The 115,343-nt window shown below is 30.8% G+C and carries 120 protein-coding genes and 2 tRNA genes (1 of these 122 running past the window's edge); 43 read left to right on the top strand and 79 right to left on the bottom strand.

Features of this window, described 5'->3' with window-relative positions; all coding sequences use genetic code 11:
- From G6N05_RS05400 to G6N05_RS05230, 35 genes are all read right to left on the bottom strand, one after another.
- On the bottom strand, positions 1 to 1,036 hold the 5' portion of the coding sequence (locus tag G6N05_RS05400) for a hypothetical protein (RefSeq protein ID WP_166125561.1). 428 nt of this gene lie to the left of the window's left edge; only the first 1,036 of its 1,464 coding nucleotides appear in the window; the start codon lies at positions 1,034 to 1,036; the stop codon falls past the left edge of the window.
- Positions 1,036 to 1,584, bottom strand: a complete 549-nt coding sequence (locus tag G6N05_RS05395; RefSeq protein ID WP_166125560.1) for a hypothetical protein — start codon at positions 1,582 to 1,584, stop codon at positions 1,036 to 1,038. The genes G6N05_RS05400 and G6N05_RS05395 overlap by 1 nt, the downstream gene beginning before the upstream one ends.
- Positions 1,585 to 1,639: 55 nt before the next feature.
- Positions 1,640 to 2,596 (bottom strand): DUF6712 family protein, encoded by a 957-nt coding sequence (locus G6N05_RS05390; protein ID WP_166125559.1) that lies wholly within the window; start codon positions 2,594 to 2,596, stop codon positions 1,640 to 1,642.
- Position 2,597: 1 nt separating this feature from the next.
- A complete protein-coding gene (locus tag G6N05_RS05385; RefSeq protein WP_166125558.1) occupies positions 2,598 to 3,926 on the bottom strand; it encodes a hypothetical protein in 1,329 nt (442 codons plus the stop codon).
- Between the two features lies 1 nt (position 3,927).
- On the bottom strand, positions 3,928 to 4,269 hold the full coding sequence (locus tag G6N05_RS05380) for a hypothetical protein (RefSeq protein WP_225875129.1): 342 nt from the start codon (positions 4,267 to 4,269) through the stop codon (positions 3,928 to 3,930).
- Between the two features lie 234 nt (positions 4,270 to 4,503).
- The gene (locus G6N05_RS05375) at positions 4,504 to 6,093 is read right to left on the bottom strand and encodes a hypothetical protein (protein ID WP_187003029.1); all 1,590 of its coding nucleotides are present in this window, start codon (positions 6,091 to 6,093) and stop codon (positions 4,504 to 4,506) included.
- Entirely contained in the window at positions 6,083 to 6,661 is a 579-nt protein-coding gene (locus G6N05_RS05370) for a hypothetical protein (protein WP_166125557.1), read from the bottom strand. Before G6N05_RS05370 ends, G6N05_RS05375 begins: the two co-directional genes overlap by 11 nt.
- A gap of 86 nt (positions 6,662 to 6,747) precedes the next feature.
- The gene (locus G6N05_RS05365) at positions 6,748 to 8,028 is read right to left on the bottom strand and encodes a DNA modification methylase (protein WP_166125556.1); all 1,281 of its coding nucleotides are present in this window, start codon (positions 8,026 to 8,028) and stop codon (positions 6,748 to 6,750) included.
- Positions 8,021 to 8,761 (bottom strand): hypothetical protein, encoded by a 741-nt coding sequence (locus G6N05_RS05360; RefSeq protein WP_166125555.1) that lies wholly within the window; start codon positions 8,759 to 8,761, stop codon positions 8,021 to 8,023. The genes G6N05_RS05365 and G6N05_RS05360 overlap by 8 nt, the downstream gene beginning before the upstream one ends.
- 73 nt (positions 8,762 to 8,834) lie before the next feature.
- On the bottom strand, positions 8,835 to 9,146 hold the full coding sequence (locus tag G6N05_RS05355; protein ID WP_166125554.1) for a hypothetical protein: 312 nt from the start codon (positions 9,144 to 9,146) through the stop codon (positions 8,835 to 8,837).
- 3 nt (positions 9,147 to 9,149) lie between these two features.
- A complete protein-coding gene (locus G6N05_RS05350; protein ID WP_166125553.1) occupies positions 9,150 to 9,716 on the bottom strand; it encodes a hypothetical protein in 567 nt (188 codons plus the stop codon).
- A gap of 2 nt (positions 9,717 to 9,718) precedes the next feature.
- On the bottom strand, positions 9,719 to 10,399 hold the full coding sequence (locus G6N05_RS05345) for a hypothetical protein (protein WP_166125552.1): 681 nt from the start codon (positions 10,397 to 10,399) through the stop codon (positions 9,719 to 9,721).
- Positions 10,400 to 10,415: 16 nt separating this feature from the next.
- The gene (locus G6N05_RS05340; RefSeq protein ID WP_166125551.1) at positions 10,416 to 11,411 is read right to left on the bottom strand and encodes a hypothetical protein; all 996 of its coding nucleotides are present in this window, start codon (positions 11,409 to 11,411) and stop codon (positions 10,416 to 10,418) included.
- Positions 11,412 to 11,442: 31 nt separating this feature from the next.
- On the bottom strand, positions 11,443 to 12,771 hold the full coding sequence (locus tag G6N05_RS05335; protein ID WP_166125550.1) for a S49 family peptidase: 1,329 nt from the start codon (positions 12,769 to 12,771) through the stop codon (positions 11,443 to 11,445).
- Between the two features lie 76 nt (positions 12,772 to 12,847).
- Positions 12,848 to 13,297 carry a hypothetical protein gene (locus tag G6N05_RS05330; protein ID WP_166125549.1) on the bottom strand — a complete coding sequence of 150 codons (450 nt, stop codon included), beginning with the start codon at positions 13,295 to 13,297 and terminating at the stop codon, positions 12,848 to 12,850.
- Between the two features lie 56 nt (positions 13,298 to 13,353).
- Complete coding sequence (locus G6N05_RS05325; RefSeq protein WP_166125548.1) at positions 13,354 to 13,785, bottom strand: hypothetical protein; 432 nt, start codon at positions 13,783 to 13,785, stop codon at positions 13,354 to 13,356.
- Between the two features lie 576 nt (positions 13,786 to 14,361).
- Positions 14,362 to 14,667 carry a hypothetical protein gene (locus G6N05_RS05320; RefSeq protein WP_166125547.1) on the bottom strand — a complete coding sequence of 102 codons (306 nt, stop codon included), beginning with the start codon at positions 14,665 to 14,667 and terminating at the stop codon, positions 14,362 to 14,364.
- A gap of 52 nt (positions 14,668 to 14,719) precedes the next feature.
- On the bottom strand, positions 14,720 to 15,130 hold the full coding sequence (locus tag G6N05_RS05315; protein ID WP_166125546.1) for a hypothetical protein: 411 nt from the start codon (positions 15,128 to 15,130) through the stop codon (positions 14,720 to 14,722).
- 2 nt (positions 15,131 to 15,132) lie between these two features.
- Positions 15,133 to 15,417: a DUF7352 domain-containing protein gene (locus G6N05_RS05310; RefSeq protein WP_166125545.1), complete on the bottom strand. Its 285-nt coding sequence runs from the start codon at positions 15,415 to 15,417 to the stop codon at positions 15,133 to 15,135.
- 10 nt (positions 15,418 to 15,427) lie between these two features.
- Positions 15,428 to 15,946: a hypothetical protein gene (locus G6N05_RS05305; RefSeq protein WP_166125544.1), complete on the bottom strand. Its 519-nt coding sequence runs from the start codon at positions 15,944 to 15,946 to the stop codon at positions 15,428 to 15,430.
- A 2-nt stretch (positions 15,947 to 15,948) separates the two neighbouring features.
- Complete coding sequence (locus G6N05_RS05300) at positions 15,949 to 16,209, bottom strand: hypothetical protein (RefSeq protein WP_166125543.1); 261 nt, start codon at positions 16,207 to 16,209, stop codon at positions 15,949 to 15,951.
- A complete protein-coding gene (locus tag G6N05_RS05295) occupies positions 16,209 to 16,709 on the bottom strand; it encodes a hypothetical protein (RefSeq protein ID WP_166125542.1) in 501 nt (166 codons plus the stop codon). The genes G6N05_RS05300 and G6N05_RS05295 overlap by 1 nt, the downstream gene beginning before the upstream one ends.
- A 183-nt stretch (positions 16,710 to 16,892) precedes the next feature.
- On the bottom strand, positions 16,893 to 17,174 hold the full coding sequence (locus tag G6N05_RS05290; RefSeq protein WP_166125541.1) for a DUF3127 domain-containing protein: 282 nt from the start codon (positions 17,172 to 17,174) through the stop codon (positions 16,893 to 16,895).
- Positions 17,175 to 17,218: 44 nt separating this feature from the next.
- On the bottom strand, positions 17,219 to 17,425 hold the full coding sequence (locus G6N05_RS05285; RefSeq protein WP_166125540.1) for a hypothetical protein: 207 nt from the start codon (positions 17,423 to 17,425) through the stop codon (positions 17,219 to 17,221).
- A 2-nt stretch (positions 17,426 to 17,427) separates the two neighbouring features.
- Positions 17,428 to 18,177: a hypothetical protein gene (locus tag G6N05_RS05280; protein WP_166125539.1), complete on the bottom strand. Its 750-nt coding sequence runs from the start codon at positions 18,175 to 18,177 to the stop codon at positions 17,428 to 17,430.
- A gap of 7 nt (positions 18,178 to 18,184) precedes the next feature.
- Positions 18,185 to 18,352 (bottom strand): hypothetical protein, encoded by a 168-nt coding sequence (locus G6N05_RS05275; protein ID WP_166125538.1) that lies wholly within the window; start codon positions 18,350 to 18,352, stop codon positions 18,185 to 18,187.
- 10 nt (positions 18,353 to 18,362) lie between these two features.
- Complete coding sequence (locus tag G6N05_RS05270; protein ID WP_166125537.1) at positions 18,363 to 18,701, bottom strand: hypothetical protein; 339 nt, start codon at positions 18,699 to 18,701, stop codon at positions 18,363 to 18,365.
- A complete protein-coding gene (locus G6N05_RS05265) occupies positions 18,702 to 19,061 on the bottom strand; it encodes a hypothetical protein (RefSeq protein ID WP_166125536.1) in 360 nt (119 codons plus the stop codon).
- 37 nt (positions 19,062 to 19,098) lie between these two features.
- Positions 19,099 to 19,443 (bottom strand): hypothetical protein, encoded by a 345-nt coding sequence (locus G6N05_RS05260; RefSeq protein ID WP_166125535.1) that lies wholly within the window; start codon positions 19,441 to 19,443, stop codon positions 19,099 to 19,101.
- An 11-nt stretch (positions 19,444 to 19,454) separates the two neighbouring features.
- Positions 19,455 to 19,865: a hypothetical protein gene (locus G6N05_RS05255; RefSeq protein ID WP_166125534.1), complete on the bottom strand. Its 411-nt coding sequence runs from the start codon at positions 19,863 to 19,865 to the stop codon at positions 19,455 to 19,457.
- Positions 19,862 to 20,155, bottom strand: coding sequence for a hypothetical protein (locus tag G6N05_RS05250; protein WP_166125533.1), 294 nt, complete (start codon positions 20,153 to 20,155; stop codon positions 19,862 to 19,864). The genes G6N05_RS05255 and G6N05_RS05250 overlap by 4 nt, the downstream gene beginning before the upstream one ends.
- Before the next feature lie 2 nt (positions 20,156 to 20,157).
- Positions 20,158 to 23,604, bottom strand: a complete 3,447-nt coding sequence (gene dnaG, locus G6N05_RS05245; protein ID WP_166125532.1) for a DNA primase — start codon at positions 23,602 to 23,604, stop codon at positions 20,158 to 20,160.
- A 6-nt stretch (positions 23,605 to 23,610) separates the two neighbouring features.
- The gene (locus tag G6N05_RS05240) at positions 23,611 to 24,144 is read right to left on the bottom strand and encodes a hypothetical protein (protein WP_166125531.1); all 534 of its coding nucleotides are present in this window, start codon (positions 24,142 to 24,144) and stop codon (positions 23,611 to 23,613) included.
- A 227-nt stretch (positions 24,145 to 24,371) separates the two neighbouring features.
- Positions 24,372 to 24,950 carry a helix-turn-helix transcriptional regulator gene (locus G6N05_RS05235; RefSeq protein ID WP_166125530.1) on the bottom strand — a complete coding sequence of 193 codons (579 nt, stop codon included), beginning with the start codon at positions 24,948 to 24,950 and terminating at the stop codon, positions 24,372 to 24,374.
- Positions 24,951 to 24,988: 38 nt separating this feature from the next.
- Complete coding sequence (locus G6N05_RS05230; protein WP_166125529.1) at positions 24,989 to 25,291, bottom strand: hypothetical protein; 303 nt, start codon at positions 25,289 to 25,291, stop codon at positions 24,989 to 24,991.
- 95 nt (positions 25,292 to 25,386) lie between these two features.
- On the opposite strand from G6N05_RS05230, the gene G6N05_RS05225 reads away from it, so the two are divergent.
- Positions 25,387 to 25,749, top strand: coding sequence for a hypothetical protein (locus G6N05_RS05225; RefSeq protein ID WP_166125528.1), 363 nt, complete (start codon positions 25,387 to 25,389; stop codon positions 25,747 to 25,749).
- Between the two features lie 293 nt (positions 25,750 to 26,042).
- Here G6N05_RS05225 and G6N05_RS05220 read toward each other — a convergent pair whose 3' ends face one another.
- The 3 genes from G6N05_RS05220 to G6N05_RS05210 all read right to left on the bottom strand — a co-directional run bounded on the left by G6N05_RS05220 (position 26,043) and on the right by G6N05_RS05210 (position 29,381).
- The gene (locus G6N05_RS05220) at positions 26,043 to 26,597 is read right to left on the bottom strand and encodes a hypothetical protein (protein WP_166125527.1); all 555 of its coding nucleotides are present in this window, start codon (positions 26,595 to 26,597) and stop codon (positions 26,043 to 26,045) included.
- Positions 26,598 to 26,630: 33 nt separating this feature from the next.
- Entirely contained in the window at positions 26,631 to 28,433 is a 1,803-nt protein-coding gene (locus G6N05_RS05215) for a T9SS type A sorting domain-containing protein (protein WP_166125526.1), read from the bottom strand.
- 231 nt (positions 28,434 to 28,664) lie between these two features.
- Positions 28,665 to 29,381, bottom strand: a complete 717-nt coding sequence (locus tag G6N05_RS05210; protein ID WP_166125525.1) for a PH domain-containing protein — start codon at positions 29,379 to 29,381, stop codon at positions 28,665 to 28,667.
- A 592-nt stretch (positions 29,382 to 29,973) separates the two neighbouring features.
- Between G6N05_RS05210 and G6N05_RS05205 the strand changes: the two genes are divergently transcribed.
- The 15 genes from G6N05_RS05205 (at position 29,974) to G6N05_RS05135 (ending at position 50,515) form a co-directional block, all read left to right on the top strand.
- On the top strand, positions 29,974 to 31,326 hold the full coding sequence (locus G6N05_RS05205; RefSeq protein WP_166125524.1) for a sigma-54-dependent transcriptional regulator: 1,353 nt from the start codon (positions 29,974 to 29,976) through the stop codon (positions 31,324 to 31,326).
- Positions 31,323 to 32,465, top strand: a complete 1,143-nt coding sequence (locus tag G6N05_RS05200; RefSeq protein WP_166125523.1) for an FIST signal transduction protein — start codon at positions 31,323 to 31,325, stop codon at positions 32,463 to 32,465. The genes G6N05_RS05205 and G6N05_RS05200 overlap by 4 nt, the downstream gene beginning before the upstream one ends.
- 2 nt (positions 32,466 to 32,467) lie before the next feature.
- Positions 32,468 to 35,500 (top strand): PAS domain S-box protein, encoded by a 3,033-nt coding sequence (locus G6N05_RS05195; RefSeq protein WP_166125522.1) that lies wholly within the window; start codon positions 32,468 to 32,470, stop codon positions 35,498 to 35,500.
- 131 nt (positions 35,501 to 35,631) lie between these two features.
- Positions 35,632 to 36,066 carry a response regulator gene (locus G6N05_RS05190; protein WP_166125521.1) on the top strand — a complete coding sequence of 145 codons (435 nt, stop codon included), beginning with the start codon at positions 35,632 to 35,634 and terminating at the stop codon, positions 36,064 to 36,066.
- Between the two features lie 20 nt (positions 36,067 to 36,086).
- The gene (locus tag G6N05_RS05185) at positions 36,087 to 36,821 is read left to right on the top strand and encodes a polysaccharide biosynthesis/export family protein (RefSeq protein WP_166125520.1); all 735 of its coding nucleotides are present in this window, start codon (positions 36,087 to 36,089) and stop codon (positions 36,819 to 36,821) included.
- A gap of 11 nt (positions 36,822 to 36,832) precedes the next feature.
- A complete protein-coding gene (locus G6N05_RS05180; RefSeq protein ID WP_166125519.1) occupies positions 36,833 to 38,989 on the top strand; it encodes a GumC family protein in 2,157 nt (718 codons plus the stop codon).
- Entirely contained in the window at positions 38,986 to 40,209 is a 1,224-nt protein-coding gene (locus G6N05_RS05175; protein ID WP_166125518.1) for a lipopolysaccharide biosynthesis protein, read from the top strand. Before G6N05_RS05180 ends, G6N05_RS05175 begins: the two co-directional genes overlap by 4 nt.
- Positions 40,200 to 41,315: a glycosyltransferase family 4 protein gene (locus tag G6N05_RS05170; protein WP_166125517.1), complete on the top strand. Its 1,116-nt coding sequence runs from the start codon at positions 40,200 to 40,202 to the stop codon at positions 41,313 to 41,315. The genes G6N05_RS05175 and G6N05_RS05170 overlap by 10 nt, the downstream gene beginning before the upstream one ends.
- Positions 41,312 to 42,607: an O-antigen ligase family protein gene (locus G6N05_RS05165; RefSeq protein ID WP_166125516.1), complete on the top strand. Its 1,296-nt coding sequence runs from the start codon at positions 41,312 to 41,314 to the stop codon at positions 42,605 to 42,607. Before G6N05_RS05170 ends, G6N05_RS05165 begins: the two co-directional genes overlap by 4 nt.
- 107 nt (positions 42,608 to 42,714) lie before the next feature.
- Positions 42,715 to 45,096 (top strand): hypothetical protein, encoded by a 2,382-nt coding sequence (locus tag G6N05_RS05160; RefSeq protein WP_166125515.1) that lies wholly within the window; start codon positions 42,715 to 42,717, stop codon positions 45,094 to 45,096.
- Position 45,097: 1 nt separating this feature from the next.
- Positions 45,098 to 45,796, top strand: a complete 699-nt coding sequence (locus G6N05_RS05155) for an acyltransferase (protein ID WP_166125514.1) — start codon at positions 45,098 to 45,100, stop codon at positions 45,794 to 45,796.
- Positions 45,789 to 47,021, top strand: a complete 1,233-nt coding sequence (locus tag G6N05_RS05150; RefSeq protein ID WP_166125513.1) for a glycosyltransferase family 4 protein — start codon at positions 45,789 to 45,791, stop codon at positions 47,019 to 47,021. Before G6N05_RS05155 ends, G6N05_RS05150 begins: the two co-directional genes overlap by 8 nt.
- On the top strand, positions 47,018 to 48,094 hold the full coding sequence (locus tag G6N05_RS05145; RefSeq protein ID WP_166125512.1) for a glycosyltransferase family 4 protein: 1,077 nt from the start codon (positions 47,018 to 47,020) through the stop codon (positions 48,092 to 48,094). Before G6N05_RS05150 ends, G6N05_RS05145 begins: the two co-directional genes overlap by 4 nt.
- 119 nt (positions 48,095 to 48,213) lie before the next feature.
- Complete coding sequence (locus tag G6N05_RS05140; RefSeq protein WP_166125511.1) at positions 48,214 to 49,425, top strand: DUF1972 domain-containing protein; 1,212 nt, start codon at positions 48,214 to 48,216, stop codon at positions 49,423 to 49,425.
- 4 nt (positions 49,426 to 49,429) lie between these two features.
- Positions 49,430 to 50,515 (top strand): glycosyltransferase family 4 protein, encoded by a 1,086-nt coding sequence (locus G6N05_RS05135; RefSeq protein WP_166125510.1) that lies wholly within the window; start codon positions 49,430 to 49,432, stop codon positions 50,513 to 50,515.
- Here the strand turns inward: G6N05_RS05135 and G6N05_RS05130 are convergent.
- The 6 genes from G6N05_RS05130 to ruvC all read right to left on the bottom strand — a co-directional run bounded on the left by G6N05_RS05130 (position 50,510) and on the right by ruvC (position 56,190).
- Positions 50,510 to 50,875, bottom strand: a complete 366-nt coding sequence (locus tag G6N05_RS05130) for an MmcQ/YjbR family DNA-binding protein (protein ID WP_166125509.1) — start codon at positions 50,873 to 50,875, stop codon at positions 50,510 to 50,512. The genes G6N05_RS05135 and G6N05_RS05130 overlap by 6 nt on opposite strands.
- A 112-nt stretch (positions 50,876 to 50,987) precedes the next feature.
- Positions 50,988 to 51,359, bottom strand: a complete 372-nt coding sequence (locus tag G6N05_RS05125) for a four helix bundle protein (protein WP_166125508.1) — start codon at positions 51,357 to 51,359, stop codon at positions 50,988 to 50,990.
- A 20-nt stretch (positions 51,360 to 51,379) separates the two neighbouring features.
- Positions 51,380 to 52,153 carry a cyclase family protein gene (locus G6N05_RS05120; RefSeq protein ID WP_166125507.1) on the bottom strand — a complete coding sequence of 258 codons (774 nt, stop codon included), beginning with the start codon at positions 52,151 to 52,153 and terminating at the stop codon, positions 51,380 to 51,382.
- Between the two features lie 88 nt (positions 52,154 to 52,241).
- Positions 52,242 to 53,375 carry a radical SAM family heme chaperone HemW gene (gene hemW / locus G6N05_RS05115; protein WP_166125506.1) on the bottom strand — a complete coding sequence of 378 codons (1,134 nt, stop codon included), beginning with the start codon at positions 53,373 to 53,375 and terminating at the stop codon, positions 52,242 to 52,244.
- 62 nt (positions 53,376 to 53,437) lie between these two features.
- Positions 53,438 to 55,564, bottom strand: a complete 2,127-nt coding sequence (locus G6N05_RS05110; RefSeq protein WP_166125505.1) for an erythromycin esterase family protein — start codon at positions 55,562 to 55,564, stop codon at positions 53,438 to 53,440.
- 71 nt (positions 55,565 to 55,635) lie between these two features.
- Positions 55,636 to 56,190: a crossover junction endodeoxyribonuclease RuvC gene (gene ruvC, locus G6N05_RS05105; RefSeq protein ID WP_166125504.1), complete on the bottom strand. Its 555-nt coding sequence runs from the start codon at positions 56,188 to 56,190 to the stop codon at positions 55,636 to 55,638.
- A gap of 53 nt (positions 56,191 to 56,243) precedes the next feature.
- On the opposite strand from ruvC, the gene G6N05_RS05100 reads away from it, so the two are divergent.
- The gene (locus G6N05_RS05100) at positions 56,244 to 57,182 is read left to right on the top strand and encodes a lysylphosphatidylglycerol synthase domain-containing protein (protein ID WP_166125503.1); all 939 of its coding nucleotides are present in this window, start codon (positions 56,244 to 56,246) and stop codon (positions 57,180 to 57,182) included.
- 77 nt (positions 57,183 to 57,259) lie between these two features.
- Entirely contained in the window at positions 57,260 to 58,288 is a 1,029-nt protein-coding gene (locus G6N05_RS05095) for a glycosyltransferase family 2 protein (protein WP_225875128.1), read from the top strand.
- A 37-nt stretch (positions 58,289 to 58,325) separates the two neighbouring features.
- On the opposite strand, the gene G6N05_RS05090 is transcribed toward G6N05_RS05095, so the two are convergent.
- Positions 58,326 to 58,796 carry a hypothetical protein gene (locus tag G6N05_RS05090; RefSeq protein WP_166125501.1) on the bottom strand — a complete coding sequence of 157 codons (471 nt, stop codon included), beginning with the start codon at positions 58,794 to 58,796 and terminating at the stop codon, positions 58,326 to 58,328.
- 40 nt (positions 58,797 to 58,836) lie between these two features.
- Here G6N05_RS05090 and G6N05_RS05085 point away from each other — a divergent pair, with 40 nt between their 5' ends.
- Complete coding sequence (locus G6N05_RS05085; protein ID WP_166125500.1) at positions 58,837 to 59,340, top strand: DUF456 domain-containing protein; 504 nt, start codon at positions 58,837 to 58,839, stop codon at positions 59,338 to 59,340.
- A 47-nt stretch (positions 59,341 to 59,387) separates the two neighbouring features.
- Here G6N05_RS05085 and G6N05_RS05080 read toward each other — a convergent pair.
- From G6N05_RS05080 to mvaD, 13 genes are all read right to left on the bottom strand, one after another.
- Positions 59,388 to 59,461, bottom strand: a tRNA-Asp gene (locus tag G6N05_RS05080).
- 458 nt (positions 59,462 to 59,919) lie between these two features.
- Positions 59,920 to 59,993 (bottom strand) — tRNA-Asp (locus tag G6N05_RS05075).
- An 86-nt stretch (positions 59,994 to 60,079) separates the two neighbouring features.
- The gene (locus G6N05_RS05070) at positions 60,080 to 61,006 is read right to left on the bottom strand and encodes a DUF58 domain-containing protein (RefSeq protein WP_166125499.1); all 927 of its coding nucleotides are present in this window, start codon (positions 61,004 to 61,006) and stop codon (positions 60,080 to 60,082) included.
- Between the two features lie 96 nt (positions 61,007 to 61,102).
- A complete protein-coding gene (gene trxA / locus G6N05_RS05065) occupies positions 61,103 to 61,420 on the bottom strand; it encodes a thioredoxin (protein WP_166125498.1) in 318 nt (105 codons plus the stop codon).
- A gap of 116 nt (positions 61,421 to 61,536) precedes the next feature.
- Entirely contained in the window at positions 61,537 to 62,109 is a 573-nt protein-coding gene (locus tag G6N05_RS05060) for a redoxin domain-containing protein (RefSeq protein WP_166125497.1), read from the bottom strand.
- Positions 62,110 to 62,177: 68 nt separating this feature from the next.
- A complete protein-coding gene (dnaE, locus tag G6N05_RS05055) occupies positions 62,178 to 66,704 on the bottom strand; it encodes a DNA polymerase III subunit alpha (RefSeq protein WP_166125496.1) in 4,527 nt (1,508 codons plus the stop codon).
- Between the two features lie 146 nt (positions 66,705 to 66,850).
- Positions 66,851 to 67,543: a DUF6252 family protein gene (locus tag G6N05_RS05050; protein WP_166125495.1), complete on the bottom strand. Its 693-nt coding sequence runs from the start codon at positions 67,541 to 67,543 to the stop codon at positions 66,851 to 66,853.
- A 104-nt stretch (positions 67,544 to 67,647) separates the two neighbouring features.
- A complete protein-coding gene (locus G6N05_RS05045) occupies positions 67,648 to 68,523 on the bottom strand; it encodes a pseudouridine synthase (protein WP_166125494.1) in 876 nt (291 codons plus the stop codon).
- 81 nt (positions 68,524 to 68,604) lie between these two features.
- The gene (locus tag G6N05_RS05040; RefSeq protein WP_166125493.1) at positions 68,605 to 69,525 is read right to left on the bottom strand and encodes a geranylgeranylglycerol-phosphate geranylgeranyltransferase; all 921 of its coding nucleotides are present in this window, start codon (positions 69,523 to 69,525) and stop codon (positions 68,605 to 68,607) included.
- A gap of 42 nt (positions 69,526 to 69,567) precedes the next feature.
- Complete coding sequence (locus tag G6N05_RS05035) at positions 69,568 to 70,506, bottom strand: mevalonate kinase family protein (RefSeq protein WP_166125492.1); 939 nt, start codon at positions 70,504 to 70,506, stop codon at positions 69,568 to 69,570.
- Positions 70,507 to 70,511: 5 nt separating this feature from the next.
- Entirely contained in the window at positions 70,512 to 70,802 is a 291-nt protein-coding gene (locus G6N05_RS05030) for a type II toxin-antitoxin system RelE/ParE family toxin (RefSeq protein ID WP_166125491.1), read from the bottom strand.
- Complete coding sequence (locus tag G6N05_RS05025; RefSeq protein WP_166125490.1) at positions 70,799 to 71,023, bottom strand: hypothetical protein; 225 nt, start codon at positions 71,021 to 71,023, stop codon at positions 70,799 to 70,801. Before G6N05_RS05025 ends, G6N05_RS05030 begins: the two co-directional genes overlap by 4 nt.
- Before the next feature lie 30 nt (positions 71,024 to 71,053).
- A complete protein-coding gene (mvaD, locus tag G6N05_RS05020) occupies positions 71,054 to 72,139 on the bottom strand; it encodes a diphosphomevalonate decarboxylase (RefSeq protein ID WP_166125489.1) in 1,086 nt (361 codons plus the stop codon).
- Positions 72,140 to 72,228: 89 nt separating this feature from the next.
- Here mvaD and G6N05_RS05015 point away from each other — a divergent pair, with 89 nt between their 5' ends.
- Both G6N05_RS05015 and G6N05_RS05010 read left to right on the top strand, forming a co-directional pair.
- On the top strand, positions 72,229 to 72,708 hold the full coding sequence (locus tag G6N05_RS05015) for a TspO/MBR family protein (protein WP_166125488.1): 480 nt from the start codon (positions 72,229 to 72,231) through the stop codon (positions 72,706 to 72,708).
- Between the two features lie 82 nt (positions 72,709 to 72,790).
- Positions 72,791 to 73,333, top strand: a complete 543-nt coding sequence (locus G6N05_RS05010; RefSeq protein ID WP_166125487.1) for a hypothetical protein — start codon at positions 72,791 to 72,793, stop codon at positions 73,331 to 73,333.
- A gap of 54 nt (positions 73,334 to 73,387) precedes the next feature.
- Here the strand turns inward: G6N05_RS05010 and G6N05_RS05005 are convergent, their stop codons facing one another.
- Positions 73,388 to 74,599 (bottom strand): BaiN/RdsA family NAD(P)/FAD-dependent oxidoreductase, encoded by a 1,212-nt coding sequence (locus G6N05_RS05005; protein WP_166126009.1) that lies wholly within the window; start codon positions 74,597 to 74,599, stop codon positions 73,388 to 73,390.
- 101 nt (positions 74,600 to 74,700) lie between these two features.
- Entirely contained in the window at positions 74,701 to 76,602 is a 1,902-nt protein-coding gene (locus tag G6N05_RS05000) for a S9 family peptidase (protein WP_166125486.1), read from the bottom strand.
- Between the two features lie 177 nt (positions 76,603 to 76,779).
- Between G6N05_RS05000 and G6N05_RS04995 the strand changes: the two genes are divergently transcribed.
- The 7 genes from G6N05_RS04995 to G6N05_RS04970 all read left to right on the top strand — a co-directional run bounded on the left by G6N05_RS04995 (position 76,780) and on the right by G6N05_RS04970 (position 82,078).
- The gene (locus tag G6N05_RS04995) at positions 76,780 to 78,033 is read left to right on the top strand and encodes a dicarboxylate/amino acid:cation symporter (protein WP_166125485.1); all 1,254 of its coding nucleotides are present in this window, start codon (positions 76,780 to 76,782) and stop codon (positions 78,031 to 78,033) included.
- A 68-nt stretch (positions 78,034 to 78,101) separates the two neighbouring features.
- The gene (locus G6N05_RS04990; RefSeq protein ID WP_166125484.1) at positions 78,102 to 78,869 is read left to right on the top strand and encodes a DedA family protein; all 768 of its coding nucleotides are present in this window, start codon (positions 78,102 to 78,104) and stop codon (positions 78,867 to 78,869) included.
- 29 nt (positions 78,870 to 78,898) lie between these two features.
- Positions 78,899 to 80,011 (top strand): NAD(P)/FAD-dependent oxidoreductase, encoded by a 1,113-nt coding sequence (locus G6N05_RS04985; protein WP_166125483.1) that lies wholly within the window; start codon positions 78,899 to 78,901, stop codon positions 80,009 to 80,011.
- A 1-nt stretch (position 80,012) separates the two neighbouring features.
- Positions 80,013 to 80,759, top strand: a complete 747-nt coding sequence (gene mtgA, locus G6N05_RS04980; protein ID WP_166125482.1) for a monofunctional biosynthetic peptidoglycan transglycosylase — start codon at positions 80,013 to 80,015, stop codon at positions 80,757 to 80,759.
- Positions 80,760 to 80,771: 12 nt separating this feature from the next.
- A complete protein-coding gene (locus G6N05_RS04975; RefSeq protein ID WP_166125481.1) occupies positions 80,772 to 81,593 on the top strand; it encodes an SDR family NAD(P)-dependent oxidoreductase in 822 nt (273 codons plus the stop codon).
- 24 nt (positions 81,594 to 81,617) lie between these two features.
- Positions 81,618 to 81,752 (top strand): hypothetical protein, encoded by a 135-nt coding sequence (locus G6N05_RS15705; protein ID WP_262887786.1) that lies wholly within the window; start codon positions 81,618 to 81,620, stop codon positions 81,750 to 81,752.
- Between the two features lie 11 nt (positions 81,753 to 81,763).
- Entirely contained in the window at positions 81,764 to 82,078 is a 315-nt protein-coding gene (locus G6N05_RS04970) for a hypothetical protein (RefSeq protein ID WP_166125480.1), read from the top strand.
- 83 nt (positions 82,079 to 82,161) lie between these two features.
- Here the strand turns inward: G6N05_RS04970 and gldD are convergent, their stop codons facing one another.
- Genes gldD through mutY form a run of 4 tightly spaced genes read right to left on the bottom strand, consistent with a single transcriptional unit; the run spans position 82,162 to position 84,594 of the window.
- Complete coding sequence (gene gldD / locus G6N05_RS04965; protein ID WP_166125479.1) at positions 82,162 to 82,710, bottom strand: gliding motility lipoprotein GldD; 549 nt, start codon at positions 82,708 to 82,710, stop codon at positions 82,162 to 82,164.
- Positions 82,711 to 82,717: 7 nt separating this feature from the next.
- On the bottom strand, positions 82,718 to 83,098 hold the full coding sequence (locus G6N05_RS04960) for a hypothetical protein (RefSeq protein WP_166125478.1): 381 nt from the start codon (positions 83,096 to 83,098) through the stop codon (positions 82,718 to 82,720).
- Between the two features lie 17 nt (positions 83,099 to 83,115).
- Positions 83,116 to 83,529, bottom strand: a complete 414-nt coding sequence (locus tag G6N05_RS04955) for a single-stranded DNA-binding protein (RefSeq protein WP_091314988.1) — start codon at positions 83,527 to 83,529, stop codon at positions 83,116 to 83,118.
- 36 nt (positions 83,530 to 83,565) lie between these two features.
- Complete coding sequence (mutY, locus tag G6N05_RS04950) at positions 83,566 to 84,594, bottom strand: A/G-specific adenine glycosylase (RefSeq protein WP_166125477.1); 1,029 nt, start codon at positions 84,592 to 84,594, stop codon at positions 83,566 to 83,568.
- Between the two features lie 131 nt (positions 84,595 to 84,725).
- Between mutY and G6N05_RS04945 the strand changes: the two genes are divergently transcribed.
- Together G6N05_RS04945 and G6N05_RS04940 are read left to right on the top strand one after the other, a co-directional pair.
- The gene (locus tag G6N05_RS04945; RefSeq protein ID WP_091314983.1) at positions 84,726 to 85,019 is read left to right on the top strand and encodes an HU family DNA-binding protein; all 294 of its coding nucleotides are present in this window, start codon (positions 84,726 to 84,728) and stop codon (positions 85,017 to 85,019) included.
- A 402-nt stretch (positions 85,020 to 85,421) separates the two neighbouring features.
- Positions 85,422 to 86,969 (top strand): Rne/Rng family ribonuclease, encoded by a 1,548-nt coding sequence (locus G6N05_RS04940; protein WP_166125476.1) that lies wholly within the window; start codon positions 85,422 to 85,424, stop codon positions 86,967 to 86,969.
- A gap of 37 nt (positions 86,970 to 87,006) precedes the next feature.
- On the opposite strand, the gene G6N05_RS04935 is transcribed toward G6N05_RS04940, so the two are convergent.
- The 3 genes from G6N05_RS04935 to G6N05_RS04925 form a co-directional block, all read right to left on the bottom strand.
- A complete protein-coding gene (locus G6N05_RS04935; RefSeq protein ID WP_166125475.1) occupies positions 87,007 to 87,894 on the bottom strand; it encodes a hypothetical protein in 888 nt (295 codons plus the stop codon).
- A gap of 24 nt (positions 87,895 to 87,918) precedes the next feature.
- Positions 87,919 to 88,686, bottom strand: a complete 768-nt coding sequence (locus G6N05_RS04930; protein ID WP_166125474.1) for an SIMPL domain-containing protein — start codon at positions 88,684 to 88,686, stop codon at positions 87,919 to 87,921.
- Between the two features lie 73 nt (positions 88,687 to 88,759).
- A complete protein-coding gene (locus G6N05_RS04925) occupies positions 88,760 to 89,200 on the bottom strand; it encodes a nucleoside deaminase (protein WP_166125473.1) in 441 nt (146 codons plus the stop codon).
- A 160-nt stretch (positions 89,201 to 89,360) separates the two neighbouring features.
- On the opposite strand from G6N05_RS04925, the gene G6N05_RS04920 reads away from it, so the two are divergent.
- Together G6N05_RS04920 and G6N05_RS04915 are read left to right on the top strand one after the other, a co-directional pair.
- Positions 89,361 to 91,136, top strand: coding sequence for a 1-deoxy-D-xylulose-5-phosphate synthase (locus G6N05_RS04920; protein WP_166125472.1), 1,776 nt, complete (start codon positions 89,361 to 89,363; stop codon positions 91,134 to 91,136).
- Positions 91,129 to 92,073, top strand: a complete 945-nt coding sequence (locus tag G6N05_RS04915) for a DUF3078 domain-containing protein (protein WP_166125471.1) — start codon at positions 91,129 to 91,131, stop codon at positions 92,071 to 92,073. Before G6N05_RS04920 ends, G6N05_RS04915 begins: the two co-directional genes overlap by 8 nt.
- A 61-nt stretch (positions 92,074 to 92,134) precedes the next feature.
- On the opposite strand, the gene G6N05_RS04910 is transcribed toward G6N05_RS04915, so the two are convergent.
- Positions 92,135 to 92,929 carry a DUF2797 domain-containing protein gene (locus G6N05_RS04910; protein ID WP_166125470.1) on the bottom strand — a complete coding sequence of 265 codons (795 nt, stop codon included), beginning with the start codon at positions 92,927 to 92,929 and terminating at the stop codon, positions 92,135 to 92,137.
- Between the two features lie 63 nt (positions 92,930 to 92,992).
- On the opposite strand from G6N05_RS04910, the gene G6N05_RS04905 reads away from it, so the two are divergent.
- The 3 genes from G6N05_RS04905 (at position 92,993) to G6N05_RS15700 (ending at position 96,414) form a co-directional block, all read left to right on the top strand.
- Positions 92,993 to 94,501 (top strand): GH3 auxin-responsive promoter family protein, encoded by a 1,509-nt coding sequence (locus G6N05_RS04905; protein WP_166125469.1) that lies wholly within the window; start codon positions 92,993 to 92,995, stop codon positions 94,499 to 94,501.
- Positions 94,502 to 94,689: 188 nt separating this feature from the next.
- Positions 94,690 to 96,261, top strand: coding sequence for an OmpA family protein (locus G6N05_RS04900; protein ID WP_166125468.1), 1,572 nt, complete (start codon positions 94,690 to 94,692; stop codon positions 96,259 to 96,261).
- Between the two features lie 21 nt (positions 96,262 to 96,282).
- A complete protein-coding gene (locus tag G6N05_RS15700; protein WP_262887785.1) occupies positions 96,283 to 96,414 on the top strand; it encodes a hypothetical protein in 132 nt (43 codons plus the stop codon).
- 82 nt (positions 96,415 to 96,496) lie between these two features.
- On the opposite strand, the gene clpX is transcribed toward G6N05_RS15700, so the two are convergent.
- From clpX to G6N05_RS04860, 8 genes are all read right to left on the bottom strand, one after another.
- Complete coding sequence (clpX, locus tag G6N05_RS04895) at positions 96,497 to 97,729, bottom strand: ATP-dependent Clp protease ATP-binding subunit ClpX (protein ID WP_166125467.1); 1,233 nt, start codon at positions 97,727 to 97,729, stop codon at positions 96,497 to 96,499.
- Between the two features lie 88 nt (positions 97,730 to 97,817).
- A complete protein-coding gene (gene clpP, locus G6N05_RS04890; RefSeq protein WP_166125466.1) occupies positions 97,818 to 98,474 on the bottom strand; it encodes an ATP-dependent Clp endopeptidase proteolytic subunit ClpP in 657 nt (218 codons plus the stop codon).
- A gap of 104 nt (positions 98,475 to 98,578) precedes the next feature.
- Positions 98,579 to 99,907: a trigger factor gene (locus G6N05_RS04885; RefSeq protein ID WP_166125465.1), complete on the bottom strand. Its 1,329-nt coding sequence runs from the start codon at positions 99,905 to 99,907 to the stop codon at positions 98,579 to 98,581.
- A 102-nt stretch (positions 99,908 to 100,009) separates the two neighbouring features.
- Entirely contained in the window at positions 100,010 to 100,348 is a 339-nt protein-coding gene (locus G6N05_RS04880) for a phage holin family protein (protein WP_166125464.1), read from the bottom strand.
- A gap of 148 nt (positions 100,349 to 100,496) precedes the next feature.
- Positions 100,497 to 102,167 carry a G-D-S-L family lipolytic protein gene (locus G6N05_RS04875; RefSeq protein WP_166125463.1) on the bottom strand — a complete coding sequence of 557 codons (1,671 nt, stop codon included), beginning with the start codon at positions 102,165 to 102,167 and terminating at the stop codon, positions 100,497 to 100,499.
- 17 nt (positions 102,168 to 102,184) lie between these two features.
- Complete coding sequence (locus tag G6N05_RS04870; protein WP_166125462.1) at positions 102,185 to 103,459, bottom strand: OmpP1/FadL family transporter; 1,275 nt, start codon at positions 103,457 to 103,459, stop codon at positions 102,185 to 102,187.
- 106 nt (positions 103,460 to 103,565) lie between these two features.
- The gene (locus G6N05_RS04865) at positions 103,566 to 104,324 is read right to left on the bottom strand and encodes an alpha/beta fold hydrolase (RefSeq protein WP_166125461.1); all 759 of its coding nucleotides are present in this window, start codon (positions 104,322 to 104,324) and stop codon (positions 103,566 to 103,568) included.
- A 123-nt stretch (positions 104,325 to 104,447) separates the two neighbouring features.
- Positions 104,448 to 105,161, bottom strand: coding sequence for a pyridoxine 5'-phosphate synthase (locus G6N05_RS04860; RefSeq protein ID WP_166125460.1), 714 nt, complete (start codon positions 105,159 to 105,161; stop codon positions 104,448 to 104,450).
- A gap of 89 nt (positions 105,162 to 105,250) precedes the next feature.
- On the opposite strand from G6N05_RS04860, the gene G6N05_RS04855 reads away from it, so the two are divergent.
- The 8 genes from G6N05_RS04855 (at position 105,251) to murI (ending at position 113,331) form a co-directional block, all read left to right on the top strand.
- Complete coding sequence (locus G6N05_RS04855; RefSeq protein ID WP_166125459.1) at positions 105,251 to 105,910, top strand: CBS domain-containing protein; 660 nt, start codon at positions 105,251 to 105,253, stop codon at positions 105,908 to 105,910.
- Between the two features lie 3 nt (positions 105,911 to 105,913).
- Positions 105,914 to 106,798, top strand: a complete 885-nt coding sequence (locus G6N05_RS04850) for an NAD kinase (protein WP_166125458.1) — start codon at positions 105,914 to 105,916, stop codon at positions 106,796 to 106,798.
- A 198-nt stretch (positions 106,799 to 106,996) separates the two neighbouring features.
- Positions 106,997 to 107,683 (top strand): type IX secretion system protein PorG, encoded by a 687-nt coding sequence (porG, locus tag G6N05_RS04845; protein WP_166125457.1) that lies wholly within the window; start codon positions 106,997 to 106,999, stop codon positions 107,681 to 107,683.
- 1 nt (position 107,684) lies between these two features.
- On the top strand, positions 107,685 to 108,419 hold the full coding sequence (locus G6N05_RS04840) for an isoprenyl transferase (RefSeq protein WP_166125456.1): 735 nt from the start codon (positions 107,685 to 107,687) through the stop codon (positions 108,417 to 108,419).
- A 7-nt stretch (positions 108,420 to 108,426) separates the two neighbouring features.
- Positions 108,427 to 111,075: an outer membrane protein assembly factor BamA gene (bamA, locus tag G6N05_RS04835; protein ID WP_166125455.1), complete on the top strand. Its 2,649-nt coding sequence runs from the start codon at positions 108,427 to 108,429 to the stop codon at positions 111,073 to 111,075.
- A gap of 37 nt (positions 111,076 to 111,112) precedes the next feature.
- Positions 111,113 to 111,949, top strand: a complete 837-nt coding sequence (locus G6N05_RS04830) for an OmpH family outer membrane protein (RefSeq protein ID WP_166125454.1) — start codon at positions 111,113 to 111,115, stop codon at positions 111,947 to 111,949.
- 25 nt (positions 111,950 to 111,974) lie between these two features.
- On the top strand, positions 111,975 to 112,481 hold the full coding sequence (locus tag G6N05_RS04825; protein ID WP_166125453.1) for an OmpH family outer membrane protein: 507 nt from the start codon (positions 111,975 to 111,977) through the stop codon (positions 112,479 to 112,481).
- 73 nt (positions 112,482 to 112,554) lie between these two features.
- Positions 112,555 to 113,331 (top strand): glutamate racemase, encoded by a 777-nt coding sequence (murI, locus tag G6N05_RS04820; protein WP_166125452.1) that lies wholly within the window; start codon positions 112,555 to 112,557, stop codon positions 113,329 to 113,331.
- A 137-nt stretch (positions 113,332 to 113,468) separates the two neighbouring features.
- Here murI and G6N05_RS04815 read toward each other — a convergent pair whose 3' ends face one another.
- The 3 genes from G6N05_RS04815 to G6N05_RS04805 form a co-directional block, all read right to left on the bottom strand.
- Positions 113,469 to 113,984, bottom strand: a complete 516-nt coding sequence (locus G6N05_RS04815) for a gamma carbonic anhydrase family protein (RefSeq protein WP_166125451.1) — start codon at positions 113,982 to 113,984, stop codon at positions 113,469 to 113,471.
- 48 nt (positions 113,985 to 114,032) lie between these two features.
- A complete protein-coding gene (locus G6N05_RS04810) occupies positions 114,033 to 115,037 on the bottom strand; it encodes a PorP/SprF family type IX secretion system membrane protein (protein WP_166125450.1) in 1,005 nt (334 codons plus the stop codon).
- An 11-nt stretch (positions 115,038 to 115,048) separates the two neighbouring features.
- The coding region (locus G6N05_RS04805; protein WP_166125449.1) for a T9SS type B sorting domain-containing protein at positions 115,049 to 115,343 on the bottom strand (295 nt) is incomplete at its 5' end.

The raw sequence follows: 115,343 nt of genomic DNA, 5'->3' as shown, positions 1-115,343 counted from the left end.
CACCATTTGCAGAATCTGTGGTTACAAAAAAAAGGTTTTGATTTAATTGCCACGAAGAACAGTCAGAAATGATTTGAACGCGTTTTGAAACCAACTCACTAACAGGTTTCATTCCTTGAGTTCCATCGGCATTTTTTAAATAAACTTTTTCAACATCAACCGTTGAAACTTTATCTAATTTTCCTGATAAATCAACCCAACTTTTATAATGCTCTTCTAAAGTTGATGATCTCATCATAAAATCAATTCTTTCCTTACTTGGAATAACTAAGTTTGTTGCAGATTTAAAAATGTAAAAAATATCTTCACTTGCTTCAAAATGATTGAATACTATTGGATTTGTAGTGTCATTAATAAATGTAAAAATTTTTCCTTCATGTGGATTCTCAGCTGTAGAATCACCATAAATTAATGAAGTTGAAAGTCCTTTAATATTTACAATTGTGCCTTGCAAAAGAATAACTCTTCTACCTTCTTTATTCAAAGGAATCACAATATTAGTACCTGGAGCAACGCCTGTGTAAAGTTGAATTTTGTCAAACTCTTTTTGTTGATATAAATTTCCTAAAGTTGGTGGTGTAGGATCTCCTACAGATGCATCAGTAACAGGAATAAATGTATAATCTAAAGTATTAACCGGTTTCGATTCAGCAACAGGATTCTCTTCAACTTCAACTCCCTGAACTAAAACAAAGTTATTGTTAGTATCAAGAACAACTCTATCAGTTCTTACCATTCCTGCAGCACATAACGGAATAGTAATTTCTTGATCAGCTGGTCTTAAATAATTTATTCCGTTGATATTCCATTCTGTTCCAGCAATACCTGTAAACAACTGGCCTACTTTTGTAAAGCTATTATCGACAAAAATTGTATTTACAACAGTGAAATTTTCAATTATTCCTTGACATAACTCAAGAATCTGTTGAGCTAAAGCTGCAGCATCAATCGCATCTTGTGCTGCGTTTTCATCAACATAAACTTCAATAATTTCTTGCGGATTAGTTTCCTCAATATTTACATCAATATTTTCCATTATCGTGTTACTGATTTTTTAACTGTTATTTTTCCTTCTATGTAATAAATATTTGTTGAAGTACCTGTGAAAAGAATATCGTAGTAATACGTTTCATTACACAATTCTTTTGTTTGATTTGCAGTCATTGAAATATTTAGAACATTATTATCGTCTCCAGAAATAGCAAGTCCTGCAGTTAGATCAAGTGTTAAAATTGCTGAAGAATGTTTTGAAGATTTTACCTGCAGTTTAATTGCGGTGTAAGCAGTTAAATCCAAAGGAACATCAGCTTTTATGAAAGTCATTCCCACTGCATGACTTTCATTTTGACGAACCGAGAAATCGTATTTACCTACTTTACCTCTTGAGATTAAATTATCATTAACCGTCGGAGTAGATTGAACAGATATTGCTCTAAATACGACGCTTGATGATGCACTTGTACTTAAAGAAGATAATGTTCCGGCTTCTGCTAATTGACGAATGAAAACCGCTTCTGAGTCAGTTTCAGCAATTAATTTAATATCGTCTATTCCGTTTGTTGTTGGTACTGCTACTACACGCATTTGATTTATTTTTTATCAAAAATATTTACTGAAGAATTTTTTTAAAAGGACAAGACTATAAAGCCAATCCTGTTTTTAATTTTTGTATTTTATTTTGTAACCCTATTTCTTTTTTGTCTTCGTAACAATTGAAAATAATAGGATTTTCAATAAAAAGTTTCTTGATTTTTTTTAGATATTCTAAACCAGATGTTTCACGATCTTTTCTTAAACGCTCGAGCTTTAATTCATCCAGTTCCATTTTATTACGTTCCCATGGAAGCTCCTCTGAAGAAACAACTAAAGAAGATTGTGTTACAGAAAAAGTTCCGGCAACAGCTGCTTTAGAAATTGTAAAAGCTACAACGGACATTTCCGTAAGCTCCTGAACTCTTTTTACGATTGGATCTGTAGAAATAGTTTTAACAAAATCAAGCGTGCATTGTCCGAACATCGGATTTATATAACGCTCCTCCACCTCAATCATGTAAGGCTTGAGTGCTAAAAATGTTTTTCTAGAATTCTGAATATCAAAATAAGAATTGAAGGTTTTGGTGTGACGAACGATTCCGGATTTGAAAACTGTGTAATAAGAAGAATCAACCCACTCTTGAAAATCAGATTCGTTTTCTTCCATAATTTCAAAAACAGAATCAAGAGCTTCGTTTGCAGTTTCTAAAAGTGAACGTTTTAAATCGCGAACATCTTTCCAATCTGCAGGCTTGCTTTTATCTGTCTCAGGAACTTTTAAACCATGATTTGTAACCTGTAAATTAATTATTGGCAGCGCTAATAATAATGCATAATGAGCAGCTGCTTCTTCAAGTAATACTTTAACTAAATTTATCGGTTCATCATTACCTTCAACATAAGTATGAACGATAATTGAATCATATTGTTCACGGCCAATTAATCCAATAATATATTTGCGTTCAGCTCTTTTTGTATAAGGTAGAACTTTCTTAAAATCGAATGAAGCCGAAACAACTATGTGCTTTTTTAAATCTTCAATTGTATTTATTAGTTGCGCCATATTAATTTACTATTTGGTTTTGTCCTGATTTTTCTTTGTCGAGTGTAGTAAGAACCATGTTTGGAAAACAACCTTCTAAATTAGGATCCCATAAATTAAAATCTCTAGTTAAATCCCATACCTCAAGTGTGATTTCTCTGCGTGGTTTTAAATTTGCACAAAGAATATTGTAAGCCTCGCGCTTATCTGATCCACTACCTGATAAATTTTTCCCTCCAGGGATTCCTAAACCTATAATGCAAGGATCTACTCCTAATGCAAATAAGATTTCAGAGTTAGCAGCTGATGCGTCTGGAAGATAAGAACCATCTTGCAAGTGGTTTTGAATTGGTTCGACTTTAATTCCTTCTACAAACTTTCCGTTTTCTTCAAAAACTGGAGAAATAAGCGATCGACCACCTGCAGAATTACCAGACATGTGTTCGTCAATAGCAGCTACTAATTCATTACGAATTTTTTGTCTTTTATCAGCGTCGAAATCCTCCCACTCTTCTTTATAAAAGTTTTCAAAGTATTGCTCTGACACATAAATTATATATTTTATGTGAGCTTGGTTCTGAAAAATTGCTTGTTTTAATTCCGGAACAGAATTAGCAACATCCATCCATCCATTTCTGTCAACTGCGTGCCATCCAGGTTTAGGATAATAACTTTCATCGATTAGTGGATAATAAGAAGGATAGATAAATTCATAAAATTTATTTTCTTGACACCAAATACGAACTTCTTCAGCAGACATATATGGATCAACAACAGGAACAGAAATAGTATATTCTTTATTATCATTGCTCCAGTCTGAATTGATATAAACATTTTTAATTACACCATCCTTGTCCATTTTTTCGAAACGACACCAAGCAGCCTTTTGTCTTCGAACTGAAGTAATTTTTTTAAAGTCTTTTGAAACAACAAAATGTGCAAATCCAATATTAAATAAAGTTTGATCTGCAATTATTTCATTCCAAAATCTATTTAATTTTGAATTTCTGACAAACTGCTGAATTTCAGGATACTTTAAAAAAGGAACAATTTTTTTTACCGAAGCTCCATTTTCATCCGCCGACTCGAGTTGAAGTTGAAACCCACTACCATAGTGAGCATTTTGCAAAGCACCAACTCCACCTACTGCAGATCCGTTTTTCAAATATTTTTTATTATAAAAATTTTGAGGATACAAATTATCAGAACCCCATGGAATTATTTCTCCTTTAACTTCCTGATTTGCATTATCAATAGGAATGGCTTTTGGCTTAACAAATTCAGTATTTAAATTTGTCATTGCAAGAGTTGCTTTTCCTACGTGTACTCCGATTGAATTAAAATGTCTCATGCTAATAATTGACGAATGTTCCGTTAAATCTGATTATATATCTAATTTTTATTTTTTTAATCTGTCCAGACTCCAGCTCAATATTCCTAGTTTCATTTTGCCAGTGGTTAGGGTTTTTTCTCGAGCGATGTTTTCTGTAAAAATGCTCAGCTTCTACAAATGGTTTTCCTTTTAATTTTTGGCCAACTAAAACTTTTGCATTCTTGTAAGATTTTAAAACTCCACCTGATTTATTGTATTTATTGAAAGTGCGAACTTCTAAATCAAAACTTACAGGATTTCCATCAGCATTTTTTTTTTTCATTAATTCTAAAACCTGTCTCAAAAAAATATGTTTTTCCATAATTCAAAATTCGTTATACAATAGAAGTGTTAAAAGGACATATAAAAACTACCTTGATTTGTTTCTGTAATCTCACTGTTAAAAAATAACTTATTGATTATCAAAATATTAGCCTAAAAATTTATTTTTATTTTCTCATATTTAACGATTCTGCCGGCCTGCCCCTGTCCTACATCTACACTTTCCTTTTAAAAAATAGCGATATATGCCACGATTTTAGTGGGTAAAAAAATTTTAAGGTTTCATTAAATTCATTGATTGACCTTTAAACAAAGGCAATGAGCCACGGTCGCCGTTGTCTGATATCAATCTCTGTACCTGCTTGTGGTATCTCCAGTACAACGGTATGTCAAACGTATCGGAGAAGTGAGTGGCGTGTTCTTGAGGTGTTGTCTTAGACTTCTCACTTCGTTTATCTTTGACAATTGTATTCGGTTGGTTACCTTCCATTGCTGGTGCATTCTCTAATGAGATGATTAAGTCTGGACAATTGTTTTCGTTTATCTCAACAACCGGCAATCCTTTGATTCCTCCGTACTTCAATATGTAATTCAATACGATAAACTTCTGATTATGTGGAGGGTTCTCATGCTTACGAGTCTTATAGATAACCTTCCATCCGTTGCGTTTGAATGCAGCTCCAGCCTGTTCAGCAAACGTAAGCTTTGAGTTAGGTGTCTTACTATTACCATTACGATCATAGTAGAACTCAATAACATTGTTCCCTTTCTTCATTGGCTCGTAGTAAGGAGCAAACTCTTCATCAATTAGATCATCAATAATCTTTGGAGAATTAACATAGAATGTTTTAAGACAGCGATATCTTTCGCCCTGGTCCTGAGACACAGTCATCGTCATGATGTTACCCCAGTCAATAGTAACGATCAATGGCTTGCTTCTCATATAATCAGTGTCTTGTCTACAATTAAAGTCTTTCTTTGTCGCCTTAACACCAACTTCCTGCAGATATAAATTATCATAAGCATAACGGTAATAATGCTTCTTTGGATCTAATGATGGATAAAATCCTTTAGTAGTTTTCTTAGGCCTGATATTCTTAATCTCAGCATCATAATGAACCTGTGATGGAGCTTCATCCCTCATTCTTTCAAACCAGTCTTTTGATAAGTTTTGTTTGTTAGCAAAAGCATTGGCTTTAATAAATAAAACTTTCCATGGCTTCTTTTTCGCAACCTTTTCTAAATCAGTAAACCACTGACCTTTTTGAGTCATTGCAACTGAAGAAGCATAAATTTCAGCATTACATAAAGGTTTATCATCATACAACCCACCACAAGTAGAACGATTAGTTGTTTGAACGTTGTTATATAAACGCTCTTTATCTAATAACACAGCTTCATCTCCAACAACAAAGCTTGAATTTAATCCACGTCCTGAATCCGGCATATCATTAGAAACCAAAACCATTATAAAACCATTAGAAAAATGCATGACATTATCCCATTTCAAAGGAGACTGAAACGGCATTTCATAACCTAATTTTTTGCCTGATCTTCCTACTACATAATCGATATCTTCATATATTCCAAACATTGCTAATCCCTGTTTAGTAGAAGGAAGTGTACGAGATAACATTTGTTGATATGTTTCTCCAACAAGCACTCCAGTAGCTTTGGGCATTTGAATTAAAGCTTCTTTAATGAACCATCCTAAAATAGTCGATTTTCCTGTTCCTCTAGACCATTCTAAAACAATCATTTTAATCCAAACCAATACGTTTTTTACAGGATTTAAAACTTTTTTTCTTGGAATCTCAACTGCAGCTAACTGAGGAAGATTTAGTGAAACTTCTTTATTCTTCATCATCATCAACCTCCTTTACTTCTTGAAATGGAATATTTTCAGAATCCACCATATTAAAGTCAAACAGCCCTCCATCACCTCTTTGACGAATAATCTCAAGAGCTGCAGGATCTGCTTTGATAATATAAGTTTGAGCCTGTAATTTTTCAGGATCAAAATTAATGTCGTTATCCTTGTTGAAGTTCCCTAGTTTTATACGCTGAGCAAGAACTCTTAACTCTAAATCTCCATCACCATTTTTAATAGCACGCTGCTGAAGTCTCATTAAATCTTCTTCAATCAAATACCTTTTTGCTTCAATTTGATTTTTAAAAACATCTCCAAAAACAGACATTGAGTCATTTACATATCTATAAGCTTGAGCTCTTGAACACCCATCATTAAAAAGAACGTTCATTGCTTGTTCCTTGGAATGATAGTTACACAACAAGTTCCATGCTTTGTATAATTTCAAACGAATTTTTTCTTGGTTATCTGAAAGAGTAACTTTATCAGGACCTTTTAGATAATACTTTCTGATTTTATCAAGTGTGGTTTCTTTTTTTCGTAAAATCAATTCTCCAGCCATATTGTTGAATTTTTACGCAAGGTTTTAAAAAGGAAAGTGTATAAAAAGGACAAAAAGAAAAGCCACTATCTCTAGTGGCTTTCAGGTTATTCTAAATATTTGTCGAGATCTGTTTTGGACAAAATTTGTCCATTTCTGTAAACTTCATATTCCAAATGATTATCACGCATATATTTTGTCCAACGTTTAACATTCACATCTACGAATCCTGGTTCCAGCTCCAAACATCTTGCTTGTCTCCAAGTTTGCTCACATGCAATAATCGTTGTTCCTGATCCTGTAAACGCATCACCCACTAAATCCCTTTGTTTTGAGCTGTTTTTTATAATGTAAACAAATAATGGTACAGGTTTCATAGTTGGATGATCCTCGCTTTTAGTTGGGCGATCAAACTCTAAAATTGTAGTTTGTTTTCGGTCCGAGTACCAAGGATGTGCTTCGCCTTCTTTCCAACCATAAAGACACGGTTCGTGTTTCCAGTGATAATCCTGACGCCCCATTACAATAGAATTTTTCAGCCAAATAAGACATTGAGAAAGTTTAAATCCTGAATCTTTCAAAGCTTTACGAAAATTTATTCCTTCAGTATCAGCATGGAAAACATAAAGTGGACAACCAGGAGAAGCTTTTGAAAAAGCTGCAGTATAAAAACCTAAAAGGAAATCGTAGAAATCATCCGATTTCATTTTGTCATTTTGAATTTTTAATTTGTCTTTTGTACCACCTTCATAATCTACATTATAAGGAGGATCAGTCAAAATCAATCTAAACAATTCATTCTGAAGTAATTTATCATAAACCGTAACATCTCTACTATCACCACAAATCAACCTGTGAGTTAATTTTTTCTGTAAACTTCTAAACTCGTAAATATCTCCAGTAACAGAAATTGGATTGACCGGTAATTCAGGTTCAAACTCCTCTTCTTCTTCATTAAAAAGATCAAGAGAAATATTATCTTCAGGAAGAGGAATGGCACTCACATCTAAACCTAATTCCAATAAATCAATATCAACAAAAATTGCGTTTAAAATATCGACATCCCATTCTCCAGTAGGAACATTAGAGCTAATATTGTAAATTTTAAATTCTTCTTCAGTAAGCGTTCTGCTAGGAACACGCACATCTATTAATTCATCACCACGGCCGAGCTCTAATAGAACCACTACTCTCTGATGTCCTGCAATAATCATATTATCTGTATTAATTGCAGGTATTTCAGCAAGATTGAAACGCTCTAAACTTGCTTTTAATTTTTCTTTTTTCTCATCCGACAATTTTCTCGGATTATATTCATAAGGAATTAGATCCGAAACTTTTCTTTTTTCGGTTGACCATTCCAAAGGCGACAATATCAAATCACTCATTTTTCAATAAATTTCTAATTGTTTCTAAATCGATTAATAATTGCTGTAGTTGTTCTTTTTTTCGATTATACAGATTTAGTTTAGTACGGTCTTCAGGAGAAGCTTCAACTTCTTGAGATAATTTATCCAGGGTTTTATTCCTTTTTGAAATTGAAGTTTGAAGTTGATCGCGACGCTTTACTAATTGTATGCCATTCAATTTGGTAAAGTCCTCAGTTTCTTTCATTGGCATAATTCGATTATAATCTTTCCAATGATTAAGAACAAACCAAGCTCTATCTATTTTCTCCCAAAGAATCTCAAGTTTAAAAATTAAATCAAACGCTTCTTCTTCAGCATCTGGATGCAACATGTTTAACTTAAACTTCAGCTCACAAGCTTCATAAAAGTCTGAAATTCTATTTCTATATGTTTCATGTAATTCCATTGGATACATGGCCATATTTTCTTTATCTAAAGAAGTAGTTGCATCTTTATTTTTAAAATCCTGAAGTATTGGTTCAATTACTCGTGTTTTTACTTCTTCTGTTGTAATTTTTTCGCTTTGCTTTATAATTACTGCAGATTTATTATTTAACGCTTTCTTGAGCTCATATTTCAATTTCAGTAAATTAGAAATATTTTCACGCTGAATGCTTTTTAAAAACAAATTGCTTTTAAAAGGCAAAGAAGCATATATCATTAATCCTTCTTGATACGTACCATTTTTATCAAACCATTCTTGTATATCCATAAAATCAATATAAAAAAAGCCAATCAATAGACTGGCTTTTCTTCTTTAAAACAACACAACACGAATATCTAAATTATTTAGATTCTAAAATTTTAATTCTAGCCTCAGCTTCTTCCTTAACTTTTGCAATATCAGGTTTAGCCAATGCCAAAATTTTAACATCTTGTACTCTTCGAGCTTTTCTAATTAGATCGATTAAATCATTAACCTTTTCTTTTTTAAATAACTCTTCAGCACCTTCTTTCAATCCTAAATGATGAAAGCCAGTTTTATAAACTTCTAACGAATTATTAGGAATTCCAGTTCGTAAATCAAACCTTGATCCATCATTTAAAATGAAAGAACAAGGTATTTGTAGATTTACTATTTCAAAAAATTTCTTCATCCGTTAAGGAATTACAACAGGCTCTTGAATTGTACTTTCATAAACAATTGGTAACGAAAACGCCTCAATTGTAAATTGAACACCTTTGTTATCCTCACCACCTTTACCTGTAGTACCTTCAACCTCGCTCATGTAAGCTGGATTGAATTTATCTCCAACTAAACGTTTTTGTCCGTCTCGTTCAGTAACAATAAACACCATAGGGATGTTTTTGAAAGTTCTGATGTAACCTAAAAGTTTTTTCGAGTTACCAGGAATATAAAAATCAAAAGATGATTTCGATTTTTTATTTCCTTTATTTCCAGGAGCTGAAACTTTTACTTCTCCCATATCTGACTGAACAGTCATTCTACCAAATCCTTTACCTGCAGAAAACACAATTGGAGAAGCTACAGTAACTGCAGATTCAAAATCATATCCTACGTCACCAGGATTCAAAGGCATTGGAAAAGTAGTGATTTGTGAGTGTACAGCGTAATATACACCTACTTCTGAAACTCCTGCTTGTATTTCTGAATTGATACAAGCTTCTAAGTTTTCATTTGCAATATCTTCAAAACAATTTGCCATGCTTATTTTTTTAAAGGTTTAACATAAGATACTCCTCCTTGGATCATTAGTTCCATCGATTCTGTATCTTCCATCCATTCTTTTTGAGTTTTCACAACATCTGCGAAACGGAAAGCTTCTGGAGCTTCTTCATCAAAAACATATTTAATCCCATTTCCGGCTTTAAAATGTTTTGAAGTTTTACCTTCAGGAACTTTTTCTACAACTGGAGAAGCTTCAACAGCTTTAAGTTGAGTTAATGCAGTGTCTAATGCTTCAGGTTCAATTTCAAACAAATCAAAACCAATGTGTTTTTTCAACACTTCAGATCTTGTTTTTGCATTTTCAATTACTACATTTTCAGCTGCAGTTCTTACTTCTTCCAAAGTAGAAGTATTGAAATCAACACCTAAAAGTTCAGAAATTAATGCAGCTTTACCTGCAGATAATTCCTTTGCTTCGTTTTCCGCTTCAGCTTCTGAAATAGCTGTTTTTAAATTTTCTATTGAAAATTCAGCAAACAACTCTTTATCAAAACCTAACTCAACAGCTCTTTTTAAAAGATCTTCGTGTTCAGATTTTTGATTTTCTGCAGTTTTTAAAGCGGTTTCAGCTTTAGAAATAGCTTTTTTTAACTGAGGTTCAGTAAGAGTCTCGGCATTCTCAATGCCGAGCTCTTTTGCTTTTTTTATTAATGCTTCCATTGATATAAACTAAAGATTATAAAGACTCTTCAGGATAGTACAATCCATTCAAAGTAGCATTACCTAAACCTCTTGTAGTTCCAACGGTGTCGTTCATGAATACTAATTCATTTACTGCATAATCGTAACCAAGTGTGAACTCAGCAAAAACTTTGATTTTGTAATCTTGTTTTTGTACATCAGTAATCGTTGCAGGGTTTTCGATAACATCGATCATTCTTGCAAAGTTTCCATCAATTGTAGCAGAAAGTTTATTATTGTCCATTCCTGGAACTGCAATAATTGTTCTACCACCTAAACGAGTTTTCAAACCTTTCTCCATTGAGAAGTCAGTGTTTTTTCCGAAAACATCTTCGTATAATAAAAGATAGTTTTCTGCATTTGTAACCGACATTTTAATTTCTTTTACAAATGGTTTGTACGTTTCCGGAAACCCTCTTTCGAATTTCAAAACTTCATCCAAAATGTTTGTACTAGACAAAGCATTAGTAGGAATTTTGAAACAAGGATTATCCGTGTTGGCCATTAAATCCGTGTGGATTTTATTTAAACCGTTCATTGATGCTCCAAATACTGTTGGAGTTGCAGCATTGTAAACCGCTTTAACAGATAAATAGTTAACATCAGAGATAATTTTCTGTCCTAAAACCGTCATAACGTGTTTAGAGATAGTTTTATCTTTCAAGTCTACTCCTTCATCATATTTTTGCTCAATCCAAGATCCTAAAATCTCAGCAGGAACAAAACCGAAGTTTACTTTCTGATGATAATCTTTCATTTGTTTTCCACGGAACTGAACGTCCGCCATTTCTGTCCAAGTAGGTTGGAACGCCTGTACAACATGCCCCAAAAGACTATGAACCGTTGCGTACTCACCTCTAACTTTAGGGATCAGTTTAGCATACTTGTTCAATAGAATTTCAGTAGACATGATGTTGCCCATTAAGATTGTCGGATTTTGAGCCGCAAACTTTTTGGTTTCTTCTAATACCTGATCGATATTTACTGACATAGCCTAATATTTATTAAAGATTAAAAATTAATTAAATTGAGTTGTAAACTTTATTGTGAGCTGCATTTGCATCCACAATGCTTTCTTCTTCAACATTATCACCATCTGATTTTGGTGTTTTCGGTTTTGCTCCTGGTTGAGCTCCATACTCAGCTACTTTTTCACCTAACATTTTAATGTTAGCTTCTGGAGTTGCAGCAGAAGTTAAACCTGCAGTAGTTACAGCCTCAGTAACAGCAGAAGTTAATCCTGTTACTTTTTCTTTTTCTGCAGTAACGTTATCTTTTTCAGTTTGTAATAAAACTGCATTACCACTTAAAGCAGCTTCAATAGTTTCTAATTGAGCCTCCGTAAGCTGCACTCCTTTTTTACCAGTAATTGTTGCAAGAGTTGGAATTCCTTCTCCTTCAATACTTACTAACTTTTGAATTTCAGCGAAATTTTTTGTTTTTTTAGACATAACTTTATTTTTTGAATTTGTTTTATTTGAATTGTTTTTTGAAGTTTTAGACAATTCAAAAGCTTTATTAATTGCATCCTGAAGAGTTCCAAGAGAATCAATTAAACCTTTTGATAAGGAATCAGAAGCGTTCCAAGTTCCACCTGCGAAAACAGATTTATCTACATTAGATCTTACTGCCTTTATATCATTAATAAAATCTTCAGCAATTGGATCTAATTCTGTTTTTATATATAATTCTGGATTTCCTTTTAATAACTCTTCAAATGGTTTGTTTTTTTCTGTAGATCTCGTAGCATATTCAGTTATAACTTTTGCTCCCATTTTTTCATAAATACCTGAAACATCTATGAAATGAACCATTACTCCAATACTTCCAATTGCATCAGCTCTGTTATTAGCAATAATATGATTAGCAGCTGAACCTATATAATAAGCAGCTGAACACATCATTCCATCTGTATAAGAAACAACTGGTTTCGAATATGATTTGATGTAATCATAAAATTCTGGAGTTCCCGAAACTTGACCACCTCCTGAATCTATATCTAATACGATTCCAACACAGTTAGAATCTTTGGCATAATTTTCCATTATTGCCATTTTAGATTTAGTTCCAGCTGGACCACATTCCTGGTTATATTTATAAATTGGATTTTTTAAATTTATGACAGCTACATATTGATCATTATTACTTTCATTGTTAAATGAATCAGCTGCTATTAAATTTGATTTGGATTTTTTACTTGAGACAAAAACCTCTGGTTCTATCTCATCAGAAGTGATACTGATATTTTGACCTTCAATTATAGAAAAAAGAGAAGGCAACAAAGAATAGCCGTAAGATTCATGAATGAACCATTTACCACTTATTAAAGAATGTATGTTTTTTATACTCAAAACAAAAAATTGTATCGTTACTATTATTAACGATACAATTTTACAGCGTTTACAGGCCTAACAAAAGGACAGTAATTTATGTTGAAACCTTTGAATAATAAGAATTTCCACGGCATTCCACAGAATAACCACAATGTGCTGCAGGATTCACACTATTGTCTTCAGAGTAACCATACTGTAAAGGCATTTCGTTGCAACCAAAAATTATCTTACCATCATTATGATGAAAAACTACAATTACTTTCTTATTTAAAAATCTCATAAGTTGATTTTCAGTAAGTGCACTTTGATTATTAATTGAAATTTCAACCTTGTAATCCCATAACATACCTGCATCAGTCATTTTAGTATTTGACGGATATTTTATGTCTTCAGGAAAAGGTAAAATTATTAATGCAGAATCATCATCAATTAATATATCTCTTTTCTCAAGAACATATTTCATTGGATAAAATACTTTTTTGGCATCCAGTATAGAAACCCTTGTTATATTCTTATAATTATCGTGCAAAAAATTTGTGATCATAACTCTAAATTTTATCTAATTTTTAATGGACAAATCGTGTGAAAAAAAAAATGTCCTTATACATTTCTAACGATATCTTTTAACAACGTTTCCATCTTAATATCTTCTTCAGTTATATTATAATGAAATGTAAACTGACGAACCGCTTCTGCTTTAGGCAAACTATTTGCATTGGCATTAATAGAAACGTAGGATCTCATTTCCTCTTTAAATTGCTTATCAATTTGAGCATTGAATTTCCTAATTATATTTTTATCAATGTAAATTCCAAAATCTGTCATGTATCTTAAAGAGATATCTACAGGAAAAGTAAGATCGTCTCCTACAGATTCTAACACACAATACCTTTTAGAAAGCACATCAAGAACTAAATTACCATAAAAATTGTTTTTTGTTACTATTAATTTTTCTCCGACTTTTTTCTGCAGAAACTTGTAAACGTGAGGTTTTACAGGAAAATGAACAGTGATGGTTGGTTTTTCGCTCATACTAAAAAATTAAATTTATTTGAAAAATCAAATATACATTAATTAATAGATATTTTTAGATATAAAAAGTTCAACAATTCAACAAGTTCAAAAACAGCACTTTACAAAAATAACCATTGTTGAACTGTCGGAACCGACACGATTTTGTCGGAACCTTAATAAAATGGTTCAACAAGTTCAACATAATTTTAGCTTATATATATAGAGATAATTATATATAAATCAAACAGTTATACATATATTGTTGAACCGTTGAACCGTTGAACCTTTTTTAGGCGTTTCTCACACTCTTTCCTTCTAAACCTTTTGTATAGGGGGTGCGGGGGATTTAGTATAATACTACTCCAGGAGAATCGCATTCGCTTCTTATAGAAGCTCATGTTTATGTAATTTGCTGTGCAAATTATGCTCAACGGCTCAACCGCTCAACTTCTTTGCCCATACTTTATATATGAGGGGGTGCGGGGGAGAAATAGAATAGGAAAAGCCCTTACGGGCTTTCTTTAATTCATCATCGGCAAAGCCGATGACTGTGTGTGAATACAGGAGTATTTATATGGTGCAGCAAGCTGCCTTTTATTCATTATCAGCAGAGCTGATAATTGTATTCGTGAAGTATTTAGTGTAAAATCTGATATCATCTTTTAAAAAGGAAAAGATTAAAGATTTTTGAGAAGAAATATCATTTATGTAAAAGAGTCTTTGTGTGGCTAAATAGTAAATATTAAAACGAACAGGAGTGTTAGATCTTATTCCGGACTTTTCCAACCATTTAGTAAATTCGTGTCGGAAATGAGCAATATACACCTCGTGGTATTCTTGTTCTTCAGGTTCTAAAGAATGATCTGTTTTTATTTTTATTTCGATGTCAGTAATTATCATGTGACAAAAATAAAAAGAAAAACCACTCGATTGAGTGGTTTAATGAAATGTTTTAAAAAGGAAAGTCTACAACTTCTACAATTGGCCGAAAAATAGTCGCGACAAAAATGCCTTTGTCGTCCACAAAATCAACATGTCCTGATGGTGTGATTTTATCTATTTTATATTGATTATAAGACCTAAAATTATTTGTGTATGTTCCGCTTCCAATGTGTGTTATTAAAACAGTATCACCTTCTTTTGCATTTAATTTTTTACGTTTTTCTTCAATAAGTTGATTTTCATAATCCTTTGTATCAATTTGTAACGACAATAATCTTATAGTTTTACCTTCAGGTGTTGTGGCTGAATATAAATCAGGAGAATTTCCAGTAAATTGATAATCGTAATAATAACAATAACCTTTTAATCTTTGATTATAATATTTATGATCAGGATCAGTAATTAAAATTGTTGTGTCCATACTTAAAATTCGAATAAATGATAAACCTGATTGAAAGTTCCCCAAATCTTATCCAGTTGCAAAGTTGCTATATAAACAGATTTCTCTTGTTTTATAAAAGCTCCAGTTCCAATTAAACCAAATTTTCTGATTTCAATTTCAGCTTCAGGATCTACTAATGCCCACATGCAAATTACTCCATCTTGTAATTCTGCAGATAATATTTGAGAACCTACAGGCATTTGTACACGATTTACATCTATCGGTTTTAATGGGAATTTCCAAATTGTTTTATTTTTTGTTTCCATAAATAAAAATTTAATAATCAGATCCTGAAGAACTACTATCGTAACTGGATGAATCAGAAGAAGACGAGGAACTGCTATCGTATGATGAAGAATATGACGAACTATTATCATCGGACCAACTTGCACTGGCTCCAGAACCTGAAAAGCCACCTCCACCAAAACCTCCATCGAAACCTTCTTCATAACGTTTGTCATTTCCTAATAAATCAGGGCTCAATCCTAAACCTTCTAAAATTTGAATTTGATCATTAATAGTTGGGTTTTCTAAATACGCTGGTTTAGAAAGCCATTCAGGAGAACCAATAGCTCCTGAAGAAGTTATAGGTGGAAAATCATTAGTTTTTCTATATTCTTTCATTTTATTTATTTCGTCATTATACCTATCTCGTAACTTTTTAGGTGGTTCCGGCACACCTCTCGAGAAACGTTTGAAAGGTTTTTGAAAAAGCCTAATTAACAATGTGATTATTGGCAGCACAAAAAATATGATGATCAATACTGCGTAAAATATTATTTTGATTGTTTCCATGATTATTTAGTTCTATTATTATGATCTTCTTTATCTTTAATCCATTCACTAATCTTATCTCTTAATAAAATTGATTCTGAAAGATCTAAATCAATATAAGCGTCTTGACCATCTTGCTCAATACTCATTTGAATAGTATTTGCAGGAGCATTTGTAAGTTCTAATTTTGGAGATATTAAAGTTAAAACTTTAGGATTTCCATCACATTCTATGTCTATTATTTTTGTGAAATTCACAAATTCATTTATTTTTATAGTATTCATTATTTTTTAAAATTATTTTTTGATTTACCAATATATTTACTCGAGCTTTCATTAATTGAATAAGTTGGTGCTGCCATAAGAGCATCAGCAGTTTTAATAAGTTCATCAAATTTTCGTTTCATACTTTCAGTTTTACCAAAACTTCTACCTTCATTAACGAAAATTACTGTACCTGAATTTCTAACTATACAAAGCTTTATAGCTTGTTGCATGGAATATGTCCAAAAAGTTTCTATATCTGCAGTTGTTAAACCATTATCCAGTAATAATTGTGTAATTGTGCTGAAATGTGGATTCTCGACAATTTCAAGAGTATCTGGAGCAATCAAATGCTTACAACCTTCATTATCTATAATCACCATTAAATAACCATTTCTATTAATTTTCGGGTCGGCTGATTGTAATTTTTGATGATCTAAAAGATGTAAATTTCCTTCAACTATTCTTGAAGTATCAAGCCATGTGGCTGCTCTAAATTTTTTATTTTGTAAAATATTCATGTGTTTGTTGTTTTAAATATTCATCGGAATTCCTAAAATTCCGATGAATTCCGGTTAGTTAAATAATTTTGTGTAAAAAGAAGTGTACCGTTATTAAAAGCAATAACATCAGTCCAACCATACCGCAAAAGAAACCAAGAAAAAACATTTCGTATTTTTCTATCTTTTTAATTAATGCATCCATTACTGAGCTAATTTTTCAATTTTCCAACCAGCAACTGTATTATAAACAGCAATATCACCATTATCTTTCGTCACTTCTTTTCCTTTTAAATTGATTTGAATTCTGACTTTATCTCCAGCTTTATAACTATCCAGTTCTGCGGTTTTGTCCTGGACAAATTGAACTTCTAAAGTTTGAGAATATTGTTCTTCAGTAACCACATGAACGTTTCTAATTTTAAACGCATTTTGACCTACTTCTTGAGTGTCTTTGATTCTTACGATTTTTGCTACGATTTCCATAATTAATATTTGATTTCTTTGTTATTAAAGTTTTCGGGATCATCTTAAAACTCCCTGAATTTTTGATTTGTTTCTGTTAAGCTTGATAAAAAAGTGTCTGAAGGATACTTTATCAACAACTTGTCCCACTCACTTATGATTTCCTTTCTATTTTTATCTGTCACATTTACTTGAGCAACTAAATGCTGATAACCTCCTTTTTCGGTTGGCCGTGCGTGAAATACTAAAAATTTAAAATTATATTTTGCCATGATTAAAAATTTATAGGTTTTTCTATCTTTTCAAATTCTATTACCCAAACCCATGGATTTAAATCCAGAGATTGTTTTCCATTAATTTTTAACCATAAACTTTTAAAAGAATCAATAGCGTTTTTTAAATCAAAAACATTATTACAGTAATTTTTATAGTTAAATAAACCTTCAAAAAAACCGTCATTTTTTACTCCTTCAGCAATTGCATCGGTTTCAGAGATTTCTTTTAATCTTTCAATTCGAATATCTGTTATCTGAAGGAATAATCGAGCTGCAGCTTTAGGCATGTGAATTGATGGTCGAAACTTTGATTTTGTTCCTTTTTTCATCTCTATTTCAACAAGAGCGTTTAATGCTTTAAAATTCTCTACAGAAAATTCATTTGATAAGCGTCTATCTGCTTTGAATTGAATTTTTAAAAACGATTTTTCTTCAAAAGGATTTCCATGAGGATTATATGTAGTTCCAAAAATTTCAAAAGTTTCTCTAACCCAAAGAACATCATGCATTTCATAAGGAAAATCTATGTCTATAATTTCATTTGTGACTATGTTCTTAAAACTGTAAAAACTTGTAATTTTCGGGAAGTCTAATGGAGGTGTTGCTTTTAATCCATAAGCATTGAATACAAAATTATTCGGTGATAAATTAATACAATTCAAACCTTTAGTTCTTCGTGTTTGAGTTTTTCGACCGTCAAGTAAAGCCAGAACCATATCTGTATTAAATAATATTGGTATGAATTTCATCGCTCTACTATTTAAAAATTAAAGTATAAGTGATAACTAAAAATATAGTTACTGCAGCTCCAAGTATTAAACCCATTATAAGGCCAATTATAAACGCTCTGTAACCTTTGTCGCTGTATTGTTTTGGATTCTTTTTATCATATTCAGAATTCCATTTTGATTTAAATTTGTTCATGATGTGTGTTTTAAAAATGTTCTGCATTTGTTAATGCATCAAATTGTTTTGATAAATGATGCAATCCTCTAAAATTGATAGCCGTTATATCTGTTAATATTTTCAACATATTTGAACTATCACATTGCTTTTGTAATTGTTCTTCATCACTTGAGTAATTGACTCTTTTACTGTGAAATCTTACTTCATTATCATTGTACATATAAGCACAAGAGTAAGTAGGATTTAGGTGTACAAAAAACTCACCGTGTCCAGGAGTGTGTAATTGAACCGCTGCAGCTAAATTGTGTTTTCTTAAAACCTCTTTTATTTCTTCAGCTGCTACTTTTAGTTTTGTTTCTGGAGACATCTATAAAAAATTAAAATGAGTTGCTGCTATCTCTCCAATTGTACCTAAATCTATATTTTCAGATTCTTCTTCAGAAAGTTCGTCGCCATTTTCATCAAAATAACATTTACTGATTTTAATTTCTAAATCATCATATTTTTTGGCTTTGTTGATTAAATCTATTGGATGATTTGGAATAATTAAAACCCTAGCCATTTCATGACCAATTCGAGTATTATATTCTAGTTGTTTTTCATTTAGTCTGTCTGAAGGAACTACTTCATAGTAATCGTCAATTACTACCGTCATAGTTTCTCTTGGAAAAGCGATTTCTGCTTTAATGCAGTCTTTTAAAAACTGATCTAATTCTGCTAATTTCATTTTTTTCTTAATTTTAGATTGATATTAAATTTTGTTGTTATTGATAATTACATTCGATAATTTCAAAACCTCTTAAATATTTAAAATCATTTTCTTGAGTTAGATATACAACACTTTTAAGTGTTTCTTCATTATCGTTCATGTGTTTTAAAATAACTAATTGGTTAATTTCTAATATTTGTTCTACACTTAGACATTCATCAAAAATGATTAAATCATAATTTGATTCATTTATTCTTCTACTTATGTATTTTAAATAAGTATTTGTTCCAGCGTTTAGTTTTAATACTTTTTCAGATGGAAGTAAACATGCCATTTTTTCAGATAGATAACTTTTACCAGATCCCTTTTTGCCTCTTAAAATAAATTGATTTGTTTTCATTTTTCTAAATTTTAGATCAATATTAAATTTTGTGTGTGTTCTATAATTGTTTCATTTTCATTGATTTTGATTTGCCAAAATCCGTTTTGATTTCTTTTAATAAGTTGGCCACTTTTACCGGAACATCTTGTTTTTACTTTTGTTCCTGCAGCTAATTTTTGCGAAAAAAACTTATCGTGTTCTGGCCAATCTTTAAACGGGTGGCAATAACATCCGTAAATTCCAATAGGCTTTTTCATGTGCTCTTTTATCAACTTCAGAAGTCTAAAATTGGCGTTTTCTCTTTTTTTGTAAAGCTTTACTATTTCACCATTTACTATTAAAGAATATTCCTTTTTTCCTGTCTTCAGTAACGAAGTGATAATTCCAAGCTCATCCAGTTGAGCTTGAATGAGCATAAATTTGCTAACTCCTTTTCTCATGCAACTAAATCTTTATTCAACAAATAGGTTTCTTTATATAACCGTCTAATCTCATCATAAAGACCAGGAATAACCTGTTTTACTTTTTTAGTTTTCCCTGGAGAAACTTCAATCTCAATTAATCTTGATGATGGCTTGTCTTCATAAACTTCTTTTCTAATATTTTCAACACCATTAGTGTTAATCACAATTTTACAACGGCTGCCATTGTAAACAACTGGTTTTGGATAAATGGTTATATTATTTTCCCAGCACCATTTCTGATAAATAAGTGATTCGTTTGGATCCATAATTATTTTTCTTCAGGTAAAAAAAACGTTGTTTGATCATCAGTTGAATCATGAAGATTTACGATTCCTAAACGTTCCATCATTGAGTAATTAAAAGCGTAACCGCTTGGTGTTCTGTCTCCCATTCTTTTACTAGCAAAAAGGCCAATGAAGTATTTTTTTGATTTCAAGTAATTTCGAATAGTTGTTTCATGAATTACTTCTTCTCCTTGACGCTTTGTAACTTCTTTGTGGTAATCCTGATGCACTTTTGAAAAATTCAAATACAAAATTTTATCTCCATTTGTATTTTTCCATGCCAGTTTTTCTCCTTTTTTCGGTACAACATTTACAACTGCATCAATTGATATTTGATAATCATCACCTTCCTTAATTTGTTTTTGAGATCCAGGAGTGGTTAAGTATTCAATCACTCTCCAGAAAGATGCTAAACCATCACTATCAGAAATTGTATCAGAATTATCAATAATAGACTGTCTAGTTAGTTCAAAATATTCATCGTATGTAAATGGAAAGTTCATTTTTCCCTGAAGAAGCCTAACAACTACTAAAAGACACAAATAATTTTCTAAAATTCTATTTTGAATATTCTCCTGGTCTTTTAATGAATTTTTTAAATCCTTCATCGTTTCAGAATATGTTTTCACAATTTCTGAAGCCATATATTTCCTATGTTTTAGAACATTTAAAACAAAACTGCTAATTCCGTTTTTATTCCAATTCATTAATTTATTATACTCCTCTTTTTCTTCAATTGAGCGTTCTTTCTGTTCGAAATTGCAAATAATTGATCGCGATGGAAGAGCTCCATCATCTCGAGTCGGTAAATATTGTCCGGCATAATAAATGGCTGAGTTAATTTTGTCGCTAGCGGTTCTGTTAGTATCAGCTCCTTTTCCCTTTTCACGGCCGATTCCATTCCAACCACCTTTTAGCTGTTGATGCTTGTCTTCGTCGATATCATCACGATATTCGTCAAAGAAAACAACCGAGTTTTTTACACGGCTTAATCTTCTTGAAATACCTACAATTGTACTCGTGTTAATCTCAAGAGCTGGCAGGTTGTAATAAAAGAAAGATTGTAAGCAATTTCCAAAACCTGATTTACCTGAGTCTCTTTGTCCGAAACCGCCCATTAATGGGAAATACTTCCAGTTGGCCAAAAACAAATCTCTAAAATTAGCAGCAATACAAAAAGCAACTCCAAGCTTTCCTTTATCTCCAAAAACTTTTACCATTTGCATCATCCATTGATCTAATGATATCGGAGCAATTTTATAAACAAAGTGCCTGTCATTTTCGTATGGATCATCATCTTCACGAGCTGATTTATATATTTCTGAATGCGATGGAGAATAGAAGTGCTGCACATCTGATTTATATTCGCTGGTGCCTTTTTCAAGGCCTTCTACATGTACAATTCCGTATTTATTTACTTTTAAAAAGTCATCATTATGAAAGACTCCATCAGCAAAAGCAAAGAAACCTTCCTTTTGATGGCCTAAAGTTTTAATTTCTGAAGCTGTAATGAATTCATTTACTAATTTTCTTGAAACCAAAAGAAAATGTTCATTTTGAGTACCAGGTTCCCAAAAGAAATTGCCTTCTCGAATTAAACGTTCTTTAAACTTCGTAAAATTGATAATATCGACAGAATCGAAATCAATCAAACGTTTGTGTCCGTGAACATTTTTCACTTCACATAAACGCTTATTTTCAGCATTACCGTCGATGTGAAATAAAGGTATTACAACAAAGTTTGTTCCTTCAAAAAATTCTCCGGCTTTTCCAACAAAATGATATGATTCTCCAATTTCGCAAAATCTATCTTGTAAAAACTGATCCTTTTTTCCACCTTCAGGAAGACGAAGTAATTTATTTTCTTTTTCGTCAGAAGTTTTAAGCTGCTCAGATTTTTTACGTTCAGTTTCAGTTTTAATTGTATTGATAAAACTTGATATTGTTAAAGGCTTCTGATCTAAAATTTTAGCAACCATTTTTACATAATGCTCCTGTACAATTTGATTTTGTACTAAAAATAGAGTATTTGACATACTCTCAACAGCTTGAGCTACTAATTCAGGTTCAAATTTTGGAAGTTCTTCAATATTAGCTTTATGCTCTTTTTCTAATGCATCAATTTTTTTATGAAGAGCAGCATTTTCACGTTTAAGTTGCGCTTTTTCAACTGGATTGGCATTCTTATATGCTTCATTTGTTTCAGGAACTAATCCAGCATACAAATCACTAATTGCTGTGTCTTTAAACCGTTCCAGTTCTTTAATTAAAGTAGGAATTTCAGAGTTTTTAGATTCCTCTTTTAAAAATTTAGCTTTCCATATAATTGCATCCTGCTTGTGTTTTTCAACAAAGTCTGGAAGATTACATTGTTTTGCTAAACTATCCGGATCTTCTCCATCAGGGCAAATAACAACTTCAACTTTAAACCCAAATTTCAAAAGAATATCAATATCTCTGTGAATTGCTCTTAATCCAGCTTTGTCGCCATCTCTAAATAAAATAACATGTTTACAAAAACGTGATAATAATCGAGCGTGAAAATCTGACAAAGAAGTTCCGCAAGTTGCTACAGAAATTGTAAGACCTGCTTGATGTGCTGCAATAACATCTGTGTATCCTTCCATAATCACAGCTTTTTCAGCTACAACTATGCTTCGTTTTGCTTGATAAAGTCCAAAAAGGAGTTTTTCTTTAAGATATAATTTGCTTTCAGGAGAATTCAAATATTTAGCGTATTCCTTATCCTTTTCATCATTTGAACGACGCCCACCAAATCCTACAACAATTCCTTTGTCGTTATGAATTGGAAATATTAAACGATTTCTGAAAAAATCATAAGAAACGTTGTTTGAAGTTTTTGAAAGTCCTAACGTTTTGGCAATTTCAAAGAAACCATTATTAATAGCTTGAGTCGAAATTAAATTTCTAGGTTCTTCAGGAGCAAAACCAATCATAAAGGCAGAAACTATTTCTTCAGTATAATTTCTTTCTTCATAAATCATTTTTTTTGCCCAGGAATCTGCAGGTAATTTAGCAAACTGTTTTTGATATTCTTTGTTTGCAAATTCGGCCATTTTTTTCATAGCCTGATCTTCGTCATCTAAACGCTTTTGATCTTCAGAACGCTCTTCATATTCTAATGGAATTCCGCAAATTTCTGCAGCTTTTTCAACAGCTTCAAAAAATGAAATTGAAGAATGTTTTTTCATTAAAAAGTTAATGGCGTTTCCTCCGAATCCTGCAGCATTATCGTAAAAGAAGTTTTTTACAGGGTTTACACAGAATGATGGTGTTTTTTCGCTAACAAAAGGAGATAAACAAAAATAATTAGATCCTTGCTTCTTTAGTTCTTCAGTGGCAGCAACCACATTATAAACTAAAGCTTCGTCTAATACAGCATCAATAGAAGATTGTTTTAAAAATTTCATATATAATTATTCTCCTGGTTGATTGTTAGATAATATTTCTGCGTCTTTTACTTCGATACTTAAACCTACACCGATTGTTATATCAGAATAATTAAAAACTTTATTAGTTTCGTCCCATCCCAATTTTCTTCCATTATCATTCCAAAATTTTTTGATAATTTTAGTATTTAAATCGTCTATTTGATTTTGATAAATAGGAGTTAATCTTTCTCTTTCTTCTTTAGAAAATAATTCGGATTCATTTAATTGTTTAAGCTGAGCTTTAACGCGATTTAAATCTGACTCAAGATTCTTATCTACTTTATGTTCAAAGTAAATTTTACAAGTTGTTACCATTATCATTGCTTCCTCATCATGTTTTACATCATAAGCAACACATCTTTTCCCATCCTTTGTAAAATAAAAACTCAACTTTGGTTTTCCATTTAAAAACTCTTGTTCAGCATCAAAGACATCTCCTTCATTTATGCCTAGTTTTCTAGTTTCGGAATTAGAATATGTTATTTCAATTTTTACTGGTTTATATGTTAATCCACTCATAGTTTTGGTTTTTAAAACCCGCCTTTAGACGGGTTAATTAATTAAAATTCGAAGCTGCACAGCTTCTGAAATATATAAGAACGTAGTGCTAAAAGCCTATTTTTGGACATCTCGAAGTTTCTTCTGATAAAAAGAAGTCAATTGCTTTTTATCTTCAGGATGAAGCTTCTTGTCTCTACTTATATCCGACAATTTGGATTGAAGAATATAAACCTGGTTTTTCTTGGTTAAGCTGAACATGCTGGAGCTGTTAAAATTCCTTTTTCATAAGCCACTGCTACTAATTTTGGACGACTCAAAACCTTAAGTTTTTGGTATAAAACCTTTTTTCTAGTTTCGAATGTATTCATCGAAATTTTCAAATCTTCAGCAATCACCAGAAGCGTTCTTTCAGTGGCTAGCATTTCAATCATTCTAACTTCAAAAGGAGAAATTGTTCTCCCATTAATCAAAATAGAACCGCATACTACACCTTCCATTGGACAGCTACCACGATAACCGCAATTAAAATGTTCAGAATTTGCAAGCTGTCCGTCTTTGAAGTCAGGAGCAGTATCAAAACTTCCAAACCTGCAAGTTGTGTATTTATTCAATTTTTCTGCTTTGGATGTATATCCAGCTAATTCTAGTGCAAGTCCTGCAGAAGGATTGTCTTCCAAGTCTGCTTGAATTGTGTCTAAAATGTGTATTGGAAGTTCAAAAAGAAACTTCACTCTACCTTCGTGTGTGGCCATTGCCTCACCGTTGTGGGAAAACAATTCGACATTGTTGTCTAAAAGTCCCGATGGAATTTGTATATTTGTCATCACGAAAAAAATTTACAGATTTTTAAACCCCTGAAGCTTTACAGAGCTGAAGGGGTTTTTTTATTATTAAAACCAAATTGTTTTTTTTGAGCAAGATTAGCCAGCCCAACTTGAACTAATGCATTCATTATATCTACATTAAACTTTATTCCTTTTCTTACTTCAGCTATGTAAGTTTTTGAAAAGTTCTTTTCAATTAAACCTTCCTTAATTTTTTCCTCCAAAACTTCCTGAACTTTCAAGATGTATTGAGCAGGAATATTCTTCAAACCTTGTTTAACCTCGTTTGGGGTATACACATTGTTTTTAATTCCGTTATTTGTTGTACTTTTGTTTATCATTAGTTTTATATTTGTTGTACTTTGATTCGACAAATATATATTAATTAATGGATATTTCTACAAATTAATGGAACTTTTTTTAATATTTTTTTTATATGACTATTGACGGAGACAAAATAAAACAGCTAATTAGCCACTATTCAGAGGACAAGGGATATCTTGAAAAGTCCTATGTAGTAAGGTTTTGTGAGGATAATAACCTTAATTATAAACAATGGAATGCCTATTGTTCAGGCACACAAAATTTAGGTTTAAAAATTATCGAGGTTTTAATGGATATTTTTCCTAATCTAAATTTAAACTGGTTATTGAAAGAAGAACTCAATATGTTTAAGTCATATAATCTAGTAGAAGAACCGAGAGAAATATATACTGCAGAAATATCTAATCAAGCACTATTTAATAAGCTTGAATCAATAGAAAAGAAAATAAATAAAGTGCTTGAAAATCAAAAATAATTCGATTTTTAGCACAAAAACGAAACAATTAAAGAATAAAATAACTGATTATCAACACGCTAGTTTGTGTAAAATTTTACTGGAGGTACCACTTTTAACCCTTAATTTCAATTGAAATTAGGGGTTTTTTGTTTTTTACTCATTACCAATTTTCAACTTTAATCTAACTAAAGCAAAAAACCTATTTTACGCTTTAATTAAAGCCAGTCTTTTTAAATAAAGTCAGATATCTTCAAAAATCAAAAAAGGAGCCCAATGGGCTCCTTTTTCGTATTTAAAAAACTTAAAGTTTATTATTGGTATCTGTAAGTAAATCTTACTTTATTACCAACTTCACTTCCACTTGTATTAATTTGATATGCTTCTATTACATAATCAACAGCTGTTGCAGGAGATACAGGAGTAGCGGTACTTTGAAATTTATTAGCTCCGCCAGTTCCAGCAGTTCCATTTGCAGGAACTATAATTTGAGCCTCATTATTTTTAGGATATCCAGCACCAATAGCTAAAGCTGATCCTGACGCACAAACTCCATCATTTAAATTGGGACCATAACAAAACGTAGTTAAATCTAAATTAGAAACTCCAGATATAGAAACTATTCTCATCTTAACTTTCATTTCAGATGTTGAAGTGTTTTTAAAATAAAATTTCAAAGCATTTGTTGGATCAACTAAACCAGCAGAACCAGAAAACACAATCACATCATTGTTTACAATTTCAGCATTTGACGGATATTTGTAAACTTTCAATGAATTTGTATTTGTTGGGGCAGGTGTCGTCTCATCATCCTTAGAACATCCAATTGTAGCTAAACCTACAAACAATAACATTACTATCTTTTTCATAAAATTTGGAATTATTTAATTATTATTTAATTATTATTCAATTATAATTTTTTCAGTTTGCTCACCAACTTCATTTTTCATTTTTAACATATATACACCTTTTTGTAAATTAGTTAAATTTAATGAAGTTTCATTCGTAATGCTTGATGCTTTAAATACTTCTTTTCCTGTAATATCTAAAACAACTACATCTGTTGGTAAAACAGTATCTATTGTAACTACCCCATTTGAAGGATTAGGAAAAACTTTAATTTTTGCTAATTCAAATGAGCTATTTGATAATAATTGAGTAGCTACACCTGAATTCATAATTTCTTTTGTTGCATAATCTTGTACAAAAACAATTACTTCTAAGTCTGTATATTCCTCAATAAAAGTACCTGATAAATCTACAGATAAATTAGTAACAATTGGTGTATCTGCTGTACAAGTTAAAACAGTACCAGACGCATCTGGCATCATTTTCATCATAACATTTTTGAAAGATGTTTCCCCATTAGAAGCTACATTTCCTGAAGTTGTTTTTTCTATCACAACTGCAAACAATCTGAATTGACCAGTTAAATACGGTGTAGTATTAACACTAACATTCATAACATTTCCAACTAAATTTTTTGTAGCAGAAACTGCAAAATAACCTTGTTGTGCTGCAGCAGTATTAACTTCAGTTTGTAATGCCGCTGTTGAACCAGCTCCAGAAGTTTTAGAATTTATAAATAATGTTGGCGCACCAGAAACTTGATAATACATTCTTCTAGTACCTGTTTCAGCAGTATAATATGGATCTCCAGCACCTGGCCAGTTTACTTGATAATTAATCAAACAAACATTATTAGAATTTGTAGAATAAAACGGTGTAAACGTACTAGAATTATATCCAGCACATGGTCCACAAGTAGAACTAGTAAATTTCTCTAATAAAGGTTTTTTAGAAGCCGAATTACTCGCAACTCTTATAGGTTTGATAACTTCATTATCAGTCAAATAATTATCAGTAGAACCATTTGGATTTGAAACCCAAACCTTTAAAGAATAGTTACCTGTAGTTGGTGTCCATTGTGTTGTATGATTATAATTATATGTAGCTCCAGGAGCCAAATTTAAACCAGTTAAATTTTGAGTATAAATTGCACCACTATCAACTTGCCAGTTTAATGTAGCTGTATTCACAATATTCAAACCATTGTTTTTAAAAGAACCTGTAATGTTTTTTGTTGTATTTGTTAAAAAAGTAGGTGTAACTGTTATCGATTCCAAACCTAAGTCATTATTTAAAAGCTGCTTAACAGAAACATTATCAACATACATATTAGTCCCGTATTGAGATGTAGCAACTAATCTTAAAAACCTTGCTCCTGCAGTTGAAGCAGCAATATTAAATTGATATGTATACCAACCTTCTGTAGCTACCGTTGGTAATAAAGACATTGATCTATTAATTGTACCTAATAAATTTCCAGCAGCTGGAGCTGTAGTTGCAGTTGATGTTAAATGCACAGCCACTTTATCTGCAGCAGTTGCATAACCACCATCGCGATACATCGCAAATTTCACACAATAAGTATTCGTACCAACTAAAGTAAAAGATGGTGAAGTTAAAGCATAAACATTACCAGCATCTATATCATAAGAGGCAAATTTAGCCATACCAGCTCCTGAATAAGGAGAACAAGTTGGTGCAGCACCATTTGTTACTCTTGTCCAACCTGCATTTGCAGAAGCACCTGATAATTTAACAACCGTCCAGTTTAAAGCTGTGTCAAAGTCTTCGGACATTACTTGCGCATTCATCTGAAAAAATGCAAATAATGCAGTAATTAGTGTAATTTTTTTCATTTTTAGTAGTTTTAGGAATTAAATCGTCACAATAGTAGTAAATATATTTTGAAAACCAATGAGATAACAAAAAAAAATTAACACGAATGTTAATTTTTTAACAATTTTTTAATGATAATTTTCTATTTAAATAATAAAAAAAACCATATATCATTTACCATTACCTGATTTTAACGAAAAAAAAACAGATAAAAACTAGAAAAATAAAAAAAAATAGAAATTTCATTTATTTTACAGAAATGGTAAAATTTCATTTTTTAATCTATCATATTCACCTTGAATAATTAAATCATTGTCTAACAACTTCTTATAATTATTCAATTTATCAAATAATTCGTCTTTTGATAATTCCGAAAGCTTTTTTTCATGATGTGGAATTGGCACTTCTAATTCTGTATCTTGTACTGGAGGAATCATATCTGCCGAAATAATTTCCGCAAAATGTATTACTTCTTCTGTTGGAACTTCTTCAATTTCAACTGCAGCAGCAGCAACTTCAACAGCAGCTTCAATTTCAGTATCTGGAACAGGATTTACATTTATTGATACTCCGTTTTTCAAGATATCCAATTGTTCTTTTGCATACGTATATAATTTACGTGCTTGATTTTTTGGCAAATAATCAACCGTATGCGTTAATTCCGTTTTAGTTGAAAAGGAAAAATCGGAACCTAGCAGACCTTCTTTTACAAAAGTTCCAGCAATATCGTCCCAATCATAATCCATAAATCCCATTGACAAACCTAAGTTTTTAGGTTTACATAAAATAATACGTTTGTTTGTGACTACAATACTATCTGGAAAAACCGTAATGGCTGGTTTTTTCTGAACAGCGATATAACCTACTTCTTCATTGGACATTAATAAATTTTCTAATTTAGACGTGATTTTCTCAATTGCTTTCGGATCTTGGTCTTCGTTTAATATTTTCTTTAAATTATCAATCATTTATTCTGAATTTATTTCAGAATCTTACGAATCTGAAGGTTAGAAATTTTAATATGTATTATCAAAAGTAATGCCTTTATTTAAAAATATCTAAAGTCTAAATATTATTTTAAAATAAAAAGCAAAAGTATTGTATTTTTATATGTAAGATATAACCGTTTTAATGATCTAGCAAGAGACGGTAGTGGAACACATATTTATCAATTTCTTAATGAAGAAACTATATTTACAACGGTAAATTTAATTACTAGACCAACCTGTATATTAAACGCTAAATATTCTGTTGACAATAATGATAACATTAACAACTCGGATCCTCACGTTTTAGGAGTAATAGAAATTAGAGGTTACGAATGCGAAATAAACGCAACATATTTAGGAGGGTAATATTTTTCCAATAAATATAAATAAAAGTTGCTTCTTTAGTCAGTTTTTTTTTATATTTATACGGCTTCGCTGTATTTTTTTAAACAGTAATTAATTAACAAATTTTACGGCTATACCGTAAAATTTTTTCTTAATTTTAAGTCAAGTTTACGTTTCGCAAGATTATTATTAATTTTAAATTTATAAATAAATATCAAAAGAGTAGATGAAAGCATTAAATATATTTATTGTAGAAGACGATGTTTTTTTTGGACAAACCTTAAAATATCATTTATCATTAAACCCTGAATATAATGTTCATCTTTTTGAAAATGGAAAAGATTGCCTAAGTAATTTTCATTTGAAACCTGACATTATATGTTTAGATTTTGGGTTACCAGACATTGCAGGTGACGTACTTTTAAAAAAAATAAAAGAAATTAACAATAAGATTCCAGTAATAATAATCAGTGGTCAAGAAGATGTTGAAGTGGCCATAAATTTTTTAAAAATAGGTGCGCATGATTATATCGTAAAAAACAACCACACAAAAGATTTACTTTGGAATGCTATTATAAAACTTAGAGACAACATGAATTTAATTCATGAAGTGGAAGAGTTGAAAGAGAAATTAGAAGAAAAATTTAGCTTTGAAAACACAATTATTGGTCAAAGTGAAGCTATAAAATCGATCTATACAAAAATTAATAAAGCCATAAACAATACTATTAATGTTTCTATAACTGGCGAAACAGGTACAGGAAAAGATGTTGTTGCAAAAGCTATTCATTATAATTCTGACAGAAAAAACAAACCATTTATTGCAGTAAACATGGCTGCCATCCCAAAAGACTTAATTGAAAGTGAGTTTTTCGGACATGAAAAAGGTGCATTTACTGGAGCAGATAGCAAAAAAATAGGAAAGTTTGAACAAGCAAATGGTGGTACAATTTTTCTAGACGAGATAGCTGAACTTGATTATAATTTACAAAGCAAGCTTTTAAGAGTCATCCAAGAAAGAGAAGTGGTTTCAATTGGTGGGAAATCTCCCGTAAAGTTTAATGCCAGATTAATTATTGCCACACATAAAGATTTAGTAGAAGAAGTTAAAAATAAAAACTTTAGAGAAGACTTATATTTTAGAATTATAGGATTACCAATTCAAATACCACCTTTAAGAGAAAGAGAAAATGACATACTTTTACTCTCAAAACATTTTATTGAGATTTTTATTAAGGAAAATAAATTAAAACCCATTTCAATTTCAAGTAGCGCAAAATCAAAATTACTTAAATATCCTTTTCCAGGTAATATTAGAGAATTGAAATCAGTAATAGATTTAGCTTGTGTAATGTGTGATGGCAAAACAATTAATGATGACGACATTACATTTTCAAATTTAAATAGTGACAATTTTTATTTTACCGAAGAAAAAAGTTTAAAAGAATATACCCATGAAATCATTTTACATCATCTTAAAAAAAACAACAATGATGTAGTAAAAACAGCTCAAAAACTAGATATAGGAAAATCAACCATTTATAATTTGTTAAACACTTTAAACTCAGATTCAAAATGAAAGTAGCTACATTTCTTTTCAAAGACAATGCCATTATTAAAGAGTCGAATGTGGAAAACATTCCCAATGAAAAGGTTCAATTATTAATTGGATTTGGTGAAAATAAAATTGTAATTGACGCAAAAACTTTTTCTTTTTTGAAAGAAAAATTTCCAAACGCAACAATTACACTTTGTTCAACAGCTGGAGAAATATATGGAATAGAAACCAATGAAAATACGCTTTCTCTTACAGCTATACAATTTTCGTCAACCACAATAAAAAAAGCAAGTGTCAATATAACTAACATAAAAAACAGTTTCAACGCAGGTGAAGAACTATTCAAATTACTGCCTAAAGAAAATTTAAAATTAATTTTTATTTTATCTGACGGAAGCAAAGTAAATGGAAGTGAGCTAGTAAAAGGTTTAAATAAAAACAATGTTGATAATATATTAATAACAGGTGGATTAGCTGGTGACGGAACAAGATTTTTAGAGTCTTGTGTAGGATTAGACGACATCGCAAAGTCAGGAAACATTGTAGCTATTGGTTTTTATGGCGATAAATTAAAAGTTTCTCATGGTTCAATGGGTGGTTGGGAAACTTTTGGATTAGAAAGAGAAGTGACCCTCTCAAAAAACAATGTATTATTTGAAATAGACCATAAAAACGCTTTAGAACTTTACAAAAACTATCTCGGAAAATATGCCAATGAACTCCCAGGTTCGGCTTTATTATTCCCACTATCTTTAAAACTATCTGATAGTTCTGATTCTATTGTTCGCACCATACTTACCATAGACGAAGAAAATCAATCCATGACTTTTGCAGGCGATTTACCAATAGGAAGCAAAGTAAAATTTATGAAAGCAAATTTTGATAAATTAATTGATGCCGCAAGTGAAGCAGCAACAAATAGTTTATCCATAAATAATATGCAACCAAAATTAGCCATCTTAATTAGTTGTGTCGGAAGAAAAATAATACTTTCAAATCGAATTGATGAAGAAATTGAAGCCATTGCAAAAACTTTTGGAAAAGACACTTCCATCACTGGATTTTATTCCTATGGTGAAATATCACCTTTAAATCCTTTAACAAATTGCGAATTACACAATCAAACAATGACTATCACTTGCTTTGAAGAAACGGAATAAATATGGAACAACATAAATTACTTCAAAAACAAATTAACAAATATTTAAGCGACTTCAATTTAGAAGATAAAACGCTTCAAAATTTTTTACAAGCCGTTAATGAATCGTATTTGTCTTTTGACAGAGATAAAGAGATTTCTGAACATGCTTTTTTAGAAAGTGAAAAAGAATATTACGAAGTTAATGCGAGTCTAAAAAAAGAATATGAGTTAAAAAAAATCTCAATAACTAATTTATACAACACTTTAGAAACAATTGACGATGATATTAAAGAGCTTCACAACAAAGAAAATCTTGATGATTTACTATTCATTTCAAAATATTTAAACAGTCAAATTGAGAAAAGAAGAGAATCTGAAAAAAATCTTGTCACAACTGTCGAATTATTAAAAACACTTTTAGCTAATCTTCAATCCGGAATTCTTGTTGAAGATGAAAACAGAAAAATAGAATTTACCAATGATCTTTTTTGCGATTTCTTTTCTATTCCTGTTGCCCCTGAAAATTTAATTGGATTAGATTGCACCAATTCTACAGAACAAGCAAAAGACTTATTTAAAGATCCAGAACATTTTGCATTGAGTATAGAAAACGCTTTAAAAAATAAAAAAATAATAACCAACGAACGTTTTGAACTGAAAAACGGAAAGTTTTTAGAGCGTAATTATATCCCGATTATAATTAAAGAAGAATACAAAGGACATTTATGGAAATACACCGATATAACTGCTCGAATTGAATCGCAAAAACTTTTAGAACAAAGTGAAGAACATAACAGATTGATTATGAACTCTTCCTTAAATGCCATTATTACTATTGATAAAAAAGGGTTAATTAATTTTTGGAACAATCGTGCAGAACAAATGTTTGGTTGGAAAAAATCAGAGGTTATTGGAAAACCGCTTCATGATACTATCATTCCTGATGTTCATAAAGCGAATCATGTAAAAGGAATGGAACATTATTTAAAAACAGGTGAAGGACCAGCTTTAAATAAAAACTTGGAATTACCAGCAATCAATAGAGAGGGATTTGAATTTCCTATAGAAATTTCTATTATCCCTATTCAACAAAATAATGAATTGTTTTTTTGTTCCTTCATACAGGATATTTCAGAAAGGAAACAAGTAGAAAACCAATTAAAAATTCAAGAAGAAAAATACAGAAATATGATTGCCAACATGAATTTAGGTATGTTGGAAGTAGACAATGAAGAAAACATTAAGTTTGCAAATCAAAGTTTCTGCAAAATTTCTGGCTATGAAATTGATGAATTAATTGGAAAAAAACCAGCAAATCTTTTTGTTTTTGGAGAAAACATAAGAAAAATAGACGATGTAAAAGAACTAAGAAGAAAAGGTCTTTCAGACATCTATCAATTGCCAATTAGAAATAAACGAGGTGAATTACGTTGGTGGACAGTTAGTGGAGCACCTAACTATGACGATAAAGGAAATTTAATTGGCTCCATAGGCATTCATTTAGATGTTACAGAACAAAAACAATTAGAATTTGAATTAGAAGCTGAAAAAATAAAAGCTTTAGAAGCTTCAAAAGCAAAAGAAGTTTTTTTAGCTAATATGAGTCATGAAATCCGAACACCACTTAATGCAATAATTGGGTTTTTAAGAGAATTAGAAAAACAAAACGTTTCTGAATTACAATATAAATATATTGAAAACAGTACAATTGCTTCAAAACATTTACTTTCAATAATTAATAATATTTTAGACATTTCTAAAATTGAAGCCGGAGAAATGAACTTAGAAATTGAAGATTTTGATTTACATAAAACTATTGAAAATGTTTTTAAAGTATTACAACCTAAAACGGATCAAAAAAACTTACTTTTCAGAACCTTTTATGACGATTCACTAACCAAATATTTCAAAGGTGACAGTTTAAGAATTGAAGAAATTTTATTTAATTTAGTTGGGAATTCGATAAAATTCACCAATGAAGGAAGTATATTAATCAGTTGTCGCTTACTAAAAAACGCAGCTTCAAAACAAACCATTTGCATTTCTATTGAAGACACAGGCATAGGTATGGAATCTAATTTTATTACTTCTATATTTAACAAATTCAGTCAGGAAGAAAGTAATAAAACCAAAAAATATGGTGGAACGGGTCTTGGCATGTCTATTACAAAACAATTAATAGATTTAATGGGTGGTGAAATAGTAATTGAAAGTAAAAAAGATCAAGGCACCAAAATTGAAATTCATTTAACTTTAGAAAAAGGAAATGTAGCAAACATTACGTATGACACTTTTGATTCTTCAAATATAAATTTAGAAAACAAAAAAATTCTTTTAGTTGAAGATAATGAATTTAACAGAATGGTCGCTCAAAACTCTTTAAGTTCTATAAATTGTATAACCACTGAAGCTGAAAACGGGAAAGAAGCCATTGAAATTCTTGAAAATAACACGTTCGATTTAATATTAATGGACATTCAAATGCCAATTATGGATGGTTTTGAAACCACACATTTTATCCGAAATAATTTAAAACTAGATATCCCAATAATTGCTTTAACAGCTAATGCTTTTAAAACAGAAATTGATAGGTGCAAAGAAGTTGGGATGAATGATTATGTTACTAAACCTTTTAATGAAAAAGATCTTTTTGAAACCATAATTAAACATTTAAACTTATCAAATAAAAAGGGTGAAATCATAAATACGGAAATTAAATTTTATAACTTAACGCACTTAATTGCTTTAAGTAAAAATAATACTGAATTTGTAATTAAAATGCTTCAGATCTTTATCAATCAAGCTAAAGATATTATTACAAAAACGGAAGTCGCCATTGAACAAGACGACTTTTTTGAAGTGAGTAAATTAATGCATAAAATTAAACCAAGCATTGAAGGTGTTGGCATCGATACTATTTATAATGAAGTTAGAGAATTAGAAAAAATTAGTTTAACTTCTACTAATAAAGAAAAAATTTCAGAATTGTTTGGCACCATAAAAATAATTCTGTTTAAAGTGATCGAACAACTTGAAGAAAATGAAATGAACTAATTAAAATTTGGAATTTATTTCCATATTTTGGAAAAATATCGTAACCTACAAATCTTAAAACCTTGAATTCATTACGTTTAACATCTTGGCATCAAATTGGATTATATAATAATAAAATAAATTTTTTTATTATGGAAAATCAATCTGAATTCAAGTTTTTTATTGTAGACGACGATGTTTTTTGCTCTAGTTTACATGAACAATATCTTAGAAATATAGGCTGCACAAATATTACTCATTTCACCAACGGAATAGATTGTTTAGATAACTTGCATTTAAATCCAGATATCATATTTTTAGATCATGACATGAATGATTTGAATGGCTTTGAGGTGTTAAAAAAAATCAAACGCATCAATCCTGGAATCTATGTAGTAATGATTTCTGGACAAGAGAACATAAAAACCGCCGTAGATGCTTTAAAATATGGAGCTTTTGATTATTTAATAAAAGATGAAAATGTTTCTAAAAAAATAGAAACTTTAATCTCAAATATTGTTAAAATTAAGGAAGAACTAAAAAAATCAAACGCTGGTTTTGTTAGTAAAATACTATCTTTCTTTTAAAAAATGAAAATATAAACATCATGAGAACGAACATTATAATTGTATACGGAATTCTTATTTCTCTTCTAGTTTCATGTAAAACACAAAATTTACTAGTTGATAAAAATGAAGTTGTAGACATGAAACCCTTTTTTTTTGATAACACGTATCAATATAAAATTGAAAAAGATGATAAAATATCTATATCAGTTTGGGGAGAAGACAGTTATAGTGTTGGGTCGGTTTATGGTATCTATAATTCCAATGAAGTATATGGAAAATGGCTTTTAGTTGATGCGAATGGTAATATTGAAATACCGAGAATTGGCACCACAAATGTTTTAGGAAAAACAATTCCAGAATTAAAAGAGATTTTAAAAAATAATTTAAAAGAATGGCTTTTATATCCTGTTGTGGATGTTAAAGTTTTAAACAAAGAAATTACTATTTTAGGAGAAGTAAGAAATCCGAACACTATTTTAGTTGATAAAGACCATAATACTTTATTAGAAATTGTGAGTAAAGCAGGTGGATTTGAATTTTATGCCAATTTAAAATCTATAAAGGTATTGAGACAAAACGGAGAAAATGTATATGTAGCAAATATTGATTTAACAAATGCAGTTGATATTCTCAATCAAAACATACAGCTTCATCCTGGTGATATTATTATTGTTCCTTCAAAAAAGAACAAAGAATTTGACAAACGCATCTCTACAATCATTCCTTTTACAACTACAGTTAGTGCCGCAGCTATCATAATGGGATTATTTTAATTTAAAGTATAATGAACGAAAACCTAAGAGTACTTAAACCATTTTTAAGAGGATTACCATTTATAATTGTAACTGTTATCCTATCCGTAATTGGTGCAAAAAAATATTTGAGTTATACCACTCCAATGTATGAAAGCACAGCAAAATTAAAACTGGCTGATATACAAGAAGGAGTGTCTAATGCCAATTTATTTAAAGATTTTGATGTTTTCGCAACTGCAAATAAAATAGCTACTGAAATTGAAGTTTTAAAATCTACAGAATTAATTGAAAAAACAATAACCGAATTACCGTTCCATACTGAAATATTTAGAAAAGGCGAAGTACGAACAGTAGAACTTTTTAACAACTCCCCAATTTTAATTGAAAGCACATTCAACTCTGATTACTACTATAATAAGAAAATAGAGGTTGTTGTGCTTTCTAAAAAAAAATTTACTTTAAACATTCCGAATGAAAGCAGTATAAATGGTGAATTTGGAAAGCCTATCATTTTAACTAATGGACAACTGATCATTAGCTTAAATGAAAAATATTTAGCCACAAAGAAAAACGCTACTATTGTAGATGCATACGAAATAGAATTCTTAAGCAAACAACAAGTAATGGCCAAAATCTATAAAAATTTAGATATTGTTCCAGTAGATAAAGATGTACCTGTTATACGAATAAACCTGAAAAGCAACATACCTGAAAAAGCAGCTTTGTTTGTAAATAAGCTTTCTGAAATGTACATAAGAGATTATATTGAAAACAAATTTAGAGCCGCAAATGTTACTGTAGATTTTTTAAATAATGAAATTTCAGCTGCCGGAAAAAACTTAAGCAACTCAGAAAACAATATACAAGATTTTAGAGACCAAAAAAAAATTATCAATTTTCGTCAAGAAACAGAAACAGATTTAAGAAAAATATCTCAATTAAAAATCCAACAAACAAATATAAAAATGAATCTTGATGCGATCAAGGATTTAAATAAATATATAGCCAATGGGGAAAAAGACTATCTAAGTTTAGCCGCAAACTTTGAAAGTTTTTCAGATTTACTTTCAACAGAAATGGTTAAAAGCATGAAAAAACTTCAAGCGGAAAAGAAAGATTTATTACTTACCTATACACCAAACAATGAAAAAGTAAAAATCGTTGACGACAAACTGAATGATTTAATCTCCTATCAAATTGAAAGTATTAAAAACACTGAAAAAAATCTTCAAATAAAATATAATGATTTATCAAATGATATAACTGAAGCAGAACAAGTTTTTAATGACCTTCCAGAAAAAGAAAGATTAATGACTATACTGGAAAGAAAATTTAATGCTTTTGAAAAAAACTATAATTTCTTAAACGAAAAAAAGATAGAAGCAGATATCGCTAAATCTGCAAAAATTGCATTTCACAAAGTTATTACTCCGGGTGAAGTTTCAAAAAGTCCTGTATCGCCAATTAGAATAATAATCATTTTAGTAGCGGCTTTTCTTGGCTTTTTAATTTCAACAATACTAATTTATGTAGTTCATTTTACAAAAGCAAAAGTTAATGATGTGGTTACAATTGAAAAAAATAGTACTATTCCAATCGCTTTATCAACTCCCCATTTGAAAGACCAGAATGCTATTGAAATTAATTTTTTAAAAGAAGCTTTGCAACTTGAAATTAAAAATATTTTAACTTCTAAAAATATCGTTACCATTACTTCTTTTCATGATTCGAAAGAACACTTATTTCATAGTAAAAATTTAATTATTGCCCTACAAAAACAAAAAAGAAAAATATTAATCATAGACAGCACAAGCGAATTAAAAGAATTAGATAACGGTACTAATTATATCAACTTAAACGACAACAAGTTTTTAAAATTAAAAAAAGAGGATTTTGCAAAACTGATTGAAGAGAAAAAAGAGGATTTTGATTTATGTATCATACACAATCAAACATTAAAAGACGGAAAATTAACGTTGCTTTTAATGGCATTAGCTAACCAAAATCTTTTTATATTAGACAGTAGAAAAACATCTGAAAATACCATCTCAAAAATTGAAATAATTAAAGAAGAATACCACTTGTCAAACATGTGGTTTATATTAAATAGGAGCGGTTATAATCCAAGTATACTTACAGAAATTAAAAAAATATGGTATAAATACTCGAAAAGAAAACCTAAATGAAACGAATTATAAAAACAATCAACGCTCCTACTCTATTGGTTTTATTTGACCAATTCATGTATAGTGGAAGTAATTTTATGATTACTATTATTCTAGCAAGAGTATTAAGTGTCATTGAATTTGGTTTGTTTTCATCTATAATTATTTATACTTATTTACTATTAAGCATCCTTTCTGCATTTCTTATTCAGCCCTTTCAAATTGCTTACCCAAAAACAGAAAACAAACACGAATATTTTCAATTCATAATTTACAGTGTATTGTGTTCTTTTTTACTACTATCTGTCGTCAACTTTTTGATTTATTTATTCCTACCAATAAAATCTTTCTCCTTCCTAACGCTTACCTTTTTTTTTATTACTTATATTTTTCAAGACTTATTAAGAAAAACTTTATTAACAAAGAATGCAATTAATAGTGTTGTTTACATGGATGCTTTCTTTTTAATCTCCATTGTAATCTGCTATTTTAGTATAGATAAAAATCTTAATTTAAATAGCGCCTTACTTATAATTTCATTTTCAAATTTACTGTCTATTGGTTTTGGTATTTTACCTTTAATTAAAACGTTTCGAAAAACAATAAACTGGAAAATCTATTTAAAATCTCACATGCTTCAAGGAAAATGGTTTGTTAGTGTTTCTTTACTTCAATGGGGAAATAGCAATTTAATCATTTTGTTCTCAGGGATTTATATTGGATTAGAAGGCATTGGAGCTTTACGTTTAGTACAATCTTTCTTTGGAATTTTAAATGTGCTTTTACAAGTTGTAGAAAATTATTTTTTACCTAAAATTGCCAAACTTTACCATGAGAACAGACAAACTGCTAAACAATATTTATTCAAAATAACGCTTAATGGTTTATTTATTTTTGGTTCTATTTTACTTCTACTTTTCATGTTTCCGGATAAAGCAATTATTTTAGCTGGCGGAATTCAATATGTAAAATATGGTTTTTTAGTACAATTTATGGCTGTATTATATCTGATCATTTTCCTTGGCTACCCTATAAGAATTATGATTCGCATCAAACTATTAAACAAATCTTTTTTTATTGGTTATTTATGCGCCTTCGTATTCACTTTACTTTCTTTTCGGTGGTTATTGGTAAATTATAGCATTTCTGGCGCAGTATTAGGCTTAATATTGAATCAATTAATCATGTTATTGTACTGGCAATTTCAATTGAAAAAAAATCACTTCATTTTATGGAAATAATTCATATTGTTCTAGGAAAAGCAAACCCAAACCGAATGAATGGGGTTAATAAAGTTGTGTACCAAATGGCTGTTAAACAAGCTGAGATGCAAATTAAAGTTTCCGTTTGGGGAATAACTGCAGACCTTACAAAAAATTTTGAAGAAAGAAATTTTGAAACACGCTTATTTTTAAAATCTAAAAATCCTTTTACAATTAGTGCCGAACTGAAAAAAGCATTACTTTCAAAAAAAGAAAATACCATATTTCATATTCATGGTGGTTGGATTCCGATTTTTTATTCTATTTCGAAAGTTTTACAATCTAATCAAATCAATTTTGTTTTTACACCTCATGGTGCTTATAATACCATAGCCATGAAAAGAAATTTTTGGATAAAGAAACTCTACTTTCAATTGTTTGAAAAAACAGTTTTAAAAAATTCAAAAAAAATTCACAACATCGGTAAAAGCGAAAGTACCGGTTTATCTACTTTTTATAAAAACAACAAATCTGTGCTGCTACCTTATGGATTTGAAAATACGATAAAACCAGAATTATTTACTCCAAAAAATGAAGATATTGTTTTTGGTTTCATTGGCCGATTAGATATTTACACTAAAGGACTTGACACTTTACTACTTGCGTTTGAAAAAGTAATAACTCAATTTCCAAATGCAAAACTTTGGATTATTGGCGATAGTAATGAGAAAAGCAAATTAGAAACTTTGATCATAAAATATAAATTGAGCGAAAATGTAATTCTTTTTGGCAGCCAATTTGGTGAAGAAAAAAACAATCTTTTAAAAAAAATGGATGTATTTGTACATCCCTCAAGAAATGAAGGCTTACCAACTTCTGTTATAGAAGCAGCAAGTTTTGGTAAACCATGTGTAGTTTCAAATGCAACAAACATTAATGAACTTATAGAATCTTATAACGCTGGAAAATCAATAACTAAACAAGACTCAAATGAATTACATGATGTTTTAATAGAAATGATTTTGATTTGGCAGAACAAAAAAGAATATGAAACAATGAGTAAAAATGCTATTAAATTAGTGGAAGAATCTTTTAATTGGAAAAAAGTAATTACAGATTTAAATCACAAATTATACGAAATATGACCACGTTTAGCACCCATTCCAAACACGAAAAATTCTTAAAAAAAACCAACATTTTCATGTTCATCATCCTATTCTTAATGGTGGGATGTTTTTTTACATGGAGTGAAAATGTTAACATAACAAGAGTAATAAAAGTGATTGGTAGAATGGGGGTGCTAATTTTGTCAATCTATAATTATTATAGAATCATCAAATACGGAGCAGCTGAAACCTTAAGCATAAAAAATCTATTTAGCCCTTTATTGTATTTAACTTATTTATTTCTTGGTTTCATTTCCTTTTCTTGGAGCACAAACCCTGGCTTTAGCGCGTTGCAGTGGTTCATGACTTTTCAAAGTATGGTTTTTGCCTATTATTTTATTAAAAGTTTGAAAATTTTAGACACTTACTTTGATGGTCATAACATAAGATTATTTAATTTACTTGGGAATACTGTATTTTATCTTCAACTTATTTTTGTTGTTGGAATGTGGATTGATCCAGAAACCTTTTTCAGATTAACGCATGGTGGAGAAGAAGCGCGTTTAGGTGGAGTTATCATGAATCCGAATGAACTTGGCATGCTTGCAGGCGTAGGTGTGGCTTGTTTAATCTTCGACTTATACAGATTTAAAAATAAAACTTGGACCATAATAAAATTACTAATTATTTTTTATGCCTTATACCTAACAGGATCAAGATCTTCTTTAATTGGAGCTCTTTTAATAATCTTTTTCCATATCAATCAAACTAAAAAACAAGGATTAAAACTAGCCATTATGGGTTGCGTTTTATTAGTGATACCAGTCGCTGTAAACCAAATCATTTTAAAAGGTGGCGATAAAGAAAGATTAGAAGAAATTTTAACATTAACGGGTCGGTTACCTTTTTGGCAAGCACTTATCACAGAAGGATTACCCAGAGAACCTCTCTTAGGTTTTGGTTTTATGCGTATAGATTATAAAGAATACTTTCAAAGCACACACACCTATCCAGGAAAAATGACGCATAATACATTTATGCAAGCCTTAATGAATCTCGGATTAATAGGTTTAACCATAGTTTTATTTCAAGTATTTTTTACAGTTTCAGCCTTTTTTAAAGAAGATAAAGAAAATAAATTAATGTTAATTGGTATTTTAATTCCAATTCTCATCAATTCATTTACCGAATTTGGAATTTTTGGAGAAAGCAACTATGGTATTTTATTTTATCAACTTTTAATATTTTCTATATCCTTTAAAAATAATTTGAATTTAACTAGTCTTCAAAAAATACAATTAAGAAAAAGGCGTCCTGAAATCATGGAATAATTTTCCAAAATATGGAAAAAAATAAATTGAAAAAAATCCAAAACCCTATTTAATAGACCTTTATAATTCGGCACGATTTTAACATTACTTAAAAAAACAAAAATATTATGGAAAATATATTTAAAAAAATCGGGTATAATTTGAGCTCTTCAAATGAAAAAAAAAATTTAGAAGAAATAAAATGGCTACAAATTAACAATCCAGACGGAACAGCACGTTGGATCTGGAATGCAACTAACAAACAACCTGTTTTTTTAAAATTCTATAATGAAGGCAGCATTCGTGCAAAAATTTTTGCTTTGCTAATCAAAATAGTTTTCATTTTTAAATTGCAAAAATTGTTATTCAAACAAAGCACGTTTTATATTGAAAAAAATAATAATTCTATTTTTGATATTAAAAAAAGTTGGGCAATTTTCTTGGGAACCGTAGGACCAAACAACAAAGCTTTACTATTTGACGGTAGTAATTTCACAAAAATTGCCACTACTTCAAATTCTGAAAATTTAATTGAAAATGAATATCAAAACATTAAAAAACTAAACACTTGTAGTGTCTCATTTACTACTCCGTCTATAATAAATAAAACCGTTGATTGCTTAACACTTTCAAACATTTCAGAGGATTGCAAAAGATTTGGAACTATCAAGCCCATCCAAGTAAATGCTGTGTTAGAATTAAATACTATAGACAAACAACTACTCCCAATAAAAGAATGGCACTATTTAAAGGAATTAAAAACTAAGTTAAACGCCATTGACAATTCTAAAATTCCTAATAATATTGTTAGAAAACTGAAAGCATTAATAGATGATGTGCAACCAGAGGAAAGCATTCAACTTGCCTTTTCTCACGGAGATTTCACACAATGGAATATGTTTGAAAACCACAACAAACTTTCATTATATGATTGGGAATTAGCGTCAAGCAATAGAACAAAAGGATTTGATTATTTTCATTACATCATTCAATATGAAGTATTAGTCAATCATAAATCTTGGAAAGAAATTTATATTGATATTCTATTTTATGCTAATCAAAATAATCTTCTGGACAATCTGTTTGATGGGAAAATTGATGAATTAAATAACTACTTAAAATGGTATTTAATTATCAATTGTATAAATTATTTAGAAATATATGCTTCACAAAAAGATTGGCATATTCAAATCAATTGGTTGATAAATGTTTGGAATGAAGGTTTGAATGAATTTATGAAAAACTTAAAATCATCAAGACAATTAATTATAATGGATTTTTTTGATGCTATTCATAATGAAGAATACGCAGCGCTTAAAATGCCAAATGATTTCCCAGAATCTGTTAGTTTAAATTCAGATATTGATGTAATTATTCCGAAAAAATTGAATGAAAAAATAGTTTCATTTTTAGAAAATCATGCACTAATTACAAAATTCAAAACGGAAAAAAAATCGTTTATGAATCCTATAAAAATAGTAACCAATGAAAATGAGATTTTAGCACTAGATTTAATCTGGCAACTAAAAAGAAAAAATTTAGAGATGTTAAACGCAAAAAAAATTATAACTGAAAATGTAAAAAACGTTTTCGGAGTTAAAACGGCTTCTTGCGAATATACAACTCAATATATTGCACTATTTCATTTGTTAAATAATGCTAAAATTCCAAAAAAATACTTAACTTACGAACAGATTATTCATAATTCAAATTCTGAACTAGATCTTTTAATTAACGAATATTTTTCAAACAGAAAGCAAAATAAAACGAAACTGCTTCAGTATTTACATCGTCAAGAAGAAAACAAAAAAATAAATTTCATTATAAACACCATAAATTATTGTATGGATACTCTTAAAAATTATTTTTCAAATTCGGGTTTCGTAGTTACATTTAGTGGTGTAGATGGCGTTGGAAAATCTACAGTAATTGAACAAATTGCATTAAAAATAGAAAAACAATTACGAAAAAGAGTTGTAATTTTAAGACACCGCCCGTCTCTTTTACCAATATTAAGTGTTTATACAAAAGGAAAAGAAAAAGCACATACAGATGTGATTTCAAGTCTTCCTAGACAAGGTAAAAACAACAGTTTGTTTTCTTCCTTATTTCGCTTTTCTTATTATTATTTCGACTACTTAATCGGACAATTTGTAATCTTTTTTAAATATACTTTACGTGGACATGTAGTTATTTATGACCGTTATTATTTTGATTTTATTAATGACAGCAGAAGAAGTAATATTCAATTACCAAAATTTATTACTAAAAGTGGCTACCTCTTTTTACTTAAACCAAAATTTAATTTTTTCCTTTTCGAAGATGCACAAGTAATTTTAAAACGAAAAAACGAATTAGATGAATCTACAATCAATGCACTTACCATTGAATACAAAACATTGTTTGAAAATTTAAAATCAAAAACAAAAAACACCGTTTATGATTCTATTCGAAACGACAATTTAGACAATACTTTACAGACAATTATTACTACATTAATTAAAAAATAATATGAAAGCAATTGCCCAAAAAGTCATTAATTTAAGAAATCCAAATTTTAAGTTTGATGAGAATTTAAACAGTTTTGCTTTAATTCAATTTATATGGATTCAAATAGGTAGTTTAACAAGAGGCTTTAAATTACTTTTCTACTTTAAAAACCCAAAAGGAATGTTACTGGGTAAGAACGTTAGTTTTTTTAATACCCCAAAAATAAAATTTGGTAAATTTCTAAAACTTGGAAATCATGTTTATGTTTCAGGTTTAAGTAAAAACGGAATTACATTTGGAAATAATGTTTCAATAGGAGCATTTAGTAGAATTATTGTATCTACTTCTTTAAACAATATTGGAAATCATATTAGCATTGGAGACAATGTTGGAATAGGCGAATTTGCATACTTAGGTGGCGCTGGCGGACTAACCATTGGCGAGGAATGTATTGTTGGGCAATATTTTAGTTGTCATCCTGAAAATCACATTTATGACAACCTCAACGAATCCATCAGACACCAAGGAGTTACTAGAAAAGGAATTGAGATTGGAAAAAATTGTTGGATTGGTAGTAAAGTAAGCATTTTAGATGGTGTACAAATAGGCAATGGATGTGTTATTGCTGCTGGAAGTGTCGTTACAAAATCATTTCCAGACCATTCCGTAATAGGTGGAGTTCCCGCAAAATTAATTAAAGAACGAACAAATCATGGGTAACAAAACTATTTTAGCAACTTGCTATGCTGTAAATCCATACAAAGGATCTGAAGATGGAATGGGTTGGAATTTTGTGTTACAAATTGCACGTTTTAACAATGTAATTGCAATCACTAGAAAGAATAATCAAATTCACATTGATAGGTTCATGAAAGAAAACCCAAATGAGGTATATAAAAATATAAAATTTCTATACTTTGATTTACCTTATTGGATGAGATTTTGGAAAAAAGGAAGCTTTGCCTCTCTTATTTACTTCAATTTATGGCAAAAAAATATCATTTCTTTCATAAAAAAACAAAAAATAACGTTTGATATCGTTCACAATATCAACTTTCATAATGACTGGACGCCTTCTTTTTTACACCAATTAAACAAACCATTTGTTTGGGGACCAATTGGTCATCATTCCAAAATCCCAAAACAATATTTAGAAAAATATTCCATTAAATACAGTGTAAAAGAAAATTTTACTTGGGGCATTAAAAAAATATTTTGGAACTATTCCAGTGCCTTACATGCTACTATTAAAAATGCCGATCATATTTTATGTATGAACCAGAACGTTAAAAATGTTCTACCACTTAAAGATAAAAACTATTCCATAATGCCTTCTGTTGCCACAGAAGATTTCTTCAAAAACACAAACGACAACAAAGAAGATTTTAATGCAATTAGTGTGGGACGATTTATTCCTTTAAAAGGATTTGATTTAACTATTTTATCTTTTGTAGAATTTATAAATTCCTTACCTTTAGAGGAAAGAGCAAAATGTAAATTAACACTAGTTGGAACCGGACCAGAAAAAAATAAGTACATCAATTTAATACAAGAAAATAAAGCAGAAAACAATATTGAAATCATAGAATGGATGGATAGAATTGCGTTAATGAATCTGTACAACAAGGCCTCCGTTTTTCTATTTCCATCTCATGAAGGAGCAGGAATGGTTGTGGCAGAAGCGCTTTCATTTGGTTTGCCCGTAATTTGTTTAGATAATGATGGACCAGGCGAATTTATAAATTCAGGATGCGGTTTTGCCATTCAAAAAACAAACTATACGGCTACAATTTCGAAATTACATGAAGCCCTAAACAAATTGTATTCCAATGAAGATGTTTTAAAGGATATGAGTGAAAAGGCCAGAATTCATTATGAGAATACGTTCACATGGAATAGTAAAGGGAATCAATTAAATGACATTTATAATCAACTACAACTATGAGAATAATTGCTGTACACTTATTAAATGATTATAGCGGCAGTCCAAAAGTGCTCATGCAAGCTTTAAAAGCGTTTACCAAAAACAACATGGATACACATTTATTTACATCTGGTAAACGTGTTGGTTTTCTGAGTGCTATTCCCAAAGTAAACAACCATTTTTTTACGTATTATTTTTCTGAAAATAAATTAATTCGAATTTTTTTTTACTTTTTTAGTCAATTCATTTTGTTTTTCAAATTGGCCTTTTTTCTTAAAAAAACTGACCTTGTTTATGTCAATACCGTATTGCCATTTGGTGCCAGTTGTGCAGCAAAATTGAAAGGTTGCAAAGTGATTTACCACATTCATGAAACTTCTGTAAAACCTAAAATTTTAAAATCTTTTTTATTTAACATCGTAAAAGGTACGGCTACGGAAGTCATTTATGTATCGGAATTTTTAGCCAATCAAGAAGCTTTACATCTTAAAAAAAACATACTTTATAATGTTTTAGAAAGTGGATTTATTGAGATAGCAAATAAAAATAATGCCCTAGAAAAAAAGGAAAAAATTGTATTACTGATTTGTTCTTTAAAGAAATATAAAGGCGTTGATGAGTTTTTAAAATTAGCAGAAATAAACCCAAAATTTACTTTTAAACTTGTTGTAAATGCTACTCAAAAAGAAATTGACAGTTATTTTCATGCTGAAAACGTTCCTTCAAACTTATTGATTTATCCCACACAAAACAACACACATCCTTTTTATCAAGAAGCAAGTATTATTTTAAATTTATCAGATGTGAATTTGTGGGTGGAAACATTTGGCTTAACCATTTTAGAAGGAATGGCGTATCGATTACCTGCAATAGTCCCTCCAGTTGGCGGTGTAATTGAATTAGTAGAGGAAAACAAAAATGGATTTTTAATAGATAGTAAAGACATCGCAAAAATTTCAGAAAAAATCAACTTGTTATTTTCTAATACCGAGTTGTATGAAAAAATGCAATTTCATGCAATAGAAAAAAGCAAAGTATTTAGTGAGGTTCATTTCGAAGAAAGTATTTTAAAAATAGTTTCCAAGTACAGTTAAGTTTTTCCAAAATATGGAATAAAAAAAAGCTGGATTTTAAAAAACCCCCTAAATTACAAGGGTTTACAAAGTTGGTATTAAATTAGCATAAGTATTTCTAACACAAAAATCTTCTGATTATGAAAAAAAACAGAATAGCAATAATTGGTACTGTAGGAATCCCTGCAAAATATGGAGGTTTTGAAACGTTAACAGAACAATTGGTTTCTAATCTATCTGATGAATTTGATTTTACAGTGTATTGTTCTAAAAAGAAATATTCAAAAGAAGAAAGAATTTCTCATTATAAAGGAGCAAAATTAGAATACATTAATCTGGAAGCTAATGGCGTACAAAGTATTTTATACGATTGTATTTCGATACTAAAATCTTTAAAGAATAACGACATATTGTTAATACTTGGTGTTGCTGGAGCTTTTATGCTTCCATTTATAAAATTATTTACCAATAAAAAAATAATTATTTCAATAGACGGCATTGAATGGAAAAGAGACAAATGGTCCTTTTTTGCAAAATTTTATCTTTTTTGGGCAGAAAAAATGGCTGTAAAATATTCACACTTTGATATTTCAGATAATGAATCTATCCAAGATTACACAGCCATGAGATATGAAACACTAAGTAAAGTAATAGAATACGGCGCAGATCATACCTTACAAGTAAAACCAAACCAAACTGATTATTTAAAATATACTTTTTTAAACGGAAATTATGCCGTAAAAGTGTGCCGAATTGAACCTGAAAATAATATTCATGTAGTTTTAAACGCCTTTTCCTTAAATTCTAACACCAACTTAGTAGTTATTGGAAATTGGGAAAATAACGAATATGGGAAATCACTTAAAATAAAATATAGTGCTTTTAAAAACATCTTTTTATACGATCCCATTTATGATCAAAGAGAGATTGATTTGATTAGAGGTAATGCAACATTTTATGTGCATGGACATTCTGCAGGTGGCACCAATCCATCTTTAGTAGAAGCTATGTTTTTGGGATTACCAGTTGTTTCCTTTAACGTTTCTTATAATAAAACAACAACCGAAAATAAAGCTTTGTATTTTTCTAATGAATTGGAATTGACCAAAATCATTCAAAACGTAACTAAAAACGACTTAAAAACGTTAGGCTTAAAAATGAAAAGCATTGCCGACAGAAGATATAAATGGGAAATTATTGCAGAAAAATACAAACAACTTTTCATAGAAGTACGCTTCGCAGGAAAAAAAACAAGTTTAAACAATCCATTTTCAGTTATTAAAAACGACACATTGGATGAACTAAACTTATCGCATTTAAAATATACAAATACGTTTTACGAAAAAAGATAACAGTATGGATCAAAATTTTACATTCGCCATTTTAGGAATCGTATCCTTTTTATTAGGAATCCTAATCATTCCAATGCTTAGAAAAATTGCTTACAAAGTAAACTTAACAGACAAACCTAATGCTAGAAAAGTACATGTCAAACCTGTACCATTAATTGGTGGAATAAGTATCGCTATTGTTCTAATTTGTGTACTTATGCTGTCTCCAAATTTCTTTGATATTGCAAAAAAATATTTAACCATTTTAAGTTGTGGATTCATTTTATTAATCGTTGGAGTAATAGATGATAAAACCGATTTAAATGCGAAATTAAAACTTGTAATTCAATTAAGTTTAGCTGCAATTGTTGTGCATTATGACACAAGAATCATGGGTTTTTATGGGTTTTTAGGAATTAATGAAATTCCAATATATTTACAATATTTGCTAACGATACTTATAATTACGGGTGTAGTTAATGCCTTTAATTTGATGGATGGTGTAGATGGATTAGTAGGTACTTTATCTTTTGTAGGATTCACAATGCTATTAATAACTTCGATATTTTTGAAAAACATCGAATTAGCAACAATATGTGTGGTTTTCATGGGATGTATTTTGAGCTTTTTAAGATACAATTTATCTAAAAAGAAAAAAATATTTATGGGAGATTCCGGCTCTCTTTTTATAGGATTTGTGCTAGTTACACTAGGAATAAACTTACTTGAAAATGAAAAAATTAATGCAAATCAACACTATAGTTATGTATTTTTACTTTTAATATCCTTCTTTTCAATTCCTGTTTTAGATTCCATACGAGTATATTTGGGAAGAATAAAAAATGGAAATTCTCCTTTTAAAGCAGACAAATCTCATTTACACCATCTGTTTTTATCTTTTGGAATAAATCATAAAAATATTTCACTTTTCATCATTACCATGTGTATGATTATGTTTTTTATAGGATTTGGTTTGATTTCTTTATTATCTATTACACTTATTGTTTTGTCGATAATAGTTACTTTCATACTATTCATTAAAATATTGTTGGCAATAAGAGATTTTAATTATTGGAAAAGCACCATTAAAAAATTAGAAGACTCGTTATAACGCCTGAATTTCAGCCTGAATTTTTTTAGTTAAACTACTAAAAACCAAATCATAAGAATCATTAATCAACTCACACATCATTGTATCATTCACATCCGAATGAAAATCAACCGTGTTCCAATGTTTTTTACTCATATGATAACCCGGAATAATGGCTTCATATTCTGCACGAAGTTCTTCTGCTTTGTCTGGATCGCATTTTAAATTTAGACTAGGTTCGTCTTTTTCCCATTGTTTTAAAGAAGTTAAGCAAAACATTTTTCCGCCCACTTTAAACACTAAAGTATCTTCATCAAAAGGGAAATGTTCGGTTACACCTTTTTTAGATAGGCAGAATTCGTATAGTTGTTGAATGTTCATATTTGAGTTGTGAGTTTAGAGTGGTTAGTTTGGAGTCATTTTATAGTTATTAGTAAAGAGTTTTTAGTTTGGAGTACCGAAACAACGGGATTAGTTAAAACCAAACATTTTCTTAAATTTTACTTGAACCAAATTTATCAGGATTATTCATCATATACCATATTAATTTTCCAATTTCTGTATTTAAAGCAGAAAGTTCATTGTATGTATCCAATTCTAAATATTTGCAAGCTAAAGCATAATCTAACCAAACTTGAGTTTCGGAATTTTCAGCTTCAGCATCTGTTAATTTACTGAAAAAGTTTTTAGGATATGTACGTTTTCTATAAGATTCTGTTATAGTTACTGTAACACTTCTTGAGCTTCTCCTAATTTGATCAGTCAAAGAATATTTTTCCTCTCTTGGAAACAATTTTGAAACCTCAAAAATTCTCATTGCTAAATCAAATGACTTTTTATAGGCTAATAAATCGGTGTGGTTCATAAAATTTTATTTTAACGCATTTACTCCAGACTAAAATCTCCAAACTCCAGACTGTATAAAACTGGCTTACTCGGACTAGCGTCATTTTCAAAAGAAGCGATTTGTAAATTCAACAAATACGTTCCATCTGCTACTGAATCGTCGACAAAAATCAATTCTGTAATCGTACAATCAAAACGGGCATCTTCATTCAATATTGTGGTATTTTTCACATTCCAAAACGCTTTGTGCGCCAATAATTTTCCTTCGTCTTCTTCCCTATCCACACTTGGCAAATCGATTAGCAAATGTTTAATTCCGATTTCTCGAATAAAAACTGCCGCTTCTTCTAATAAATACGGCGGATTCGTATGCGAATAGTTTTTAGATTTTTTATCCGAAATATTTGGAATCGTACGAATGATTATCGCTTCAGGAGTTTTTCCATTCAGCGACTTTTCAATTTGACTTTTCGTAATCACGAAATCATCCTTTCTTTTTTCAGGTTGAATCGAAACGACTTCTGCCATGAAAAAAAACTGTTTCAAACACTGATTAATAGAATAAAACGCTGTAGTAATATGTCCTAAACACTCGGTATGTGTGCCATGTCCGTGCGGATTGAAAAATATATTGTTGAAATTCGTAGAACTTCCTTCTGAAACTTTTCCTATCCAATTGTCAAAAGTCACGGGTTCAATTACAGGTTTTTCAATATACCAAGCAATTGGATTTGCATCGGTGTTGGATAATGGTAAAGAAATATCAATGGGTTTTGATAAATCGATGTTAAAATCTTTATATGTTATATTCATAGGTACACAGATTTAGGGATTTAGCAGATTTATTTTCAAGCAAAAGAACAAATGTAAATCCTAAAAATCTGTTCAATCTGCGTTCCCATCAATCCAAATTTAATAAAAATAAGTCGGAAGCAATACCATCACTCAAAAATTTTCCTTTTTTGGTGGTTTTTAAAACATTGTTTTCGATTTCCAACAAATTATCTGAAATGAATTTTTCTGATTGTTTCTGTAAATAATCTAAATATTTGGTTCCGAATTCCGTTTCGATTCTTTCTAAAGAAACACCCCAAATAGTTCGTAAACCGGTCATAATGTATTCGTTATACTGATCAGTTTTGGATAAAGTTTCGGTCTCTGAAGGTAACTTATTTTCTGCGATTGCTTTCAAATACAAAGAATTATTGGCGATATTCCAACTTCTACTTTCACCATTATAACTGTGAGCTGACGGACCAATTCCTATGTACTTTTTACCCAACCAATAGGCCGTGTTATTTTTTGAAAAGTAATCTGGTTGACCAAAATTAGACAATTCGTAATGTACAAATCCTTTTTCTTGTAATTTTTCGATTAAAATATGGAAATGTTGTTGCGCTAAATCGTCATCTAATTTAGGAACTGTTCCAACTTTTATCATTTTATCTAAAGCCGTTTTTGGTTCCACAGTTAACGCATAACTGGAAATGTGCGGAATATTAAAACTTAGCGCCGTTTCAATATTTTGCAACCATTTTTCGTTACTCATATCAGGCATTCCGTAAATTAAATCTATGGAAATATTATCGAAATGTTGTGTGGCAAATTCTAAACATTTTTTAGCTTCCACCGAATTATGTGCACGATTCATCAATTGTAAATCGTTTTCAAAAAACGATTGCACACCAATTGATAATCGGTTTATTGGCGAATTCGCATAGTGAAGAATCGTTTCTTCATCCAAATCATCCGGATTTGCTTCTAAGGTTATTTCTGGATTCTCAACCACTTGATACTGCTTGTAAACCGTATCAATCAAAAATCGTATATCGTCAATCGTCAATACACTTGGAGTTCCTCCACCAAAATAGATAGTTTCAATCGTTTCGTTTTGAGATTCGTTTTTACGTAATTCTATTTCTTTCGCTAACGCCAAAACCATTTCGTCTTTCTTCTTCATAGAAGTTGAAAAATGAAAATCGCAGTAATGACAAGCTTGCTTGCAAAATGGGATGTGGATGTAGATTCCTGACATTTTAATTAATTTTCAATGTTCAATTTAACGATGTGCCAATAAAAAAGCAAAGACATACTAACTTATTTTTTTACTTCAAATAAAAGCACTTCGTTATTTGTTTTAATTATGCTTGGGTTAGAAATATTAAAATTATTCCAAGTTGATGTTGTTACAATTTCATAATCTGCTTTTTCAGCAGAATCATTATATAAATTTCCAGATATAATATTTGCAGCATTTTTAATAAAATACAAGTTATTTTCTTTTACAAATTCAGTTATTGTGGTTTCGTTTACATATTCTTTGTTTGTATATTTTACTAAATTATTTTTTAAAACATAACCTACTCGGAACGAATCTGGAAAATCTGTTACTTGCCAATTTTCAATAATTTTCACAATAGCGTTATCCGATTTATTAATATAAATATATCCCGAATAATTACTTAAATAAACGCGCCTTGTGAATGTAGAATGATTTCGTGGAGAAGAAAACTGAATGACAAAAACTTCTTCATTGTTTATTTTTGTTGTTCCTTCAATGCTTAATAGAAACTTTTTAAACTTGTTTGTTTTTAAAAAAGGAGCATATTGAATTGGACTATTATACATAAAACCATAATATTCTTTAAAACTTTCCGTTTCAAAATTTTGATTTACCTTCCATTTTGTTTCCAATACTTTTTTCGTGTTTCTAAAATCGCGATTTACATATCCTAAATCGTATTGTTGAGCCGAAACATCTGCATCAACACAAGTCGTATCCGCAACTTTTATCAAAATATTAGTTTTTAAATCCGAACTAAATCCTTTATTTGGATAATTTTTATCAAAACTTCCAATAGCCTTTTTTAGAATTTGATAAGGTGTGTTTTTACTGTAAATAACAACTTCTTCAATGTAGGTTTCGTTTGGCCTATCCTTAATATTTAAGTTTATAGAAGTTTTATTTTTTACAATTTCTTTTTCTTCAACTGTATCAAGATTTACATCTTCATACTCATCAATAGTTACCAAAGTGGCTATAGGAAAATACAGATAACCATCATGAAATTCACTCAATTTTCCTTCGATAAATGTTATCGGGCTAAAAAGTCTGTTTTCTTTTATCTTATCTACTTCAATTTGATTAGCAGAAACAAACACATGATTATTCTTAAACTGTTTTTTCAAAACATCCTCAAAAGAACCTTCCTTAATTGGAGTACTATGCCATTTATTTTGAAGAAAAATAGAATCTTTAGCTGTTATTGCCGCCAAACTATACATTTTTTCTTGTAAAGCAGTTTTAACATAAGAACCCATTGGAACAAAATCTTCAATAATAGGCGTTTTTACAGACTTCAAATTGTTAGCAAAATGCAGATTGGCACCCCAACAAATAATTTTTGCTTCAGGATTTTGTTTTACATAAGCCAATAAATTTTCAGCCATTTGCTTATCTCTAATATTGTCTATACCTGTACAATTGAAAGCACTTGTGAAATTTTGACGCGTAAAAGCATCTTCACCTAATGTTAATAATCCGTTTACAATTTGTGTCCAATAAAAATTTTCTTCTGAGTTTTTTTGCTGACTTAATTTTTGCTTCAATTTGTTTAATTCTGAAGAAAAATTTTGATACGAAATATCGCTTTCGTCGAACATGCTAGAATTGGAAATAGATTCTAAAAGCAAATTAAAATCTTCCTTGTTCAATTTTATAGTGTGATTTATACTTTTTGAATAGCTAAATAAATCATTTGATAAATTTACAGTACCATTTACACTTGTAATTTGATGGTCAAATCCGAAAAGCTTTAAATTTCCTTTATTGTTTTCAAAAAACGTGACAAAACTTTGAAACTCTTTTCTTTTTCCCCACATAGAAAACAACGAATTCCTAAAAACTTGTTTACAATTTGCACCTTCTTTAATATCTTCTTGTGCTTTCCATAAATCGTAAATTCCAGATTCAAATGCAATTACATTGAAACCCATATGCTCAACCAAATATTTTACAATTTCGGTTTTGGTTTCAAAAACATTGCCATCAAAATGACTGATTTCACCAAGCATTACAACTTGAACATCTTTTAATTCTTCTTGCAAAAAACTAAAATCCTTAGAAATGGGTGGATCCGATAAAATTATACTTTTTGAAATGGTGTTTTGTGAAAAGAGTACAAAACTGAAAAATAGTAAAAAAAGAGAAAGTGTTTTTTTCATTTGAAAATGATTTATTAGAACTAATAACTTCCATTCTAAAAAATTATTGTGCCAAATTTTTAATGTTCTTTTTATTTTTTCACTCTCGTTTCATTCTGTTTCACAAAAGCGTCCCAACCTGAATAGCTTGTGGTTCCAACCACTTTTCCTGTATTGAAAAAATGACAAACCGCGGCAGCTAAACCATCTGTAGAATCGAGGTTTTTAGGTAATGTTTTTAGACCTAATAACTGTTGCAACATTTTCGCCACTTGTTCTTTACTGGCGTTTCCGTTTCCAGTAATGGCCATTTTTATTTTCTTAGGCTCGTATTCTGTAATTGGAATATCTCGCGATAAACCTGCTGCCATCGCCACACCTTGCGCTCTTCCTAATTTCAACATCGATTGTACGTTTTTACCGAAAAATGGTGCTTCAATGGCAATTTCATCTGGATGATAGGTGTCGATTAGCTCAATAGTTCGTTCAAAAATACGTTTCAACTTCATATAATGATCGTCCATTTTATTGAGTTGCAATTCGTTTAACTGAATAAACTCCATTTTTTTATTCACGACACGAATAAGTCCGAAACCCATAATTGTAGTTCCAGGATCGATGCCGAGTATGATGCGTTCGTTTGACAAAATTTTTGTTTCAGGTTTAAGGTTTCAAGTTCAAAGTTTTGTTTCTTTGCAAAATGATTTCAAACAAAACTAAACAATATCTCACACTTATAATAAAACTGGTCATTGTTTTTGGCGCCTTTTATTTTATTTACGACAAATTAGCGCACGATGATAAACTGAGTTGGAAACAATTTTCAGATATTTTACAACATAAATTTACTATTGCTTGGATACTTTTCATGTTGTGCTTTAGTGTTTTGAATCGTTTTTTAGAGATTTTGAAGTGGAAGAATTTAGTTTTAGTGATGGAGAAAATCTCTTTATTCACAGCTACCAAACAAGTTTTAGCAGGCGTTACTGCAGGTTTATTTACACCAAACGGAATTGGAGAATATGCAGGAAAGGCTTTGTATTACCCAAAAACAGAAACCAAACGCGTGTTGTTTTTGAACTTGATTTGCAACGGCATTCAAATGGTTTTGAGCATTATTTTTGGTTTGATTGGTTTGCTATATTTAGGTTACACCATGTACTTTTTCATTTTACTTGGAATTGGATTTTTAATTTTAACTTTTCTATTTTTAACGAAGAATGCGAATATTAAAGGTTATTCCATTGCTTTGTTTTTAGAAAAAATTAGCGAAATTCCGAAGAAAATTCATCAGAAAAATATTTTATTAGCCATTGCCAGATATCTTACTTTTTCGCACCAATATTACTTTTTGTTTTTATTATTTGGAATCGAAATTGACTACTTCACTTTGATGGCAACCATTACTGCTGTGTATTTTATTGCGAGTTCGTTACCTTCTTTTCAATTTTTAGATTTTGTAGTGAAAGGCGGCGTGGCTATTTGGTTTTTCGATAAATTGAACATCGACGAATATGTTGTTTTATTTATTAGTACTTTTATGTGGTTGTTAAATGTGGTACTCCCGGTTGTTATTGGAAGTTATTTTGTGTTGATTTATAAAACGCGAGAAACTGCCACGAAGAAACAAAGTCACTAAGTTTTATGATTTTATTTGCGCTACTTTTATTCCTTTATGCGGCTTTGATTACTCAATTGGCTTTTGGCATTTCGAAAATGAATAAGCAAAACACAATAGAATCTTCTTCACCAAAAACTACTTTTTCGATAATTATTCCTTTTCGAAATGAGGCTGAGAATTTACCGATACTTTTAAATTCGATAGAGAAATTGAAATATCCGAAGGAACTATTTGAAGTGATTTTAGTAGATGATGAATCGAATGATAGCTGGAAGTTGGAAGATGGAAGATGGAAGATAAAAGTTCTAGTAATTCCAAACCAAAGAAAAAGCAATTCTCCAAAAAAAGATGCGATTGAAACTGCGATACAAATAGCGAAATACAATTGGATTGTGACTACAGATGCCGATTGTGAAATTCCTGAAAATTGGTTACAGGTTTTTGATGCAAAAATTCAAGAAACGAATGCTAAAATGTGTATTGGTTCTGTTGGTTATGTAGCTGAAAGTGGATTTTTACACGATTTTCAAAATAATGATTTTTTGAGTTTACAAGGTGTAACCGCTGGAAGTTTTGGTATTCAAAAACCGTTTATGTGTAATGGGGCGAATTTCGCTTATGAAAAAAATTTCTTTAAAGACTTAAACGGATTTAAAGGCAACAATAATTTGGCGAGTGGTGATGACGTGTTTTTATTACAAAAAGCATTAAAAGCTGCTCCAGAAAAAATTGCTTATTTAGGTAATTTGAATATCGTTTTTACAAAAAGTTGCGATTCTTGGAACGCCTTAATCCATCAAAGAGTGCGATGGGCAAGTAAAACTTCAGCTTACGCAAATTGGTATCCGAAAATTTTAGGAAGTATTGTCTTTTTGACTAATTTAAGTGGATTACTTTTGTTGGCAGCTCCTTTTTATCAATTCGAATTAATACAATTAACTGCTTATTTTTGGATATTGAAATACGGAATTGATTTTATGTTTTTGAAATTTAGTGCTTCTTATTTTAGATTGCCATTCAAAAACTATTTGTCCAGTTTTATAGTTTATCCTTTTTTTACCGTTTTAGTTGTTGTAAAAGCGCTATTCGGGAAATTTGAATGGAAAGAGAGACAGTTTAATTAAGAGCCAAGTTAAAAGTAAAAAGATAAAAGTATTTTTTTTACTTCTTTAAAACTACTGGCATTTGAAATTCTGTTTTTACAGGTACACCTCTTTTTATAGCTGGGTTGATTTTTGGAAAATCGATTAATCGCAATTGAAAAATACTGTCTAATTGTGGTTTGTTATACGCAATTGAATCTGAAATTATAGGTTCGAAATTCAAATCAGAATTAGAAGAAATAATCACTTTTACTTGAATCGTATCTAATTGCGGAAACAATTTAGCGATGCTATCGTCTTTTAATTTCGAATGTAATTGCATAGAAAGCGTTTCGTAAAAACAACTTTGCTGACTGTCTTTTTCCGTTATCGAATCGCATTCTGAAAAAGAGGGGAATTCGTCTACTTGCTCCCAATTGATTTTTTTGAGTTCTTGTTCTAACAACACCTTTTCATCGGGCACTTTCTTATCGAAAAACTGGCACGATTGTAGTGAGAGTATCAGGAATAAAGCAATTACTTTGTTCATTTATTTTTTTATACTTTTAGATTTTCAAAAATACACTTTTATGGAATATATTGTATTGATTTTAGGAATTTGTTTACTTATTGGTGGAATTATTGGCAGTATTTTACCTGCTTTGCCAGGTTTACCATTATCTTGGCTTGGATTATTGTGTTTATTTTTTATTCCTGGAATAGAAACCAACTATTGGTTATTAGGAATTACATTAGTGATTACAATAATTCTAAGCATTCTTGATTATATCATTCCGGCCAAAGGAACGAAAATGTTTGGAGGAACCAGTTACGGGATTTGGGGAACGAATATCGGCTTAGTAGTTGGAATCTTTTTACCTATTCCTTTCGCTTTTTTAATTTGTCCATTTTTAGGTGCTTTTATCGGAGAACTTATCTATAACTCTCAAGATAAAAAAAGAGCTTTAAAAGCAGCATTTGGCTCTTTTTTAGGCTTTTTAGCCGGAACTTTCATGAAAGTGTTTTATGCCTTGGTTTTATTTGGAATTTTTATTTGGTTAGTTGTGAAAAACTATGAAATTTGGGTGAAATAAATTAGAAAAAATAAAAAAAGCTCTTCAAAACTGAAGAGCTTTTTTTGCGGTCTGGACGGGACTCGAACCCGCGACCCCCTGCGTGACAGGCAGGTATTCTAACCAACTGAACTACCAAACCGTTGCTGTAATGCGATGCAAAGATATAAATATATTACTTAAAAAAAAACAAATAAATCCCATATTACACAAATAAAAACGCAATTTAACACCATCAAACTGATTATCAGAAACCCACAAAACTGGTGAGTGAACAAATAAAAATTAATAACGCTAAAATAAAAGCATTTAGAAGTAAAACAAGTACAGTGTAGAGCTTAAAATTTTTCTTTATTACATCACTAATTTACACATGAAAACAAAAAAACGAAGGATATAATACTTGATTTTTGAAATATTTAAAAAGACAGGAAATTGTATAAAATCAAAAAAGCCTTCCAAAAATGGAAAGCTTTTCATTGGTCTAACTACTAAACCTTTCCCGATCTCTCGGATAAACAACACAACTGAGTTCATCTTGAAACCTCAAGATATTTGGGCAAAAAAGCACTTCGTTTCTGAAGTGCTTCCCAAATTTTGCGGTCTGGACGGGACTCGAACCCGCGACCCCCTGCGTGACAGGCAGGTATTCTAACCAACTGAACTACCAAACCGTTGCTGTAATGCGAGTGCAAATATACTACAGTTTTTGAAACCTGCAAATGTTTTGCTAAAAAATATTATAAGTTTTTTTAAGTTTTTAGCCAAACTCCTGTTTTTCAACTAAATATGTAGTTATAATTTTTTCAAAATTTTCATCAACTGGAACTGGAACATACTTAATTTTATAAGCAGAACAGGTATTAGAAATGTTTTCGAAATAGTTTTTCACTACTTTTTCGTAACTTTCTTTCATGTTTTCAGCAAATAAATTGACTTCTTCACCTGTTTCTACATCAATAAACTTGCGTGGTGTGTTATCAAAATTGAAATTTAACTCTGTTTTTTTATCATAAACGTGAAACAAAACCACTTTATGTTTGTTGTGCTTTAAGTGTTGTAAGGCTTTAAAAAGCTTCTCATTATCCTCACCAATAAACATATCCGTAAACAAAACAATCATAGAACGACGGTGTACCTTTTCAGCAATTTGATGTAAAAAAGTAACTGTGTCCGTTTTTTTTGATTCTTTTGGATGATTTAATATTGTTTCGAATTGATTTAAAATCATTCTGTGGTGGCGTTCACTACCTTTTTCTGAAGCGTAATATTCGTACGAATCAGAATAAACTGAAACTCCGACCGCATCACGTTGTTTTTTAAGCAAGTTCATTAAAACCGCCGAAGCCAATATTGAAAACCCAATTTTACTTTCAGAAAACAACTGATTGTCTTTCAATTTCGGGTAATGCATGGAAGAAGAATTATCTATAATTAAATGACAACGTAAATTGGTTTCTTCTTCGTATTTCTTTGTGTATAATCTGTCGGTTTTGGCAAACAACTTCCAATCGATATGCTTGGTACTTTCTCCTTGATTGTAAATTTTGTGTTCGGCAAATTCTGCAGAAAAACCATGAAACGGACTTTTATGCATACCAGAAATAAAACCTTCGACGATTTGATTGGCCAAAAGTTCTAAATTTTTAAACTGTGATATTTTTTCAAGTTGCGATTCTAAATTCATATCGTAAATATATAGTTTTATTCTTGAAGTTAAAAAAGTTGCATAAAAAAAGGCTCAACTTTCATTGAACCTTTTAAATATTTATCTACTTAGCTATTATAACAAAGCGTCAATAGCGTCTGTGTACGTTTTCTTTGGCGCTACACCAACTTGTCTTCCAACTACTTCTCCATTTTGGAAAACCAATACAGTTGGAATGTTTCTAACTCCGTATTTAGCAGCAAATTCTTGATTAGCATCTACATCTACTTTTCCAACAACTGCTTTTCCTTCGTATTCTGTAGCTACTTCATCAATAACTGGTCCAACCATTCTACATGGTCCACACCAAGCTGCCCAAAAATCTACTACTACTGGTTTATCTGATTTCAATACTACTTCTTCAAAAGTAGCATCTGTGATTGCTAATGCCATATTTTTTTATTTAGTTTTTTAATACTTAACTATTGTAATGCGAAAGTAGAAAATATATTTAAGGTGTGAAAAAAAATATGATTTCTTTTAACTATTAAGTGATTAGAAAAATCAATTTATAAGTTTTTTAACACTGATAACAATAAATCACCCTTCAATCTTTTTGAATAGTTCGGATTGATGTATAGGAATTCAATTTCTCTATTTTCATTTAAAACGTAAACAGTTGGAACTGGCAAAAAACCTGGGTTTTTACCTTCAGAATATTTTTCTAATTTAGGTTTTTCTCTTTTAAAAGCAATTCCTAAAGCTTGTGAAAATTTTCCATCACTGTCTGAAAAAAGCTGGTAATTTAATTTATCTTCTGTTGTTGTTTCTTTTAAAAATTTAGGAGAATCCGGACTAACCGCCACAATTTGATATCCCATTTCAATAATTTGACTTTCAATTTCTTGCATTTCCATTAATTGTGCGTTACAATAGGGACACCAACCCCCTCGATACAGAATCAAAACGGTTTTCTCATTAAAAATTTCAGTTGTTGACACTAATTTATCATCAACTGAAATTAAATCTTGTTTCGGAATTTTTTCTCCAATTAATAAAGGCGAAATATCTTCTGCTGTTTCAGCAATTTGCGCCGAAGCAAATGATGTTATGGCTAAAAAAATAAAAAGTAACTTTTTCATAATTCTTGTTTTTAAATGATTGTACAAATTTAGTGCCGATAAAAACAAAATTATGTTAGATACTTTACTTAATTCAACTTAAAATTGATTTGCATATTTTCCAAACCTTCTAACAACTCTTTGGATATATTTATTTTTAATTTTCGACTTGGCATTTCGAGCTTATTTTTAATGATCGTTTCTTCAATTTCTTCCATCTGATTTTCTACGATAATTTCAGCAACACCTTCTACCTCATCTTCAGAATCAATTACGGTTTCATCTTGAAGTTCTTCATCGATTTCAATTTCTCTTTTTACAAATCGTTTTACTTTTTCTAATTCTAACAATTCGAAAGTCACATTTAAATCGCCTTGATGATTAGAAAAAAGTTCGTTTAATTTCGAAATTAATTGTTCTTTTAATTCTTCAACTGGCAATTGAATGGTAAGTTTTTTAGCAAAATCAGGCAACACATCTTGTAAACTTTGCATGTGTGAAAAATTAATTCTTGGATCCGATTTTTTACCCGTTTCCTTATTTGCCCAACCTTCTTTAACGAAAATTTTAATAAACACGAACTGACTTTGAACCAAATAATGTCGGAATTTCAGGTATTCTTCATTGAAGATTTTAAATTCGAAAATTTCTTCGTAGCCTTCAATATTGAAAGTTGCCCAACCTTTGTTTTGTTGCGTAGTTCTGTGTTGTACATTCGAAACAATTCCTCCAAACGATAAATTTTTGCCCACTAAAGGTTCTAAATTGCTTAAAGCTTGCAACTTGGTATTGCAAAAATATTTCATTTCAAATTTATAATCGTCCAAAGGATGACCCGAAATATAAATCCCAACTACTTCTTTTTCTCTAGATAATTTTTCTAAAGTATTCCATTCTTCACAAGGCGGTACAACTGGTTCAGCAATTTGAACATCTGAAGCATCACCAAACAAACTTACCTGAGAAGAATTTTCGTTTTCTTGAAACTTCGCACCGAAACGCATGGCTTTTTCCAAAAACGTAATATTATCACCATCAGAATGGAAATATTGTGCTCTATGCGTCTCACCAAATTCATCAAAACCACCGGCTAACGCTAAGTTTTCGAATGCTTTTTTATTTGCCGCTCGTAAATCGATACGTTTGGCTAAATCGAAAATAGATTTATAACGTGCTTCTTTTCTACATTCAACTATAGTTTTTACGGCATTTTCTCCTACACCTTTAATCGCTCCCATTCCGAAACGAATCGCATTATTATCGTTTACCGTAAATTTATAGAACGATTCATTCACATCCGGACCTAAAACTTCTAAGCCCATACGTTTACATTCTTCCATGAAAAACGAAACTGATTTGATATCATTCATATTATTAGAAAGTACAGCCGCCATATATTCTGCAGGATAATGTGCTTTTAAATACGCCGTTTGATAAGCAATCCAAGCATAACATGTTGAGTGCGATTTATTGAATGCATAACTTGCAAACGCTTCCCAGTCGGTCCAAATTTTATCTAATTTTTTTTCATCGTGACCTTTTTCTTTGGCTTGTTCGATGAACTTAGACTTCATTTTATCCAGAACGTCTTTCTGTTTTTTTCCCATAGCCTTACGAAGTACATCCGCATCACCTTTAGAAAATCCAGCTAAAGATTGCGACAAAAGCATCACTTGCTCTTGATATACCGTAATTCCGTAAGTTTCTGCTAAATATTCTTCACAGGCATCTAAATCGTATGTAATTTCTTCTAAACCATTTTTTCTACGAACGAAAGAGGGAATATATTCTAACGGACCTGGACGATACAATGCATTCATCGCAATTAAATCTCCAAAAACCGTTGGCTTTAAATCTTTAAGGTATTTCTGCATTCCTGGTGATTCGTACTGAAAAATACCGACCGTTTCACCACGTTGGAATAATTCGTACGTTTTTTTATCGTCGATTGGAAAAGTATCTGGATCTAAATCGATATCTCGCTTGTATTTCACCAGTTTAACCGTGTCTTTTATAAGCGTTAAGGTTTTTAAACCTAAGAAGTCCATCTTCAACAATCCCGCACTTTCGGCAACGGCATTATCGAACTGCGTCACATATAAATCGGAATCTTTTGCTAAAGCTACTGGTACGAAATTCGTAATATCATCTGGCGTAATGATTACACCACAAGCGTGAATTCCTGTATTTCGAAGAGAACCTTCTAATATTTTGGCTTGTTGAATGGTTTCTCCAGACAACTCGCCTTGATTAGCAATTTCGATTAATTCTTTAACCCTATCGAATTCATCAGAACGAACGGCTTTTTTAACGTCTTCTTCTTTTTCAGAAAGAAAACGCGCTAAATTCCATTTTCCTGGCATCATGGCTGGAATTAATTTCGCAATTCTGTCCGCTTCGAACAATGGTAAATCTAACACACGAGCTGTATCACGAATAGCTGACTTCGTAGCCATCTTACCATAAGTGATAATTTGCGCTACTTGATTGGAACCGTATTTTTTAATTACATAATCCATTACTCGACCACGACCTTCATCATCAAAATCGATATCAATATCGGGCATCGATACACGGTCGGGATTTAAGAAACGCTCAAAAAGCAGGTTGTACAACATTGGATCAATATTCGTAATCCACAAGCAATACGCTACTACAGAACCTGCTGCAGAACCACGACCTGGTCCAACCGAAACATCCATTTTTCTTGCCTCGGCAATGAAATCTTGTACAATTAAGAAATAACCCGGATAACCTGAATTACTGATTGTTAATAATTCAAAATCAATACGTTCTCTGATTTCATCTGTGATTTCTCCGTAACGTTTTTTGGCACCTACGTACGTTAAATGTCGTAAATACGCATTTTCACCACGAACACCTTTATCTGTTAAGTCTTCAGTAACTTGAAATTCATCAGGAATATCAAATTTCGGAAGTAATACATCTCGCGAAAGCGAATAAATTTCAATTTTATCTACAATCTCTTGCACATTACTAATCGCTTCCGGCGTTTGCGGAAACAATTTTTTCATGTCATTGGTCGACTTGAAATAGTATTCCTGATTCGGTAATCCGAAACGATAGCCACGACCACGACCAATTGGTGTTGCTTGTTTTTCACCATCTTTTACACATAATAAAATATCGTGTGCGTTGGCATCTTCTTTATTGATGTAAAACGTATTGTTTGTGGCAATTAGCTTTACATTATGTTTTCTAGAAAATTGAATTAGCGTAGTATTTACCGCTTTTTCATCTTCCTGATTGTGATTCATTAATTCGATATACAAATCTTCACCAAATTGCTCTTTCCACCATAACAAAGCTTCTTCGGCTTGGTTTTCTCCGATATTTAGAATTTTATTTGGCACTTCTCCGTATAAACTCCCTGTCAAAACAATAATATCTTCTTTATATTGCTTGATTAATTCTTTATCGATACGAGGCACGTAATAAAAACCATCTGTATATGCTTTTGAGGAAAGTTTCGCTAAATTATGATAGCCTTTTTTATTCTTTGCTAATAAAACAATTTGATAGCCATTGTCTTTGTTCGATTTGTCTTTGTGATTGTTACATACAAAAAACTCACAACCTACGATGGGTTTGATGATCGTTTCTGTTGGTTGTTCGCCAGCTTCTACTAATGCTGCATTTTTAGCTTCTGCTGATTTATTATGATTTAAAATTCCGCTTACAAATTGAAAAGCTCCCATCATATTACCAATATCCGTAAGGGCAACCGCAGGCATTTTTTGTTTGGCTGTATTTTCAATTAATTTTGGAATTGAAATGGTCGATTGCAATACTGAAAACTGAGAATGATTGTGCAAATGTGCGAAAGCAACATCTGAAATATCTTCTAAATCTTCTGGTAAGATTTCAATATCTTTTGGAAGTTGTTGTTGTAATTTTTCGCGTAAGCTTGTCGAAGCTTGTTTTAAATTAACATGTTTTAAACCAATTGGTTTTACCTCTGGATTGTTAGTTCTGAAAGCGGTGTAATATTCTTCCGAAACGGGTAATTCGTTGGAATTGAAATTGCCGCGTTTTACTAATTCTAAAAAACAACGTGTTGTAGCTTCCACATCAGCAGTTGCGTTGTGTGCTTCTGCGAATTTTTCGTTAAATAAATATTCGTGTAATTCTGTTAAAGTCGGCAATTTGAATCTTCCACCACGACCTCCTGGTAATTTCAACAATAAGGCTGTTGTTTCCGTACACGTATCTAAAACGGGCATTTTGGTTAAATCAGTTGCAATTCCAAAACGATGAAATTCGCAGCCCATAATATTCACGTCAAAGCCAACATTTTGTCCAACTATATATTTTGATTGTGATAAGGCAATATTAAATTTTTCTAGAATTTCACTTAAATCGTGCCCTTCTTTAGCGGCTAATTCGGTAGAAATTCCGTGAATTCTTTCTGCATCAAAAGGAATATTATAACCTTCAGGCTTAATTAAATAATCTTGATGTTCGATAAGATTTCCCATCTCGTCATGCAATTGCCAAGCAATTTGCACGCAACGAGGCCAGTTGTTGGTATCTGTAATTGGTGCAGACCAACTTTTAGGCAAACCTGTAGTTTCGGTATCAAAGATTAAATACATAATAGAATTCTAAATTAAAAACTCCTAAAAAAAGGAAGATTTCAAAAGTACAATTTATCTTTTTTTAAGGCAATTTTAGTTATTAACAAAAACAAAAAACCACCTCGTAATGAAGTGGTTAGATATTATCTATAAGTTAAGTAATTTTAGTAAGCTGGTACTTTATAAAAAGTTCCTTTATTAAAATTAACTACATTCCCATTATCATCTACTGCATTGAAACTAAATGATCCCGTGTAAGCATTTCCTTCAATTTTTTCAATTTCAACTACTCCGTTACTTTTCAAGACATTTAAAATCTTAACTGATGCATTTGCATTACCACCGTTAATAGTAACTATATCACCAGCAGTATAACCAGTACCTCTACTAGCAATAGTTGCACCAATAACAACACCAGACGTATTAGTTGTTATTTTCAATGTTAGTCCATTTCCTGTACCACCAGTAGTGTTTACATTATTCCCGTTCAAACTTGCATAACCTGAACCAGAGTTTAACACACCTGCCAATTTATAAACTGGTCCTTCAATTAATGAAGTTTCATAATAAGAAACTGTCCCTTCATTATTATATGAATATGAAGCGTTGATACTTTGATTTGAAGTTCCTAAATTATGAATCCCAACAGTATTAGGCACATTAAATGTAACTAATTCTTTATCTGTATAAGCATTAATTGAAATAGTATTACCTGCATTAATTGTAACTTTTGAATCATCGGCACGCCAAAACACATTGTCTTTTTCACCTTGAAAAGCTGGTGAATTAGTTTTAATATCGTTTTCACAAGAAACCAATAATAATGTTAAAGCAACTATTGAAAATATTTTTTTCATTTTTTTTATTTTAAAATAAAGATTCACAAATATATATTTTATTTTAATACAATTGTAATTTGAAAACAAAAAATCCGTCTCATTTTATAACAAGACGGATCATTTTAGTTATTTTTTAAATTTACAACTTCTTGTTCTGTTAGAACTCTCCAATTTCCTCTTGGTAAATTCTTTTTGGTTAATCCTGCAAAAACTACACGATCTAATTTAATTACGTTGTATTTTAAATGTTCAAAAATGTTTCTTACCACTTTTACGTTTGAAGTTTTCATTTTTACACCAATTTCACTTTTAGCTTCACCATCAATAAAAGTTACTTCTTCCACATAAACTTTATGCCCTTCAATAGTCACTCCATTTTGAATTTTCTCTAAATCTTCATATTTCAAATTCTTATCTAAAGTAACTTGATAAATTTTAGATGAACGTTGATTAGGCGTAGTAAATTTTCTAACCATATCTGGATCATTTGTAAACAATAACAAACCTGTAGTTGTTTTATCCATTCTTCCAATAGGTTCTAATCTTACATTTGACGGTGACTTTATTAATTGCAAAACATTATTTGCTCCTTGGTCATTCTTCTCTGTAGAAAAGTTTTTAGGTTTATTTAAAAGTATGTATTCTTTTTTCTCTGGAGTAATGTTCACGCCATCAAAATTAACCACATCGGTTAATTTCACTTTGTGACCCATTTCTGTAACTACTTCTCCATTAACTTTAACATTACCACTTTGAATATAAATATCCGCATCTCTACGACTACAAACACCTGAATTGGCTACATATTTATTTAATCTGATTTCATCTTTATCAGATTTTATTTTAACCACTTGTTGTTTAGGTTTGTCTGTTCTATTGAACTTTGGAGCAGGCTTGTTTTCTGAAGAAAATGATTTTCCTGATTCGTTTTTCTTAAAATCTGGTTTTTTACTTTCTGAAGTTTTACCGCTTCTTTTCGCTCCTGACGATTTTCTCATGCTATTATTTTTTTGCAAAGGTAGTTAATTTAAGTTAGAAGTACGAAATTAGAAATTAGAAGTCCATCTAAAATTCATTAATTACTTAATTAACAGTAACTTTTGTCCGTTTTCAATCACGGTTGGTTTAATTAAAACAATACAAATTACACCCGCTAAAAGAATAATTTTCAGCAAAAAATGGAGTTTAATATAATCTACTTTTCCTTCTGATTTCCAAAGTTTCAAAACAAAAATTATAAGTAAAATGTAACTGACATAAAAGTAAATATCCATATACCCTACATCGAATACATTTATAAGAAAATACACGGGAACAATAGTAAATACTAATAATAATGAAATAATTTTCTTTGCGAAATGCTCTCCAAATTTCACTGGAATAGTTTGATAATTATTAGATAAATCGCCTTCAATATTTTCTAAATCTTTAATCATTTCACGAATCAAAATAATCAAAAACAAGAATATAGCGTGAGCGAAAATTACTTGATAGAAATTCTTAAAATACATCAAAATTCCGAAAAAAGGCAAAACTGCTAATAAAGATGCTGTAATATTACCAACAAGAAGAATTTTTTTCAGCTTGTGCGAATAAAACCAAATAATGAAAATATAAACAGAATAAAACAATGCCGCTCGCCAAGAGATAATAAAACCTAATAGAGCCGAGAAGAAATTTAAAGTAAAATAGACTTGAAGTTGCGTTTTTTGACTGACTAATCTATCTAAATAGGATTTTTTAGGCCGATTTATAATGTCTTTTTTCGCATCGTAAAAATTATTGATAATATAACCACCAGCAATCGCAAAAGTAGAAGCAATTACTAAAACAAATAATCTCCAATCCAAAATAACATCTAAAGCTCTTCTTTCTGGAGCTAAGATGTAAATCGCAGATAAATATTGTGCTAACGCGATTACAAATACATTATAACCTCGAACCACAGAAAAAAAACTGAAGATTTTAGTAAGTAATAATTTAGAGTTGCGGCTTAGCATAGAAATTAGATTCTGAAACAAGTTCAGAATGACAAAAAAGGATTAAAACTGATAAACCATTTCTAATTTATAATCTTTTAAAGACTTTTTAGCTTTTTCGAAATCTTGGGTAAAACCTAAAATATAGCCACCACCACCAGAACCACACAATTTTAAATAGTAATCGTTGGTTTCAATTCCGTTTTGCCAAATTTGGTGAAATTGCTCTGGAATCATTGGTTTGAAATTACTTAAAACCACTTTAGATAATTCTTTGGTGTTTTTAAATAACGATTTCATATCGCCTTGTAAGAAGTTTTCCACACAAGAATCGGTATATTTTATAAACTGCGATTTTAGCATTTTTCTAAAACCTTGGTCTTTTAAATTTTCCATGAAAATATTTACCATTGGAGCCGTTTCTCCAACAATTCCTGAATCTAATAAGAACACAGCACCTTTTCCAGTTGCCGATTGACTTGGAATGCCAGCTGCTTCGATATTATCTTTAGAATTGATAAGAATCGGTAAACTTAAATAACTATTTAATGGATCTAAACCAGAACTTTTTCCGTGGAAAAATGATTCCATATTAGAAAAAACAGCTTTTAATTGTAATAATTTTTCTCTAGTTAAATTTTCTAAAACGGTAATTTTATTCGTAGCATATTTGTCGTAAATAGCCGCGACTAAAGCACCACTACTTCCCACTCCGTATCCTTGAGGAATACTAGAATCAAAATACATTCCGTTGTTTACATCGTTTTGTAAAACATCAATATTGAAAGTAACCAACTCTGGTTGTTCCGTTTGTAATTGCTTTAAGTAAGCGACAAACTTCACTAAACTTTGGTTTGATTTTTTGGCTTCTTCTGTCGGATTCTCATCTGACTTTAATGCGCCGTTGTAAAAATTATATGGTATTGAAAGCCCTTTAGAATCTTCAATGATTCCGTATTCTCCGAAAAGTAATATTTTTGAGTAAAAAAGTGGTCCTTTCATATGTTTTATTCTTTTATTTTATTTGGGTTTTGTCTGGTATCAAATACTGAAACAATATAAACTTTATTCTTTTCAATAATAAAAAAAACAGTAGTTTGCTTTGAAACTACACATTTCCTTAATTCTTCAAATTCAGAAACTGGAAACAATTCAGGATTTATCTGAATCAAATCAATATTTTCTTTTAATTTATTTAAGAACTTTTTACTTGTTTTTTCAGACCATTTTGAATTTAAATAATCTACTATAATTCTAATCTCTTTTAAACTTCTGTTTGAGAATTCTAATTTTCTCATTTCCAACCGAATTCTTTTTTTATTTCTTCGTAAGAATGAACTCGTCCGTTTTTTATATCTTCTAAACCTTCATTAATTCCGTCTTTCGCAGAATTTGGTAAATCATCCCACCAATCTTTTTGTTCTTTATGAAAAACTTTCTTAATAGCCTTTATGATTGAAGGATTTTCCGTTTCCAACAATAATTTCATAAGTTCTAATTTTTCTAATTGAATATCCATTTTTGATAGTCTTTACGTAAAGATATAAAATTATTTTAAATCTTGTGCGCCATTTCCAATTTCATCGCAAATATACTGACCATTTTGACAAAAGCCAACTAATTCGTCCTGAATAAATTGCAATACTTTTTCTTTTACATTCTCAGGATACAAAACGTGCACATTTGCACCAGCATCTAAGGTAAAACAAACTGGAGTTTGCGTGTCGTTTCTAAACTTCCAAATTTTGTTAATAATTTCCAATGTATTGGGTTTCATTAATATAAAATAAGGCATTGATGTCATCATCATGGAATGTAAAGTCAAGGCTTCACTTTCAACCAAGCTCATAAATTCCGTCACATTTCCTGTTTCTAATAACGTTACTATTTTCGCAATATTGTTATGCGCTTGTTCAAAACGTTGTTCAGCAAATGGATGATTGTGCATCAAATTATGTCCAACCGTACTTGAAACTTGCTTTTCACCTTTATCGACTAACAAAATCGTATCTTGAAAATTCTGGAAATTAGAATGAATATTCCCAAATTCAACACCAAATAAATCAGAGCTGTTTTTTATAGTTTCATTTTTTCCCCAAGCCACAACATTTCCAATAATACTTCTACAAGCACTGCCAGAACCTAATCGCGCTAAAAAAGAAGCTTTCGCATAAAAATAATCGTTTGAAATTTCAGGTTTTATGGATTTTTCTAAACTCATGATATTCATAGCAATAGCTGCCATTCCTGAAGCAGAAGAAGCTATTCCAGAACTATGAGGAAAAGTATTTTGTGTATCAATTGTGAAATGATAGTCTTTTAAATACGGGCAATATGGATAAATTCTTTCGAAAAACTTTTGAATTTTTGGTTTGAAATCTTCTTTCGGTTGCCCTTCAAACAGTAAATCGAACGAAAAATTATCTTTTTCTACTTTCGAAGTAATCACAACAGACGTAATTGTTTTACAATTTTTCAGTGTAAAACTTATCGAAGGGTTTGCTGGAATTTGGTCACCATTTTCCTTTTTTCCCCAATATTTCACCAATGCGATATTGCTTGGCGCACTCCATGAAAAAGAAGCAGTTTCAATTGAATTATAGTTGGAAAGAATAAAGTCAGAATCAGAATACATAAAAAATATTTTTGACAAAGATAGAAAAGGAAGTTAGAAGTCAGAAGCATAAGTCATAACTTTTAGATATCTTTGAATAAAATTTTCAAATGAAGAAATATCTAAGAATTTCGTACTGTATCATTATTTGTTTGACTGTTGGTTTTTTCTCTGGAAAAATTACACAATCTTCTATTACTACTTGGTATCCAACACTTGTAAAACCTGTATTTAATCCGCCAAATTGGATTTTTGCGCCTGTTTGGACGATGCTTTACATTTTTATGGGAATTGCAGCAGGATTAATTTGGAACGAAATAGAAAACAAACAGAAAGAAGTAAAAGTGGCCTTACAATATTTCATTCTTCAATTAGGATTGAATGCTTTGTGGTCGTATTTATTTTTTAGCTTACACAACCTATTATTAGCTTCGATTGAAATTATTTTATTGCTATTGGTTATGTTAGAATGTTATAAATTATTTAAGCCAATAAACGCAACCGCTGCCAAATTATTCATTCCATATATCGCTTGGGTTTCCTTCGCAACTTTATTATCATTTAGTATATATTATTTAAATAATTTCTAATTTTTTTTATAATATACTGAATTTTAACCATTTAATTAAAATATTTCTTATTTTTGGAAGTCAAACACAAAAACTTTCAATTATGGATTATTATTTACAATTTGCATTAATAGGATTAATTTTTGGAATCGTTGGCTTCTTAATTGGTAAAACATTTTCTAGTTCATCTGGTGGAAATTCTGATGAAAAATGGAAATTAGATTTAGACAAATGCAACCAAAAAAACACTAAACTTCAAGCAGAAATTGATACATTAAAACTTAATACCTCTGCAAAAGCAAGTAATTTTGTTAGAAACGCGAATGAAAACAATTCGAATATTACTTTTGATGCCACAGCTGTAAAAGCAGTTTATGGAAAATCATATAAACAAGATGATTTGAAAATTGTAGAAGGCATTGGTCCTAAAATTGAAGAATTATTTAAAACTTCAGGGATTTTAACTTGGAAAGCGTTAGGAGAAACTTCTGTAGATAGATTACGAGAAATATTAAGCAAAGCTGGAGAAAGATATCAAATTCATGATCCAAATACTTGGCCACGACAATCTAAAATGGCTTATGAAGGTAAATGGCAAGAATTAAAAGATTGGCAAAACACCTTAGAAGGCGGAAGAGAAGTCTAATTTTAGCATAAAAAAACCTCGAAAGTATCGAGGTTTTTTTATGCTTTATTTTTCTTAGATATTTTCTGCAACTATAAAACCACTTGTCCAAGCATTCTGAAAATTGAATCCACCAGTAATAGCATCAATATTTACCACTTCACCAGCGAAATATACTTTTGGTAAGATTTTACTTTGCATGGTTTTAAAATTAATTTCTTTTAAATCGATTCCGCCAGCGGTTACAAATTCTTCTTTAAATGTACTTTTTCCGTTGACTTGAAATTCGGCTTGCGTTAATTGACTCGCTAAACTATTAATTTGCTTGTTCGTAACCTCAGCCCATTTATAATCTAAAGCAATATCAGAAGCGGTAACGATATTTTCCCATAAACGTTTTGGAAAGTCAAACGGACAAAATTTACCAATAAGTTTTTTATTGTGTTCTTCTTTTATGTCTTTTAGTTTTTCAACAGCTTCCTCAAAAGAAAGTTCATCTAACCAATTCACTAGTAACGCAAAACAATACTTTTTATCATGTAATTCTCTTGCTCCCCATGCGGAAAGTCTTAAAATTCCTGGGCCAGAAAGTCCCCAATGTGTGATTAATAATGGTCCTGAAGAAGCTAATTTAGAATTTTTAATTTTGATGCTGGCTTGCGCCGAAAGTCCCATTAAATCTTTAATTCTTTTATCGGTAATATTGAAAGTGAATAATGACGGAACTGGTTCTACAATTTCGTGCCCCATTTGATGCATCATTTCCCAAATCTTAGGATTACTCCCTGTGGCTACTACAATTTTTTCGGCAACAAAAACATCGTGTTGGGTTTCAATTTTCCATTGTTCGGCTGCATTGAAATATAAAGATTGTACACTTTGTGAAGTAAAAACCTTAATACCTAATTTTTTAACGTCCTTTTCGAAACAATCAATAATAGTTTGAGAATCATCCGTAATTGGAAACATCCTTCCGTCTTCTTCGATTTTTAATTCGATACCTCTTTTTTCGAACCAATCAATCGTATCACCAGAACAAAACTGTGAAAACGGTCCTTTTAATTCTCTTTCACCACGTGGATAAAATTTCACTAAATCGTTGGGTACAAAACACGCGTGTGTGACATTGCAACGCCCTCCACCAGAAATTTTAACCTTAGTCAGGCATTCTTTTCCTCGTTCGAGAATCGCCACACTAAGTTGCGGATTTTTCTCTGCAATATTAATCGCTGCAAAGAAACCGGCTGCGCCACCGCCTATAATTATGATGTTGTATGATTGCATTATTTTTTGTTTTTGTTAAAAGACCTGTCAGGTTTTAAAAACCTGACAGGTCTGAAATTATTTATTAAATTGGCTAATTGACACATTTTCAAATTGGCACATTACTAAAGCGTTTCTTTCAACCATTTGAAAAATTCACCTTGCCAAACTAAAGCATTTTGAGGTTTTAACACCCAATGGTTTTCATCTGGAAATAATAAAAATTTACTTTTGATTCCTTTTAATTGTGCGGCTTGAAAAGCTTCTTGACCTTGTCCGATTGGCACACGGTAATCTTTTCCACCTTGAATAATTAGTATTGGTGTATTCCAATTGTTTACTAACTTAATTGGATTGAATTCGTTGTATGTTTTCTGTGCGATTTTATTATCTTTTTCCCAATAAGCTCCTCCAGAATCCCAATTCGTAAAGAACACTTCTTCCGTGGTTCCGTACATACTTTCTGTATTGAAAATTCCGCAATGAGAAATGAAAGTTTTGAATCTGTTTTTATGAATTCCTGCTAATTGAAACACTGAATATCCGCCGTAACTTGCGCCAACAGCACCAATTCTTGCTTTATCTACATACGATTCTTTTGAAATATCATCAATGGCTGATAAATAATCGTCCATAACTTGTCCGCCCCAATCACCTGAAATTTGTTCGTTCCATTTTACACCATGACCTGGCATTCCTCTTCTATTTGGCGCGACTACAATATAACCTTGAGAGGCCATTACTTGAAAATTCCAACGGAAAGAATAATATTGTGTCAACGCACTTTGCGGACCACCTTGACAATATAAAAGTGTTGGATATTTTTTTGTTTTATCGAAATTTGGAGGCAAAATTACCCAAACTAACATTTTTTTACCATCAGTTGTTGTTACCCAACGTTTTTCTGAAGTACATTTTGCAATTTTCGAATACGCTTCGTCATTTACATGTGTGATTTGTTTCCAAGATTTTGCTTTTAAATCATATGAAAACACTTCCGTTGCCATGTTATGAGTTGTTTTGGTCACTAAAACCGAAGTTCCTGTGAAACCTACAATTCCGTTAACGTCAAAATCGCCGTCTGTTACTTGTCTTACTGTAACTGCAATTCTTGTTACACCAGGAAAATTAACTTCAAACAATTGTTTTGTCCCTAAAACTGGCGCAATGAAATATACTTTTTTTCCATCTGTACTCCAAGTAAAACTATCAACCGTTCCGTCCCAAGCCGCAGTTAAATTGATATCTACTCCTTTATGGCGAACAATAATATCATTTTTATCCGCTTCAAAACCATCACGTTTCATTTGCAACCATGATAAATCGCCTTGTGGTGAAAATAATGGATGTGTATCGTAACCTAAATTCTTTTCAGTAAGATTTTTTGTGTTTTTTGTAGCTAAATCATACTCGTATAAATCTGTATTTGTACTTGTAGCATAAGCTGTTCCTGCTTTTTTCTTGCAAACATAAATGATTTTGCTTCCGTCTGGCGACCAAATATAATCTTCATCACCACCATGCGGTTTTTGAGGAGAATCGTAAGGTTCATTTGGCATAATATCTACGAAAGCAGCATCCTTTATATTTTCAGAATAGCCAACATGATTGTGAGTTCCGTCATTCCAAGTATCCCAATGGCGATAATCTAAACTTTCATAAACTTGTGCCGTAGTTTTAGATAATTCTGGATACAAATCTGATCCTAATAATTTTTCAACTTTTACGGCTTTATCAACTAATTTTTTAGAACCATCTTTAGAAATATTTTTATCAGCTACTAAACCTTCTATTGATTCTAAAAGTGTTTCTTTTCCACCACCAACTGGTACTGAAAAATATTTTGAATTTATTTTATTTTCTTGAACGTTTGGCGTTCCAACTTTGTAGATTAACGCCTTCCCATCTTTTGAAATACCAATTGGAGTAACTCTACCTAATTGCCATAATTTTTCTGGCGTCATGATTTGTTGCGCATTTGAACTCATACTTATTACACTGAAAATGAAGAAAATATATTTTTTCATACTTATAAATTTTAAAACGAGGTTAAAAGTAGCACTTTTTTGAAAAAATATAACTATTTTCACGCTCTAAAATAAATATGTTTTAAAATCGTTACAATTGGAAGTTTGTTAATGCAAATACCCATAAATAAAAGGCGATGCAATTCATGTCTACTTCTAAAAAATAAATTTACATTTATGAAAAACAATAAACTATTCATACTAATCATCATATCACTAATTATTGGTGTAACTTTAGGTGGAATTGTACATTATCAGTATCCTGATTCCATTGATTCTTTCTCGAAAAATATCAAATTATTAGGAACGGTTTTCATTCGTTTGGTTCAAATGATTATTGCACCATTAGTATTCTCTACTTTAGTGGTTGGAATTGCTAAAATGGGCGACATGAAAATGGTAGGACGAGTTGGAGGAAAAGCAATGGCTTGGTTCATTTCTGCTTCTTTAATTTCTTTATTATTAGGATTGGTTTTAGTCAACTTTTTCGCACCAGGAAAAGGAACATCTATAAAATTAGACGACACATCTGGAGCTACGGAATTACTTGAAAACTCTAAAGGTTTCTCCTTAGAAGAATTCGTAAAACACGTTATTCCTCGTAGTTTATTTGAAGCATTTGCAACAAACGAAATCTTACAAATTGTAATCTTCTCTATTTTATTTGGTGTGGCTTTGGCAGCATTTAGTAAAAAAGAAGCGAAACCAATTATCAAATTATTAGACACAACCGCTCACGTAGTTTTAAAAATGGTTTCTTACATTATGTGGACAGCGCCATTAGGAGTTTTAGGTGCGGTTGCCAGTGCAATTGCGAAACACGGTTTTGAAGTTTTTGAACTTTACGCTAAATATTTAGGTGCGTTTTTAGTCGGAATTATTGTGCTTTGGTTGATCTTATTAACGGTTGGCTATATCATTTTAGGAAAACGATTATTTGTATTGTTACAACGAATTAAAAGTCCTTTGTTAATTGCTTTTTCAACTACAAGTTCAGAAGCGGTTTTCCCGAAAATGGTAGAAGAATTAGAACGTTTTGGTTGTCAGCCAAAAATCGTATCGTTCACTTTACCACTAGGTTATTCTTTTAACTTGGACGGAAGTATGATGTACATGACTTTTGCCAGTATTTTTATTGCTCAAGTGTATGGAATTGAAATGTCGGTGCCAGAACAACTTACCATGCTTTTGGTTTTAATGCTAACAAGTAAAGGAGTTGCCGGCGTACCAAGAGCTTCATTAATTGTTGTGGTTGCTACTTGTGCGATGTTTGGTATTCCACCAGAAGGAATCGCTTTAATTTTACCAATTGACCATTTTTGCGATATGGCAAGAAGTATGACAAATGTATTAGGAAACGCACTTTCAACAGCAGCAATTGATAAATGGGAATCGAAACACGAAGCGAATAATGAAATCGCTAACGAATAAAAGCTTGCACGAATAAACACAGAAAATAAAATAGCGTCACATAGGTTACCGCTAAAAAAATCAAACAAATGAAATTTAATTTAGACATTTTTAATATTTTAAAATCGAACTTTTTTATACAAGCTCAAGAAATTGATCAAGAATTTAAATGGACACAACTTTTTAATCCAGAATTTTATATTAATTTAGAACTAGGTGGCGTTCCTATTGGAATTTACGTAGTTTTATTTATCATTTTTGCTGAAACTGGTTTATTCATTGGGTTTTTTCTTCCTGGTGATAGTTTATTGTTTTTATCCGGAATTTATGCGGAAGCTTTAGCAGCTCCTTTAACGTTTTTACCACAAGGTTATTCGCCTGTATTTATTGTAGCGACTTTAATCGCGCTATCTGGAATTATAGGAAATATATTTGGTTACTGGTTTGGGTCAGTTTATGGGAAAAATTTATACCAAAAAGAAGACGGCTTTTTCTTCAAGAAAAAATACTTATACCAATCGGAAAGTTTCTTTCAAAAACACGGTGGTGTGGCGATAGTTTTCGCGCGTTTTTTACCAATCGTTAGAACTTTCGTACCTATTATTGCTGGAATAGTTCATATGGAAAAAAAGAAATTCATGTTTTATAATGTGTTGAGTTCTCTTTTATGGTCATTTATTTTGGTATATTCTGGTCACTATTTATATGGTTTGTTTTTAGAAAAATTTGACATCGATTTAAAACATCATATCGAAAAAATCATTATTATTTTAGTTGTTGCTACAACACTTCCATTAGTAATGAAAGCAATAAAAAACAAGAAATTAGAAATTGAAGATAAAACTGGAGACGAATAGTTTAAACTAATTTCTTTAGAAAACAAGTTATGCAATTAAGCTATTGGGAAATAAAAAATTGGTTCTCCAATGTAGATTACACCATTGTTGGAAGCGGAATTGTCGGTTTACATACGGCAATTCGGTTGAGAGAACGATTTCCTAATGCTAAGATTTTAATTTTAGAAAGAGGTGTTTTACCACAAGGGGCGAGCACCAAAAACGCTGGTTTTGCTTGTTTCGGAAGTGTTTCTGAAATTATTGACGATTTAAAATCGCATTCTGAAGAAGAAGTCATACAATTAATTCAAAAAAGATTTTCGGGTTTACAATTACTTCGTAAAAACTTAGGTGACGAAGCTATAGACTACAAACCATTTGGCGGATACGAATTATTTTTAAAAGAAGACGAAGCCTTTTATAACGATTGCATTTCCAAAATTCCTTTCATAAACGATATTGTCCGTCCGTTATTTAAGACGGAGGTGTATTCCAAAGTTTTCGATAGATTTGATTTTAAAAACACATTTGAATATTTAATTTTCAATGAATTTGAAGGTCAAATTGACACTGGAAATATGATGCAAACGCTATTAAAAAAAGCCATTCAAAACGACATTCTTATTTTAAACAATCAAACGGTTTCTAAACATCAAGATTTGAATGATGGTGTAGAAATTGTAACAAACGACATAACTTTTAAAACCAAAAAACTACTTTTTACTACAAATGGTTTCGCATCAGAATTGACAAATAATCAAGTCAAACCGGCTAGAGCTCAAGTTTTAATTACAAAACCCATTGAAAATTTACATATCAAAGGAACATTTCATTTAGATCAAGGATATTATTACTTCCGAAATATAAATAACAGAATACTTTTTGGCGGTGGAAGAAACCTTGATTTTGAAGGCGAAACCACAACTACATTAGAAACTACTGAAATAATTCAAAATCGCTTGCAAGATTTACTAAAAAATGTAATTTTGCCTAACACTCCTTTTGAAATTGAACATCGCTGGAGCGGAATTATGGGCATTGGAAATTCAAAAAAACCAATTGTACAACAAATTAGCAACCATGTGTATTGCGGTGTCAGAATGGGTGGAATGGGCGTTGCCATTGGCAGCTTAATCGGACAAGAATTAGCAGATTTAACATAAAATGGCAATAAAAAAAACAACTCCAAAACCTAAAGCAAAACCAACAAAACCTAAAAGCACTGAGAAAAAAGGATTTTTCGGTCAATTCATGCGTTTCTTTTGGAAGGCTTTTATGTGGTTTAATATTATCAGTCTGTTTTTTGTAGTATTATATAAATTTGTTCCAGTTCCATTTACTCCATTAATGGCGATTCGCTATTTTGAGAATTCTGCAGACGGTAAAGATATTGAAACCCAACACGATTGGGTGCCATTAGAAGACATTTCTAAAAATTTACAAAAAGCTGTAATTGCTAGTGAAGACGGTCGTTTTTTCGAACATAGTGGTTTCGATTTTAAAGCCATACAAAAAGCAGCAGTTGGAAACTTTAAAGGAAGAAAATTAAAAGGCGGAAGTACTATCACGCAACAAACTGCCAAAAACGTTTTTCTTTGGCAAGGTAGAAGTTATATCAGAAAAGGATTAGAAGCGTATTATACTTTTTTAATTGAACTGATTTGGGGAAAAGAACGCATTTTAGAAGTCTATTTAAATAGCATTGAAATGGGTGACGGTATTTATGGTGCTCAAGCCGCAACACAACATTGGCACAATAGAGATTGCAAAAGCTTAACCCGAATGCAAGCTGCCGGAATTGCTGCAATTTTACCAAACCCAAGAAAATTTAAACCTAATGGCTCTGCATATATTAGTAATAAACAGGCAAAAATTGCCCGATATATTTTAATGACTAAATTAAAATATTAATAAAATCTTAAGATGAAAACTGTATTAATAACTGGTGCTGGTGGAGGAATTGGCAAACAAACTTCATTGTATTTCGCTAAAAACAACTGGACCGTTATAGCCACATTACTTTTTGAAAGCGAAGGTGAAGACTTCAAAAACATACCAAATATATTTTGCTATGAAATGGATGTAACTTCAACTGAAAGTATCGCTTTGGCAACGGAAAAAATACTGCAAAATCATCCCAAAATTGATACCATAATTAACAACGCAGGAATGGGCTACAGAAGTTTCGTAGAACTTTCCGAAGATAAAAAAATAGATACTATTGTAAACGTCAATTGGTTAGGCGTTGTAAAAATTTGTCGTGCTTTTATTCCAACATTTAGAGAACAAAAATTCGGACAATTTATTAATATAACTTCTGTTGCAGGATTGGTAAATTTACCACTTGGGAATTTTTACCATTCTACAAAACAAGCTGTGGAAAGTTTTTCTGAATGTATGGCATATGAATTGGTTGATTTTAACATTAGTGTTTCAACCGTTCAATTTGGAAATGCACCTACTTCTTTTCAAAAAAATGTGGTAAAATCTGACGCCACTGAAATTCAATCTTACAATAAATTAATGGATAAAATTTCAACTTTATTAGAAAAGAAATCTGGTAAAAATGCCGACTTACCGCAACAAATTGTAGAAAAACTATTCTCTATAGCTGAAAAACCAAATAAAAATTTCAGAAGATATACCATTGGTTTTGATGCCAATATTATGAGATATTTACGTTTCATTTTAGGCTACAAACTTTTCAACGCTGTAATTAGAAAATCTGTCTTCGGTAAATTTTAAAATGAATGTTTAAGAAAACATAAATTGTTTTCATTTGACAGAAAGCTACTTTTAGAAACTCAAAACAAGCATTTGTCAATTAAAGACTTACCAATTGAAATTTATTTATTAGTTTTAGAATCAGAACAAGTTGGAAATCAAAAAATTATTAAAAATTAAACGCTATACCTATGAAAGCACTTTTATTAACCTTCTATTTTTCAATCATTGGATTGAATATGGTAAACATCAAACAGAATAATATCATTATTAGATCAGAAAACATTGAATCAAGTTTTTCTTTAATTAACGACTCTAAAGACAAAATAAGTATTCATACCGGAACTGGATTTGTATCTTTGAATAAAGGTTCCAAAACCAGCATTGGTTGCAACGTCGGAAAAGAAGTACGTTGGGCAAATGAAGGCAAAAAAGGAGATGTAATTTTCAAAATAACTTCAGAAATGTGTGGCAAAACATTAAAATTATCTGAATTCACAAAGTAATTTAACACAAAAAACTCTTAACCAAACACTATGTTTTCAGTTAAGAGTTTTTTATTTAAGTTGGATTCGAAATAAAGTTAAATCTATTTCCATTTAATAGATTCAATAATTTGTTTCATGTCGTTTTTAATGTAATCTGCAGCTGGAAGAATCGAATCGAAATTTGGTTTAGAATAAAAATACATACTTGCAGTTACAAAATTTCTAGTACTATCCGTAACATAAAACTGCGCGTTTGTTGCAGCATTTCCTCCTACTTGATAAAACATTCCATACACTTTATGATCTAAATTCACGTAGGGTTGTTCTGCGATATCGTTGGCTTTAATTACGTGTTCATACGTTAATTTCTGCGCATCCGTTAGTAGTTTTTCTAAATTATTTTGAACCGGTTTGTATGTTAAATATACGGTAGCTTTCATTTTTGGATAGTGAATTTCCAAACCACAATTTGAAGTTGCTTTTACTTCTGCCAATTCATTTTTATCGAAATCGAAACCGCAAGAATTTGAAAATTTCATATATTTTGCTGGTGGATATTCTAAACTTAATTGCCCTGTAGGTTTTGGCATTTTTTCATCACCACAAGAAAGTAAGGAAAGAAAAAGTGTAAATAATATTATGTTTTTCATTTTGTGTTTAATTTGTTCTTGATTCGGTCATAAAACCTAAAATATCAAACTTCATTTTTTTTGAATTATATTTTAATCTGAGATTAATTTTATGAATTCCGTTATTTAAAATTAAAACATTTTCGGCTTCTGAATTTCCATAAGGATAATTTAAATCTGCATTTACAACTTTAAATTTAAAACTTGCATTCTGTTTTTTCAATTCAAATATTTTTCGCTTTAAACTACTTCCAACAAAAACAATATTTTCAGTTGAATTTATTTTTGACAAATCTATTGAAACGAGTTCTTTTCCAACATACAAAATTTTATTTTCATTCGTTTTATCTGCACATGAAATAAAAAAAAGAATAACAATAAAAGCAAAACACTTTTTCAAATTATTCATTAATAAAAACATATAAATTACTCTAGCGAATCAAAATCCACATCTTTAGAACTTGGTGGATTAGTAGTTGGCGCTTTAGATAAATCTGAATCTTTTTTCGTGTTTAAGAAAGTAAATTCTGTAACTTGAATTTCAGTTGTATATTTTGTAGTTCCGTCTTCAGCTGTCCATTGACGCGACTTAATACGACCTTCAATATAAATTTTATCGCCTTTTGAAAGGTATTTTTCACATAATTCTGCGGCTTTATTTCGAACCACAATATTATGCCATTCTGTAGAAGTTATTTTTTCTCCAGTCGATTTATTGATGTACACTTCATTTGTTGCCAAAGGAAAGCGTCCAATACAACTTTGCGCATCAAAATAATGCATTTTTACTTCGTCTCCTAAATGTCCTATTAGAATAACCTTATTTAATGTACCGTTCATGGCTTATATCTTTTTATCAAAAATACTAAATATTATTTAGATTACAATTTTTTCTATAAAATTATGTAGGACAATTGGCACAGGTAATTGCTTCAGTTCTTCAAAAGTGTAGCCTTTATTTATAGCGTCTTCAATTTCAATCGTATAAAATTTAATATTCAAATGTTGATGCGATAATTTATGTAATACATCAAATGTGTCAAAATAATGGAAGTTTTTAATCTCATATTTTACGTTTAACTGATTCAAAATCTCAGTTTCTTCGATTTCACTTTCCGATTCAATACAAGGAAATTCGAATAAATTTTTCCAAATACCGTTATCCGTTCTTTTATTCATTTCATAGTTTTCGGAAGCATCTTTCACTAAGATGTAATTCAAAAATCGTTTAGTAACCTTAACTTTTTTAGATTTCACTGGTAATTCTGAAACTTTTTTTAATTTGAAAGCTTCGCAACTATCATTAAAAATACATTCCATACAATTCGGGCTTTTCGGAACACATTGCAAGGCACCAAATTCCATTATCGCTTGATTGTGAATGTCCGGTTTAGATTTAGAAAGCACTTTCGTAGCCAATTCTATAAAATACTTTTTAGAGGTATTTTGTGAAATATCGTAATCCACATTAAAAACACGAGATAATACTCTGAAAACATTTCCATCTAAAACAGCAACAGGTTCATTGGAAGAAAAAGAGGCAATTGCGGCGGCGGTATATGTTCCAATTCCTTTTAATTTTAGTAATTCTTCGTACGAATTTGGGAAAATTCCCTTGTGATTTTCCACTACAAATTTCGCGGTAAAATGCAGATTTCTGGCTCGAGAATAATATCCAAGTCCTTGCCAAAGCTTTAAAATTTGCTGTTCATCGGCATTTGCCAAATCTTTTACTGTTGGAAAAGCGTTGATAAAATTAATATAATATGGCAAACCCTGACTCACTCTTGTTTGCTGCAAAATAATTTCTGAAAGCCAAATTTTGTAAGCATCAGTGGTGTTTCGCCATGGCAAGTCTCTGTAATTTTGGTTATACCAATTGATAATTTTAGTTGAAAAATTCATATTAAAATTTAAAGCCGTAAAAATAAATCATTTATATGGTTAAATTTTAGTTCATTAAGTTTGAATTTGTATTTTTTTAATTCATATATTTGCACACTCAAAAAAATACATAAAATTTAACACGCAAGAAAATGACGAAAGCAGACATCGTAGCAAAAATTTCAGAAAAATTAGGCCTTGAAAAAGGTGACGTTCAAGCTACTGTAGAATCATTCATGGAAGAAGTAAAAAATTCATTAGAAACTGGTGATAACGTTTACTTAAGAGGATTTGGAAGTTTTATTGTTAAGACAAGAGCTGAAAAAACAGGAAGAAACATTTCTAAAAACACAACAATCAAAATTCCAGCACACAACATTCCAGCATTTAAACCTGCTAAAGTATTCGTTGAAAGCGTTAAAGAAAAGACAGAAGTAACTGTATAATATTATTTATTAATCATAAAAACTACACATTATGCCAAGTGGTAAAAAAAGAAAAAGACATAAGGTAGCTACTCACAAGCGTAAAAAAAGAGCGAGAGCTAACCGTCACAAAAAGAAAAAGTAGTCTAAAAACTACTTTTCTTTGTTTAAAGAAGAAAAATTATCATTTAAGCTTAGAATTTTACAAGCTTAAAACTCTAAGCTCAAATGATAAACGTTCATTGAATTTTGAATTGAATACAATTTTGACAAGCTCAATTTTGCATTATAATTCTATTGGGTATTTTACCTAAATTGTTTAATCCATCCTAACAATAAGTTGATAGTTGAAGTTGATAGTTGCTTTTCGTAACCAACAACCGACAACCGACAACAAAAATGTTCGGATATAAAAGATACAGCATGAACAAAGAATTAATTATTAGATCTGGTTCAGACGCAGTAGATTTTGCCTTATTAAAAGATGGAAAACTAATTGAATTACACAAAGAAAAAGAGGCTAGCGATAGTAATCAGTTTCAAGTTGGAGATATTTTTATAGCAAAAATAAGAAAACCTGTTGCCGGATTAAACGCTGCTTTTGTGCACTTAGGTCATGAAAAAGATGCTTTTTTGCATTATCATGATTTAGGGCCAAACTTAGGTTCTTTGATGAAATTTATTAAACTTGTAAGCGCAGGTAAAATAAAAGATTATTCACTCAAAAATTTCCCTTTTGAACCTGAAATCAATAAAGATGGCACTATAATGGACATATTAAGTGCCAATCAATCGATTTTAGTTCAAGTCGTTAAAGAACCGATCTCAACCAAAGGACCAAGAATTAGTTCTGAGATTTCTTTAGCAGGAAGATATGTAGTATTAGTACCTTTTTCTGACCGTGTTTCTATTTCACAAAAAATAGGAGACAGAGCGGAGAAAGATCGTCTAAAAAAATTACTACAATCTATAAAACCAAAGGGATTTGGTGTTATTGTGAGAACAGTAGCCGAAGGCAGAAAAACAACTGAGATTGAAAAAGATGTAGAAACATTGCTAGAACGTTGGACTACAATGTGTAAAAAACTACAAACCGCTCATCATCCCTCAAAAGTATTAGGAGAATTGACAAAGTCTTCTTCTATGCTAAGAGACATATTTAACGATACTTTTACGAGTATTCAAGTAGATGATGAAGATTTGTATTTACAAACGAAGGAATATTTGCAAGAAATAGCTCCGGATAAAGCGTCTATCGTAAAACACTATCAGTCGAAAGATTTACCTCTTTTTGAAAAGTATAATATAGAAAGACAAATAAAAACCTCTTTTGGAAAATCAGTTTCTATGAGCAAAGGTGCTTATTTAATTATCGAACACACAGAAGCATTACACGTTATCGATGTAAATTCTGGAAATCGATCAAATAAAGCACAAAACCAAGAAGATACTGCCATGGAAGTAAATATGATTGCTGCAGGAGAAATTGCACGTCAGTTACGACTAAGAGATATGGGAGGAATTATTGTTGTCGATTTTATAGACATGCAAAATCCAGACAATAGAAAAATATTGTTTGATTTCTTAAGAGAAGAAATGAGTGACGACAAGGCCAAGCATAAAATCTTGCCTCCTAGTAAATTTGGATTAGTTCAAATTACTAGACAAAGAGTTAGACCTGAAGTTAATATTGAAACAAACGAAGAAAACCCGAACGAAAACGGACAGGTTGAAGCGGCAATTTTAATTATTGACAAAATAGAAGCTAACCTAGAAAGCATTATCAAAGACCATAAAAAAGTTGTACTTAATGTACACCCTTTTGTGGCCGCATACCTTACAAAAGGTTTTCCATCCTTACGTTCAAGATGGTTTCTTGAACATAAGAAATGGGTGAAAATTATACCTCGTGACGCTTACACGTACCTTGAATATCACTTTTTTGATAACCAAGGAAAAGAAATTTTATAAAATAAAAAACCGCTACTCGAAAGAATAGCGGTTTTTTTTATTTGTTTTCGAAAAAATTATCGAAAAAGTCGTTTAACTTCTTACCTCGATACGTTTTTTTATAAATGAATTGAACAGAGTCTTTATCCAAATTCAAATTTTCTGAGTATTTGATGTAATAGCTTGGTTTACGATTCATATCAGGATACTTCAAACCTACTTCAACTTCTTTAAAAGGAATAAGCCTCTGGTTTTTCCAATAATAAATAGACTTAATGTTTGGCGCATACCAACTTCCTTCATAATTTACATCAATTCTGGAATCGTTTGGTTTAAAATTATATTGACTCGAGAAAAAATTTCCTCCATTATAAAATTTACTTTCCAATGCATTAAATCCAAAAAAGTAATTGTAGCAATTTCCATTCATATTAAAATGCCCAACAGATTGAATTTCAAAAATACCATCATTATTTAAATCAACCGACTGAAAATAAACAACATTATCCACTTCAGAGGAATTTAAATATATCCATTTTTTATTTTGAAGTCTATAAAAATCAATTTTAACATTTTCTTCGAAATCAGAATCAATATTTGGACAAACAATTGCAAAAACATTACCTTCTTTTTCTAGTCTTGTAAAAGCTACGACTTGACCACTGTATAATTGATATTCGCCTACTGGACCAATTGCATTATATAAAGAATCAGAAATAAATTCTTTCTCAATATCAACATTCAACTTTAAAACACTATCGATATTAATTGGCCTTTCATTAAATTCTTCAAGAGCTTTTTCTTCTTCAACAATTACTGAATCTACATAAGAAACACTAACAGAATCAACAACATTTGAATCTGAATTTATGGGTTGATTTTTCGTTTTACATGAAAATAAAAATAGGATAAAAAAAACGACTATTACATTAAATGAATTTTTCATTTATCTAAAAAAAACTCTACTAAATTACTCCAACTCATATTCCAACCTCACCGTAATTCTAGCGGTTTTGTTTTTGCTAAAGGTGTCGTTGTTTCCGCCATAACTATCGTCTTCAGTGGAACCTTGCCCTGTAATTTGAAAAACACCCATACTTGCCGTTTTTAGTTTTCCTAAATCGCCATCCGCGGTTTTTACAATTTTTTCGGCACGTTCGTAAGCGTCTTTTGTTGCGTTTTCAATTAAGCTTTGTTTTAAACTTGCTAAATCGGAGTACGTATATTGAATAGAATTAGAAGATAATTCAATACCTGAATTAATTAGTTCAGAAGTTTTCCCAGAAACTGCTTCAATACGTTTCATTAAATCGGGGTTTTTCTTTGCTGAAAAAGTTATCGTTTGCGAAGCTTCATAACCATCAAAAACTTGTTCGTATTTGGTATTATATTGATTTTCGGCATTTTCTATTCTAACTTCTCTAAATTTCTTATTAAATTGTACCGCACCAAAACTAAATTCAGCAGATTTAAACCCTTTTCCTAAAAAGAAATTAGACACGATTTTCTGATCCGCAATCATTTTATTGTAGGCTTCTTTAATATCATAACTTTTTGTGGTAAAACTTCCACTCCACAAAATTTCATCAGAAACGAAATCTTTCGTACCCAAACCAATTACGGAAATGGAATCTAAATTTTCATTTCGCTTTTTAAAAGCTGTTCCCAACACAAATGCTGTAGCAATAATAGCAATTCCAATAATTGCCGAAGACTTCACTCTTTCTGTAATTTCCATTCTTAGTTTAGTTTAAAAGATTGATTTTAGTTAAATTTTCTTATTAAACATATATCAAACCACATGCCAAGTTTTATCTCTTTTTCTGAAAAAAACTCGTCATTAAAGCGGCACATTCTTTCTCTAAAACTCCTGAAACCACTTCCGTTTTCGGATGAATTTGCGTTCCCATAGTCATATATCCACGTTTTTCATCCGTCGCTCCAAAAACAATTTTTGAAATCTGACTCCAATATAACGCACCTGCACACATTTGACAAGGTTCTAAAGTCACATACAACGTACAACCTTTTAAATATTTTCCTCCTAAAAAATTAGCTGCACTGGTTATCGCTTGCATTTCGGCGTGAGCGGTAACATCGTGCAATAATTCGGTTAAATTATGCGTTCTAGCAATAATGGTATTATTCACAACAATAACCGCTCCTACTGGAATTTCGTCTTTTTCAAAGGCCATTTCAGCTTCCTGAAGCGCTTTTTTCATGAAATATTCGTCGGTAAAAATATTTTCCAAGGCAATGTAGTTTTAATTTTTAAGTAGTCCGAATTTATCGAAATATCGAATCAATCAAAAATACAATTTTGTTTTAAATAGTATAACATTTCTGCAGATATAAAACTTTTAACTAATCCCTAATTACTATTCACTCTGAATTTGTATTTTTGCTGGACCAATGGAAAATTTACTTTCACATATTACGACACCAATCGATTTAAGGAAACTTTCTGAAAGTCAGTTACCGCAAGTAGCCAATGAACTTAGAGAATTTATCATCGATATCGTTTCTCAAAAAGAAGGTCATCTGGGTGCCAGTTTGGGCGTGATAGAATTAACGGTTGCTTTGCATTATGTTTTCGATACACCGAATGATTTATTAGTTTGGGATGTTGGGCATCAAGCTTACGGACATAAAATTCTAACTGAAAGACGTGAAATTTTTCATAAATACAGAGAGATTGATGGGGTTTCTGGATTTCCAAAACGTTCTGAAAGTGTTTACGACACATTTGGTGTAGGACATTCTTCTACTTCTATTTCAGCAGCTTTAGGAATGGCTATTGCTTCTAAAATTAATGGCGATATAGAAAAACAACATATTGCAGTTATTGGCGATGCTTCTATTGCAAGTGGAATGGCTTTTGAAGGTTTAAATCATGCTGGAGTTACGGATGCTAATTTATTAGTAATTTTAAACGACAACGCCATGGGAATTGACCCAAGTGTTGGCGCTTTGAAAGACTATTTAACAGCAGTAAAAGAAGGTAAAAACCCAAAAGAAAACAACATTATAAAATCGTTGAATTTTGATTATTCGGGTCCGATTGACGGACACGATTTACCAAAATTACTTTCCGAATTAAAACGTTTACGCAACATAAAAGGTCCGAAATTTTTACATATCATTACTACAAAAGGTAAAGGTTTATCGTATGCAGAAGAAAACCAGTTGCAATTTCACGCACCTGGAAAATTCGATAAACTTACTGGTAAAATTCTTAAACCAGAAAATGAAAATTTAGCACCTAAATTTCAAGATGTTTTCGGACATACTTTAGTCGAATTGGCTACAGAAAATAAAAAAATTGTTGGAATTACGCCAGCGATGCCTTCTGGAAGTTCTTTAAAATACATGATGGAAGCTTTTCCAGATCGCGCTTTTGACGTTGGAATTGCCGAACAACACGCTGTAACTTTAGCAGCTGGAATGGCAACTCAAGGTTTAACTGTTTTCTGCAATATTTATTCTACTTTTTTACAACGTGCTTATGATCAAGTCATTCATGATGTGGCGATTCAAAATTTACCCGTCATTTTTTGTTTAGATCGAGCAGGTTTTGTAGGTGAAGATGGCGCAACTCATCACGGATTATTTGATATTGCTTATATGAATTGCATTCCGAACATGCTGATTTACGCACCTTTGAATGAAATCGACTTACGCAATATTTTATATACTTCTTCGTTAGGATTAAAACATCCGATTGCGATAAGATATCCAAGAGGAAAAGGCGAAATTATAGATTGGAAACAACCTTTTTCAAAAATTGAAATTGGAAAAATTCAAACTTTACAAGAAGGTAACAAAATTGCAATTTTATCAACAGGAACGATAGGAAATAACGTTTCAAAAGCGATTGCAAATACTGGAAAATCAGAAAATTACTCTCATTTTCATGTCGGTTGGATTAAACCTTTGGATATTGAAAAATTAGAAAGTATTTTTGCCAACCATTCTACAATTATAACAGTTGAAGAAGGAACTATAAATGGCGGATTAGGAAGTATAATTAATACTTTTGCCACACAAAATAAGTATAAAAACGAAATTATAAATCGCGGTGTTACGGATACATTTATTGAACATGGCACTGTAAAACAATTATTTGAATTAACTCATTTAGACACTATAAGTTTAACCCAATTATTTATTGAAACAAATCATGATTAAAAGAATTTTATTTTTCACCCTATTAGTTTTTTCAACTGCATCTTTTTCTCAAATCATCAGAACTGAAAAACCAGACACCATTTCTCACTGGAAAAAAATAAATAAAGTAGGTATCGATTTTACCCAAATTACTTTCTTAAACTGGTCTGCCGGTGGAAATAATTCAATTTCTGGTTTGACTAAAGGGCAATTTATTAGAAACTATTTAAATGATAATAAAAAATGGGACAATGAATTAATTGTTCGTTATGGAATAAATAAACAAGAAAGTCAAGATCTTAGAAAAACTGATGATCAAATTAGCTTGAACTCTACTTTAGGGTATAGAAGAGACACAATTAGCAATTGGTATTACGGAGGAAAATTTAGTTTTTTAAATCAATTTTCTGATGGTTATAGTTATCCAAATGTTGAAAAACCTATTTCTAGACCTTTTGCTCCTGCATACTTTTTCTTAGGAATTGGAGCTGAATATTCTAGAAAAGATTTAGGTTTTAATTTGTATTTATCTCCTTTAACTCAAAAAACAACTTTAGTATTAGACCAAAGATTAGCCAATGATGGTGCATTTGGAGTTGACAAAGCTGTTTATGATGAAACAGGAACTATAATTCTAGAAAACGGGAAAAAACACAGAACAGAATTAGGAGCTTTAGTATCAAGTCAATGGAAAACAAAAATTATGACGAATATTAATCTAGACACAAGAGCTACTTTATATACAGATTACTTAAAAGACTTTGGAAATATTGATGTGGATTGGCAGATTGCAATAGAAATGATTGTAAATAAATATGTAAGAGCTAATTTAGGAACACATTTATTATACGATAACGACATTAAAAACAAAAGAGAAGTTGATGGTATTCAAATTACTGAAGGACCAAGAGTGCAATGGAAACAAATTGTTGGGGTTGGCTTAGAATATACTTTTTAAATAAAATTTATTATTTGCCACGAATTATTGAGTTCTCGATAATTCGTGGCATTTTTATGTGTTAAAATTTCAAACTCACCACGTAACCTTCATACGTTCTTACGTTAAAAACAGTTCCGTCATCAAAAATTAAATATTGCCCTTTAATTCCGACTACTTTCCCTGAGAAATTTGGTGTTTTTTCTAAATTTAAACTCGATACTTTTAATGGATACTTATTAACCGGGAAATCAAAATCATATAAGGTATCTTTTTCCAAAAAATAAGGTTTAATTTCTTCTGGCAACCATTGTTTCAAATTATTTTTCTCTTCAGATAAATTCACAACATGTATTTCATTTTTCAGCATTTTTTGCCAATTGGTTTTATCTGCGAAATGATTTTTTAAAGCCACTTCGGCAACTCCAGCTAAATATCTATTTGGTGTTTCTATAAAAGGCAATGCTTGCACCGCGCCTTGATCAATCCAACGTGTTGGAACTTGTGTATTTCTAGTAACACCTATTTTTAGTCCGCCTGATAAAGCTAAATAAACCGTATGAGGTTGTAATTGTACGCGTTTTTCGTATGCTAAATCTCTATCTTCAATATCCAAATGCGCTTTACTCAATTCTGGATTCATAATCCATTCGGCTGCAGCCGGAATAGTTGAAAAACAATCGTAACAAAAACCTTGACGCCAAATTTTCTTTGCTTTCTTACAATTTAAACACTGATATCCTTTGTGTGTAATTTCTATATTTTTATTAATAAGTTGATTAACGTTAATAAAGTTGGTATCAAAAATTAAATAATACTGAATTGGCGAACCCATTTCGGTTTCCATTTTTGTTAAGGTGCCTTCAAAAGTTGTCATAAAAATTGTAATTGATATAAAAATTATTATTTTTGGTAAAGTTATAAAAATACAGATACTCAAATGCCAATAACCATAATAAATTCGATTGCCTCATGGATTTTAAAAAAACGTATTCATCAAATTGAATTGTTTACTAAATACCCTATTGAAGTACAAGAAGAAATTTTATTTGGATTGTTAAAATCAGCAGAAAATACCGTTTTAGGAAAAAAATACGACTATAACAGCATTAAAAATTACAAAACTTTCAACGAAAGAATCCCTGTTTCAACTTACGAAGAATTAGAACCTTACATAGAACAAACTCGTCAGGGTGCACAAAACATTTTTTGGAACACTAACATCAAATATTTTGCAAAATCTAGTGGAACTACCAATGCAAAAAGCAAATTCATTCCAGTAAGCGCAGAAGCTTTAGACAATAATCATTACAAAGCAAGCAAAGATTTATTGTGTTTGTATTTGAACAACAATCAAGATTCACAGCTATTTACAGGTAAAAGTTTGCGTTTAGGCGGTAGCAAAGAATTGTATGAAAACAACAATACTTTTTTTGGAGATTTATCGGCCATTTTAATTGACAATATGCCAATGTGGGCAGAATTTAGTTCCACTCCAAGCAACAAAACTTCATTAATGAGTGATTGGGAAACCAAATTACCCGCCATAATTAAAGAAAGTAGTTTAGAAAACGTAACCAGTTTAGCTGGAGTTCCAAGTTGGATGATGGTTTTACTAAACAAAACGTTAGAAGAAAACAATAAAACTAATATTTTAGAAATCTGGCCTAATTTGGAAGTCTATTTTCATGGTGGAGTGAGTTTTGATCCTTACAAAGAGCAATACAGAAATTTATTTCCTAAATCAGATTTCAAATATTATGAAATTTATAATGCTTCAGAAGGATTTTTCGCATTACAAGATCGAAATGATTCTAACGAATTATTGTTAATGTTGGATTATGGTATTTTTTACGAATTTATTCCAATGGATACTTTCGGGAAAGAAGATCAAAAAGTAATTCCGTTGAGCGAAGTGGAAATTGGTAAAAATTACGCTTTAGTTATTACTACAAATTCTGGTTTATGGCGTTATTTAATTGGCGATACGATTCGTTTTACATCGTTAAATCCGTTTCGAATTAAAGTTACTGGAAGAACCAAACATCACATCAACGTTTTTGGTGAAGAATTAATGGTAGAAAATACCGATTCGGCTTTAGCCAAAACTTGTGAAATGTTAAGTTGTGAAATATTAGATTATACCGTGGCTCCAATTTTCATGGAAGGAAAAGAAAAAGGAGCACACGAATGGATAATTGAGTTTAAAAAACATCCAGCAAGTATTGAAAATTTCACGGAATTATTAGATAAAAATCTGCAACAAGTTAATTCTGATTACGAGGCCAAACGTTTTAACAACATGACTTTAAACAAACTTGTTTTACATGTTGCAAAAGAAAACTTATTTTATAATTGGTTGAAGAAAAATGACAAATTAGGTGGGCAACATAAAATTCCAAGACTTTCTAATTCAAGAAATTACCTAGAAGAACTACTACAATCTTAAAACAATCCCTTATTTCTTAACGAAAAATTCACATCAGTGCATTTTATCGAATAAAGAGGTAAATTGTCGGTTTTTATTTTAAAACCGCAACAAAGACTTCATATTTGCACAAAATTCAGAATAAAACGCATTTTTATAACAAAAATGCATATTTTTGTAGCCCCTGAAAATTTAACCTAAAATATACCATGAAAACAAAATTTTTATTATTAACATTAATTTCTTTACTGTTCAATACAGCAATTGCCCAAGAACCAGTAAGAAATGCAAGATTAGATTCTATAAATGACATTATTAATAAAAACGCTAAAGGATTGCGATTTGTATTAAGTGAAGTTAGTGTTAATTCCGAATTATCTGAAATTGGAACTTCTTTCTTTAAAAATAAATTCATCATTTTGTCTAACAAAAAAAGAAGACATTATGAAACAACAATTAACGAAGACACTAAAACACCTAATAACAATTTATATTGTGTAAATGTAGACAGTACTGGAAACTTAACTTTTCCTCTATTATTTGCTTCTGCTATTGATTCAAAAGACAACGAAGGTACAATTGCTTTCACACCTGATGAAAACAAAGTTTTCTTTACACAATCAACTAAAGAAAACCCAAACGTTTACAAGTTATACACAGCTGATTTAGATATCAAATCTGATAAATACTGGACAAACATTACAGAATTAAAATTAATGGATGACCAATCTTCAATTGAAACTCCATTTGTTTCTAATGATGGTAAAAAACTATATTTCTCTTCAAACATTCCTGGTGGAGCTGGTGGTTTTGATTTATATGAAGTAGCTATTTTGGAAAACGGAACATTAGGAGCGCCAATTAATTTAGGTTCAAAAATTAACACAAAAGAAGACGAAAAATTCCCTTTCATTTCAAATGACAACAACTATTTGTTTTTCTCTTCAAAAGGGCATACAAATATGGGAGGTTTTGATGTTTTTAGATCATCAATTACTCAAGACGGTTATCATACAGCATTTAATTTAGGCGGTACTTTAAACTCAAGAAAAGACGATTTAGCTTTTGTAATGGTAAGTGACACTAAAGGTTATGTTTCTTCTGATAAAACAGCTACAGACGGAAATTACGATATTTATAGATATAATTTAAAAATGGCTCCAAATACCGTTTCAAAATTAGCTATTAAAGAAAAAATGACTGGTATAACTTTACCAAATGCCAAAATTGTTGTTAAAAACGAATTTGGAAGAATATTGGCTGATGGAAAAACAGATGACAAAGGAAATATTTCTATCATTTACAATCCGTTAACAATTTACAATGTAACTGTTGAAAAAGACGGTTATGAACCATTTACAAAACAATTGACTTCTGGTGATTTTTACAGCGATACAGCTATCGAATTAAAACAATCTAAACCAGTTGTTACAGATACAGAAATTAAGATTGAAAACATTTATTTCGATTTTAACAAAGCAACTGTTAAACAAGAATCTACACTTTCTTTAAATAAAATCATTAATGTATTGAACGAAAACAAAGAAATGTCTATTTCTATTTTCGCTCACACTGATGCAAAAGGTTCAGATGAATACAACAAAGTATTATCTGAAAAAAGAGCTAAAGCAACTTTCGATTATTTAGCTTCGAAAGGAATTAGCAAAGACCGTTTGAAATACATGGGAATGGGAGAAATGGAGTTGAAAGTAAAATGTACAACTTGTACTGCTGAAGAAGACCAACTAAACAGAAGAACAGAATTCAAAATCAACAAATAAAAACAACAAAAAAACAACACAATGTCAATTAAAAAAATCATCGCAGGAGTTGCAGTCGCGTCAATATTAATATCTTGCTCAAGTAGAGGTTGGAGTTGTAAATCGAGATATGTAAATGGAAAACAAATTGTAACTGAGAAAAAAGCTGCATAAAAATACACACAACAACTATAAAAAATAAAAAAAAGGCAATCAGTATTTTGATTGCCTTTTTTGATTATAATATGTTTTTACTTTATGAAGCGACTTGCAACTTTTGAAGTAAATTCTTGTTTAAGGTTTGTTCTGCAAATTCACGAGTTACGTTTAAGTCTTTCTCATCAGAACTTGGTAATTCGAACATAGCGTCAGTTAAAATAGCTTCACATAACGAACGTAAACCACGTGCTCCTAATTTGTATTCTAATGCTTTTTCTACAATAAAATCTAAAGCAGCGTCTTCAATTGTAAACGTAACATCATCCATTTCAAATAACTTCTGATATTGTTTAATTAAAGCGTTTTTAGGCTCTGTTAAAATAGCACGTAATGTTTTAGCATCTAACGGATCCATGTGCGATAAAACGGGCATACGACCAATAATTTCAGGAATTAAACCAAACTCTTTTACATCGCGAGGAATAATATACTGTAACAAATTGTTTTCGTCCACTTTATCTAAATCTTTAGACGCACTGAAACCCATTGCTTGACGGTTTAATCTTTTTGAAATGATACGTTCAATACCATCAAAAGCACCACCAGCAATAAATAATATATTTTGAGTATTTACCTCAACAAATTTTTGGTCTGGATGTTTTCTTCCACCTTTTGGTGGCACATTCACAATCGAACCTTCTAATAATTTTAATAAAGCTTGTTGCACGCCTTCTCCAGAAACATCTCTTGTTATAGATGGATTATCACTCTTACGAGCAATTTTATCAATCTCATCAATAAAAACGATACCTCTTTCGGCTTTAGCTACATCATAATCGGCAGCTTGAAGTAAACGTGTTAAAATACTTTCCACATCTTCACCTACATAACCCGCTTCTGTTAAAATGGTAGCATCAACAATTGCCAAAGGAACATTTAACATTTTTGCAATAGTTTTTGCTACTAATGTTTTTCCAGTTCCAGTTTGACCTACAATTAAAATATTACTTTTTTCAATCTCAACATCGTCGTTTGTAACTTGTTGTGCCAAACGTTTGTAGTGATTATAAACCGCTACACTTAGTACTTTTTTGGTTTGTTCTTGTCCGATTACATACTCATTCAAAAACGCATTTATTTCTTTTGGCTTGCGTAATATTAAGTCACCAAAAGCTTCAGGATCCATTGTTCCTTTAAGCTCTTCTAACACAATACCATGCGCCTGCTCGATACATTTATCGCAAATATGCGAATCAATACCTGCAATTAATAAATTAGTTTCTGGCTTTTTCCTTCCACAAAACGAACATTCTAATACTTCTTTTGCCATTATTTTTAGTCTAAAGTCGTAAAGTCTAAAGTCGTAAAGTCTTAGCAGCAGTGCTTTTGATATTATGACCTTGGACTTTCGACCAAATTTATCTTCTTAATACTTCATCAATCATTCCGTATTCTTTCGCTTCATCAGCAATCATCCAGTAATCGCGTTCGCTATCTCTGAATACTTTTTCTATAGGTTGTTTAGAGTGTGAAGAAATGATTTGATACAATTCATCTTTCAATTTCAACATTTCTCTTAAATTAATTTCCATATCTGTTGCCACTCCTGACGCACCTCCTGATGGTTGGTGAATCATTACACGAGAATGTGGTAATGCCGAACGTTTTCCTTCTGCACCAGCACATAATAAAACTGCACCCATTGAGGCTGCCATTCCTGTACAAATTGTTGCTACATCAGGTTTGATGTATTGCATCGTATCATAAATACCTAAACCAGCATATACACTTCCTCCAGGAGAATTGATATAAATTTGGATGTCTTTAGAAGCATCAACACTTTCTAAAAACAATAATTGTGCTTGAATAATATTTGCCATATAATCGTCTACACCAGTTCCCATAAAGATAATTCTATCCATCATTAAACGAGAAAACACGTCTAATTGAGAAATGTTTAATTGGCGTTCTTCAATAATATAAGGCGTTAAACTACCAACCAATTTATCGTAATACAAACTATTTACACCGTGTTTTTTTGTCGCAAATTTTTTAAATTCTTTTCCGTAGTTCATTTTAAATTTTATTTAAAAGTTTATGGTTTAAAGTTTACTGTTTTAAATATAAAAACGTCAAACCAAAATGGTTTGACGTTCAAATATACTAATTTTTATCAATATTACATTTCGCCATACATAGCTTTAACAAAATCTTGATAGTTTACTTCTTTTTCCGTTGCTTTTACGTTTGTTTTGTATAAGTCGATCATTTTTAAACTTAAAACTTGATCAGAAATACGCTTAATTTCTTCTTGATTAGACATTACTCTTGAAACGATTCCGTCTACTTCTGCATCCGTTGCATTAGCTTGTCCGAATTGCGCCATTTGTTGTCTGATTAATCCTGAAGTGAAATCTTTTAATTCTTCAAATCTAACTTGTAAGTTATTTTGAATGAAAATTTTTGATTCAATTAATTGGTAACGTAAACCTCTTTCTGATTTTGCGAATTCAACCTCTGCTTGTTCTGCAGTTAATGGAGTTTCTCCAATAGTTTGAATCCATTTTTTTAAGAATGTTTCTGGTAAATCAAATGTTGTAGTTTCTAATAACGCTTCAGTAACATCGTTTAAAAACTTTTGGTCTGCTTGTTGAACGAATTGTTGTTCTGCATCTTCTTTGATTCTTTCTTTTAATCCTTCTAATGTAGTTACTTCACCATTAGGGAATAATTTTGCGAATAATTCGTCATTAATTTCTGCTTTTTCGATAGACTGAATCGCATCAATTGTGAAATTCACTTCAATATCTAAACCATGAACATCGTCATGAGCAACTTTTAAATAATCCATTAATTGGTGGTCGTCGTTAAATAAACCTTTAGTTTTTAAAACTACTACATCACCAACTTTTTTACCGATAAATTGTTTACCTGTTTTCGAATCAGCAAAAATATCTAAACTAATTAAAGCTTGGTTTTCAATTCCTTTTTCTTCGTTAGAGAATGTTCCGTTGATTTCGAAACCTTCTTTCACTTCTGTTTCAGTAAGGATTTTTCCGTATTGTTTTTGAATTCTTTCTACTTGCTCGTTTAATAACGCCTCGTCAGCGATAATTTTATAACGTGTTACACCAGCAGCTCTTGCTAAGTCAACAGAAAATTCTGGCGCTAAACCTAATTCATATTCGAAAACTAATTCGTCAGCCGACCAATCGAAATTTTCGTTTACTCTTGGTAAAGCATTACCTAATAAATCTAATTTTTCTTTTGCGATATAATCTGTTAAAGCTTTGTTTACTAATTTACTAACTTCTTCAATGATAGCAGGTTTTTCAAATTGTTTTCTCACAACATCCATTGGAGTTTTTCCTTTTCTAAAACCAGGTAATGTAGCCGTTTTTCTTTTAACTTCTAAAAAATTTTCAATTTTTTCAGTATATTCATATTTACCAATTGTAATTTTTACAACGGCATTTAAAGCGTCAATGTGTTCTTTTCTAATGTTCATTTTTATTGATTTTTTGAAGTATAAAATATGGGTTGCAAAATTATATAATTTTTGCAACCCATACAAGTTTTTAATTTATTGAATTTTAGAAATATAGATTTCCTATTTATCGATAAAAATTTTATTCAAAATGTACTGACTAATTGAAAGTATAATGCTGAAAATTATTGCTTGAATAAAAGTCATACTAATTCCATCAATAAAATAATCGGCAATTTTTACAATCACAGCATTAATTACTAACAAAAACAACCCTAAAGTCATTATTGTAACGGGAATAGTAAAAAAAACTAAAATAGGTTTTACAAAAGTATTTAAAAGAGACAAAGCAATTGCCATAAAAATAGCAGCTGTATAATCTGTAATTTGAATTTTTAAGAAATGAGATATCACAACTATTAGAATTGTTGAGATAAGTAATTTGATAAGATAGTTTTTCATTTTTGAATTGTTGTAATTAATATGTAAATGTAAAAATAATTTTTTAAACTTAGAATACTGAACTATGATTTATGAATTTCGAAGTATTAAAACAAAAAAAATAGACACCAAAAATGGTGCCTATTTAATTTTTATTTAAAATTCCAACTTAGTTCGAAGGAACAATATTAATTCCTGGAAAATAAGAAGGATTATGAAAAGGCAAATTTGCTTTAAAATCTCTGTTGATTACTTTAATAATTTCATTAGAAATTACTGCATATCCACGTGCATTTGGATGAACTCCATCTAAAGAAAACAACACACTACCTTCTGTTGAAGAACCACTAAAATAATTGGCTGTATAAAAAGAACCATCTCCTGATTTAATACCAGAAACCAATTGAGTCATAATAGCATTCATATCAGCAACTGCGATAACAGTTTTTCCTGCTGCAGTGTTTTTAGCATTTGCAATAGAAACAATTGAAGCATTAAAAGCTGAAGTTGCAGATGCTACTTTTGCTTTTTCATTAGCCGTTAATACCCATTTGTTAGCCATTGGATAAGAAACCCCATTTACAACAGCATTCATACCTGCCAATACTGGATTTGCAGCTGCAATTGCATTCGGTGTACCAACAACTGAAGATGCTGGCAAAACCACTAAATCAGCAGCAGTAGTTTGACGTGATTTTCCAAAAGCGGCTCCAATTTCATTTGCATTTGCTGCAGAATAACCTTGTAATTGCAACGCTCCAGAAATTTGCGCAGTTCTATCAGCAGCATCTACATCATTAATTAAAATTGGATTTGCAATACTTGCATTTAATTGATTTACTCTATCTGCTTCACCATAAAAAGTAAATACTGCGTCAAGTTTACTATATAAGTCAGCATTTAACTGAGTCATTACAGCTGTTCCTGCAGCAATTTGTTGGGCAGTAGTTGCTGTTGAAGGAAGTAATCCTTTACCTATTCCTTGAGCAGTTAATGGTGCATACGGAACCGTTGTAAAATAAGGAATAGAAGTTACGCTTGGAATCGTACAAACCACACCCTTAGCACCATTTGAAGTTAATGTATTAATAATTGTACCATACACACTTGCATAAGCAGTACTATTTGTAATATCATTTCCACCATAAGATTGCGGATTCATATTACCTGTTGAGTTATGATCATCTGCTGCAGAAGTTCCATTACTTTGAGCACCACCATTTGTAGCATACGCTAACACATCATTAGCACCAATCCAGTTGGTAAAGAAAGTTGGTGCTTTTATCATAGCATCACCTAAAACTGTAGCACCAGAAGTTGTTGCATGACGTACAAAATACGGATTAGCTTGACCTAAAGCTACACCAGCCAAGTTACCATAACCAGGAGCTAATAAATGGAAAGATTTCGCGCCTGGAACACCCATGTTATTATATGCTTTAGCTTGTAAATTAGAAACCTCAATAGTTGAAGTTCCAGCAATTGGTTCTGGACGACTTTGAGAAGCATCTATAACTAATCTAGTACTTCCAATTGGCAATCCACCTAAAGTTAATCCTCCTAAATTATTCACGTCATCCGCATAAGATGGTTGTGTAAAAGCACCACCTCCAACAAGAGAAAATTGTTGTGCTAATAAATTTGGATAAGAATTCATTTGACTTCCTTTTGAAACCGTTCCATCCATATAACCTGCAGTTAGCGAATTACCAACAGCTACATAAGAAGAAAAATCAGCATCTCCAGACGAATAATTTGCAGTTACTTCATTTTCAAATTCTGGTTCACAACTTGTAAAACCTATTACTAAAGTTGCTAATAATATAAATTTATTTTTCATTTTGAATATTTTTTAAATTAGAAACCGTAAGTTATACCAATACCTGGAGAAAACACAGTTGATTTATATGTTCCACCGAAAGAAGTATATGGGTTTCCTGTAGGATCAGGAACAGTTAATGGATCATCATAATAATCATAAGAATTATCAATTTCATCAAAGTGTAAATACAAGAATGACACATCAATACCTAATTTATCATTTAATTGATATGTTAAACCACCTGTATAACCTACAGAATCGTTACGTGGTGTTTCTGGAGCAAAGTATCCATCTTGGACTGGACTTTCGTCAATATAATAACCTCCACGAACAGTGAATTTTTGCGTAGCTTGATACTGAACTCCAAAACGATAGGTATTAGAATCTTGATAATTTCTTGGATTTTTAGAAACAACCGGTGTTGAATTTTGATTGTAAATTGTAATATCTAAAGCTTCATATGCGCTCCATTTTGTAAAATTGTAATCAAAAGCAAACAACCATTTTTCACTTGGTTTAAAAGATATACCAGCTGTTAATTCAGCAGGTAATGGTAAATCCGCATCAAAAGTACCATCCGTAAAAGCTGGGTTTAAATCTGCAACACCATTTTTATCTAAATAAGTTGCTGAACCTCCTCTAGCTTCCATAATAATTTCCGAACGGTAATCAACTCCTAATGTAATTTGTTTAGCAGGTTTAAACATAAAACCAACATTATAACCCCAAGCAGTAATGCTTTTCGCTTCTAAATCTACATTTGTGCTACCTAATAAAGGATTTGGCGTAATGTTTCTGTTGAAATTTACACTACCATTTGCATAAATTGGTCCACCACCAATACTAAAAATATCTTCAATTTTAAAAGAGATAGTTGGTTGTACAAAAATGGCTTGCAAATCAATACTATTAACTAAATGAGAACCTTGCCAACCTTTATCCCATTCTACTGAAGAACCATAAGGTGTATACACTGCTAAACCCGCAGAAACCCAATCAGCAATCTTATAGGTTGCATACAAACTAAATGGTGTTCCCATATTATCCGTAGAAGCCGTTTGGTTATACTGAGAATTTTGGAATCTTGTCTTTGCGAACAATGCATTTCCACCAACAGATAAGTTGAATTTTTTATCTAAGAAAGACATACCAGCAGGGTTAAAAAAGGTAACCTCTGCACTATTTACAACTGCAACTCCGGTATGTCCCATCGCCAATTGTTTCTGACCTTGGATCGAAACTCTATATCCACCTGCGAACATAGAAGCTGAAGCCAAAGTTAGTAATGATAAAGAAAATAATTTTCTCATAATTGAAATTTAGTTTAGTTTTTCTGTTAAATATTAATTCAAAATTAACATTAATTATGAAATTTACAATTTTTTTAACTAAAATATTATGTATGCATAATAAATTTTATAGAAAATTGACAACTTCGTAATAAAATGCATTTGGGTTTTCTGCGTGTAACCAATGCCCAGCGTTAGGAATTGTTATGATTTTTGCTTCAGAAAAATGATAATATATAGTTTCAAAATCAGAATCTAAAATATAATCAGATTTTTCGCCGCGAAGAAATAAGGTTGGCTTATGGAAATGATTTTCAATTGGAAGTGCAGTTCCTATTTCTGAAATTTTATCATTAAAAACTTTTAAATTGAATCGGAAACCTAATTGACCTGGTTCTACCCAATATAAATTTTTAAGTAAGAATTGTTTTGTACCAAAATCTGAAATGTATTCTGAAATAATTTCATCTACTTCAGCACGACTCGGTTTTTCAGTAAAATCAACTGCATTTAAAGCTGCTAATATACTTTGATGATGTGGCGCGTAATATTTCGGACCGATATCTGCAACAATTAATTTATCAATCAATTCTGGATAAGTTGTTGCGAACAGCATCGCAATTTTTCCACCCATGGAATGTCCTAAAAGTGTGATGTTTTCCAATTTATGAAAATCGATATAGGCTTTCACATCTTCCACCATAACTTCATAACTAAATGCATCCGAGTGAAAACTTTTTCCGTGATTTCGCATATCTAACAAATGGATTTGAAAACCTAATTGTGCAAATTGCGTGCTTAAGGTTTTCCAATTGTCTGACATTCCTAAAAATCCGTGAATAATTAAAAATGGTTTTCCTTCTCCTTCTATTTTTGAGTATAACATTTTTATAAGTCGCTAGTTTTTGCCACAAAGACACTAAGTCGCAAAGATTATTTTTCTATCTTACTTTGACTTCGAAAGCCTCAGCCAACTGGTGACTGAGGCTCTCGAAGTCACTTATTATATTTATTTCAACTTATTCAAATACATATTCACTACGTTTTCAAAACCTAAATATAAAGATTCTGAAACCAAAGCGTGTCCGATTGAAACTTCCAATAAATTCGGAATGTTATCTTTAAAAAATTTGATATTATCTAAACTTAAATCGTGACCAGCGTTAATTCCTAAACCTAATTCATTGGCTCTGATTGCTGCTTTCACAAAAGGTTCAATAGCAGTTTGATTTCCTAAACCATATTGATGTGCGAAAACTTCTGTGTATAATTCAATTCTGTCCGATCCTGTTTCTTTTGCACCGTCAATCATGGCTTCAATTGGATCTACAAAAATAGAAACTCGAATATTATTTCTTTGAAATTCTTGAACCACTTCTTTTAAATACGACTGGTGTTTTACCGTGTCCCAACCTGCATTTGAAGTAATTGCTCCAATCGCGTCTGGCACTAAAGTCACTTGATCTGGCTTACATTCTAAAACTAAATCAATAAAATTATGTTGTGGATTTCCTTCTATATTATATTCGGTATAAACCACATTTTTTAAATCACGCGCATCTTGATACGTAATATGTCTTTCATCTGGACGAGGATGAATCGTAATTCCGTTCGCACCAAACTTTTGAATATCTTTAGCAACTTGCAATAAATCAGGAACATTACCACCACGCGCATTTCTTAAGGTCGCAATTTTATTAATATTAACAGATAACTTTGTCATAATTGTATTTAATTTGTACAAAATTACAAACAAAAAATAGACTAATTTGTATTTTTTACTTAATTTGCAATAGTTTTGAACTAATATTTATGGATAAAATTACAGATTTTTTAAACAACCAATTTCAACCATTACAAGTCAGTGATTCAATTGCTGATGCAGAAAATTTGTTTTTAGATTATGACTATTCTCATTTTCCTGTTTTAGAACAAGATATTTATATTGGATCCATTGCAAAAGAAGACACTGAAATTTTCACAACATCCAACACAATTAACGAACACAAATTAAACTTAAATCGCTTTTTTGTAAGAAGTAATATGAATTGGTTTGATGTTTTTGAAGAGTTTTCTAAAAACCACACCAATTTACTACCGGTTTTAGACGACAAAAATCACTATGTTGGTTTTTATGAATTAGACGATGTATTACATTTTTTAAACGAAACAACATTTGTAAAAGAAGATGGCGGCATTATTGTAATTGAAAAAGAAACATCAGATTTCACTTTTAGTCAAATTTGTCAAATCGTAGAGAGTAATGACTCTAAAATTTTAGGGGTTTTTATTTCTAACTCTACTCCAACTTTAACTCAAATTACGTTAAAAATATTGCAAAATAATTTTAACGAAATCATCCAAACTTTTAGGAGATATAATTATACGATTTTATCTGAACATCAAGAAGATTCGTATTTAGCGGGTTTAAAAGATCGCTCGGATTATTTAGACAAATATTTAAATATTTAAGTTATGAAAATAGCCGTATTTGGTCAGTATTATCAAAACAACACACATTCTATTGTAGAAAAAGTGGTAGCGTTTTTAGATCAAAAAAATATTGAAATATGTTTCTACAGTGTTTTTTATCACAAGTTACTTGAAAATAATGTAGAATTATCCAACTACAAAACCTTTGATTCTCACGAATGCTTGAAAGATAATTTCGATTATTTAATCAGTATTGGTGGCGATGGAACGATTTTACGAGCGGCCACTTTTGTTAGAGATTCAAATTTACCAATTATTGGAATTAACGCAGGAAGATTAGGGTTTTTAGCAACCGTTCAAGAAGAAAATATTGAAAATTTATTAAATAGAGTATTAGACAACGATTTTTCAATTTCTAAAAGAACATTAGTAAGTTTACAGTCAAACCCAGCAAATTCTGACTTAGAAGACATCAATTTCGCACTAAATGAAATTACGGTTTCCCGAAAAGATACTACTTCTATGATTACGATTGAAACATACATTAATAACGAATATTTAAATTCCTATTGGGCTGATGGATTGATTATTTCTACACCTACAGGCTCTACAGGATATTCGTTAAGTTGTGGTGGACCAGTTATTATGCCAACATCCAATTGTTTTGTAATTACACCTATTGCGCCGCATAATTTAACAGCAAGACCTTTAATAATTCCAGACGATTCGCAACTTACCTTAAAAATAAAGGGAAGAGAAGATCAATATTTAGTTTCTTTAGACTCCAGAATGGCTTCTGTTTCAAACGAAACGGTACTTATCGTTAAAAAAACAGATTTTTTCATTTTAATTGTAGAATTCCCAGAAGAAGGTTTCCTAAGAACCATCAGAAAAAAACTGCTGTGGGGTGAAGACAAAAGGAACTAAAATTACAAAAACAATTAAATTGAAATTCCGATATAACATGAAAATGGTTTGATAAAAATCAAACTATATGGAATACATAATCGGAATAACACACGATTTTTCATTTTTTTACGTTATTAAATCAAGTTAATCATCAAAAAAACTTGGTTTAAGATGGTTAGTAGCTCAATATTATTATATTTGCAAACTATTTAAAAAATGAAAAGATTTTTATTAAATATTATCGGATTTTTATTCTGCATGACTTCTTTCGGGCAAATTCACGAAATTGGAGTTTTTGTAGGTGGGAGTAATTACATCGGAGACGTTGGAAAAGCTAGCTATTTAGATCCAAATGAAGCTGCTTTAGGGGTGCTTTACAAATGGAACAAAAGTACTAGACATTCTTGGCGATTTTCGTATACTCAAACATCTATTATTGCAAAAGATGTAGAAAGTGATGCGCCAAATAGAAAATTAAGAGGTTACGAAATAAAAAATAACATAAAGGAATTTTCTGCAGGTTTAGAATTTAATTTTTTAGATTTTGATTTGCATCAATCTGATTTTGTTATTTCACCTTATGTTTACTCAGGGATTTCAACGTTTATATACAATGAAACTTTTGTAATTAATAAAGTAAGTAAAGAAGATTATCAAGATTTTTCATTCGCAATACCGATGGTAGTTGGGGTAAAAGCTAAAATCGCAAACCATTTAGTATTAGGATTAGAAACAGGAGCAAGATATACGTTTACAGATAATTTAGATGGTAGTAATCCTAAAAACGAAAATTTCGAAACATTAAAATTTGGAAATTTAAACAATAAAGATTGGTATGTTTTTACAGGATTTACTTTAACCTATACATTTGGAAAAAACCCATGTTTTTGTGCAAGTAAATAAAATGGAAAAAGAGATAGATAAAAATAATTTACCAAAACACCTTGCTATCATTATGGATGGCAATGGTCGTTGGGCAAAAAAACAAGGAATGTTACGCGTATTTGGCCATGAAAAAGGCACCAAATCCGTGAAGCAAACGGTTGAAAATTGCGCTAAACTTGGAATTGAATTTTTAACACTTTACGCCTTTTCTACAGAAAACTGGAACAGACCAAAAATTGAAGTCGACACATTAATGAAATTATTAATTAGTGCGTTGAAAAAAGAATTAAAAACATTACAAGAAAACAATATAAAATTAAATGCCATTGGTAATATAGATAGTTTACCATCTGGCGTAAAAAAAGAATTACAAGAAGTTATAACTAAAACAGAGAACAACACTCGAATGACTTTGACTTTAGCCTTAAGTTATGGCGCGAGAGATGAAATCATAAATGCTGTTAAAATAATTTCTGAAAAAGTTAAAAATAATATAATTTCAACCGATGCTATTGATGAATCAATTATTAATGAGCATCTTTACACGCAGAACATGCCAGATGTGGACTTAGTGATAAGAACAAGTGGCGAACACAGGATAAGTAATTTCCTACTATGGCAAATTGCATATGCTGAATTTTATTTTACAGATGTGCTTTGGCCAGACTTCAACGAAGAAGAATTACAAAAAGCACTAATAAGTTATCAAAAAAGAGAAAGAAGATTTGGAAAAACTAGCGAACAAATTAGATAAATTGACAATGTTTAAAAACAGAATACTATTTTTATTTACCTTATTATTTATAGGAAATACAATAAATGCACAAGAAACAACTTTAGAAAAAGGAAAAGAATATATTCTTGCTGGTGTTGAAGTTACAGGTAAAGTTTCGTTTAACGAGCAAACAGTAATAACATTTACTGGACTTGAAATGGGAAGCAAAATCAGAGTTCCAGGAGAAGAAATTAGTTTAGCTATTTCAAAACTTTGGAAACTTGGTTTATTTAATGATGTAAATTTTTACGTTAAAAAAATTGAAGGTGAAAGTATTTTTCTTGAATTAGAATTGTACGAATTACCTAAATTAAATGAAGTTAAAATTAAAGGTGTAAAAAAAGGTAAAAGAGAAGATATCATTAAAGAAACGGAACTAACAAAAGGGAAAGTTGTTAATGATAATCTAGTTACAAACACAAAAAACTACATTGAAAATAAGTACAAAAAAGACGGGTATTTCAATGCTAAAGCCACTATTAATACATTAGCCGACTCTACTGACACTAAAGTAGATATGGTTATTTTTGTAGATAAAGGTAAAAAAGTAAAAATCAAGAAAATTAATTTTATTGGTAACGAACAAATAATCGATAGAAAATTAAAGAGAACTTTTAAAAACACAAAAGAAAAGAAAATTTACAGACTTTTCAAATCTTCAAAATTCATAAAAGACAAATACAAAGAAGATTTAACTGCCTTAGTTACAAAATATAAAGAAAAAGGATATAGAGATGCCCGAATAGTTTCTGAAAGTGTAGTGTACAACAAAGAAAAAAACAACATCAATATTGATATTAACCTAGAAGAAGGTAGAAAATACTATTTTGGAGACATTAGATTCCTTGGAAACACGGTGTATTCAGACCAAGTTTTAAATTCTATTTTAGGAATTAAAAAAGGTGAAATATACAATGGTGTTTTATTACAAAAAAGAATAGCTGATAATTCAGCTCCAGATAGTGAAGATATTGCTAATTTATACCAAAACAATGGTTATTTATGGTCAAGCATTAACCCTGTTGAAGTAAAAACAGAAAACGATACAATCGATTTCGAAATTAGAATTACAGAAGGCCCAGTTGCTTATTTAAACAACGTTACAGTAAAAGGTAATGACAAAACGAATGATAAAGTAATTTACCGTGAATTAAGAACCAGACCAGGAGAAAAATGGAATAAAGAACAAGTAATTCGTTCTGTTCGTGAATTAGGTCAATTAGGTTTCTTTGATGCGGAAGCTATTAGACCAGAGCCTGTAAATATGGATCCTGCTGCAGGAACTGTAGATTTAGATTGGACAGTTGTAGAAAAAGGTTCTAGTCAGGTAGAATTACAAGGAGGTTATGGTGCCGGAGGTTTCATTGGAACATTAGGATTGTCTTTTAATAACTTCTCATTAAAAAATATTTTTAACAAAAAAGCATACCAACCTTTACCAATGGGTGACGGACAAAAAATGGCATTACGTTTACAAGGAAGTCAAAGTTTCCAAGTATATAGTTTATCATTTACAGAACCATGGTTAGGCGGGAAAAAACCAATTAGTTTCTTTACTTCATTATCACACAGTAAGCAATTTTTGTATGATTATCAATCAAGAGATGTAACAAGAGATAAGAGTTTCAATATTTCAACTATAACAGTTGGGTATGGAAAAAGATTAAAAGTTCCGGATGATTACTTCCAATTATCTAATTCGGTTTCCTTTTCTTACTATGATTTAAATAATTATAATACTGGATTATTTACATTTGGTAATGGTGCGTCTCGTAACTTAGCTTTCAACACTTCATTAACTCGTGATAGTAGAGGTTTAGATCCTGTATTCCCAGACAGAGGCTCAACTTTCTCTGTATCTGCTAAATTCACATTGCCTTATTCATTATTCAATGGCGTAGACTATGCTGGATTAAAAGACAAAGAAGAATACAAACTAAAATACAATACTAATTCAGGTTTATTTGTACAAGCCAATGCTAACAATCTTTTTCCAGTTAATGGTGATTACTTAGTTCAAGTTTCTAGTTCTCCTGCAGTTTTTGAAAAGGCAGATAGTTATATTGGTGCAGTAGCAGATCAAGCTAAAGTTGACCAAGAAAGATTTAAATGGTTAGAATTTTATAAGATTAAATTTAGTGGAGATTGGTATACTAAAGTGTATAAAAAATTCGTTTTACGTACAAGAGCTGAATTTGGATTCCTTGGAGCCTATAATTCTGATAGAGGAATTGTACCTTTCGAAAGATTTTATGTTGGTGGAGAGGGTTTAGCTAACTACTCTTTAGACGGAAGAGAAGTAATACAATTACGTGGATATCCAAATAATTCCTTATCTTCGTCTAACGGAGGAACTGTTTATAACAAATACTCTATGGAATTAAGATATCCAATTACCATGAAACAAACAGCAAAAATTTACGCTTTGAGTTTCGTTGAAGCGGGTTCTGCATTTGATAATTTCAAGAAATTTGACCCATTCAAAATGCAGCGTTCTGCAGGTTTCGGGTTAAGAGTATTTATGCCAGCTTTCGGATTATTAGGCTTTGATTTCGCTCATGGTTTCGACCCAATTCCTGGTGGTACAGTAAAAAGTGGATGGCAACCTCACTTTATCATCGGACAACAATTTTAAACTTTGGCACGATAGTTGAATTTAACACTTTAAGTTTATGAAAAAATATTTTGTTTTACTTTTTAGTTTTGTTTTATTTGTAGCACAGGCTCAAAAAACAACGAAAATTGGTTATATTGATATGGAGTATATTTTGGAAAAAGTTCCTGAATATGCCGAAGCAAAAAACCAATTAGAGCAAAAAGCAAATACTTGGAAACAAGAAATTGAAACCAAGAAAAATGACATCAAAAAACTTAAGGACGCATTAGCATCTGAAAAAGTATTGTTAACTAAGGAATTAATTAACGATAAAGAAGAGGAAATAAACGTTCTTGAAAAAGAAATGCTAGACTATCAACAAAAACGATTTGGACCACAAGGTGACTTAATGATTCAAAAATCGGCGCTAGTAAAACCAATTCAAGATCAAGTTTTTAATATAGTACAAGATATTGCCGTTAAAAGAAATTACGATTTCATTTTCGATAAATCATCAGATTTAACTATGCTTTTCACAGCAGAAAGATTTGATATTAGTGATTTTGTTGTAGATGCTTTAGCAAGAGCTGGAAAAAAAGTTGAATACTCAAAAAAACAACAAAAAATTCAGGATGCAAAAGAAAAAAGAGAATTTGAAACTACTGAAAATCCTGAAATAGTAGATAAAGAGAAAAAAGTTCAAGCAACAAAAGACGAAAGAGAAAAAAAGCTGCAAGAACGTAAAGATGACGCTGCTGCTAAGAAAAAAGAAGCAGACGACAAAAGAGCCGAACTTTTAAAAACAAGAGCCGAAGCCCGTCAGAAATTATTAGACGATCAAAAAGCGAAAAGAGAATCGTTATTAAATAAGAAAAACGAAAATAAAACAAATCCAGAACCAAAAAAAGATTAAATAACCCTTATTAAATTAAATTAAAATGAAACAATTAAAGACCCTATTTATTGCAATAGTAATGTTTTTTGGAGCACAAGTAGCAAGTGCTCAAACTAAAGTTGGACATATTGATGTAAGTGCTTTAATGACTACAATGCCAGCAATGAAAGCAGCAGAAGCTCAATTAAATAAATTGAGAGACGGTTATGATACTGAATACAAAAAATTAGTAACAGAATACCAAACTAAAAGAGCACAATACGAAAAAGAAGCTCCAACAGCTGGTGATGTTTTAAACGAAACGCGTTCTCAAGAGATGCAAGATTTTGGTTCAAGAATTCAAAAATATCAAGATGATGCCTCAAAATCATTACAAGATAAATCAGTTGAATTACAAAAACCATTAATGGAAAAAGCGCAAGCAGCTATTCAAAAAGTAGCTCGTGCTAAAGGAATTCAATACGTTTTAGACTCAACTGTAGGTAGTGGTGTTTTATTAGCTGATGGAACTGATTTATTAGCTGATGTTAAAAAAGAATTAGGCTTCTAATATCATTACATAAAATTTCAACAACTGCTTAATCTTATTTTTAGATTGAGCAGTTTTTTTTTACATTTGTTTTATGAGTAACAAAAACCCAATAGGACTTTTCGATTCTGGCGTAGGCGGCACATCCATCTGGAAAGAAGTACACGCACTTTTACCTAATGAAAGTACCATTTACTTAGCTGACAGTAAAAATGCACCATACGGTCAAAAAACACAAGAAGAAATCATAGAATTAAGTAAAAAAAATACCGAGTTTTTACTTAAAAACAATTGCAAACTCATAATTGTAGCCTGTAATACAGCAACAACTAATGCAATAAAAGCACTAAGAGCATCTTATGATGTACCTTTTATAGGCATTGAACCAGCAATAAAACCAGCTGCTCTACATTCAAAAACGCAAAAAATTGGAATTCTTGCCACTCAAGGGACTTTAAACAGTGAACTATTTCATCAAACTGTTGCCTTATATTCTGATGTTAAAGTAGTAGAACAAATTGGTTTCGATTTAGTAAAACTTATCGAAAACGGAGAAATGTATTCCAAAAAAATGATCCTACTTTTAGAAGAATATTTACTTCCAATGGTTGCTCAAGATATTGATTATTTGGTTTTAGGCTGTACACATTATCCGTACTTAATTCCGCAAATTCAAAAAATCATACCAAAACACATCAAAATTATTGATTCTGGCGAAGCCGTTGCCAAGCAAACCAAAAACATTTTAGAAATCAACAATTTATTTAATACTTCTAAAAACGTAAATCAAACCTTTTACATCAACAATCCGCCAGAAGTAATGCAAGAATTAATTGGCGATAAATTTAAAGTTGAATATAAAGATTTTTAGGAGCAGTAATTTTTCTTTCAAAACACTAATCCACGTGTCTTCCGCTATATCTTTTATTTTGTTACTTGCAAAAGACACAAGCAACAAAATAAAAGGATGCCGCTACAACCACGGCTATAATTCATATAAGCGTTTTTTTAGTCCTCTTTAAACCAACTTGAGTACATAACATAGTTATTAGAAATACGATCAATCTCACCAGCGAAATCACTTGTATTTAACGCTTTTACTTTCTTAGCCGGAATTCCTGCATAAATAAAACCACTTTCCACATTTGTATTCTGTGTGACTACACTTCCCGCTCCTATTATTGAATTGCTTTCCACTACACAACCATCCATAATAATAGCGCCCATACCAACCAAAACATTGTCATGAATTGTACAACCATGTACAATGGCATTATGCCCAATTGAAACATTATTACCAATAATTGTAGGATGCTTTAAATACGTACAATGAATCACAGCACCATCTTGAATATTAACTTTATTCCCTATTGAAATAAAATTTACATCACCTCTAATCACAGCATTAAACCAAACACTGCATTTCTCTCCAAAAGAAACATCACCTACAATAGTTGCGTTTTCTGCTATGTAACAATCAGCTGGAATAGCTGGCTTTTTACCTCGAACTTCTTTAATAATCATAATAAAAAAATTTAAAAAAAAATCCCGAATAAATCGGGATTAAATATTTTAGTTTGAAACTGCTGGACAGTTACAGTCAAATGCTTTTGGTTTACAGAATAAATTCATACCAATTGTTATTTGATGATATCCTGCATTGTCGAATTTAACATCACCTAACACTTGGTTATATGAATATCCAACCATAAATTGTTTGAAATTTACACCAACAAAAGGAGTAATCCATTGTAATTTTTGATCATTAACGACACCTAGTTCTTTTGTATATTGAGCACCGTCAAAACTTCTTCTGTATGAAAGTCCACCCCAAAGTCTTCCAAATTCCATTGCCTTATAAACTTTAGCATTTAAATCTATAGCTTTTTCACCAGTTTGTTCTGTTATTTGAAACATAAATGACGGCTCAATAGATACGTTTTCTTCATCTCCAAAGTTAGCACCTAAACTCCATAAATACTTTCTTAAGTTATCTGATTCAATACCGTCTAAATATAATTCTCTTCTATTTGCAATAAAGTTCTTCACTGTTACGTGAGTAAAGAAATCCATATAATGATATGAAGCACCAACATCTAAATTGAAATAAGAATCTTTTTGAGTAATTCCACCATAAACTTGAGGATCAAACTCTACAAAAGCTGTTTCATCTAATCTACTTTGTACCATAGCCGCACTTAGTCCAAAAGACAGCATATTTAAATCCGCTTTAGAACGAGAAAATAAAATATGATGTGCATAAGATAATTTTGCACCCGTTTGAGAGTGATATCCATTTTTATCATTAAACGCAATAATACCCATACCCGATTTACCATCTTCATCTAAAGCTGTATTAAAACTCATAGTTTGTAATGAAGGAGCATCCTCCTGACCAAACCATTGTTGTCTTCCTGTTACTCTAAGTTTAGCGCAATTTGCAGCACCAGCCATCGAAGGGTGAATTAAATAATAATTATCTGTTAAATAATCCGTATAAACAGCTATTCCTTCTTGTGAAAATGCCGATTGAAAAAAAATAATTAAATTAAGTAGTAATAAATTTCTCAGTTTCATAGTATTCTAAGTTATCTTTTTAAAGAAAAATGCGCTTTAAATTGCTTTTGTTGTTCGTTTTCAATGTACTCAACATTAAACCAATAATCCGTAGAAGGTATGTCCTGACCGTTATATTTACCGTCCCAACCTTCACCTAATGGGTTAATTTGCTTAATTAATTTTCCATATCGGTCAAATATATAAATTTTTGCGTTATGTTTTGCTTCTAATCCAACAATTTTCCAATTATCATGAATTCCGTCTCCATTTGGTGTGAAATATTTAGGATAATCTATCACTGTAATTGGTTGTGATAAATTAGTA

This window comes from Flavobacterium bernardetii (genome assembly GCF_011305415.1).
GTDB lineage: Bacteria > Bacteroidota > Bacteroidia > Flavobacteriales > Flavobacteriaceae > Flavobacterium > Flavobacterium bernardetii.
Note: the sequence above shows the minus strand (reverse complement) of the source record. Positions and strands in the feature narration are given on the sequence as shown.

Bases quoted from the DNA above. Each gene is read 5' to 3' on its own strand.
- G6N05_RS04875 (WP_166125463.1), bottom strand. From the start codon at position 102,167: ATGAAAAATAAATTTATATTATTAGCAACTTTAGTAATAGGTTTTACA.
- G6N05_RS05050 (WP_166125495.1), bottom strand. From the start codon at position 67,543: ATGAAAAAAATATTTTCAATAGTTGCTTTAACATTATTATTGGTTTCT.
- G6N05_RS04960 (WP_166125478.1), bottom strand. From the start codon at position 83,098: ATGAATAATTTGAAAAAGTGTTTTGCTTTTATTGTTATTCTTTTTTTT.
- G6N05_RS04855 (WP_166125459.1), top strand. From the start codon at position 105,251: ATGGATAAAATTACAGATTTTTTAAACAACCAATTTCAACCATTACAA.
- G6N05_RS05220 (WP_166125527.1), bottom strand. From the start codon at position 26,597: ATGAAAAAGATAGTAATGTTATTGTTTGTAGGTTTAGCTACAATTGGA.
- G6N05_RS04985 (WP_166125483.1), top strand. From the start codon at position 78,899: ATGCAATTAAGCTATTGGGAAATAAAAAATTGGTTCTCCAATGTAGAT.
- G6N05_RS05035 (WP_166125492.1), bottom strand. From the start codon at position 70,506: ATGAAAGGACCACTTTTTTACTCAAAAATATTACTTTTCGGAGAATAC.
- G6N05_RS05305 (WP_166125544.1), bottom strand. From the start codon at position 15,946: ATGGAAACAATCAAAATAATATTTTACGCAGTATTGATCATCATATTT.
- G6N05_RS05090 (WP_166125501.1), bottom strand. From the start codon at position 58,796: ATGAACAAAGTAATTGCTTTATTCCTGATACTCTCACTACAATCGTGC.
- G6N05_RS04810 (WP_166125450.1), bottom strand. From the start codon at position 115,037: ATGAAACTGAGAAATTTATTACTACTTAATTTAATTATTTTTTTTCAA.
- G6N05_RS05360 (WP_166125555.1), bottom strand. From the start codon at position 8,761: ATGGATATACAAGAATGGTTTGATAAAAATGGTACGTATCAAGAAGGA.
- G6N05_RS05185 (WP_166125520.1), top strand. From the start codon at position 36,087: ATGAGAACGAACATTATAATTGTATACGGAATTCTTATTTCTCTTCTA.
- G6N05_RS05295 (WP_166125542.1), bottom strand. From the start codon at position 16,709: ATGAATATTTTACAAAATAAAAAATTTAGAGCAGCCACATGGCTTGAT.
- G6N05_RS05325 (WP_166125548.1), bottom strand. From the start codon at position 13,785: ATGAGCGAAAAACCAACCATCACTGTTCATTTTCCTGTAAAACCTCAC.
- G6N05_RS05385 (WP_166125558.1), bottom strand. From the start codon at position 3,926: ATGAGACATTTTAATTCAATCGGAGTACACGTAGGAAAAGCAACTCTT.
- mtgA (WP_166125482.1), top strand. From the start codon at position 80,013: ATGGCAATAAAAAAAACAACTCCAAAACCTAAAGCAAAACCAACAAAA.
- G6N05_RS04930 (WP_166125474.1), bottom strand. From the start codon at position 88,686: ATGGAAATTACAGAAAGAGTGAAGTCTTCGGCAATTATTGGAATTGCT.
- G6N05_RS05110 (WP_166125505.1), bottom strand. From the start codon at position 55,564: ATGAAAAAAACACTTTCTCTTTTTTTACTATTTTTCAGTTTTGTACTC.
- G6N05_RS05390 (WP_166125559.1), bottom strand. From the start codon at position 2,596: ATGGCGCAACTAATAAATACAATTGAAGATTTAAAAAAGCACATAGTT.
- G6N05_RS04870 (WP_166125462.1), bottom strand. From the start codon at position 103,459: ATGAGAAAATTATTTTCTTTATCATTACTAACTTTGGCTTCAGCTTCT.
- clpX (WP_166125467.1), bottom strand. From the start codon at position 97,729: ATGGCAAAAGAAGTATTAGAATGTTCGTTTTGTGGAAGGAAAAAGCCA.
- G6N05_RS05140 (WP_166125511.1), top strand. From the start codon at position 48,214: ATGAAAAAAAACAGAATAGCAATAATTGGTACTGTAGGAATCCCTGCA.
- G6N05_RS04815 (WP_166125451.1), bottom strand. From the start codon at position 113,984: ATGATTATTAAAGAAGTTCGAGGTAAAAAGCCAGCTATTCCAGCTGAT.
- G6N05_RS04910 (WP_166125470.1), bottom strand. From the start codon at position 92,929: ATGACAACTTTTGAAGGCACCTTAACAAAAATGGAAACCGAAATGGGT.
- G6N05_RS05275 (WP_166125538.1), bottom strand. From the start codon at position 18,352: ATGAACAAATTTAAATCAAAATGGAATTCTGAATATGATAAAAAGAAT.
- G6N05_RS15700 (WP_262887785.1), top strand. From the start codon at position 96,283: ATGTCAATTAAAAAAATCATCGCAGGAGTTGCAGTCGCGTCAATATTA.
- G6N05_RS04840 (WP_166125456.1), top strand. From the start codon at position 107,685: ATGGAAAAAGAGATAGATAAAAATAATTTACCAAAACACCTTGCTATC.
- G6N05_RS05240 (WP_166125531.1), bottom strand. From the start codon at position 24,144: ATGAGTGGATTAACATATAAACCAGTAAAAATTGAAATAACATATTCT.
- G6N05_RS05255 (WP_166125534.1), bottom strand. From the start codon at position 19,865: ATGAGAAAAGGAGTTAGCAAATTTATGCTCATTCAAGCTCAACTGGAT.
- G6N05_RS05310 (WP_166125545.1), bottom strand. From the start codon at position 15,417: ATGGAAACAAAAAATAAAACAATTTGGAAATTCCCATTAAAACCGATA.
- mvaD (WP_166125489.1), bottom strand. From the start codon at position 72,139: ATGTATTCTGATTCTGACTTTATTCTTTCCAACTATAATTCAATTGAA.
- G6N05_RS04900 (WP_166125468.1), top strand. From the start codon at position 94,690: ATGAAAACAAAATTTTTATTATTAACATTAATTTCTTTACTGTTCAAT.
- G6N05_RS05330 (WP_166125549.1), bottom strand. From the start codon at position 13,297: ATGATCACAAATTTTTTGCACGATAATTATAAGAATATAACAAGGGTT.
- G6N05_RS05200 (WP_166125523.1), top strand. From the start codon at position 31,323: ATGAAAGTAGCTACATTTCTTTTCAAAGACAATGCCATTATTAAAGAG.
- G6N05_RS05260 (WP_166125535.1), bottom strand. From the start codon at position 19,443: ATGAAAACAAATCAATTTATTTTAAGAGGCAAAAAGGGATCTGGTAAA.
- G6N05_RS05320 (WP_166125547.1), bottom strand. From the start codon at position 14,667: ATGATAATTACTGACATCGAAATAAAAATAAAAACAGATCATTCTTTA.
- G6N05_RS05210 (WP_166125525.1), bottom strand. From the start codon at position 29,381: ATGATTGATAATTTAAAGAAAATATTAAACGAAGACCAAGATCCGAAA.
- G6N05_RS05290 (WP_166125541.1), bottom strand. From the start codon at position 17,174: ATGGAAATCGTAGCAAAAATCGTAAGAATCAAAGACACTCAAGAAGTA.
- G6N05_RS04905 (WP_166125469.1), top strand. From the start codon at position 92,993: ATGCCAATAACCATAATAAATTCGATTGCCTCATGGATTTTAAAAAAA.
- hemW (WP_166125506.1), bottom strand. From the start codon at position 53,375: ATGTCAGGAATCTACATCCACATCCCATTTTGCAAGCAAGCTTGTCAT.
- G6N05_RS05135 (WP_166125510.1), top strand. From the start codon at position 49,430: ATGGATCAAAATTTTACATTCGCCATTTTAGGAATCGTATCCTTTTTA.
- G6N05_RS04975 (WP_166125481.1), top strand. From the start codon at position 80,772: ATGAAAACTGTATTAATAACTGGTGCTGGTGGAGGAATTGGCAAACAA.
- G6N05_RS04995 (WP_166125485.1), top strand. From the start codon at position 76,780: ATGAAAAACAATAAACTATTCATACTAATCATCATATCACTAATTATT.
- G6N05_RS05015 (WP_166125488.1), top strand. From the start codon at position 72,229: ATGAAGAAATATCTAAGAATTTCGTACTGTATCATTATTTGTTTGACT.
- G6N05_RS05270 (WP_166125537.1), bottom strand. From the start codon at position 18,701: ATGTCTCCAGAAACAAAACTAAAAGTAGCAGCTGAAGAAATAAAAGAG.
- G6N05_RS05340 (WP_166125551.1), bottom strand. From the start codon at position 11,411: ATGTCAGTAAATATCGATCAGGTATTAGAAGAAACCAAAAAGTTTGCG.
- G6N05_RS05180 (WP_166125519.1), top strand. From the start codon at position 36,833: ATGAACGAAAACCTAAGAGTACTTAAACCATTTTTAAGAGGATTACCA.
- G6N05_RS05265 (WP_166125536.1), bottom strand. From the start codon at position 19,061: ATGAAATTAGCAGAATTAGATCAGTTTTTAAAAGACTGCATTAAAGCA.
- G6N05_RS05125 (WP_166125508.1), bottom strand. From the start codon at position 51,359: ATGAACCACACCGATTTATTAGCCTATAAAAAGTCATTTGATTTAGCA.
- G6N05_RS05040 (WP_166125493.1), bottom strand. From the start codon at position 69,525: ATGCTAAGCCGCAACTCTAAATTATTACTTACTAAAATCTTCAGTTTT.
- G6N05_RS05230 (WP_166125529.1), bottom strand. From the start codon at position 25,291: ATGATAAACAAAAGTACAACAAATAACGGAATTAAAAACAATGTGTAT.
- G6N05_RS05315 (WP_166125546.1), bottom strand. From the start codon at position 15,130: ATGGACACAACAATTTTAATTACTGATCCTGATCATAAATATTATAAT.
- G6N05_RS05060 (WP_166125497.1), bottom strand. From the start codon at position 62,109: ATGAAAAAGTTACTTTTTATTTTTTTAGCCATAACATCATTTGCTTCG.
- G6N05_RS04830 (WP_166125454.1), top strand. From the start codon at position 111,113: ATGAAAAAATATTTTGTTTTACTTTTTAGTTTTGTTTTATTTGTAGCA.
- G6N05_RS05235 (WP_166125530.1), bottom strand. From the start codon at position 24,950: ATGACAAATATACAAATTCCATCGGGACTTTTAGACAACAATGTCGAA.
- G6N05_RS04860 (WP_166125460.1), bottom strand. From the start codon at position 105,161: ATGACAAAGTTATCTGTTAATATTAATAAAATTGCGACCTTAAGAAAT.
- G6N05_RS04850 (WP_166125458.1), top strand. From the start codon at position 105,914: ATGAAAATAGCCGTATTTGGTCAGTATTATCAAAACAACACACATTCT.
- G6N05_RS04915 (WP_166125471.1), top strand. From the start codon at position 91,129: ATGATTAAAAGAATTTTATTTTTCACCCTATTAGTTTTTTCAACTGCA.
- G6N05_RS05070 (WP_166125499.1), bottom strand. From the start codon at position 61,006: ATGAATTTAGAATCGCAACTTGAAAAAATATCACAGTTTAAAAATTTA.
- G6N05_RS04865 (WP_166125461.1), bottom strand. From the start codon at position 104,324: ATGTTATACTCAAAAATAGAAGGAGAAGGAAAACCATTTTTAATTATT.
- G6N05_RS05190 (WP_166125521.1), top strand. From the start codon at position 35,632: ATGGAAAATCAATCTGAATTCAAGTTTTTTATTGTAGACGACGATGTT.
- G6N05_RS05045 (WP_166125494.1), bottom strand. From the start codon at position 68,523: ATGAGAAAATCGTCAGGAGCGAAAAGAAGCGGTAAAACTTCAGAAAGT.
- G6N05_RS04945 (WP_091314983.1), top strand. From the start codon at position 84,726: ATGACGAAAGCAGACATCGTAGCAAAAATTTCAGAAAAATTAGGCCTT.
- G6N05_RS05195 (WP_166125522.1), top strand. From the start codon at position 32,468: ATGGAACAACATAAATTACTTCAAAAACAAATTAACAAATATTTAAGC.
- G6N05_RS05100 (WP_166125503.1), top strand. From the start codon at position 56,244: ATGATTTCAAACAAAACTAAACAATATCTCACACTTATAATAAAACTG.
- G6N05_RS05250 (WP_166125533.1), bottom strand. From the start codon at position 20,155: ATGGATCCAAACGAATCACTTATTTATCAGAAATGGTGCTGGGAAAAT.
- dnaE (WP_166125496.1), bottom strand. From the start codon at position 66,704: ATGTATTTAATCTTTGATACCGAAACTACAGGTTTGCCTAAAAGTTGG.
- G6N05_RS05285 (WP_166125540.1), bottom strand. From the start codon at position 17,425: ATGGCAAAATATAATTTTAAATTTTTAGTATTTCACGCACGGCCAACC.
- mutY (WP_166125477.1), bottom strand. From the start codon at position 84,594: ATGAATTTTTCAACTAAAATTATCAATTGGTATAACCAAAATTACAGA.
- G6N05_RS05150 (WP_166125513.1), top strand. From the start codon at position 45,789: ATGGGTAACAAAACTATTTTAGCAACTTGCTATGCTGTAAATCCATAC.
- G6N05_RS05165 (WP_166125516.1), top strand. From the start codon at position 41,312: ATGACCACGTTTAGCACCCATTCCAAACACGAAAAATTCTTAAAAAAA.
- G6N05_RS05095 (WP_225875128.1), top strand. From the start codon at position 57,260: ATGAATAAGCAAAACACAATAGAATCTTCTTCACCAAAAACTACTTTT.
- G6N05_RS04920 (WP_166125472.1), top strand. From the start codon at position 89,361: ATGGAAAATTTACTTTCACATATTACGACACCAATCGATTTAAGGAAA.
- dnaG (WP_166125532.1), bottom strand. From the start codon at position 23,604: ATGAAATTTTTAAAACAATCTTCTATTGATGCTGTATTAGACGAAGCT.
- G6N05_RS05000 (WP_166125486.1), bottom strand. From the start codon at position 76,602: ATGAAAAAATATATTTTCTTCATTTTCAGTGTAATAAGTATGAGTTCA.
- G6N05_RS05395 (WP_166125560.1), bottom strand. From the start codon at position 1,584: ATGCGTGTAGTAGCAGTACCAACAACAAACGGAATAGACGATATTAAA.
- bamA (WP_166125455.1), top strand. From the start codon at position 108,427: ATGTTTAAAAACAGAATACTATTTTTATTTACCTTATTATTTATAGGA.
- G6N05_RS05155 (WP_166125514.1), top strand. From the start codon at position 45,098: ATGAAAGCAATTGCCCAAAAAGTCATTAATTTAAGAAATCCAAATTTT.
- porG (WP_166125457.1), top strand. From the start codon at position 106,997: ATGAAAAGATTTTTATTAAATATTATCGGATTTTTATTCTGCATGACT.
- G6N05_RS04990 (WP_166125484.1), top strand. From the start codon at position 78,102: ATGAAATTTAATTTAGACATTTTTAATATTTTAAAATCGAACTTTTTT.
- G6N05_RS05085 (WP_166125500.1), top strand. From the start codon at position 58,837: ATGGAATATATTGTATTGATTTTAGGAATTTGTTTACTTATTGGTGGA.
- clpP (WP_166125466.1), bottom strand. From the start codon at position 98,474: ATGAACTACGGAAAAGAATTTAAAAAATTTGCGACAAAAAAACACGGT.
- G6N05_RS05380 (WP_225875129.1), bottom strand. From the start codon at position 4,269: ATGGAAAAACATATTTTTTTGAGACAGGTTTTAGAATTAATGAAAAAA.
- murI (WP_166125452.1), top strand. From the start codon at position 112,555: ATGAGTAACAAAAACCCAATAGGACTTTTCGATTCTGGCGTAGGCGGC.
- G6N05_RS05225 (WP_166125528.1), top strand. From the start codon at position 25,387: ATGACTATTGACGGAGACAAAATAAAACAGCTAATTAGCCACTATTCA.
- G6N05_RS05365 (WP_166125556.1), bottom strand. From the start codon at position 8,028: ATGAGTGATTTGATATTGTCGCCTTTGGAATGGTCAACCGAAAAAAGA.
- G6N05_RS05370 (WP_166125557.1), bottom strand. From the start codon at position 6,661: ATGGCTGGAGAATTGATTTTACGAAAAAAAGAAACCACACTTGATAAA.
- G6N05_RS04970 (WP_166125480.1), top strand. From the start codon at position 81,764: ATGAAAGCACTTTTATTAACCTTCTATTTTTCAATCATTGGATTGAAT.
- G6N05_RS05010 (WP_166125487.1), top strand. From the start codon at position 72,791: ATGGATTATTATTTACAATTTGCATTAATAGGATTAATTTTTGGAATC.
- G6N05_RS05025 (WP_166125490.1), bottom strand. From the start codon at position 71,023: ATGGATATTCAATTAGAAAAATTAGAACTTATGAAATTATTGTTGGAA.
- G6N05_RS05145 (WP_166125512.1), top strand. From the start codon at position 47,018: ATGAGAATAATTGCTGTACACTTATTAAATGATTATAGCGGCAGTCCA.
- G6N05_RS05355 (WP_166125554.1), bottom strand. From the start codon at position 9,146: ATGAAGAAATTTTTTGAAATAGTAAATCTACAAATACCTTGTTCTTTC.
- G6N05_RS05120 (WP_166125507.1), bottom strand. From the start codon at position 52,153: ATGAATATAACATATAAAGATTTTAACATCGATTTATCAAAACCCATT.
- G6N05_RS05300 (WP_166125543.1), bottom strand. From the start codon at position 16,209: ATGAATACTATAAAAATAAATGAATTTGTGAATTTCACAAAAATAATA.
- G6N05_RS05160 (WP_166125515.1), top strand. From the start codon at position 42,715: ATGGAAAATATATTTAAAAAAATCGGGTATAATTTGAGCTCTTCAAAT.
- G6N05_RS05175 (WP_166125518.1), top strand. From the start codon at position 38,986: ATGAAACGAATTATAAAAACAATCAACGCTCCTACTCTATTGGTTTTA.
- G6N05_RS04940 (WP_166125476.1), top strand. From the start codon at position 85,422: ATGAACAAAGAATTAATTATTAGATCTGGTTCAGACGCAGTAGATTTT.
- G6N05_RS05130 (WP_166125509.1), bottom strand. From the start codon at position 50,875: ATGAACATTCAACAACTATACGAATTCTGCCTATCTAAAAAAGGTGTA.
- G6N05_RS04935 (WP_166125475.1), bottom strand. From the start codon at position 87,894: ATGAAAAATTCATTTAATGTAATAGTCGTTTTTTTTATCCTATTTTTA.
- gldD (WP_166125479.1), bottom strand. From the start codon at position 82,710: ATGAAAAACATAATATTATTTACACTTTTTCTTTCCTTACTTTCTTGT.
- G6N05_RS04885 (WP_166125465.1), bottom strand. From the start codon at position 99,907: ATGAACATTAGAAAAGAACACATTGACGCTTTAAATGCCGTTGTAAAA.
- G6N05_RS04955 (WP_091314988.1), bottom strand. From the start codon at position 83,529: ATGAACGGTACATTAAATAAGGTTATTCTAATAGGACATTTAGGAGAC.
- G6N05_RS05170 (WP_166125517.1), top strand. From the start codon at position 40,200: ATGGAAATAATTCATATTGTTCTAGGAAAAGCAAACCCAAACCGAATG.
- G6N05_RS04825 (WP_166125453.1), top strand. From the start codon at position 111,975: ATGAAACAATTAAAGACCCTATTTATTGCAATAGTAATGTTTTTTGGA.
- G6N05_RS05345 (WP_166125552.1), bottom strand. From the start codon at position 10,399: ATGGAAGCATTAATAAAAAAAGCAAAAGAGCTCGGCATTGAGAATGCC.
- G6N05_RS05030 (WP_166125491.1), bottom strand. From the start codon at position 70,802: ATGAGAAAATTAGAATTCTCAAACAGAAGTTTAAAAGAGATTAGAATT.
- G6N05_RS05205 (WP_166125524.1), top strand. From the start codon at position 29,974: ATGAAAGCATTAAATATATTTATTGTAGAAGACGATGTTTTTTTTGGA.
- G6N05_RS05350 (WP_166125553.1), bottom strand. From the start codon at position 9,716: ATGGCAAATTGTTTTGAAGATATTGCAAATGAAAACTTAGAAGCTTGT.
- G6N05_RS05280 (WP_166125539.1), bottom strand. From the start codon at position 18,177: ATGAAATTCATACCAATATTATTTAATACAGATATGGTTCTGGCTTTA.
- G6N05_RS05375 (WP_187003029.1), bottom strand. From the start codon at position 6,093: ATGAAGAATAAAGAAGTTTCACTAAATCTTCCTCAGTTAGCTGCAGTT.
- G6N05_RS04880 (WP_166125464.1), bottom strand. From the start codon at position 100,348: ATGAAAAACTATCTTATCAAATTACTTATCTCAACAATTCTAATAGTT.
- G6N05_RS05215 (WP_166125526.1), bottom strand. From the start codon at position 28,433: ATGAAAAAAATTACACTAATTACTGCATTATTTGCATTTTTTCAGATG.
- trxA (WP_166125498.1), bottom strand. From the start codon at position 61,420: ATGGCATTAGCAATCACAGATGCTACTTTTGAAGAAGTAGTATTGAAA.